The 112,815-nt window shown below is 66.3% G+C and carries 100 protein-coding genes and 2 riboswitches (2 of these 102 only partly in view); of the genes, 55 read left to right on the forward strand and 45 right to left on the reverse strand.

Annotation, left to right across the window (positions count from 1 at the left end):
* Positions 1 to 177 carry the final stretch of an NAD(P)/FAD-dependent oxidoreductase gene (locus ArtHe_RS05340; RefSeq protein WP_248319076.1) on the forward strand. Its footprint begins 831 nt before the window's first position, so 177 of the gene's 1,008 nt are visible here — the last part of the coding sequence; the start codon falls outside the window, past its left edge; the stop codon is at positions 175 to 177.
* A 172-nt stretch (positions 178 to 349) separates the two neighbouring features.
* On the opposite strand, the gene ArtHe_RS05345 is transcribed toward ArtHe_RS05340, so the two are convergent.
* Together ArtHe_RS05345 and ArtHe_RS05350 are read right to left on the reverse strand one after the other, a co-directional pair.
* Positions 350 to 1,894, reverse strand: a complete 1,545-nt coding sequence (locus tag ArtHe_RS05345) for an HNH endonuclease signature motif containing protein (protein WP_248319077.1) — start codon at positions 1,892 to 1,894, stop codon at positions 350 to 352.
* 837 nt (positions 1,895 to 2,731) lie between these two features.
* A complete protein-coding gene (locus ArtHe_RS05350) occupies positions 2,732 to 3,601 on the reverse strand; it encodes a polysaccharide deacetylase family protein (protein ID WP_248319078.1) in 870 nt (289 codons plus the stop codon).
* Positions 3,602 to 3,744: 143 nt separating this feature from the next.
* On the opposite strand from ArtHe_RS05350, the gene ArtHe_RS05355 reads away from it, so the two are divergent.
* Positions 3,745 to 4,209 (forward strand): NUDIX domain-containing protein, encoded by a 465-nt coding sequence (locus ArtHe_RS05355; RefSeq protein ID WP_248319079.1) that lies wholly within the window; start codon positions 3,745 to 3,747, stop codon positions 4,207 to 4,209.
* Positions 4,210 to 4,211: 2 nt separating this feature from the next.
* Here the strand turns inward: ArtHe_RS05355 and ArtHe_RS05360 are convergent, their stop codons facing one another.
* Positions 4,212 to 5,318: a winged helix DNA-binding domain-containing protein gene (locus tag ArtHe_RS05360; RefSeq protein ID WP_248319080.1), complete on the reverse strand. Its 1,107-nt coding sequence runs from the start codon at positions 5,316 to 5,318 to the stop codon at positions 4,212 to 4,214.
* Positions 5,319 to 5,396: 78 nt separating this feature from the next.
* Positions 5,397 to 6,596, reverse strand: coding sequence for an ROK family protein (locus ArtHe_RS05365; RefSeq protein WP_248319081.1), 1,200 nt, complete (start codon positions 6,594 to 6,596; stop codon positions 5,397 to 5,399).
* A 121-nt stretch (positions 6,597 to 6,717) separates the two neighbouring features.
* Between ArtHe_RS05365 and gap the strand changes: the two genes are divergently transcribed.
* Positions 6,718 to 7,728 (forward strand): type I glyceraldehyde-3-phosphate dehydrogenase, encoded by a 1,011-nt coding sequence (gene gap / locus ArtHe_RS05370; protein WP_248319082.1) that lies wholly within the window; start codon positions 6,718 to 6,720, stop codon positions 7,726 to 7,728.
* 78 nt (positions 7,729 to 7,806) lie between these two features.
* Here the strand turns inward: gap and ArtHe_RS05375 are convergent, their stop codons facing one another.
* The 5 genes from ArtHe_RS05375 to ArtHe_RS05395 form a co-directional block, all read right to left on the reverse strand.
* Positions 7,807 to 9,249: a CotH kinase family protein gene (locus ArtHe_RS05375; RefSeq protein ID WP_248319083.1), complete on the reverse strand. Its 1,443-nt coding sequence runs from the start codon at positions 9,247 to 9,249 to the stop codon at positions 7,807 to 7,809.
* A gap of 47 nt (positions 9,250 to 9,296) precedes the next feature.
* Positions 9,297 to 10,100 carry a polyphosphate polymerase domain-containing protein gene (locus ArtHe_RS05380; protein ID WP_248319084.1) on the reverse strand — a complete coding sequence of 268 codons (804 nt, stop codon included), beginning with the start codon at positions 10,098 to 10,100 and terminating at the stop codon, positions 9,297 to 9,299.
* Positions 10,097 to 10,729, reverse strand: coding sequence for a DUF4956 domain-containing protein (locus ArtHe_RS05385; RefSeq protein ID WP_248319085.1), 633 nt, complete (start codon positions 10,727 to 10,729; stop codon positions 10,097 to 10,099). The genes ArtHe_RS05380 and ArtHe_RS05385 overlap by 4 nt, the downstream gene beginning before the upstream one ends.
* A 112-nt stretch (positions 10,730 to 10,841) precedes the next feature.
* On the reverse strand, positions 10,842 to 12,158 hold the full coding sequence (locus ArtHe_RS05390) for an LssY C-terminal domain-containing protein (RefSeq protein WP_248319086.1): 1,317 nt from the start codon (positions 12,156 to 12,158) through the stop codon (positions 10,842 to 10,844).
* Positions 12,159 to 12,206: 48 nt separating this feature from the next.
* Positions 12,207 to 13,835, reverse strand: coding sequence for a DASS family sodium-coupled anion symporter (locus tag ArtHe_RS05395; RefSeq protein WP_248319087.1), 1,629 nt, complete (start codon positions 13,833 to 13,835; stop codon positions 12,207 to 12,209).
* Between the two features lie 198 nt (positions 13,836 to 14,033).
* On the opposite strand from ArtHe_RS05395, the gene ArtHe_RS05400 reads away from it, so the two are divergent.
* Positions 14,034 to 15,143, forward strand: coding sequence for a tartrate dehydrogenase (locus tag ArtHe_RS05400; protein ID WP_248319088.1), 1,110 nt, complete (start codon positions 14,034 to 14,036; stop codon positions 15,141 to 15,143).
* A gap of 44 nt (positions 15,144 to 15,187) precedes the next feature.
* Here ArtHe_RS05400 and ArtHe_RS05405 read toward each other — a convergent pair whose 3' ends face one another.
* Entirely contained in the window at positions 15,188 to 17,107 is a 1,920-nt protein-coding gene (locus ArtHe_RS05405; protein WP_248319089.1) for an FAD-binding monooxygenase, read from the reverse strand.
* 118 nt (positions 17,108 to 17,225) lie between these two features.
* Positions 17,226 to 18,029 (reverse strand): IclR family transcriptional regulator, encoded by an 804-nt coding sequence (locus ArtHe_RS05410; protein ID WP_248319090.1) that lies wholly within the window; start codon positions 18,027 to 18,029, stop codon positions 17,226 to 17,228.
* 220 nt (positions 18,030 to 18,249) lie between these two features.
* On the opposite strand from ArtHe_RS05410, the gene ArtHe_RS05415 reads away from it, so the two are divergent.
* Positions 18,250 to 19,905: an MDR family MFS transporter gene (locus tag ArtHe_RS05415; RefSeq protein WP_248319678.1), complete on the forward strand. Its 1,656-nt coding sequence runs from the start codon at positions 18,250 to 18,252 to the stop codon at positions 19,903 to 19,905.
* Positions 19,902 to 20,387 (forward strand): MarR family transcriptional regulator, encoded by a 486-nt coding sequence (locus tag ArtHe_RS05420; RefSeq protein ID WP_248319091.1) that lies wholly within the window; start codon positions 19,902 to 19,904, stop codon positions 20,385 to 20,387. Before ArtHe_RS05415 ends, ArtHe_RS05420 begins: the two co-directional genes overlap by 4 nt.
* A gap of 200 nt (positions 20,388 to 20,587) precedes the next feature.
* Here the strand turns inward: ArtHe_RS05420 and ArtHe_RS05425 are convergent, their stop codons facing one another.
* Complete coding sequence (locus ArtHe_RS05425; RefSeq protein ID WP_248319092.1) at positions 20,588 to 20,875, reverse strand: hypothetical protein; 288 nt, start codon at positions 20,873 to 20,875, stop codon at positions 20,588 to 20,590.
* 61 nt (positions 20,876 to 20,936) lie between these two features.
* Entirely contained in the window at positions 20,937 to 22,790 is a 1,854-nt protein-coding gene (locus ArtHe_RS05430; protein ID WP_248319679.1) for an ABC transporter ATP-binding protein, read from the reverse strand.
* A 375-nt stretch (positions 22,791 to 23,165) separates the two neighbouring features.
* Between ArtHe_RS05430 and ArtHe_RS05435 the strand changes: the two genes are divergently transcribed.
* A complete protein-coding gene (locus tag ArtHe_RS05435; RefSeq protein WP_248319093.1) occupies positions 23,166 to 23,756 on the forward strand; it encodes a MarR family transcriptional regulator in 591 nt (196 codons plus the stop codon).
* Between the two features lie 76 nt (positions 23,757 to 23,832).
* Here the strand turns inward: ArtHe_RS05435 and ArtHe_RS05440 are convergent, their stop codons facing one another.
* From ArtHe_RS05440 to ArtHe_RS05450, 3 genes are read right to left on the reverse strand one after another with little or no spacing between them, the layout of a single operon-like run.
* Entirely contained in the window at positions 23,833 to 24,834 is a 1,002-nt protein-coding gene (locus ArtHe_RS05440) for a DUF3445 domain-containing protein (RefSeq protein WP_248319094.1), read from the reverse strand.
* On the reverse strand, positions 24,831 to 25,817 hold the full coding sequence (locus ArtHe_RS05445) for a PDR/VanB family oxidoreductase (RefSeq protein WP_248319095.1): 987 nt from the start codon (positions 25,815 to 25,817) through the stop codon (positions 24,831 to 24,833). Before ArtHe_RS05445 ends, ArtHe_RS05440 begins: the two co-directional genes overlap by 4 nt.
* Positions 25,814 to 26,449: a dimethylamine monooxygenase subunit DmmA family protein gene (locus tag ArtHe_RS05450; protein WP_248319096.1), complete on the reverse strand. Its 636-nt coding sequence runs from the start codon at positions 26,447 to 26,449 to the stop codon at positions 25,814 to 25,816. The genes ArtHe_RS05445 and ArtHe_RS05450 overlap by 4 nt, the downstream gene beginning before the upstream one ends.
* Before the next feature lie 287 nt (positions 26,450 to 26,736).
* Here ArtHe_RS05450 and ArtHe_RS05455 point away from each other — a divergent pair, with 287 nt between their 5' ends.
* Together ArtHe_RS05455 and ArtHe_RS05460 are read left to right on the forward strand one after the other, a co-directional pair.
* Positions 26,737 to 28,164 (forward strand): ABC transporter permease, encoded by a 1,428-nt coding sequence (locus ArtHe_RS05455; protein WP_248319097.1) that lies wholly within the window; start codon positions 26,737 to 26,739, stop codon positions 28,162 to 28,164.
* 84 nt (positions 28,165 to 28,248) lie between these two features.
* On the forward strand, positions 28,249 to 29,535 hold the full coding sequence (locus ArtHe_RS05460) for a pyridoxal phosphate-dependent aminotransferase (RefSeq protein ID WP_248319680.1): 1,287 nt from the start codon (positions 28,249 to 28,251) through the stop codon (positions 29,533 to 29,535).
* A 1-nt stretch (position 29,536) separates the two neighbouring features.
* Here ArtHe_RS05460 and ArtHe_RS05465 read toward each other — a convergent pair whose 3' ends face one another.
* The 3 genes from ArtHe_RS05465 to arsB are packed head-to-tail and all read right to left on the reverse strand — an operon-like array spanning position 29,537 to position 32,453.
* Positions 29,537 to 30,934 (reverse strand): FAD-dependent oxidoreductase, encoded by a 1,398-nt coding sequence (locus tag ArtHe_RS05465; RefSeq protein WP_248319098.1) that lies wholly within the window; start codon positions 30,932 to 30,934, stop codon positions 29,537 to 29,539.
* On the reverse strand, positions 30,931 to 31,347 hold the full coding sequence (locus ArtHe_RS05470; RefSeq protein WP_248319099.1) for an arsenate reductase ArsC: 417 nt from the start codon (positions 31,345 to 31,347) through the stop codon (positions 30,931 to 30,933). Before ArtHe_RS05470 ends, ArtHe_RS05465 begins: the two co-directional genes overlap by 4 nt.
* Positions 31,344 to 32,453: an ACR3 family arsenite efflux transporter gene (gene arsB / locus ArtHe_RS05475; protein WP_248319100.1), complete on the reverse strand. Its 1,110-nt coding sequence runs from the start codon at positions 32,451 to 32,453 to the stop codon at positions 31,344 to 31,346. The genes ArtHe_RS05470 and arsB overlap by 4 nt, the downstream gene beginning before the upstream one ends.
* An 89-nt stretch (positions 32,454 to 32,542) precedes the next feature.
* Between arsB and ArtHe_RS05480 the strand changes: the two genes are divergently transcribed.
* Positions 32,543 to 32,935 carry a metalloregulator ArsR/SmtB family transcription factor gene (locus ArtHe_RS05480; protein ID WP_248319101.1) on the forward strand — a complete coding sequence of 131 codons (393 nt, stop codon included), beginning with the start codon at positions 32,543 to 32,545 and terminating at the stop codon, positions 32,933 to 32,935.
* Here the strand turns inward: ArtHe_RS05480 and ArtHe_RS05485 are convergent.
* Positions 32,932 to 33,819 (reverse strand): HemK family protein methyltransferase, encoded by an 888-nt coding sequence (locus ArtHe_RS05485; protein WP_248319102.1) that lies wholly within the window; start codon positions 33,817 to 33,819, stop codon positions 32,932 to 32,934. The genes ArtHe_RS05480 and ArtHe_RS05485 overlap by 4 nt on opposite strands.
* Positions 33,820 to 33,870: 51 nt before the next feature.
* Here ArtHe_RS05485 and ArtHe_RS05490 point away from each other — a divergent pair, with 51 nt between their 5' ends.
* The 4 genes from ArtHe_RS05490 to ArtHe_RS05505 all read left to right on the forward strand — a co-directional run bounded on the left by ArtHe_RS05490 (position 33,871) and on the right by ArtHe_RS05505 (position 37,000).
* Complete coding sequence (locus tag ArtHe_RS05490; RefSeq protein ID WP_066298180.1) at positions 33,871 to 34,281, forward strand: TOBE domain-containing protein; 411 nt, start codon at positions 33,871 to 33,873, stop codon at positions 34,279 to 34,281.
* Positions 34,281 to 35,075, forward strand: coding sequence for a molybdate ABC transporter substrate-binding protein (gene modA, locus ArtHe_RS05495; RefSeq protein ID WP_248319103.1), 795 nt, complete (start codon positions 34,281 to 34,283; stop codon positions 35,073 to 35,075). The genes ArtHe_RS05490 and modA overlap by 1 nt, the downstream gene beginning before the upstream one ends.
* Before the next feature lie 69 nt (positions 35,076 to 35,144).
* Positions 35,145 to 35,936: an ABC transporter permease gene (locus tag ArtHe_RS05500; protein WP_248319104.1), complete on the forward strand. Its 792-nt coding sequence runs from the start codon at positions 35,145 to 35,147 to the stop codon at positions 35,934 to 35,936.
* Complete coding sequence (locus ArtHe_RS05505; protein WP_248319105.1) at positions 35,933 to 37,000, forward strand: ABC transporter ATP-binding protein; 1,068 nt, start codon at positions 35,933 to 35,935, stop codon at positions 36,998 to 37,000. The genes ArtHe_RS05500 and ArtHe_RS05505 overlap by 4 nt, the downstream gene beginning before the upstream one ends.
* 42 nt (positions 37,001 to 37,042) lie before the next feature.
* On the opposite strand, the gene ArtHe_RS05510 is transcribed toward ArtHe_RS05505, so the two are convergent.
* Positions 37,043 to 38,077, reverse strand: coding sequence for an aldo/keto reductase (locus ArtHe_RS05510; RefSeq protein ID WP_248319681.1), 1,035 nt, complete (start codon positions 38,075 to 38,077; stop codon positions 37,043 to 37,045).
* 397 nt (positions 38,078 to 38,474) lie between these two features.
* Between ArtHe_RS05510 and ArtHe_RS05515 the strand changes: the two genes are divergently transcribed.
* The 4 genes from ArtHe_RS05515 to ArtHe_RS05530 are packed head-to-tail and all read left to right on the forward strand — an operon-like array spanning position 38,475 to position 43,167.
* The gene (locus tag ArtHe_RS05515) at positions 38,475 to 39,809 is read left to right on the forward strand and encodes a sugar ABC transporter substrate-binding protein (protein ID WP_248319106.1); all 1,335 of its coding nucleotides are present in this window, start codon (positions 38,475 to 38,477) and stop codon (positions 39,807 to 39,809) included.
* Positions 39,802 to 40,728: a sugar ABC transporter permease gene (locus tag ArtHe_RS05520; RefSeq protein WP_248319107.1), complete on the forward strand. Its 927-nt coding sequence runs from the start codon at positions 39,802 to 39,804 to the stop codon at positions 40,726 to 40,728. Before ArtHe_RS05515 ends, ArtHe_RS05520 begins: the two co-directional genes overlap by 8 nt.
* Positions 40,725 to 41,708: a carbohydrate ABC transporter permease gene (locus ArtHe_RS05525; protein ID WP_248319108.1), complete on the forward strand. Its 984-nt coding sequence runs from the start codon at positions 40,725 to 40,727 to the stop codon at positions 41,706 to 41,708. The genes ArtHe_RS05520 and ArtHe_RS05525 overlap by 4 nt, the downstream gene beginning before the upstream one ends.
* 22 nt (positions 41,709 to 41,730) lie before the next feature.
* On the forward strand, positions 41,731 to 43,167 hold the full coding sequence (locus ArtHe_RS05530) for an LLM class flavin-dependent oxidoreductase (protein ID WP_248319109.1): 1,437 nt from the start codon (positions 41,731 to 41,733) through the stop codon (positions 43,165 to 43,167).
* A 5-nt stretch (positions 43,168 to 43,172) separates the two neighbouring features.
* Here the strand turns inward: ArtHe_RS05530 and ArtHe_RS05535 are convergent, their stop codons facing one another.
* A complete protein-coding gene (locus ArtHe_RS05535; RefSeq protein ID WP_248319110.1) occupies positions 43,173 to 44,045 on the reverse strand; it encodes a pentapeptide repeat-containing protein in 873 nt (290 codons plus the stop codon).
* Positions 44,046 to 44,367: 322 nt separating this feature from the next.
* Positions 44,368 to 45,462 carry a macrolide 2'-phosphotransferase gene (locus tag ArtHe_RS05540; RefSeq protein WP_248319111.1) on the reverse strand — a complete coding sequence of 365 codons (1,095 nt, stop codon included), beginning with the start codon at positions 45,460 to 45,462 and terminating at the stop codon, positions 44,368 to 44,370.
* A gap of 87 nt (positions 45,463 to 45,549) precedes the next feature.
* Positions 45,550 to 45,667, forward strand: a riboswitch (SAM riboswitch).
* An 80-nt stretch (positions 45,668 to 45,747) separates the two neighbouring features.
* Here ArtHe_RS05540 and ArtHe_RS05545 point away from each other — a divergent pair.
* The 4 genes from ArtHe_RS05545 (at position 45,748) to hrpB (ending at position 51,106) form a co-directional block, all read left to right on the forward strand.
* Positions 45,748 to 46,629 (forward strand): MetQ/NlpA family ABC transporter substrate-binding protein, encoded by an 882-nt coding sequence (locus ArtHe_RS05545; protein ID WP_066298149.1) that lies wholly within the window; start codon positions 45,748 to 45,750, stop codon positions 46,627 to 46,629.
* An 81-nt stretch (positions 46,630 to 46,710) separates the two neighbouring features.
* Positions 46,711 to 47,739, forward strand: a complete 1,029-nt coding sequence (locus ArtHe_RS05550; RefSeq protein ID WP_248319112.1) for a methionine ABC transporter ATP-binding protein — start codon at positions 46,711 to 46,713, stop codon at positions 47,737 to 47,739.
* Positions 47,740 to 48,399: an ABC transporter permease subunit gene (locus tag ArtHe_RS05555; protein WP_066298143.1), complete on the forward strand. Its 660-nt coding sequence runs from the start codon at positions 47,740 to 47,742 to the stop codon at positions 48,397 to 48,399.
* Positions 48,400 to 48,460: 61 nt separating this feature from the next.
* A complete protein-coding gene (hrpB, locus tag ArtHe_RS05560; protein WP_248319113.1) occupies positions 48,461 to 51,106 on the forward strand; it encodes an ATP-dependent helicase HrpB in 2,646 nt (881 codons plus the stop codon).
* A gap of 52 nt (positions 51,107 to 51,158) precedes the next feature.
* On the opposite strand, the gene ArtHe_RS05565 is transcribed toward hrpB, so the two are convergent.
* Together ArtHe_RS05565 and ArtHe_RS05570 are read right to left on the reverse strand one after the other, a co-directional pair.
* Positions 51,159 to 51,671: a CarD family transcriptional regulator gene (locus ArtHe_RS05565; protein WP_066298139.1), complete on the reverse strand. Its 513-nt coding sequence runs from the start codon at positions 51,669 to 51,671 to the stop codon at positions 51,159 to 51,161.
* Between the two features lie 355 nt (positions 51,672 to 52,026).
* Positions 52,027 to 52,920 carry a LysM peptidoglycan-binding domain-containing protein gene (locus tag ArtHe_RS05570; protein WP_248319114.1) on the reverse strand — a complete coding sequence of 298 codons (894 nt, stop codon included), beginning with the start codon at positions 52,918 to 52,920 and terminating at the stop codon, positions 52,027 to 52,029.
* Between the two features lie 3 nt (positions 52,921 to 52,923).
* A riboswitch (cyclic di-AMP (ydaO/yuaA leader) is annotated at positions 52,924 to 53,090 on the reverse strand.
* A gap of 312 nt (positions 53,091 to 53,402) precedes the next feature.
* Here ArtHe_RS05570 and ArtHe_RS05575 point away from each other — a divergent pair.
* Together ArtHe_RS05575 and ArtHe_RS05580 are read left to right on the forward strand one after the other, a co-directional pair.
* Positions 53,403 to 54,065, forward strand: a complete 663-nt coding sequence (locus ArtHe_RS05575; protein WP_248319115.1) for an MBL fold metallo-hydrolase — start codon at positions 53,403 to 53,405, stop codon at positions 54,063 to 54,065.
* A gap of 264 nt (positions 54,066 to 54,329) precedes the next feature.
* Positions 54,330 to 54,431 carry a DUF1508 domain-containing protein gene (locus ArtHe_RS05580; protein WP_248319682.1) on the forward strand — a complete coding sequence of 34 codons (102 nt, stop codon included), beginning with the start codon at positions 54,330 to 54,332 and terminating at the stop codon, positions 54,429 to 54,431.
* On the opposite strand, the gene ArtHe_RS05585 is transcribed toward ArtHe_RS05580, so the two are convergent.
* From ArtHe_RS05585 to ArtHe_RS05610, 6 genes are read right to left on the reverse strand one after another with little or no spacing between them, the layout of a single operon-like run.
* Positions 54,415 to 54,858, reverse strand: coding sequence for a hypothetical protein (locus ArtHe_RS05585; RefSeq protein WP_248319116.1), 444 nt, complete (start codon positions 54,856 to 54,858; stop codon positions 54,415 to 54,417). The genes ArtHe_RS05580 and ArtHe_RS05585 overlap by 17 nt on opposite strands.
* 9 nt (positions 54,859 to 54,867) lie before the next feature.
* Positions 54,868 to 55,494, reverse strand: a complete 627-nt coding sequence (locus ArtHe_RS05590) for a hypothetical protein (RefSeq protein WP_248319117.1) — start codon at positions 55,492 to 55,494, stop codon at positions 54,868 to 54,870.
* Positions 55,491 to 56,177 (reverse strand): hypothetical protein, encoded by a 687-nt coding sequence (locus ArtHe_RS05595; RefSeq protein ID WP_248319118.1) that lies wholly within the window; start codon positions 56,175 to 56,177, stop codon positions 55,491 to 55,493. Before ArtHe_RS05595 ends, ArtHe_RS05590 begins: the two co-directional genes overlap by 4 nt.
* Positions 56,174 to 57,022, reverse strand: a complete 849-nt coding sequence (locus ArtHe_RS05600; RefSeq protein ID WP_248319119.1) for an ABC transporter ATP-binding protein — start codon at positions 57,020 to 57,022, stop codon at positions 56,174 to 56,176. Before ArtHe_RS05600 ends, ArtHe_RS05595 begins: the two co-directional genes overlap by 4 nt.
* Positions 57,012 to 58,118: an iron ABC transporter permease gene (locus ArtHe_RS05605; protein WP_248319120.1), complete on the reverse strand. Its 1,107-nt coding sequence runs from the start codon at positions 58,116 to 58,118 to the stop codon at positions 57,012 to 57,014. Before ArtHe_RS05605 ends, ArtHe_RS05600 begins: the two co-directional genes overlap by 11 nt.
* Positions 58,119 to 58,120: 2 nt before the next feature.
* Entirely contained in the window at positions 58,121 to 59,251 is a 1,131-nt protein-coding gene (locus ArtHe_RS05610; RefSeq protein WP_248319121.1) for an ABC transporter substrate-binding protein, read from the reverse strand.
* A 333-nt stretch (positions 59,252 to 59,584) separates the two neighbouring features.
* Here ArtHe_RS05610 and ArtHe_RS05615 point away from each other — a divergent pair, with 333 nt between their 5' ends.
* From ArtHe_RS05615 to ArtHe_RS05630, 4 genes are all read left to right on the forward strand, one after another.
* Positions 59,585 to 59,884, forward strand: a complete 300-nt coding sequence (locus ArtHe_RS05615) for a hypothetical protein (protein ID WP_248319122.1) — start codon at positions 59,585 to 59,587, stop codon at positions 59,882 to 59,884.
* Between the two features lie 63 nt (positions 59,885 to 59,947).
* Positions 59,948 to 61,042: a DNA alkylation repair protein gene (locus ArtHe_RS05620; RefSeq protein WP_248319123.1), complete on the forward strand. Its 1,095-nt coding sequence runs from the start codon at positions 59,948 to 59,950 to the stop codon at positions 61,040 to 61,042.
* Between the two features lie 173 nt (positions 61,043 to 61,215).
* Positions 61,216 to 62,076 (forward strand): oxygenase MpaB family protein, encoded by an 861-nt coding sequence (locus ArtHe_RS05625; RefSeq protein ID WP_248319124.1) that lies wholly within the window; start codon positions 61,216 to 61,218, stop codon positions 62,074 to 62,076.
* A 2-nt stretch (positions 62,077 to 62,078) separates the two neighbouring features.
* Positions 62,079 to 64,034 carry a glycerophosphodiester phosphodiesterase gene (locus ArtHe_RS05630; RefSeq protein ID WP_248319125.1) on the forward strand — a complete coding sequence of 652 codons (1,956 nt, stop codon included), beginning with the start codon at positions 62,079 to 62,081 and terminating at the stop codon, positions 64,032 to 64,034.
* Positions 64,035 to 64,044: 10 nt separating this feature from the next.
* Here the strand turns inward: ArtHe_RS05630 and ArtHe_RS05635 are convergent, their stop codons facing one another.
* From ArtHe_RS05635 to ArtHe_RS05650, 4 genes are all read right to left on the reverse strand, one after another.
* The gene (locus tag ArtHe_RS05635) at positions 64,045 to 64,302 is read right to left on the reverse strand and encodes a metal-sensitive transcriptional regulator (RefSeq protein ID WP_066298099.1); all 258 of its coding nucleotides are present in this window, start codon (positions 64,300 to 64,302) and stop codon (positions 64,045 to 64,047) included.
* 299 nt (positions 64,303 to 64,601) lie between these two features.
* A complete protein-coding gene (locus ArtHe_RS05640) occupies positions 64,602 to 65,255 on the reverse strand; it encodes a hypothetical protein (RefSeq protein WP_248319126.1) in 654 nt (217 codons plus the stop codon).
* Between the two features lie 106 nt (positions 65,256 to 65,361).
* Complete coding sequence (locus ArtHe_RS05645) at positions 65,362 to 67,674, reverse strand: alkaline phosphatase (protein ID WP_248319127.1); 2,313 nt, start codon at positions 67,672 to 67,674, stop codon at positions 65,362 to 65,364.
* 154 nt (positions 67,675 to 67,828) lie between these two features.
* Complete coding sequence (locus tag ArtHe_RS05650; protein ID WP_248319683.1) at positions 67,829 to 68,449, reverse strand: L-threonylcarbamoyladenylate synthase; 621 nt, start codon at positions 68,447 to 68,449, stop codon at positions 67,829 to 67,831.
* 122 nt (positions 68,450 to 68,571) lie between these two features.
* On the opposite strand from ArtHe_RS05650, the gene ArtHe_RS05655 reads away from it, so the two are divergent.
* Positions 68,572 to 69,024 carry a hypothetical protein gene (locus tag ArtHe_RS05655; protein WP_248319128.1) on the forward strand — a complete coding sequence of 151 codons (453 nt, stop codon included), beginning with the start codon at positions 68,572 to 68,574 and terminating at the stop codon, positions 69,022 to 69,024.
* A gap of 85 nt (positions 69,025 to 69,109) precedes the next feature.
* On the opposite strand, the gene ArtHe_RS05660 is transcribed toward ArtHe_RS05655, so the two are convergent.
* A complete protein-coding gene (locus ArtHe_RS05660) occupies positions 69,110 to 69,532 on the reverse strand; it encodes a VOC family protein (protein ID WP_066298088.1) in 423 nt (140 codons plus the stop codon).
* A gap of 201 nt (positions 69,533 to 69,733) precedes the next feature.
* On the opposite strand from ArtHe_RS05660, the gene ArtHe_RS05665 reads away from it, so the two are divergent.
* From ArtHe_RS05665 to ArtHe_RS05680, 4 genes are all read left to right on the forward strand, one after another.
* Entirely contained in the window at positions 69,734 to 70,990 is a 1,257-nt protein-coding gene (locus tag ArtHe_RS05665) for an MFS transporter (RefSeq protein WP_248319129.1), read from the forward strand.
* A gap of 31 nt (positions 70,991 to 71,021) precedes the next feature.
* Entirely contained in the window at positions 71,022 to 72,041 is a 1,020-nt protein-coding gene (ligD, locus tag ArtHe_RS05670; protein ID WP_248319130.1) for a non-homologous end-joining DNA ligase, read from the forward strand.
* 114 nt (positions 72,042 to 72,155) lie between these two features.
* Positions 72,156 to 72,776, forward strand: a complete 621-nt coding sequence (locus ArtHe_RS05675) for a malonic semialdehyde reductase (protein WP_248319131.1) — start codon at positions 72,156 to 72,158, stop codon at positions 72,774 to 72,776.
* 169 nt (positions 72,777 to 72,945) lie between these two features.
* A complete protein-coding gene (locus ArtHe_RS05680; protein WP_248319132.1) occupies positions 72,946 to 73,704 on the forward strand; it encodes a glycosyltransferase family 2 protein in 759 nt (252 codons plus the stop codon).
* A 3-nt stretch (positions 73,705 to 73,707) separates the two neighbouring features.
* On the opposite strand, the gene ArtHe_RS05685 is transcribed toward ArtHe_RS05680, so the two are convergent.
* A complete protein-coding gene (locus tag ArtHe_RS05685) occupies positions 73,708 to 74,667 on the reverse strand; it encodes an alpha/beta hydrolase (RefSeq protein ID WP_248319133.1) in 960 nt (319 codons plus the stop codon).
* 133 nt (positions 74,668 to 74,800) lie between these two features.
* On the opposite strand from ArtHe_RS05685, the gene ArtHe_RS05690 reads away from it, so the two are divergent.
* The 4 genes from ArtHe_RS05690 to galK all read left to right on the forward strand — a co-directional run bounded on the left by ArtHe_RS05690 (position 74,801) and on the right by galK (position 78,983).
* The gene (locus ArtHe_RS05690) at positions 74,801 to 75,646 is read left to right on the forward strand and encodes a methyltransferase domain-containing protein (protein ID WP_248319134.1); all 846 of its coding nucleotides are present in this window, start codon (positions 74,801 to 74,803) and stop codon (positions 75,644 to 75,646) included.
* 86 nt (positions 75,647 to 75,732) lie between these two features.
* Positions 75,733 to 76,545: a lysophospholipid acyltransferase family protein gene (locus ArtHe_RS05695; RefSeq protein ID WP_248319135.1), complete on the forward strand. Its 813-nt coding sequence runs from the start codon at positions 75,733 to 75,735 to the stop codon at positions 76,543 to 76,545.
* Positions 76,546 to 76,557: 12 nt separating this feature from the next.
* On the forward strand, positions 76,558 to 77,799 hold the full coding sequence (gene galT, locus ArtHe_RS05700; RefSeq protein WP_248319136.1) for a galactose-1-phosphate uridylyltransferase: 1,242 nt from the start codon (positions 76,558 to 76,560) through the stop codon (positions 77,797 to 77,799).
* Positions 77,796 to 78,983 (forward strand): galactokinase, encoded by a 1,188-nt coding sequence (gene galK, locus ArtHe_RS05705; RefSeq protein WP_248319137.1) that lies wholly within the window; start codon positions 77,796 to 77,798, stop codon positions 78,981 to 78,983. Before galT ends, galK begins: the two co-directional genes overlap by 4 nt.
* Before the next feature lie 115 nt (positions 78,984 to 79,098).
* Here the strand turns inward: galK and ArtHe_RS05710 are convergent, their stop codons facing one another.
* Positions 79,099 to 79,755: an SDR family oxidoreductase gene (locus tag ArtHe_RS05710; protein WP_248319138.1), complete on the reverse strand. Its 657-nt coding sequence runs from the start codon at positions 79,753 to 79,755 to the stop codon at positions 79,099 to 79,101.
* A gap of 247 nt (positions 79,756 to 80,002) precedes the next feature.
* Here ArtHe_RS05710 and ArtHe_RS05715 point away from each other — a divergent pair, with 247 nt between their 5' ends.
* From ArtHe_RS05715 to lpdA, 5 genes are all read left to right on the forward strand, one after another.
* A complete protein-coding gene (locus ArtHe_RS05715; RefSeq protein WP_248319139.1) occupies positions 80,003 to 81,526 on the forward strand; it encodes a carboxylesterase/lipase family protein in 1,524 nt (507 codons plus the stop codon).
* A 73-nt stretch (positions 81,527 to 81,599) separates the two neighbouring features.
* Complete coding sequence (locus ArtHe_RS05720) at positions 81,600 to 83,237, forward strand: ABC-F family ATP-binding cassette domain-containing protein (RefSeq protein WP_248319140.1); 1,638 nt, start codon at positions 81,600 to 81,602, stop codon at positions 83,235 to 83,237.
* Between the two features lie 141 nt (positions 83,238 to 83,378).
* Positions 83,379 to 83,672 carry a hypothetical protein gene (locus ArtHe_RS05725; RefSeq protein ID WP_248319141.1) on the forward strand — a complete coding sequence of 98 codons (294 nt, stop codon included), beginning with the start codon at positions 83,379 to 83,381 and terminating at the stop codon, positions 83,670 to 83,672.
* 246 nt (positions 83,673 to 83,918) lie between these two features.
* A complete protein-coding gene (locus ArtHe_RS05730) occupies positions 83,919 to 85,436 on the forward strand; it encodes a carboxylesterase/lipase family protein (RefSeq protein ID WP_248319142.1) in 1,518 nt (505 codons plus the stop codon).
* Between the two features lie 94 nt (positions 85,437 to 85,530).
* Positions 85,531 to 86,931 carry a dihydrolipoyl dehydrogenase gene (gene lpdA / locus ArtHe_RS05735; RefSeq protein ID WP_248319143.1) on the forward strand — a complete coding sequence of 467 codons (1,401 nt, stop codon included), beginning with the start codon at positions 85,531 to 85,533 and terminating at the stop codon, positions 86,929 to 86,931.
* On the opposite strand, the gene ArtHe_RS05740 is transcribed toward lpdA, so the two are convergent.
* Together ArtHe_RS05740 and folP are read right to left on the reverse strand one after the other, a co-directional pair.
* Entirely contained in the window at positions 86,928 to 87,698 is a 771-nt protein-coding gene (locus ArtHe_RS05740; RefSeq protein WP_248319144.1) for a pyrimidine reductase family protein, read from the reverse strand. The genes lpdA and ArtHe_RS05740 overlap by 4 nt on opposite strands.
* The gene (gene folP / locus ArtHe_RS05745; protein ID WP_248319145.1) at positions 87,695 to 88,687 is read right to left on the reverse strand and encodes a dihydropteroate synthase; all 993 of its coding nucleotides are present in this window, start codon (positions 88,685 to 88,687) and stop codon (positions 87,695 to 87,697) included. The genes ArtHe_RS05740 and folP overlap by 4 nt, the downstream gene beginning before the upstream one ends.
* A 58-nt stretch (positions 88,688 to 88,745) precedes the next feature.
* Here folP and ArtHe_RS05750 point away from each other — a divergent pair, with 58 nt between their 5' ends.
* The 4 genes from ArtHe_RS05750 (at position 88,746) to ArtHe_RS05765 (ending at position 93,765) form a co-directional block, all read left to right on the forward strand.
* On the forward strand, positions 88,746 to 89,822 hold the full coding sequence (locus tag ArtHe_RS05750; protein ID WP_248319146.1) for an ATP-dependent DNA ligase: 1,077 nt from the start codon (positions 88,746 to 88,748) through the stop codon (positions 89,820 to 89,822).
* 318 nt (positions 89,823 to 90,140) lie between these two features.
* Entirely contained in the window at positions 90,141 to 90,596 is a 456-nt protein-coding gene (locus ArtHe_RS05755) for a hotdog domain-containing protein (RefSeq protein WP_083521492.1), read from the forward strand.
* 103 nt (positions 90,597 to 90,699) lie between these two features.
* Entirely contained in the window at positions 90,700 to 92,019 is a 1,320-nt protein-coding gene (locus ArtHe_RS05760) for an MFS transporter (RefSeq protein WP_248319147.1), read from the forward strand.
* An 84-nt stretch (positions 92,020 to 92,103) separates the two neighbouring features.
* Entirely contained in the window at positions 92,104 to 93,765 is a 1,662-nt protein-coding gene (locus ArtHe_RS05765) for an AarF/ABC1/UbiB kinase family protein (RefSeq protein ID WP_248319148.1), read from the forward strand.
* A gap of 113 nt (positions 93,766 to 93,878) precedes the next feature.
* Here ArtHe_RS05765 and ArtHe_RS05770 read toward each other — a convergent pair whose 3' ends face one another.
* Positions 93,879 to 95,189 (reverse strand): MFS transporter, encoded by a 1,311-nt coding sequence (locus tag ArtHe_RS05770; RefSeq protein ID WP_066298036.1) that lies wholly within the window; start codon positions 95,187 to 95,189, stop codon positions 93,879 to 93,881.
* Between the two features lie 180 nt (positions 95,190 to 95,369).
* On the opposite strand from ArtHe_RS05770, the gene ArtHe_RS05775 reads away from it, so the two are divergent.
* The 3 genes from ArtHe_RS05775 to ArtHe_RS05785 all read left to right on the forward strand — a co-directional run bounded on the left by ArtHe_RS05775 (position 95,370) and on the right by ArtHe_RS05785 (position 98,996).
* Complete coding sequence (locus ArtHe_RS05775) at positions 95,370 to 96,242, forward strand: shikimate dehydrogenase (protein WP_248319149.1); 873 nt, start codon at positions 95,370 to 95,372, stop codon at positions 96,240 to 96,242.
* A gap of 23 nt (positions 96,243 to 96,265) precedes the next feature.
* On the forward strand, positions 96,266 to 98,098 hold the full coding sequence (locus ArtHe_RS05780) for a sugar phosphate isomerase/epimerase and 4-hydroxyphenylpyruvate domain-containing protein (protein ID WP_248319150.1): 1,833 nt from the start codon (positions 96,266 to 96,268) through the stop codon (positions 98,096 to 98,098).
* A 127-nt stretch (positions 98,099 to 98,225) separates the two neighbouring features.
* A complete protein-coding gene (locus ArtHe_RS05785; protein WP_248319151.1) occupies positions 98,226 to 98,996 on the forward strand; it encodes an IclR family transcriptional regulator C-terminal domain-containing protein in 771 nt (256 codons plus the stop codon).
* Positions 98,997 to 99,119: 123 nt separating this feature from the next.
* Here the strand turns inward: ArtHe_RS05785 and glsA are convergent, their stop codons facing one another.
* From glsA to ArtHe_RS05800, 3 genes are read right to left on the reverse strand one after another with little or no spacing between them, the layout of a single operon-like run.
* Complete coding sequence (glsA, locus tag ArtHe_RS05790; protein ID WP_248319152.1) at positions 99,120 to 100,073, reverse strand: glutaminase A; 954 nt, start codon at positions 100,071 to 100,073, stop codon at positions 99,120 to 99,122.
* Entirely contained in the window at positions 100,070 to 101,785 is a 1,716-nt protein-coding gene (gadC, locus tag ArtHe_RS05795; RefSeq protein WP_248319153.1) for a putative glutamine/gamma-aminobutyrate antiporter GadC, read from the reverse strand. Before gadC ends, glsA begins: the two co-directional genes overlap by 4 nt.
* Before the next feature lie 17 nt (positions 101,786 to 101,802).
* A complete protein-coding gene (locus ArtHe_RS05800; protein ID WP_248319154.1) occupies positions 101,803 to 103,185 on the reverse strand; it encodes a glutamate decarboxylase in 1,383 nt (460 codons plus the stop codon).
* Between the two features lie 318 nt (positions 103,186 to 103,503).
* On the opposite strand from ArtHe_RS05800, the gene ArtHe_RS05805 reads away from it, so the two are divergent.
* Positions 103,504 to 103,914, forward strand: coding sequence for an Hsp20/alpha crystallin family protein (locus ArtHe_RS05805; RefSeq protein WP_066298023.1), 411 nt, complete (start codon positions 103,504 to 103,506; stop codon positions 103,912 to 103,914).
* 72 nt (positions 103,915 to 103,986) lie between these two features.
* Positions 103,987 to 106,011 carry an MFS transporter gene (locus ArtHe_RS05810; protein ID WP_248319155.1) on the forward strand — a complete coding sequence of 675 codons (2,025 nt, stop codon included), beginning with the start codon at positions 103,987 to 103,989 and terminating at the stop codon, positions 106,009 to 106,011.
* A gap of 15 nt (positions 106,012 to 106,026) precedes the next feature.
* On the opposite strand, the gene ArtHe_RS05815 is transcribed toward ArtHe_RS05810, so the two are convergent.
* Positions 106,027 to 106,515: a PaaI family thioesterase gene (locus ArtHe_RS05815; RefSeq protein ID WP_248319156.1), complete on the reverse strand. Its 489-nt coding sequence runs from the start codon at positions 106,513 to 106,515 to the stop codon at positions 106,027 to 106,029.
* On the opposite strand from ArtHe_RS05815, the gene polA reads away from it, so the two are divergent.
* From polA to ArtHe_RS05835, 4 genes are all read left to right on the forward strand, one after another.
* A complete protein-coding gene (gene polA, locus ArtHe_RS05820; protein WP_282568714.1) occupies positions 106,514 to 109,414 on the forward strand; it encodes a DNA polymerase I in 2,901 nt (966 codons plus the stop codon). The genes ArtHe_RS05815 and polA overlap by 2 nt on opposite strands.
* 48 nt (positions 109,415 to 109,462) lie before the next feature.
* Positions 109,463 to 110,773, forward strand: coding sequence for a GNAT family N-acetyltransferase (locus ArtHe_RS05825; protein WP_248319157.1), 1,311 nt, complete (start codon positions 109,463 to 109,465; stop codon positions 110,771 to 110,773).
* Positions 110,774 to 111,105: 332 nt separating this feature from the next.
* The gene (gene rpsA / locus ArtHe_RS05830; protein ID WP_066298016.1) at positions 111,106 to 112,578 is read left to right on the forward strand and encodes a 30S ribosomal protein S1; all 1,473 of its coding nucleotides are present in this window, start codon (positions 111,106 to 111,108) and stop codon (positions 112,576 to 112,578) included.
* A gap of 111 nt (positions 112,579 to 112,689) precedes the next feature.
* On the forward strand, positions 112,690 to 112,815 hold the start of the coding sequence (locus ArtHe_RS05835) for a hypothetical protein (RefSeq protein ID WP_248319158.1). The gene runs 579 nt beyond the window's last position; the window shows 126 of its 705 coding nt (coding positions 1-126); it begins with the start codon at positions 112,690 to 112,692; its stop codon lies beyond the right edge, outside the window.

The following is a 112,815-nucleotide window of genomic DNA, read 5'->3' on the forward strand; positions in this document are numbered from 1 at the left end:
AATCCCATGGGTGCCACCGAGGTTCCCGGGGTTTATGCCGCCGGAAACCTGGCCGCGCCGATGGCCCAGGTTATCGGCGCGGCGTCCGCCGGCCTGATGACGGGCGCCGCGATCAACGGAGACCTGATCATGGAGGACACCGCGGCGGCCGTGGCAGCGCGCGTCCAGCCGTTCTGAGACGGCACCTTGGTTGCCCAGGGTGGTCCGTGAGTCGCGGCTTTCTGCGGCCATGTGAGCGCCGCAGTGATTGTAAAAATCCCACCACGGTTGCTGGGCGTAAGTGGGGGCCTGGTTGGAGGTGAGGGTCTGGCGGTGGCTCCAGCCTTCCTGCGAGGTGCGGTAGAAGCACCTACCGGGAGGAGGCCCCCGGCAGAGGCGGCGCCACGGAACGGTAGCTGTGGCCAGTGGGGGTGATCGTCCGGACGGTGTGGCGCTGTCCGGGCGCGTCGGTAGCGCGGGCCTTCCACCCGGGGGCTTCCTTGGCGTGGTTGCAGGCCTCGCAGAGTCCCTGTCCGTTCGCGTAACTCGTTGGTCCTTCCTCAGCGTGTGGACGGATGTGGTCGATATGCCGGATCGGTGCGTCACACCACGGTGTTCGGCAGGTCTGATCGCGGCTGCGGATCAACCGGGCCAGCGCGGGCGGGAAATAGCGGGCCTTGGAATCCATCGCGACTAGCTCTCCCGTCGCAGGCTCCAGATACAGCCGGCGCAGGGTCACTTGGGCCTGATCGTGAGTGTTGTGGGCGCTGATGTCGGGGCAGTCGTCGGGGCGGCCGCGGGGTGTTTCGCGCCGGCCGGGTGGGAGGCGATCGTCGGGATTGTGTTGGATGCGTGGGTAGCGGGCAGTGGGCGGGCGCTGGCCCATGCCGCCGAGGGCGTCGGTGATGAGGTCTGCGGCCCACTGCCCGGGGACGATGCCGTACCCGGGCAAATAGGCCGGCTCATCCTGCCATGGTGTCTGCGTTGCATCGCCGGATGTGCTGCTGGTGGTATCTGTGGTGCCGGGGGTGCCGGGGGTGCCGGCGTTCGGGCCGACCGCCGCAGGCCCGGAGGTACTGCTCCGGAAGTTCATGCTCCCGAAACTGCTGCCGAAGAGCGTTCGGTTGGTCATGACTAGGTGGACTTCGACGGGAACCTGTGTGGCGGTGGCCTGCCCGGTGATCCGCTCCACCAGGGTGTCGGCCATGATCTGGCCCATACCGCGTTCGTCTCCGGAAGCCCGCAGACTTGAAGCGGCACGGGACAAGGCTGCGAACACGGCCACTCCCTGAGCCGCAGGCAGCAACCCGGTCAGATACGCCATGGTGTCTGGAGCCGGCCTGCTGGACACATACCGGTCTGCGACCGCCTTGGCGTGTCGCCGGGTCTGGGAGGCCGGATCGATGGCCTGAGTCAGGGTCCGGATTCTGGCAATGAGTCTGCGGTCCCCGAGCCCTTCGAGAGTTGACGGGTTCCCGCAGACGAGCGCATCTACCCTACGCCGGTCTTCCTTCTCCAAGCAGGCGGTCTCCCGGACCAGCAGGGTTGCCCGCCATTCGCTGAGGACCCCGGCGGACAGGGCGGCCAAGGTGTGCGGCATTTCGTAGGTGAGGGCTTTGCCGAGGCCGAGGTATCTGCCTCCGCGGTGGGGAGATTCCCGCCGGGCCAGCGCGATCTGTGCCCCGATACCGCGCCCGAACTGAGCGGCGGGAATCCCGGCCCGGGCCTGTGCCTGCTGTTGGGAGGCGTCGAACGCCGCGGTGGCACGGGCCTGGGCTGCAGCGGCTGCGGACTTCAGCTCCTCCAGAGCCCGGACCAGGTCAATCAGATCACCGTCAGTCAGGTCCTGGTCAGTCAGGCCACGGTCGGTCAGGCCGGCATCAGTAGCCTCTCCATCGGCGCCGTACTCCTGCAATCGGGTGATCCACTGGCGGACATCGGAAACGAGTGTCTGACCTGCACGACCCACCTGAACCACACGTCGCACCTGACCCATACGTCCCACAAGTCCTGCAGGACCCGCAGGCGCGTGGGGCGGTAGGTCGGGACAGTCGTCCGATCCCGCCCGTGGAGCCCCTGACGCTGTTTGTGTAGCGGTCAGCTTGTCAGACTGGGTGCGGCTCCTTGGGCGCATCGAGGTGTTCCTGTGCTTGCCAGCGGAATCGGCTGTGGCTGTGGCTGTGGCCCGCTGAACGCTGCCGCGTAGATCCGTTCCCATTTCCAACATGGCCACAGACTAGAATCCATTCCGCTAAGCCGGGCCAGAGGTCGGTTGGAATGTGGATAACACTCCCTGCCACCGGTGGAAAGCGGAAGCTGTGGAGGAAGGGAGGAAGGGATGAAGGGAGGAAGGGAGGAAGGGAGGAAGGGAGGAAGGGAGGAAGGGAGGGAAAGGGAAAGGGAAAGGGGAAGGGGAATGCGGGAACAGCTACGCCGTGGCCCGCCCGCCGGCCTGGCCCGCCTCACCGTCCGCACCCGCGCCCCGTCGGCCTCACCTGCGCCGTCCGCACTTTTGGCCGGCCAGGGGTTGCCCGCTTCTTCCACCACGTGGGCGGGCAAGCTGAGGTAATGCCCCGAACAGGATCAGTTTTCCGCGCCGGGCCCCGGAGGGGGCATGGAGGCGCCTTACGGTGCTCAGACCTCCTAGATTCGGAACGGTGCGGTAACCACCAATCCAACGAGCCCTTCACCCGTTCTTGCGTGCATATGGTCATGATGCAACCAACATGATGCCTCAGTACCCCCGGTTGCCCTAGACAGCCAGGAACTCCTCCAGCAGCACCACCTCAAGTCCGGCGGCAAGATGCGCCTGCCGGAAGGCGTTCAGGTCGGCGGCGAACTCGGGCCGGAAATGCATCAGGACGATGTCTCCTGGGCGCAGCGAGTTGCCCACCTGATAATCCATCCCCCCGGCATTGGCCTTCGCCTCCCAGGTGATCACCGCGCGCAGTCCTGCTGCTGCCACGGCCTGCTGCATCGCCGGGGAGTAGGCACCCCCGGGCGGCCGGAAGAGGGTGGGCAGCCGGCCGTAGTGCTGCTGGGCGAAATCCTGCATGCCGGTGGTTTCGGCCAGCTGCTGGGCATAACTGAGGCCGATCATGTTGATGTTGTGGCTGACAGTGTGGTTTTCGATCAGGCTGCCCTGGGCAAGGAACTGGTTGAAATAGGCGGGATCCTCCTGCACGAACGTCTGCGAGAGGAAGATCGAAGCCTGATATCCGTACTCGGCCATCAGGGCCACCATCTCCGGAGTCCGGTGGGCGCCGTCGTCGATAGTCAGGAACACCACCGGATGGCTGGTAGGAATACGGGTGATGACCGGGGCCAATCCGTTCGTGACCGGCGGCAGCACGTAATCAGGTACAAATACCGGCCGGGCAGGAGCTGAAGGCGCCGGCTCCGGGAGCGTCTCAGGAGCGGACGACGCCGACGGAAGCCCGGTTGCCTGCGCCGGCGGTGACTTGGTGCCCGGCAGCGAACCTGAGCCCGGGGGCGAGGTGCGGGCGGGCTGTGCTGCGCCGCGGGCACAAGCCGCTATCCCCAGCACCGCAGCGGCACCGAGCGCTGCCAGGGCAGTCCGCCGGCTGGCGGAGGAATCGGGGGTGGGCGTCACTTCAGGCATGGGCACTCCTACACGGTAGGGAATCATCCGGGTTTCCGCACGGGATGGTCCGGTGTTTAATCCGCTATGGCGGGAAAGATCGTCCCGGCGCAGGTGTCACCTATCCTGATGCGGCGGACCTGCCCGCCCGGAGAGAAGGAAAAATGATCACCAGTGCTGGAATCCTGCTCTACCGGTTTGCTCCGGACGGGGAGCGTCAGGTGTGGATCGCACACATGGGTGGGCCGTTCTGGGCTGGGAAGGATGAGCACGCGTGGTCCATTCCCAAGGGCGAGTACGCTCCGGGAGAGGATCCGTATGCCGCTGCCCTGCGGGAGTTCGAGGAAGAAATGGGGAGCCCGCCCCCGGCAGCTGATTACCGGCTGCTCGGCGACTTCCGTCAATCCTCCCGGAAAACCATCACTGTGTATTGCGCCGAGGCGGGGTTCCAGCCGGAACGGATCGTGAGCAACACCTTCGCGCTGGAATGGCCGCCGCGCTCTGGCCGGTTTCAGGAGGTTCCGGAGATTGACGACGCCGGCTGGTTCAGTGAGTCCGCTGCGCGGACCAAGCTGGTCAAAGGGCAGGTGCAGGTGCTCGATGCCTTGGGGCAGCTGCTGCACGGGTAACCCTAGAACGGATCGACCTCCGCCGGGACCCCAAGGAACCGGCCGTACTCCTTCGCGGCCCGCCGAAGGCCAGGCAGGGCCCGTTGCGGAATCGGGGCAAACGGACGGACCGTGAGGACGGTTTTCTTCGCCGAGGACTTCCGGGACCACAGGCCGGCAATGCGGCCGTCGAGCACCAGGGTGGGTTTGAAGATGCCGTTGCCGCCCGGGACGGTCAGCTGGGCATGTTCCGCGGCCAGTGCTGCGCTGCGGTCCGTGTAGCCGAGCAGGTATTCGTCGAAGCCGGGCAGCAGGACCACGGACCGGGTCCGGGCAGCGGGACCGGCGGCGTCAGCTGCGCCGCCGCTCAGCCGCCAGTGCGGAGCGCCGTCGTATTCCACTTCTTCCAGATCAGCGGCTGCCTCGGCCAGCCCGGCACGGACGTCAGCCAGGGGCAGCTTGGCCCACCAGGCGATGTCTGCGGTGGTGGCCGGGGCGCGGCCGGCAAGGTAGCGGCGCACCAGTTCGGCCAGGGACGCCGTCCGGTCCAGCCGCCGCGGCTGAGGAACCCACTCGTCGAGCAGCACGAACAGCTGCTCCGAGCCCTGCATCGGGCCCAGGACCGTGGTGCCGGTGACGGAGAGGTGCCACAACAGGTGGTAACCGCGCTGCCCGCTGGTCCGAATACCGGCCGTTTCGAAGAGCTCCAGCAGTTCCCGGCGGCTGAGCCGTCCGCCGCCGGTGAGAGCGCCAACAGCAACCGCGGTGGTTTTCTCCAGGGTTTCAGCATCGAGCTCGAGTTCTTCCCGGCGCCGGACCGCAGAGCGCAGGATCCGTTCCGACGTCAGGGCAAGGGTCCAGTGCACGTCCTCGCCGCGCAGCACGTGCAATGTGCCGCGGAAGGGCCAGCTCCTCACCAGTGTGCCGTCGTCGAACGCCGCCGTGACCTCTGCCAATGTGCTTCCGGACCGCAGCCCGAGGGACCACAACGCTCCCGGCAGGTCCTGCCCCTGCAGGGCGAAAAGCCGGTCGACTGCCCCCGGGGTGCCGCCTTCAATAGAAACTGAGGTGGTCAGGCCATGGCTTCTCAGCCGCCGCGCCAACACCTCCGTGCGTCGAATCCTGTCCATGCCCGTGACCCCCGCCCGCCCGGAAAGCCGGATGTTCCGTGGCAGGGTCAGTCTAGGACAGGGAAACTGCCGTGTCCGCTAGACGGCAGGCCGCGGGGTGAGTTCCAGCATGTGTGCCTCCACATGGTCCAGCGCCAGCCGCACGGCACCGGTAGGGACCAGCATTTCGCCCAGCCCTGAGACGGCAATGCGCGGCGGGTCCGGCACATACCGGGCAAGTTCCTCGGTGATGACCGGCAGCAGGGCCGTGGCAGAGGCGGCAACAGCGCCACCCAGCACGATCAGGCGCGGGTCAAAGAACGTGGAGACCAGAGCCAGGACACGGGCCATGCGCCGGGCGATCCGGTCCAGGATCCCGGCGGCCACAGCATCACCGGCAGCTGCGGCCTCAAAGACATAGCGGGCAGAGGCGCGGTCGGTTTCGGCCCCAACGAGCTCCCGGATCAGACCATTGTGGCCGGCCTCCAACGCTGCGCTGCCCCACAGGCGGGCCAGCTTGGCAATGCCGTCCTGGTTTCCGACGCCGTCCACCAGTTCCAGCCCACCCATGGCGCCGGCCCTGCCGCGGGCGCCATGCAGCAGGCGGCCCGCTTCGATCACGCCGGTGCCCAGCCGCTCGCCCGCCAGGATCACGGCGAGGTCGGATTCGTTTATCCCCGCACCGCGCCACCGTTCGGCCAGCGCTGCAAGCTTCGCATCGTTCTCCACGAGCACCGGCCAGCCGGCCTCCCCGAAGTCCTTCGCCAGTCCAAGGTCGAACATCGGAGCAAGCTCCTCGCCGGGCGCGATGGTGCCCTGGGCAGTGACCTGTGCGGCGATGCCCATCGCGGCACAAAGCACGGACGACGGCGCGATCCCGGCATCGGCCATGGCCTCCGCCGCGGCTGCCAGGACGGCTGACCTCCGTTCCTCCGGGGTGCCGCCGTGCCGGGGGAACCGGACCTCCGTCCGGCCCACCACGGTGCCTGCCAAGTCGGCGGCCAGCACACGGACGGTGGCCAGGCCGACGTCGAGCCCCAGGACATAACCGGCCCCCGCATTGAACTCGAACCGCCGGGCCGGACGCCCTTTCTGCCCACCGGTGCGGGGAGATTCGCGCTCAAGCGCCCAGCCCCTGGCGATCAGGTCGTCGCAGACGGCGATCACCGTGGCGCGGGTGAGGCCGGTGGCTTCAATCAGGTCGGAACCGGTGGCGGAGGGGACGGAGCGCAGCACGTCCAGGACGGTCCGCAGATTGGTGCGGCGCAGAAGCTGCGGGGTACTGGCGGAGGTATCCATGGGGCGGCCCTTTTGACGAGTGGCGTTCGTAACAGCATAATTGTACTAGGACATATATTTAGTGCCTAAATCTAATCTTTAGATACATAGCTGGAAAACTCGAGTGCCTGAGGAGGCCCAAGTGACGATCCGCGTCGGCATCAATGGTTTTGGCCGTATTGGCCGCAATTTCCTCCGCGCCGCCCTGCAGAACGGAAGCGGCTTCGACGTCGTGGCCGTTAATGACCTGGGCGACCCCAAGCAGCTGGCCCACCTGCTGAAGTACGATTCCGTGGCCGGCCGTCTGTCCCAGTCCGTCTCGGTTGAAGACGGCAACCTGCTGGTGGGGGAGAAGACCATCAAGGTCCTCGCCGAGCGTGATCCGGCCAACCTGCCCTGGGGCGAGCTGGGCGTTGACATCGTGATCGAGTCCACCGGCTTCTTCACCAAGGCCGACGACGCCAAGAAGCACATCGCCGCCGGCGCCCGGAAGGTGCTCATTTCCGCACCGGCCAAGGGCGAGGACTTCACCGTGGTCATGGGTGTCAACGACGGTGACTACGACGCCGAGCAGCACAACATCATCTCCAACGCCTCCTGCACCACCAACTGCCTGGCACCCATGGCCGATGTCCTGAACAAGGAATTCGGGATCGAAAAGGGTCTGATGACCACGATCCACGCCTACACCGCGGACCAGAACCTGCAGGACGGCCCGCACAGCGACCTGCGCCGCGCCCGCGCCGCCGCCCTGAACATGGTGCCGACCTCGACAGGTGCCGCCAAGGCCATCTCCCTGGTCCTTCCGGAGCTGAAGGGCAAGCTGGACGGCTTTGCCATCCGCGTTCCGGTGCCGACGGGCTCGGCAACGGATCTCACCGTGACCCTGGCCAAGGACACCACGGTGGAGGAAGTCAACGCAGCGTTCCGCGCTGCCGCCGCCACCGAGCAGTGGTCCGGCATCCTCACCTACACCGAGGACCCGATCGTTTCCTCCGACATCGTCGGGGACCCGTCGTCGTGCATCTTCGACTCCGGCCTGACCAAGGTCATGGGCAACCAGGTCAAGATCGTTGGCTGGTACGACAACGAGTGGGGCTACTCCAACCGCCTGGTGGACCTCACCAGCCTGGTTGCCTCCAAGCTGAGCTAGGCAGCCGGATCTGACAATGGCCCCGCACGGACCCAACGGTCCGGGCGGGGCCCTCTGTTTGTCAGGGCCCTCTGTTTGTTAGGGCAGCCCGGCCGCAGCGCTGGCTTCCGGCACCGGTCCGGCGGCGGCCTCCGGTTCCCCGGAGGCGAAGTACTCCGCAATGCCGGCGGATTCCGCCAGGACCGTTTCCGCAGAAACCAGGTCCGTTGCCTGTTCGGTGAGCAGAGCAGTCCAGGCGTCGAGGATCTCCTGCGCCCGGCCCGACTCGTAAAGCTCTGTCCGAAGGTCCGTCAGGGCCTGTTCATATGTGGCCTCGAGTTCCGCGTCCGCATGGAATCTCGTGGTGAGTGGATTATTGGCTGATCCGGGCATGCCGGCACCGTTCCGTTCCGTCCCGTCCGCCGGGAGCTGCGCTCCGGCAGGCGGCTCAGTGCCGCCGGGAAGGCCGTCGGGAGGTTCCATCCCCTCGGGCGGTTCCATTCCCTCCGGGAAACCCTCCGGCGGCTGGCTCCCGCCCATACCGCTCATACCGCCGAAGGCCAGGTTCAGATCCCACGTGACGACGGTCATTCTGCCGGTCCCTGAGTCGTAGCGCAGGTAGGAGTTGTTGCCCGGGCCGTCAATGTCGTCCATGTTTCCCAGCAGTTCCTGGGCTGCCAGGTAGCGGGCAAAGGCATCGACATCAAGGTGGTCAGCCAGGTGGGCGCTGAAGTCCTCGTCGGTGGAGTTATTGATGAAGTCCAGGAACTCGATCACCGGCTGCAGATCTTCAGTCTCGCCGGCCTTTTGCTCAAAGACATCTGTGTAGGATTCTGTATCCTCTCCGCGGTAGGTGTAGTCGCCGGTGCTTTCAGCCTTGTACGTGCTGCCCCCGGCGCCGAAGGTGTCCTCATTCCAGAAGTCGTCGTCGGGCGACTCGATGACCAGTCGCAGCTGCTGGGCGCTGCCGTTGACACTGAAGCGGGTGGCGGACGCTTCGAGCGTCGCGAGGTCAGAGGCTCCGATCAGTTCCAAGGCAAGTGCCTCGTTGAGGGAACTCTCGCTGTTGTTGCCCCGGACAACCAGATCTGTCCGGCCCTGGTATTCCTGCCCGTCAACGTACTTGTCGGTGCGGATGAGCCAGGGAAGGGTTTCGGGCTGCTCGGAGGTGCCGCCGCCGTCTCCGCCCTGGCCGGAGAGTCCGTTCAGGCTGGAGTTGCCTTTCAGCCGCAGTCCAACGTCTTCCAGTACGGTGCCGTCGATGGTCACTGCCGCGGAGATCCAGTCCTTGTCACCGGAGGCGCTGTAGGCAGCCAGCATCGCCTGGTAGTCCTCGTCGCTGAACTCGACACTGATCTCGTGCACCAGGGAATCGTCGAAGAAGGCGATTGCTGAATCCTCCGGGGGAGGCGATCCTTCGCTGGCGACGGTGCCGCAGCCGCCGACGACCAGGGCCAGTGAGAGGGCGGCGGCGGTCAGAGCCGAACGTGGCCGGTGCGGGCCGGAGAAGGCCAGGACGGGTGCTTTTTTAAGGGGAATCACGGGGGAAGCTCCTTCTGAGTGCCGAAACGGGGGCTGCGCTGATGGGTTCACTGTGCGTCCTCCGGACGCAGGGCGAATCCGGCGGTGAGTGTGCGGTGCCAGCGGTTGGACGGCAGGTCCGGACACAGTGCGGCGAGCCCGGTCGCAAACTTGGAAATGCGGCACGGGCGGACGCCGTGGGCCCAGAGGTGCCGGTCGAGGGCTCCCGCGGTGGAACCGGATTTGGTTTCCACCACCACCTTGCGGTCCAGGGTCCAGCCATGGTTCCCCGGGATCCGCCAGGTAACGTCCGAATCGATCGTTGCGCGGCTGCCGGAGCCGGGAAGAAACAGAGTCGTGCGGGCATATCCGGTTTCCAACACCGGACCCAGCAACGTGAGAGCAGGCAGTGTCCCGAAAGCGCCCAGGGTTTCGGCGATGTAGTCCAGGCCCGCGGGGGTGAGCCGGCTCCGGTCCGCCAGGCCGTAGGGAATACGCTCCTTCACGGTTGCTGAGCGGGCCCCTTCGGTCTTGACCTCCAGGAAGCTCAACGCGCTTTCCTTATAGGTGCGGGTGCGGATTTTGTATCTCCTGCGCCGTCCGTGCGCGGCCAGCAGATAGCTTTCCCGGGCGGGGGTGTCGAAGTAGACAGAGTCATAGGTGAAGGAACGCAGGCCGGCCATCTCCAGAACCATCGCACGGGCCGGCAGTGAGGCGAAGATCGTGTCCGCCAAAGCGGAGTCCACCAGGTACTTGCGGTCCACCCGGGTTTGGAGGGCAGCGGAAGTATTCAGCTCGTCGAGACCGATTGCCGGCAGCGCGTCCGGGAAAGTCGGCTTCTTATCCGGGCGGTGGAACGTTCCGGTGCTCATACGGTGCGGGTGGGGAAGGCCGGATCCTGGGCCGGATAAGCGGCTGCGGCTGCTTCTGCTGGCACCGGCCTCGGCAGCCCGGTACCCGGCTGGCTTGAGTAGCGGACGTCAACGATCGTTTTGTCATTGACCAGGTCCAGTTCGAGCACGGTGGCGGAGTGCACCTCGCCGCCCAATACCTCCCGCAGCCGCCGGTACAGCTCGTCTTCGCGGCTGACGGCCTGGTCCAGGACAACCCTCTGGTGCCGGTAGGCGGGAAGCACCCGCGGATGGTCACCCACGAACATAACTCCGAGGATCAGGACGATGAGGGCCGGTGCGAGCCAGGAAGGGGTGCTGCCGATGCCCGAGATGAGTCCGATCGCCAGCGCTGAGAAATAGTAGGCAACCTCGTGCTGCTCAAGCTCGGTGGAGCGCAGCCGGATGATGGAAAGCACTCCGAACAGTCCGAGGCCCAGCCCTGCTGTGGCAGCCGAACCACTGAGCACGGACGCCACTGCGAAGACTCCCACGTTGATACCCAGGTAGGAGACAGCGAGGTCCCTGCGGCGGTGCCGCCGCAGGTACAGGCCGAAAGTCAGCAGGAAGATTGCGGCAAGATCTGCCGCTGCCATGGTCACAATATTCATGCGGTGTTCTCCGAAAATTCATGGTGGGGGAGAATCCATGCTTGCAAACCATGCTGTGCTGGGGCTTTGCCAGGGTTAGCCGCAGGTTGTTGTGACCCGCGGAACAGAACCGCTACCTGGCCTGTTGGCCCGCCCTCCGCCGGGCCCGCCTGCGGTGGGCATAAATCCTGGCCCGGTCGCTGGACAGGGCCAGGAGGATCAGCACGTCGAGGGCGTACGCCGGGCGCTCACCCTGCAGGGTGCCGGGGCCGCCGGTGACGAACGATAACCCCTGCAGCAGGATTGATGCCGTGCTGAAGGCCATGGCGGTCAGCCTGGCCCCGTTGCTTCCGCGCAGGATCAGCACGGCGAGGGCCGCTTCAACACACGCAAAGAGCACCAGCCCTGTGCCGATGGGTACGTAGGCCTGCGTTGCGTCCAGCACCTGCTGGTCCTGGCCCATCAGATCGCCGATCCAGGTTCCTTCCGTTGAGCCGGTCAGCAGCACACCGGAGACGGCCAGTGCAGCGATCATCCGGAGCAGTACCAGGGCGGAGCCGACAACCGTGGGCGCGGGCAGCCGGTCACGGCTGTCCGGCGGAACCACCGCGGGCACGGCAGGCATCGGCAGCGCGGTCAGGTCCACGATCGGCAGGTCGCCGTCGGTCTGAATCGAATCTCCGCCGCCGTTCCGGGAGTGGTATCCGGTGGAGTAGTCCTTGATAACGTGCACTACCGCCGCCGGTGACGCCTGGGTGACGGTGTCGAGGACGTGGTCCCGTTCCTGATCCACGTTGGGGCTGATCCGGTGGGTGACCTGAAGCGTGAAGTAGGAAAGTCCGACGGCGCGGTCATACGAGGCGGCAGCGAGCCAGTCCACGGCGATGCCGCCGGGCAGCATCCACCCCTGCGGGCATTTCCAGAACCGGATGTGGTGCCGCCGGCCGGGGGTGCCGTCCACCTCCTGCTGGTAGGCGAAGTCCTCCTGCCGGTCGAACAGCAGCAGCGGGCTGACCGGCGCTGCGTCGTAGCTCCGGCGCAGGACCGTGGAGGTGATGATGCGCCAGCTGCTGGACAGGCTGACCGGATCCGCCTCGGTCCAGCCAGCCCGCACCATGGCCCCGCGCAGCTGGTCCGCTTCGCCCAGGAAGGCGAGATTCACCGGGTCACCGAAAAGACCGTCGCTGGTCCGGGTGCGCCCCATGAAGTAGTTGGGTACATAGATCCGGGTCAGGATCCGGTGCAGGCGGGGCAGCACCAGGTACGCGAGGGCCGCCCAGAAGACAATCAGGAACCAGATGCGTTGCCAGCTCAGGCTCTCGTCGAGGAGCAGGAAAGCGAACCACACAGCCGCGATCCCACCGAAAACGAAAAACGCCCAGTCCAGGACGGTGGCCGAAACGGGCGGGTCGGCGTCGTCGTCCGCGGGTGATGCACCGCTCTGCGTCATAGCCACACACTCACCGTCCGCTGGGAGGTGAGTCAACCCCGGCCGGGCCTATTGGCCGATTCCCACGAGGCCCACCATGAGCGGAAGGATCGCGATGATCAGGATGGCGCCGAGGATGTCGAAGACCAGCCCGGTCCGGATCATGCGAATGATGGGCACGGCGCCGGAGCCGTAGACGATCGCGTTCTGCGGCGTGGACACGGGCAGCATAAAGCCAAACGATGCGGCGAAGGTCGCCGCCAGGGCGGGGACGAAGGGGTCCAGGCCCATGGCAGTGCACAGCGGAATGACGATGGGCACCACGACGGCGGCAGAGGCTGTGTTGCTGGTGGTCTCGGAGATAAGGATCGCCAGCAGGGTCGAAAACGCCGTGATGGCCAGCAGGCTGGAGATACCCAGGCTGTCGGCTGCTGTGGTTCCGATGGTTTCGGCGAGGCCGGTTTCGGCCAGCAGAGCGCCAAAGATGATGCCGGTGCCGAAGAGCAGGATGGTTCCCCAATCGATCTTGGCCGCGTCCGTCCAGGTCAGGGTGGCCTTCCGTTCCTTCCAGTTGGTGGGAAGGATAAACAGCAGGGAAGCGCCGAGCACCGCGACGATCCCTTCGTCGAGCCGGTCATCCATAAACGCATAGACCTCTGAATCCGTCCCCGCCACCAGGCTGACGACGGCCGGCGCGAGCCAGAGCGCCACCGTGGTGCCGAACGCAATCAGTGTGTTGATTTCCGCGCGGCTCATTTTGCCGTGCTGGGCCCGCTGCTCCCGGATGTATTCCTCCACCCCTTCGATCCGCCGCACCTCCGGCCGGTTCAGCAGGAACATCACCAGGACCAGGACGATGAACATGCCCAGGCACAGCGGGGCTGCTGCGGCCATCCACTGGGCGAAGGAGATACGTTCCCCGGTGGCTTCCTCGATCAGGCCCCGGCCGATCAGGTTGGGCGGTGAACCAACCGGCGTGAGCAGCCCGCCCACGCTGGCCCCGTAAGCCAGCATCAGCATGAGTGCCGCGCCCACCCGGAGGCGCAGTGGATCGAAGTCGGGGCGCACCTCGCCGCGGTCCTGCATGAGCTTGGCAATAACAACGAGGATGCCCAGTGCCGTGGGAAGCAGCATGGCCACGGTTGCGGTGTTGGAGACGAACGCCGAGAGCAGGCAGGTGATCACGCCAAACGCGGCAATCACGCGGTAGGTGGACCGGCCGACGCCGGGAATGGACAGCACCGCGAACGCCAGCCGCCGTGCCAGGCCGTGTTTCAGCATCGCCTGCGCCAGGATGAACGCACCGATAAAGGTGAAGATTGTGGTGGAGCCAAATGGTGCCAGGACCGCGCTGGCGGGGGCAACCCCGAGGATCACCACGGCCGCAACGCCGATCAGGCCGCCCACAGGAATGGGAACCGGTTCGCAGATCCACAGCACGATCACCCCGAGCAGGATGGCCGCCAGCAGCTGCTGCGTCGGGTCCATCTCCGAAGGCCACAGGGCGAAGACAACCGCTATGGCAGGTGCGAGGAAGAACCCGGTTGTCTGGCGCGCCCGTTCAAAGCGTTCCTCGCGGGGTGAGAGGGTCTGCTCGCTCAGCGTGCGGAACGTCCGTCCGCCCAGCAGGGCGGCTTCGACATCCGTCCGATCCGGCTGGTCCCCGCTGGTCCGGGCGGAAGAAAGGTCCTGGGACATCGGGGTCCTCCGGGTCGCGTTGTAGGTGGAAGCGGCACGGGCGCAGGCCGCGGTTCCGCCAAAGTAGCGGCTGCGTGCCAGTGTGCCCAGAGATGCAGCCCGGATTCGACGGGCTGAAGTGAGAACGGCTGCCCGGTGCCGTTACAACGGGTTAGGCTCCGGGCAAACTGCTCAGCAAATTTCAGGAAGGAAGAAGCTATGGAGCACGGTCAGGTCTTCCGGATAGCGGCGATTCCCGGTGACGGCGTTGGTGCCGAGGTGGTGGCGGCAGGCCGGCAGGTACTGGAGAGCATGGTGCAGGCCTCGGGCGGAAAGTTCAGCATCGAGTGGATCAGTTTTCCCTGGGGCAGCGCCTACTATGCCGAACACGGCGTGATGATGGACCCCAAAGGCCTGGAAATGCTGCAGGATACGGACGCCATCTTCTTCGGGGCAGTGGGCTGGGAAAACGTGCCGGACCACACCAGTCTCTGGGGGCTGCGGCTCAACATCACGCAGAACTTTGACCAGTGGGCCAACATCCGGCCGGTGAAATTCCTGCCCGGCATCCAGTCACCGCTCGGGCGCACCGACACAGCCGATCTGGACTGGGTGGTGGTGCGGGAGAACAGTGAGGGGGAGTACGCCGGGCTCGGCGGCCGTAATCTTTCCGGACGTGGACCCGGCAGCGAGGTCGCGGTGCAGACCGCGCTGTTCACGGAGTCAGGGTGCGAGCGGATCATCCGGTTTGCCTTCGAGCTGGCACGCTCCCGTCCCGTCCGCAAGGTCTCCTCGGTCACTAAGTCCAACGCGCAGCAGTACGGGATGGTCCTCTGGGATGAAGTATTCCGCCGGGTAGCGGCCGACTACCCGGAGGTGGAGACTGAAAGCGTGCTGGTGGACGCCATGAGTGCCAGGTTCGTCCTGCAGCCGGACCGGCTTTCCGTAGTTGTGGCGTCGAACCTGTTCGCCGACATCCTCTCCGACCTCGGCTCGGCACTGGCCGGCAGCCTGGGCCTGGCGGCCAGCGCCAACCTGAACCCGGAGCGGCGGTTCCCTTCCATGTTCGAGCCGGTCCACGGGTCTGCCCCGGACATTGCCGGCCAGGGAATCAGCAATCCCGTGGGGGCGATCGCCAGCGCCGCCCTGATGCTGGAGCATCTGGGACTTCCGGAGGAAGCACGCCGGCTGGAAGCCGCGATTGAAACGGTCACGGCCGCGGGAACCAAAACACGCGACGTCGGCGGCACCGCCGGCACCCAGGAGGTCACTGACGCTGTGGTCGCTGCCCTTCTGAGCCAGGATGCCGCCGACGGGCCGGAACGGTAACTGCCGGCTGCCCGCCGCCCATGAGGGCGGTCCGGCCGCTTCCCTTAGGCGGGCAGGAAGATCCCGGAAAGGAACTCATCCAGCTCGGCAAACGCATCCAGCGGCAGCACGTGCGCGACGTACTGGTCCGGCCGCACCAGGACCAGTACACCCTGGGAGCGGTCGATGCCGCGCACCTCGAAAATGTCCTCCGACTTCGGGTCCGGAGTGAACATCTTCTCGTAGTCGATAAGCCCGAACGGACCCTTCCGGGGCAGCAGGAACGCCGGCATCTCGTTGAGCATCAGGTCCCGGTGGTGCTGCTGGAACACGGCGCGGACGTCGAACACGGCATCCGGGTCGGCGCCCTGCGGTGTGAACCGGCGGACCGGAGCGTCCGCTGATTCCAGGTGGCGGCAAAGTGCCGCGAGGCGGGAACCCGCCGCCGTGGGGGCCGCAGCGTCGGCAAAGGCGTACAACCGCCAGCGGCCGTCGGCTTCGGCTGTGTGCCCCAGCCCGAGCGGCTTGGCGTCGGCCAGCCGGAGGACCGGTGCAGAGTGGAACCGTTCACCGACGGGGAAGCCCTTCGCCAGGTGCTCATGGGTATCGGCCCCGGTGATCATGGAGACCTGGTAGTCGGTGGCGAAACCGGCCGTGAACCGGCCCGCTTCGACGAACTGCCGCTCCACTTCGGCCGGATCCACACCGTCCTGGCCCGCGGCGTCGGGGTCCTTGGGTTTGGAGCCCATGGTCTTGGACCAGCGGGTGTCGAAGTCGATGAGTTCCTGGGCGATGGCCTGGCGTTCACCCGTGTAGGTGTCCAGCAGGCTGGCGGGGCTGCGGCCCTCGAGCACGGCAGCGAGTTTCCAGCCAAGGTTGAATCCGTCCTGCATGGAGACGTTCATGCCCTGGCCGGCCTTGGCGCTGTGCGTGTGGCAGGCATCGCCGGCAATAAAGACCCGAGGGGTGCGCATGCCGCGCTCGGCGGGCGGAACGTCGTCGAACCGGTCCGCGACCCGCTGGCCAACCTCATACACCGACCACCAGGCGACGTCCTTGACCTCCAGGGTGTAGGGGCGCAGCACGTTCTGCGCGGTCTGGATGATGTGGTCCACGGTGAACCGGCTGCGGGCCTCACGGTCCGCCGGATCCAGGTCGCCCAGGTCCACGTAGAAGCGGGTCAGATACCCGCCCTCCCGAGGGATGAGCAGAATGTTGCCGCCGGCGGACTGGATGGCAGCCTTCAGGCGGATATCCGGGAAATCGGTGACGGCCAGGACGTCCATCACACCCCAGGCGTGGTTGCGGGCGTCGCCGGCCAGCTCGACGCCGATCGACTTCCGGACGGCGCTGCGGGCGCCGTCGCAGCCCACCACATACCTGGCCTTTACCGTGAGGGGAGAACCGGCGTCGTCCCCGGCGTTTTCGGTGGTCCGCTGCAGGGTGGCCGTCACCGGGTAGTCGCCGCCGTCTGCCACCTCGACGCTGAGGGCCTCCAGGCCGTAATCCGGCTCCAGCCGGCTGGGGGAGTTGCGCATCCGTTCCAACAGGAAGTCCTGCATCCGGGCCTGGTTGACGATCACGTGCGGGTATTCGGAGAGCCCGTCCGCGACGTCCTGCACCCGGCCGCTGCGGATGATGGCGCTGCGGTCCGCGGCGCCGGGCCGCCAGAAGGAGGTCTCGTTGACCCAGTAGGCTTCGCGCAGCAGCCGCTCTGCAAGTCCAAAGGCATTAAACATTTCCACCGTTCGGCAGGCGACGCCGTCGGCCTGGCCCTTTTCCAGCACGCCGCCCCGGCGCTCCACCACCCGGGTGGTGATGCCCGGGAACTCGGCGAGCTGGGCGGCGAGCACCAGCCCGGCCGGGCCGGTCCCTACAATCAGGACGTCCACTTCGGTGGGCAGAGCAGCTGCATTCTCCCGGCCGGGTGCTGCGGGACGGATGTCTGGGTCGCCGGGGCGGTAGCCGTCGGAATAGAACTGCACTGTTGCTCCTGCTGGTCGGCGGGCGTATGTGCCCGAAGTATTACCGCGCCGCCGCAGGCGCTGGCACAACCCTAGTGATCCAGCCGACACTTTCGGTAGATGATTCCGCTGTGCAGAATCAGGCGCCCTTACCTGCCGGGAGATGTCCCTGCGCCTGCAGGTCGAGCAGCAGCGACCGGCAGCAGGACACCAGTGCCGCGGTCGACGCCGGGTCCTGGATCTGTGCCGCCCGGGACAAGGGTGCGCTCAGGGAGACAGCCAGGACAGCGGGGCGGTTTCCGGGCGACAGCGGGGCACCCACCGCCGCCAGATCGGGCTCGGTCCGGCCCAGATTGACGGCGAACCCGAGCCTGCGCACCTCGTCCAGCTCGGCCAGAAGGTCCATTACGGCATCCGCGGACAGTGCTGAACCGCCGCTCGGCGCCTGGCGCGAGCAGACTGCGGAGACCATGTGGTCCGGAAGCGTGGAGAGGATGGCTTTGCCGGCGGCGGAGACATGGGCGGGCAGGATGGTTCCCGCGCGGTTGCCGACCCGCAGCAGCTGCGGGCCTTCCACGGTGGCCAGGTAGCGGGCCGTGGCACCGACCCGCTCCACCAGGTTCACTGTCTCCTGCACCGCGGCCGCCAGTTCTTCCAGGTGCGGCCGTGCAGCGGCGATCAGTGCCCGTTCGGCGCTGGCAGCAGGTTCCGGGTGAAGGGCCGGCCCGGCGCAGTAGCGGTGCTGATCGTCCTGCAGGGCGAATCCCCGGTAGACGAGGGTGGACATCAGCCGGTGCGCCGTGGAGGGTGCGACGCCGAGCGCCTTGGCTGCTTCGCCGATGCGGAGCCATTCGGTTTCCTGCAGGAGGAGGATCAGCTGCAGCGCCCGGTCCGCGGCGTCCACGGCATAACCGGGCTTCTTGACGATCCTGATGTTCTGCACAGCAGAATCCTAACCCGCGGGGCCCTGCACCTATCAGCATCAGCTGCCGTGTGTGATTCGTTACTTAATTAGTTGTCTCAAGCAACTAGTTTATATAGTTGACGTAAATCAACTACCAAGCAGGAGCCAGATGCCGCCCGCAGAACGTACCTCTACACAAACGCCGCAAAAGCCCTCGATCGGCAAAACGCCCAAGCGGACTGTTTCGCCTGACGGCAGCATGACCCACCGGCAGGTGCTGGAAGCCCTTTCGGGGCTGCTCCTGGGCATGTTCGTGTCCATCCTCGCCGGTACCGTGGTCTCCACGTCGCTGCCGCTGATCATCTCCGACCTCGACGGGGACCAGTCCGCCTACACCTGGGTGGTGACCGGCACGCTGCTCGCGACCACCGTATCCACTCCGCTGTGGGGCAAGTTCGCAGACCTGTTCAACCGCAAGCTGCTCATCCAGCTTGCGCTGGGCGTCTTCGTGCTCGGGTCCGCACTGGCCGGCTTCTCCCAGGACACCGGAACGCTGATTGTCTTCCGCGTGCTTCAGGGCCTGGGCGCCGGCGGTATGGCGGCCCTGAGCCAGATCATCATGGCGGACATCATCAGCCCGCGTGACCGCGGCAAGTATGCCGGCCTGTTCGGCGCTGTGATGGCCGTTGGAACCGTCGGCGGACCGCTGCTTGGCGGCGTCGTCACGGATGCCTTCGGATGGCGCTGGAACTTCTTCATCGCCCTGCCGGTTGCCGTTGCCGCGATCATCCTGCTGCAGCTCACCCTGCACCTGCCCAAGCACCCCAAGCGCAAGGTCCACATTGACTACCTGGGTGCGGTCCTGATCGCCGGCGGCGTCTCCATGCTGATGATCTGGGTAACCCTGGCAGGGAACCAGTTCGGCTGGGCCTCCCTGGCCTCGTTCCTGATGGTCGCGGGTTCCGCAGTGCTGCTGATCGCCGCCGTGCTGGTGGAGTTCAAGTCGCCTGAGCCGATCATTCCGCTGTCCATGTTCAAGAACCGCACCTTCACGCTTGCCGTCGTGGCCAGCATCTCCGTGGGTGTCTCCATGTTCGGCACATCGGTGTTCCTGGCCCAGTACATGCAGCTGGCCCGCGGGGCCACCCCCACCGAGTCGGGCCTGCTTACCATTCCGATGATGGCCGGGCTCCTGATCTCCTCCACCCTGTTCGGCACGGTCATTAGCCGCACCGGCAAGTGGAAGGCCATCATGGTGTCCGGGGCCGTTCTCGCGGTGGTCGGAACCGTACTGCTGAGCACCCTGGACTACCAGACCAGCCTGGTGCTCGTGGGTATCTACATGGCCATCCTCGGTGCCGGCCTGGGCATGCTGATGCAGAACCTGGTGCTGGTGGTCCAGAACTCCATCGAGGTGAAGAACCTCGGCGTTGCCACCAGTGCCGTAACCTTCTTCCGCAGCCTTGGCGGCACGGTGGGCGTTTCGGTCCTGGGATCGGTGCTTGGCACCATCGTGTCTTCCCAGATCAAGGACGGCATCGGTGCGCTGGCCCCCGCTGATCAGGCAGCGGCAGCCGCGGCCCTGGGCAGCGGGACCATTCCCAAGGTGTCGGAACTGCCCGGCGCCATCGCCGCCCTCGTGGAAAGCGCCTACGGCGTGGGCGTCGGCTCCGTGTTCCTGTACAGCGTGCCGCTGGCGATCATCACCCTGATCGGCGTTATCTTCCTGCCGAACGCCAGCCTCGGACGGCAGAATGCCGTGCAGCTGAAGAATGCCGCTGCATCGAAGCCGGCGAATCCGGCGGATCCGGCTGCGCCGGCCGCCGCAGCGCCCGCTGCGGTCAGCGGTGCGGTTGCCATCGACGACCCGACCTCGCCCGGCGGAACAGTCAACGAGGAAATTCCGGTCAAATGACTCCGGAGGGAATGACCCGGGAGGAGGCGCTGCAGGAGGTCGAGGACAGCCTGCGGCGGCTCACCGAGCTGGTCCGTGCCCGCATGCGCGCGGCAGCAAAGGACGTTGACCCGGCCCTGTCCCTGTTCGGCCTGAAGGTGCTGCAGCTGCTCAAGGGCGTGGGTCCGCTGCACCCGGGAGCGGCCGCCGAAATGCTGATGGTGGATAAAAGTGTCATCAGCCGGCAGTCCCGCCAGCTCGAGGAATTGGGGCTGATTGAGGTCCAGCCGGACCCCCAGGACGGACGCGCCCGGCTGCTGGTGCTGACGCAGGCTGCGAAGGAGCGGGTCACCGCCGTACGGACCGGGATCATGCTGGACCCCCTGGTGCTGGGCTCCTGGACGATCGAGGAGCTGCACGAATTCGCCGGGTACCTGACGCGGCTAAGCCGCAGCGGGGAACCGGCTTCCGCGGCACCGTCCGCTCTGGCGGAGGTGCGGTAAGCACCTTTCCGCGGCCGCGCATGGTCCACGGCAAAACGGCAACAGGCCGGCACCCCTCGGGTGCCGGCCTGTTGCCGTCAAAGACCTGGCTGTGGAGCTGCCGGGGACCTACGTCCGTGTGGCTGAACACCGGTGATTCGACTCGCGGTAGCCGGTAGCCGGTAGCCGGCATCCGGCTGGCTGGTGCGGGGCAGGAGGGGTCAGGAACCGTGGGGAGGAGTGGGGCCGCCGGGCTTGGCTGGGCCGCCGGGTTGTGAAGCATTCCTGCGTCCGCGGGCCGACAGGAACGAAAAGGCCGTACTGAGCACGAACAACTCACTGACGTAACCCATCGGACTGGCAGGCAGGGGAGCGAACTGGTGGTAGAGCACCAGGGCCGAGACCATCAGGATGGCGGGCTGCGCGCGGCGGACCCATTCGCTGGGAATTTCGCGCGGCCAGGGATAAAAGCCTTCTTCGGCGGCAGAATCGGCGCGGGAGCTCAACATGTACCCATCCTGCCAGAATTGGCGGCGGGACCCGGGCTGGCGGCGTCATGAGCGCTGCGTGTCAGCGCCGGCTACCGGTTTCGGTGCCGGTGCGGGCTGCCAGCCGGGCGAAGGGGCCGCTGCCGTTACGAAGCTCTGCCGGCGTACCGCGCTCCACGATACGGCCGCCGTCGAGCACCACCACCTGGTCAGCGTTCTCCACTGTGGAGAGCCGGTGCGCGATGGTCAGCGTTGTCCGGCCCGCGGACAGCTGTTCGAGCGCCAGCTGCACCTGCGCTTCGGTCGTGTTGTCCAGAGCGGAGGTGGCTTCATCCAGCACCAGTACCGGCGGATTCCGCAGGATGGTCCGGGCGATCGCCAGGCGCTGCTGTTCCCCGCCGGAGAAGCGGTGGCCGCGGGCGCCTACCAGAGTATCCAGGCCCTCCGGCAGGGCGCCGATGGCACCGGCGATCTGCGCGGCGGACAGTGCGTCCCAAAGCTCGTCGTCGGACGCTTCGGGGGCAGCAAGCAGCAGATTTTCGCGGACCGAGGCGTGGATGAGGTAGGTCTCCTGCGACACAACCCCCACGATCCGTGCCAGATCCCCGGGAGCAATGTCCTTAACGTTGATGCCGTCAATGGTGATGCGGCCGCCGGAGGCATCGTTCAGCCGCGGCACCAGCGAGGCCAGCGTGCTTTTGCCCGAGCCGGTGGGGCCGACGACGGCGGTGGTGGACCCGGCGGGCAGCATCAGGCTGACGCCGTGGAGGACGTCGGTGCCGCCGTCGTAGGAGAAACGGACGTCCTCGAACCGGACTTCACCGCGCAGGCGGGAGGCATCCAGCTGGACGGGATTCACTGGCGCCTTGATCTGCGGATCCAGATCCAGGTACTCGAAAATGCGGCTGAAAAATGCCAGCGCGGTGACCCACTGGACGCCGATGTCCAGCAGTCCCATCACCGGCCGGAAAATCGTGGCCTGCAGGCCGGTGAAAGCGACCAGCGTGCCGATCGTCATGCCGCCGCTGGTCGCCGGAAAACCGGCGGCCAGGTAGATCACTGCCGGGATGGCGGCAAAAACCACCTGCATGGTGGCCATCCGCCAGCGGCCAGCGAGCTGGCTGCGCAGCTCCAGGCCAACCAGGTTCTCGGACCGTGCGGTGAACCGCTCGGCGTCGCGCGGAATGGTGCCCAGGGTCTTGGCCAGGCGGACGCCGGAGACGGACAGGCCTTCCTCGACCTGGGTGTGCAGCGCCGCGAGTTCGCGCTGCCGTTCATCGGTGACGGTCCGGCGGAGCCGTGCGACTTTGCGGGACAGCCAGATCGCCGGCGGAAGCACCACCAGGGAAATCAGGCTCAGGCCGGGGGAGAGCGCCGCCATGGCAGCAGCAGTGGCGATCGTGGTGGTGAGGTTGGAGGCCACGCCTGTCGCCGTCGTCGTCACTACCGACTGCATGCCGGAGATATCGTGCGTCAGGCGGGACTGCACCTCACCGCCGCGGGTGCGGGTGAAGAACCCGAGGGACTGCGCCTGCAGATGCGTGAACAGCCGGACGCGGAGGGTGTGCATCACGCGCTGTCCCATCGCCGTGGCCAGCCAGGTCTGGACGACGCCGATCGCCGAGGTAAGGGCGGCAACCCCGACCATGGAGGCGGTGAGGATAAGCAGCAGCCTGGTGTTGCCGTGCGGAAGGGCGTCGTCGATCACGGCGCGGACCAGGAAAGGCTGGGCCAGGTTGATCACCGACGCGGCACTGATCAGCAGCACGACGACGGCGATGGTCCGTTTGTGCGGTGCGAACAACGCGGCGATGCGGCGCAGGCTGACCGGATGACGGCCCAGCTGTTTCTTGTCCGCCGGATTCAACCGGGCGGGACCCCGCCCGCCGCTGCCTCCGGGGCCGGGCCCGGGGACCGCGCCGGGTCCGTCGGGGATGCCGGCGCCCGGGCGTTCCCGGGTGGTGTTGTGAATGGCCAAAGGTTCCTCCTTGCTGAACCCGGTCTGCGCAGCTGTGGCCCGCGGCCGGATATGTAGAGGTTACCTCATTATGTGGTTGCCGTGAACCTGCTCGGTGTCTCACCGTCCGCACGGCGGTTTCCACTTTCCGCTTGGGGCGCCGCCTCAAGGGGGACCGTCACCAGGATGCTGCCCGGTCCGGCGCAGGTGTGCTTCGTACTCTCTGCGCTGCGTTTCGCCGCGAGCCGCCGCGTTGCACGGTCAGCCGTCCGCCGTGATGGCGTTGAGTGTACGCCCGCCCTTATCGCGGTTACCTCACAATGTGGTTGGGTATCGAAGAACTAGACTGATCCCATGCCCCACCCTTCCGATGATTCCGCTGCCCTTGGTGACCTGATGCACGCCGCCTTCCGCGGTCTGCGCGGCCGCTGGCTGACGCAGCTTGCACCGTTCGACCTGACACCGCACCAGTACCGGGCGCTCAACGCCGTCGCCCGGAACACGGACGACGGCGGCATGCGGCTCAAGGAACTGGCGGAGCAGCTGCGGATCGCTCCGCGGTCGGCGACCGAAGTGGTGGACCAGCTTGAGGGCAAGGGACTGGTGGTGCGCGGACCGGACCCATCCGACCGCCGGGCCACGCTCATTTCCCTGACGGCTGAAGGCACAGCGATGCGCGACGGAGTCCGCAGGGACCGTGCCAGGGAAGCCGATGAGTACTTCTCGGCGCTCTCTGCCGGGGACCGGGCGGAGCTTGCCCGGATACTGGGCCTCCTGGCGAAGGACGCGCCGGCAGGCCACTTCCGGCACGGCAGCGGCCGGCACGGCGGCAGCGGGCACGGCGGCAGCGGGTATGACAGGAGAGCACAAGACAGGAGAGCACAAGACGGCGGAGCACATGACGGCGTAGGACACAGCGGCGGAGGACACGGAGACCGGAGGTAGCTTTCGGCGGCCGACCGGCGACCATCCCCCACCAGCCCCCATTCCCGTCCGCCGCCCGCGCATCGTGGCAGGGGGGCTAGATGTCCTCCGCAAGAAGCCAAGCGGCGGCGGGCTCCCGGATACGGGAAAGGCCCTTGTACTCGACCAGATCCTCCGGCAGGCCACGCAGAACCTCACCGAACCGTATGCGCCACTGAGGGACCAGGGCCAGGTCCCGCAGTGACAGCAGGTAGGTGCGGATCAGGAACAGCAGGACGCCGGTGGTGGGCACCTTGACCAGGTGCTGGACCTCCACCCGCAGATGCAGCCGGTCCGGCAGGGCGGGATCCTCCGCAATTGCCGCTCGATCCGGTCCCCACTCGGGATAGGTCTCGGTGGAGATGTCCAGGCGGCGGTCCACCGAAACGCTCCAGTTGGTCCGCCGGTACGGTTCACCGGGCTGGAGGCCGATGAGGAACTTTTCCGCCCGCTCGATGATGCCCATGTCCGCCAGCCGGGGCACGGGCGCGTGAATCTCGCTGAATGGAAGGCCGACGTCGAACCCCAGGGACCAGTTGGACGCAAAGGTGACGACTCCGGCGTCCAGCCAGAGCGCTCCGCCGCGGTGGTCCAGAAGGGCAAAGTCCTCCTGCATCTGGCTGGACAGGAACCGGAGCGCGCCGCCGGGGAGCGTGGATTCATCTCCGTAGGTAAAGGAGAGGTCGCTGCCGGCCAGCTCGTTGACCCAGCGGCACCGGCTTCCGCTGCGCTGGTACCGCATCGATTCGGGATAGGAGCCTGCCAGTTCGGACAGGACATAGTTCAATGCGCCCCACACGCTGGGCCGCATCAGCGGGTCTTCGGCTGCGCGGCTGGGATCGGCCGCCAGAATGCTGCGCCGGGCGGCGAGGTCCGGGGAGTAGCCGCCGTCCACGTCGACGATCCGCCCGCCCCATCCGCCCGCGGCCGTGGGCGTGAACCGTCCGGCCGGCTCCACATTGACGCTGTACATGTACTGCCCGTGCGGGAAAGGGAACGGAAACCGGCGCACATGCGCGGGCAGCCCAGCATCCATATGCGTGCCGCCGCCGCGTGTCACAGGTCCACTCCGAGCCGGTCTCCGGCAGCCCGGGAAACACAGGGCATCAGCACGGTATTGCTGCTCCGGGCCTCCGCCGGCAGGCAGCTGTCGCGGTGCAGGGGAAGCCCGGAGGTCACCGGGAGCCGGCACTCGCCGCACACACCCTGCCTGCACAGGTTGGGTACCCGGAAGCCCTCGTCCTCCAGTGCTTCCAGCAGTGAGATCCCGGCTGGCACGGGCACGTCCCTGCCGCTGCGCTCCAGATGCGCGGTGAAAGCCCGCCCCGGATCAAGCGCCGCGTGATCGAACACCTCCCGGTGGAGCCGCTCCTCCGGCCAGCCCAAACTCCGGGCAGCGCCGATTACAGCTTTGACCAGGCCGGCGCCGCCGCAGACATAGAGATGGGTGCCCATGGGCTGGAATGCCAACGCCTTGGAAAGCCGGCGGCGGAATGCCTCCCGGTTCGGACACTCGATGAGCCTGCCGCCGCACAGCTCCCGCAGTTCCTGCAGATGCGGTGCGGTTCCGGGGCGGTAGGTGTAGAGCACCGAATACGGCTGGCGCCACATCTCAGCGGCCCGGACGTGGGACAGAACCGGAGTGACCCCGATGCCGCCGGCGATCAGAAGGTGCCGTGTGGCAGCCGGCCGCGGGCTGAAACCGTTGCGCGGCCGGGACACCTGGACCCGGTCTCCGGGCCGCAGGGCGTGGATAAAGCCGGAGCCGCCGCCGCCGTCGTGCAATAGAACTGAGATGGTGTACTCGGTTGGCGCCGTTCCCGAACCGGTGAGCGAGTAGGCATTCACCTTGGTGCCGCATTCGACCAGGAGATGGCTGCCCGGCACAAACTCCGGCAGCCTGGCCCCGCTGTCCGGGACCAGGACCAGAGACCGCACTCCGGGCGCTTCGTCACGGACGGCCTGGACCACCAGCGAGAACCCCTGCCGCAGGGGGAGCGGGCGCCGGACACCGTCAGCCCGGAACATGTCAGCCTGGTTCACCTTTGCCCCTTCCGTTCAGGCGCCGGCTCAAGGCCGGCGGCGACCCCGAGGTAGGCGGCCAGGCTACGGGAGAAATGGCCGACGATCTGCAGTCCGCGCCCGCAGCCGCAGCAGTCGGCGCGGGATCCGGGCTCCAGTGCAGTGCGGGTGATGGTCCGGCAGTGCGGGCAGTAAACGCGTCGGACGGGGTCCGGCCGGGGCAGCAGCAGGATTTCGGCAGCGACCATTCCGCAAGCCAGGGCATCGGTCCGCGCCGCGAGGACGTCGGTTTCCGGACCGGCCAGGATCAGCTGGGTTCCGACGACGGCGGCCCGCACCTGAGCGCGGAGCCACTGAGCCTCGGCCGCCCCGTAGAGCGGCGGGACAGGAAAGCCAGTCCCTAAACCGGCGCCGGGATCGGTGCCGGGATCCGGATCGGAGCCGGCGGGCTGCTGCCCGCTGACCGGCGCCGGGTGAAAGTCTGCCGTAATGGTGGCCACCCGGCCGGCACCCAGAAACTCCAGCAGGCGTTCCCGGTCCGCATCTGTAAAGGCCAGGGCTATCCGGTATCGGACGAACCTATCCGGCACCGCACCGACGCTGTTCCCAGCCGGGTCTGCCCGCACGGCCGCCTCCAGCGGAACTGGATCCACATATCCTCCCTGGCCGGGCGGCACGCAGGCCACCATTGGGTAGTTCTGCAGTTCAGGGTAAACGCAGGTCCCGGGCTGTGTCAGCCAGGACGAGGAGGATTCAGCGAAGCGGATCAGGCCGGCAGCACTGCGGTAAGCGAAGTTGCACCGATTTCGTGCCGTGCGTTCCCGCGGGCTGTTCGCGGCAGCAAGCCCGCGCGTAGCGTCGACTAGGACACTGCTTCGACCAGGACACCGCTCCGGCAGAACCACCCGGAGCGCGCCCGGCGATCCGGGAGGTTGTTCCCATGCCAGCACATGAATCCCGTTCCACTGATGCTCCCCGTCCGGCTGCCCGTCCCAGACGCCACCGCGGCGAATCCAACGCGGGCGCGTACCTGTCCGTGCGTACCTGGCTGCTGCCCCTGTTTGTGCTCCTGCTGCTCGGAGGCACCGGTTCGGCACTGTATATCGGCGGGCTGGGCAGTCCGGCCGATCACCTGAAGCACGTGCCAATCGCCGTCGTCAACCGTGACCAGGGCAGCAATGCCGGCGGCACCGACCAGAACTTCGGGCAGAGCATCACCGACACCCTGACGGAGAACTTCGGCAAGACCGATGAGATCGACCTCCGGCAGCTGGACTGGGACACTGCCCAGCAGCAGCTGGGCTCCGGGCAGGTCTATGCCGCGGTGGTGTTTTCCGAGGACTTCTCCGCCGACGCCACCGGCCTGGTGTCCTCCAGCCTCACGGCAACGGAGGCCAGCCGGCCGGAGGTCACGCTCTACACCAATCCGCTCGCCAGTCCGCTGGGAAGCCAGCTGGCGGCGGAAGCCGTTGAACCGGCCCTGCGCGAGGCCAGCAGCAGCCTGGGCGGTCAGCTGGAGTCCTCGGCGCAGGCCGCCCAGGCCGAAGCAGAGCGGACCCTGGACCGGACGCTGGCCCAGGTACCGCTGCCGGCAGCAGTGGAGAGCAGCCTGGCCCCGCAGATCGATGGAACGTCAGCCGCGGTCCTGCGGGATCCAATCCAGGTGACCCAGACCCCCTTCGCAAGCCCGCCCGAAGGCGCTGCGCTTGGCATGGGCGCGTTCTTCTACTCCGTGCTGCTTATGGTGGTGGGAATCAGCGGATCGGTCACGCTGCACTTCCTCATCGATTCGCGGCTGGGGGTCAGTCCGGTGGAGCTGGGCACCAGGTTTGTCCTCGGCCCCCGGCTGCAGCCGGCCCGCTGGGTCACGTTCCTGCTCAAGTGGGGGCTGATGCTGGTTATCGCCCTGCCCACCGCGGGCCTGGTGATGTGGATCGCCAATCTGGTGGGCATGCCGATCCCGCACGGCGGATGGTTCTTCTTCAGCACGTGGCTGTCACTCGCCACGATTTCAGCCGTCACGCTGGGACTGGTGAGCCTCTTTGGCAGCGCCGGGCTGATCCTCTCGATGATCTACGTGGTGTTTATGGGGCTTCCTGCTGCCACCGGCGTGGTTCCGCTGGAAATGCTTCCCGGCTTCTTCAGCTTCATCGCCAGGGCAGAGCCGCTCTATCAAATGACCATCGCCAACAAGGCGATCCTCTATTTTGATGCCGAAGCAGGAGCCGGACTTCAGGCAGGAATGATCGGAATGGGCGTCATCATCCTGATCTTTGTGGTGCTGGCCCTGGCGGCGGGCCTGCTGTACGACAGGCTGTTCGGTGTCCGGGCTGCTTTGCCGGAACGGAAAAAGGCCGCCCGGACCTGACACGGGCCCTGGCCCCGCAGTCCGTGGATCCGTCATGGAACGGTCCGTTTTGGTAAGCGAGCCCGGTGGTGGGAAAATCCGATGATGCGTCCCATGCAGAATTCCAGCCGTTTGCAGAACATCCGCTACGATCTCCGGGGCCCCGTGCAGCACGTGGCCAAGCAAATGGAGGCCGCCGGCCAGCGGATTCTGAAAATGAACCTGGGTGATCCTGCGCCCTTCGGGCTGGAGGCACCGGAGTCGATCGTGGTGGACATGATCCACCATCTGCGCGGCGCGCAGGGATACAGCGACTCCAAGGGCATCTTCTCCGCACGGACAGCGATCTCGCAGTATTACCAGACCCGCGGTCTGATGCAGATAGGTGTGGAGGACATCTTCATCGGCAACGGTGTCAGCGAGCTGATTTCCATGACGCTGCAGGCGTTCCTGGAACCGGGCGACCAGGTCCTCATTCCCTCCCCGGACTACCCGCTGTGGACGGCGTCCGTGATGCTCTCCGGTGGTGAAGCCGTGCATTACGCCTGCGACGAGCAGAGCAACTGGTGGCCGGACATGGCCGATCTGGAAGCCAAGATCACTGACCGTACCCGGGCCATCGTGATCATCAATCCGAACAATCCCACCGGCGCCGTCTATCCCCGGCACATCCTGGAACAGTTCGCTGACCTGGCCCGCCGCCACGAGCTGGTGCTCTTCTCTGATGAGATTTACGAAAAGATCCTCTACAAGGACGCAGTGCATATCCACACTGCGTCGGTGGCCGGGGACCTGCCGGTGCTGACCTTCTCCGGGCTGTCCAAGGCCTACCGGATGCCCGGTTACCGTGCAGGCTGGGTCGCGGTGACCGGCAAGCGGGCCGATACCGCGGCGTACCGGGAGTCACTCGGCCTGCTGGCTTCACTGCGGCTTTGCCCCAACGTGCCCGCGCAGCACGCCATCCAGACCTCCCTGGGCGGTTACCAGAGCATCGGAGACCTGGTGAAGCCCGGCGGGCGCCTGGCGGAGCAGGGGGACCTGGCGTGCCGGCTGCTTAACGAAATCCCCGGCGTCAGCTGCGTACCGGCCGCCGGCGCGATGTATCTCTTCCCGAAGCTGGACCGTGAGATGTATCCGTTCGACGACGACGAGAAGTTTGTCCTGGACCTGCTCGAAGAGCAGAAGATCCTGGTTTCGCAGGGAACTGCCTTCCACTGGCCGGACCCGGACCACTTCCGCTTTGTGATCCTCCCGGCAGAGGACGACATCCGAGACGCCGTCAACCGTATTGCCTCCTTCCTGGCCAGCCACCGGCACAACCCCGGTGCGGTGGAGGAAACCGCCGAGGATACCGGCGGTGCTCCTGCGGCCGCAGAGGTGTCCGCGGTCTGACCTAGCTGCCGCTCCGTCCGTGGACCAGGCCGGTGCGGATTCCAAGGGTGACCGGCTGTGGTTCGATCGGTGCGCTGCAGCAGGAGGAAGCCTCCGGTGCTTCGGCACTGCCGGAGGCGACGGGGGTCACCGAGCAGACACCGGTCTCCGGCAGTTCCAGTTCCACCCGGTCGGCAGCGGCACGGTCCCCGGCCAGCGCTGCGGCGATTGAACGTACCTGCTCATAGCCTGTGGCCATCAGGAACGTGGGTGCCCGTCCGTAGGACTTCATGCCGGCGATGTAGAAGTCTTCCTCAGGGTGGGCCAGCAGCTTTGCGCCGTGCGGCTCCACCGTCCCGCAGCTGTGGAATTCCGGGTCGATGAGCGGCCCCAGCCCGCTGGGTGCCTCGACCGAGGCATCCAGGTCCAGCCGCAGTTCCCGCAGGAACCCCAGGTCCGGCCGGAACCCGGTGGCTGGAACCAGTACGTCCACGTCCAGGGCCGCCGGGCCCGCCGGTGTCTCCGCCTGCACCGTCAGGGTTCCGCCGCCGGCCGCCGAAGCGGCAGCGAACCCTGTGATGCTGAATCCGGCATGCAGCGTAAGCGCCCCGGCGTCAACCAGTCCGCGCAGCCTGGTGCCCAGCTCTCCGCGGGCGGGCAGCCCGTCCAAGTCCCCTCCGCCGTACAGTGCCTCCGGAGTGGCGCCGCGGACGGCCCAGGAAATCCGGGTGCCGGGGGCGTCCACCGTCAGCTGGTGCAGTGCCAGGACCGTGTTGGCTGCGGAGTGCCCGGCGCCCACCACCAGGACGTGTTTTCCGGCGAAGAGCCGGGAATCCGCCCCGAGGACGTCCGGCAGGGGCTGGGTAATAAAGCCCGCGTCCCTGGCCGCCTGCTCGCCCGGTGCGGGAAGTCCGGCCTGGCCCAGCGGATTGGGCGTCTGCCAGGTGCCGGATGCGTCGATGACGGCCCGCACCGTGTAATCGGCCAGCCCGCCCTGCGGGCCTTCGGTTCGGACCAGGAAGGGCGCATCGCTGCGGCCTGCCGACCTGGTCTTGTCCAGACCCAGCCGGGTCACGGCCGTTACCCGGGTGGACGTGCGGAGGGCCCCGGCAAGGCGGGGGAGGCGGGAGAGGGGCAGTAGATACCGGTCTGCCAGTTCCTGTCCGGTCGGCAGTTCATCCTGATCAGGTGCGGCCCAGCCTGCAGCGGTGAGCAGCCGGCGGGCCGCGGCGTCAATGTTGTACTGCCAGGGCGAGAACAGCCGCACCTGTCCCCAGGACTGGACGGCGGCTGCCGCCGTCGGACCGGCTTCCAGGATGAGCGGCTGCAGGCCGCGTTCGAGCAGATGTGCGGCTGCGGCAAGCCCAACGGGCCCCGCGCCGATGACGGCGACGGGCAGCGTGCTGGGGATTTTGCTCATGGATTTTCCTTCTGCAGTTCGGGGAACAGGGATTCAAGCAGGATTCCCACCCGCTGCCGGATCGCATCGCGGATGGGCCGGACAGCCTCAAGGTCCTGTCCGGCCGGGTCGGCCAGTTCCCAGTCCTCGTAGCGTTTCCCCGGGAAAACCGGGCAGGTGTCGCCGCAGCCCATGGTGATCACGACGTCGGACTTCTGGACGGTAGCTGTTTCCAGGGCGGTGGGGCATTCGGCCGAGATGTCGATGCCGGCTTCGGCCATGGCTGCCACGACCGCCGGATTCAGGGCCGCCGCCGGTGCTGAACCGGCCGAACGGACCTGGACCTGCCCAGCCGAAAGATGGGTGAGGTAGGCGGCAGCCATCTGGGAGCGGCCGGCGTTATGGACACAGACAAAGAGGACGCTGGGTTTCATGGTGTGGGGGTTCCTTCGTGGAGGAGGGTGGGTGCGCCGGGGGCGAAGAACCGTTTCCGGGTCCAGAGGGCGGCGTAGACCAGCGCCACCAGGACCGGGACTTCAATGAGGGGGCCAACGACGCCGGCCAATGCCTGCCCGGACGCGGCGCCGAAGGTGCCAATGGCCACGGCGATGGCCAGCTCGAAGTTGTTCCCGGCAGCGGTAAAGGCGAGCGTTGTGGTGCGGGCGTAGCCCAGCCGCAGCAGCCAGCCGAGAAGCATGCCGGCCGCAAAAACCACCACGAAGTATACGAGGAGTGGCAGCGCAATCCTGGCAACGTCCAGGGGATTGGATGTGACCTGCTTCCCCTGCAGGGCAAAAAGGATGGTGATCGTGAACAGCAGTCCGTACAGCGCCCAGGGGCCGAGCCTGGGAAGGAAGCGGGCCTCGTACCACGTGCGTCCGCGGGCCTTTTCGCCGAGCACGCGGGTGAGGAATCCCGCAGCGAGGGGAAGGCCGAGGAAAACCAGCACGGATCCCGTGATTGCCCCGAAGGAGAATCCGGCACTGGTGGTTTCCAGGCCCAGCCAGCCGGGCAGGATCTGCAGGTAGAACCATCCCAGGGCACCGAACGCCAGGACCTGGAACACGGAGTTGACGGCGACGAGCACTGCTGCCGCTTCGCGGTCCCCGCAGGCGAGGTCGTTCCAGATCAGGACCATGGCAATGCAGCGGGCCAGTCCCACGATGATCAAACCGGTCCGGTACTCGGGCAAATCCGGCAGGAACACCCAGGCCAGCACGAACATCAGAGCGGGGGAGAGGACCCAGTTCAGCACCAGGGAGGTCAGCATCAGTCTTTTGTCCCGGAGCACCCCGCCGGTCTCCGTGTACCGCACCTTGGCCAGGACCGGATACATCATCACCAGGAGGCCGACGGCGATGGGCAGCGACACTCCGGCCACCTGGACGGCCTCGAGGGCGCCTCCGAAGCCGGGGATCCAGGTGCCCAGGCCCACGCCGAGCGCCATGGCGGCAAAAATCCAGAGCGGGAGGAACCGGTCAAGGGTGGATAGCCGCGCCGGCTGGGCTAAACCGGCCGAAGTGGCGGCAAGGGTGTTCATGGGTCTCCACAACTCAGATATCGACAAACTTCAATTGAAGTATTTCCTCATGCATCGACGATTGTCAATCTCTGCGGCATACTGGAGGCATGAGCGTATCCCTCAACGAGCCCGCCGGTGCCCCGGCCCTGTCCCTGGACGCCGCAAGCTGTGCTTCCGGCGCCGTCAAAGGCCTGGAACCCGCCCGCGCCGAAGCCGTGGCCAAACTGTTCAAAGCGGTGGCTGATCCGAACCGGGTGCGGATACTCTCCATCATCTCGGCCAGTCCGGGCGCGGAGGCCTGCGTCTGCGACCTCACCGAGCAGCTTCAGCTGGGCCAGCCCACCATCTCCCACCACCTGAAAATCATGGTGGCTGCCGGGCTGCTGCACCGCGAGAAACGCGGAGTCTGGGCACATTACTCACTTGTCCCGGGCGCATTGGAGAAACTCGCAGGGTCCGTCCAGGAGCTGGACGTTCCCGCAGGTTACCCACAGGGCTAACTGCCGTCTGCTCGGCACCACAATCCAGCCATGACCGTGGCGCCGGCTTCCTCGTCCCGCAGCACGGTGGGCCGCAGGCCGGCAGCAGCAAAAACGGCACTCAGGGCCGGCGTTTGGCTGGTGCTGCATTCCACGAACAGCCGGCCGCCGCGCCGGAGCCATTCCGGTGCCTCAACGGCGATCCGGCCCAGAACCGAGATGCCCTGTGCACCGCCGTCGAAGGCTTCGGCAGGTTCGTGCTCCCGGGCATCCCGCGGCATCAATTCCAGATCCTCCGTAGGCACGTACGGGGCGTTCGCCACCACCACGTCGATCCGGCCGCGGAGTGTGCGGGGCAGGGGAGCAAACAGGTCGCCCTGGTAAACAACGGCCCGGTCCCCGAGGTTCGACCGGGCACACCGGACAGCAGCCGGTAGAAGGTCGGCCGCGTGCAGCACGGCGGACGGAACGGCCGCAGCAACCGCGGCACTGATGGCACCGGACCCGCAGCACAGCTCCAGCACCACCGGTTCCCCGCTATCTGCCTCCGGCTTGCCGTTCCGCCGGGGCCGGCGGCCCTGCAGGCTCTGAAGGCTCTGGAGGCTCTGAAGGCTCTGAATGACGGCGGCAGCCAGGAACTCCGTCCGCCGCCTCGGGATGAAGACGCCCGGGCCCACCCGGATCCGCAGAGCACCGAATTGTGCCCAGCCGAGGAGATACTCGAGAGGTTCTCCGGCGGCCCGCCGGCTGAGCAGGGCATCCAGTTCGCTGTCCGTTGCTGCGGCAGCCGCCAGCAGCTGTGCCTCTTCTTCGGCGAAAACGCAGCCGGCCGTGCGCAACCGGGACACTGACAGGGGCAGCGACGCCTCTGGATCAAAGTGATCCAACCGATTAAACTTCCGCATATATTTCACGGTCCTCTGGAAATAGACGCATGTGCGGCATATTGTCGGACTATGCCTAGCCTGAGAGTCGCCGAAGCAGCCCGGTTCCTGGGAGTCAGCGATGACACCGTCCGGCGTTGGATAGAGCACGGTACCCTGACCGGCAGCCGCGACGCCAGTGGCCGGCAGGTGATTGACAGCCTGGAACTGGCCCACCTGGCCCGGCAGCAGGCCCATTTGCCCGAAGACCCCACGGAAATTGCCAGCTCTGCCCGGAACCGTTTCGTGGGCCTGGTGACTGAAATCGTGATGGACAAGGTGATGGCCCAGGTCGAGCTGCAGTGCGGTCCCTTCCGGGTCGTATCACTGATGAGTTCCGAGGCCGTCCGTGAGCTTGGGCTGGAACCGGGTTCCACGGCCACCGCCGTCGTCAAGGCGACCAACGTGATTGTCGAAATGCCCCCGGCGCGGAAGCAGCAGTAATGCCCTCCAGGAATCTGGTTCGCCGCCCTGCCCGTGCTGTCGCCGTCTGGCTGGCCGCGGCGCTGGCGCTGAGCGCGTGCGGCAGCACACCGTCCTCCTCCTCCTCCGATGCGGAGGCCGGGCAGGAGGTGATGGTTTTCGCCGCTGCGTCGCTGTCGGATCCTTTTTCCAACGTGGCCGCAGAGTTTGAGGCTGCCCACCCCGGGACCACCGTGCGGCTGAACTTTGCCGGGTCAGCCGACTTGGCAAGCCAGATCCAGTCCGGTGCCCCGGCAGACGTTTTTGCTTCAGCTGACGAAGCCAACATGGAAAAGATCACCGGCGACGGACTGGCCGGCAGCGATCCGGCACCCTTCGCCGTCAACACCCTCACGATTGCCGTGCCGCCGGGCAACCCCGCCGGCATCACCGGGTTCGCGGATTTGAGCGACCCGGCCCGCCAGGTGGTGATGTGCGCCGAGCAGGTGCCGTGCGGTGCCGCAGCGGCGAAGATCCAAGCAGCCACCGGGACGAAGATCGCCCCGGTGAGTGAGGAGACTTCGGTCACCGGCGTCTTGGGGAAGGTGGCCTCCGGGGAGGCTGACGCCGGGCTGGTTTATGTGACCGATGTGCTGGCCGCTGCCGGCAGCGTGGAGGAAGTCGCGTTTCCGGAAGCCAGCGGAGCGGTGAACACCTACCCGATCGTCCGTATTCTCCAGGCCCGCCAGCCGGAGCTGGCTAACGAATTCATCCGCTTTGTGCACAGCAGTGCCGGGCAGGACATTCTGCGGAAAGCGGGTTTCGGTGCGCCCTAGCGAGCTGCCCCCTCTCCAGCGGCGACGCAGTCCGGGAACCACGGCCGGCCGGCCTGCAGGGGCACCGCAGTGATCCAGCTGCCGCGCTGGGTTCTGGCTGCCGCGGGTCTGGGAACGGTCTTCCTGCTGCTGCCGCTGGCCGCTGTTACCGCGGAGGTGAACTGGGGTCAGTTCATTCCGCTGGTCACTTCCGAATCCTCATTGGCTGCGCTCTCACTCAGTCTGCGGACCGCTGCCGTCAGTACCCTGCTGTGCGTGCTGCTTGGGGTGCCGCTGGCTCTGGTCCTGGCCCGGCAGCAGTTTCCGGGTAAACGGCTGGTGCGGGCGCTGGTGCTGCTTCCGCTGGTGCTGCCTCCCGTGGTCGGGGGCATTGCGCTGCTGTACACCTTCGGACGGCAGGGACTGCTGGGTGGTGTGCTGGAGGTCCTGGGCGTGCAGATCGCGTTCTCCACCGCCGCCGTCGTCCTGGCGCAGACGTTCGTGGCACTGCCGTTCCTGGTGCTCAGCGTCGAAGGCGCGCTGCGGACGGCGGGCACCCGGTACGAGGCCGTGGCCTCGACCCTGGGCGCCGGTCCCGGCACCGTCCTGCGGCGGGTCACCGTTCCACTGGTTCTCCCGGGGCTGGCCTCCGGGGCAGTCCTCTCCTTCGCCCGCTGCCTGGGGGAGTTCGGAGCCACGCTGGCGTTCGCCGGGAGCCTCCAGGGCGTCACCCGGACCCTGCCGCTGGAGATCTACCTGCAGCGCGAGACTGACGCTGATGCCGCCGTTGCCCTTTCCCTGGTCTTGGTGGCAGTCGCCGTGATTGTCGTTGGCCTCTCCTACCGCAGTACGTCCGCCGGTACAGCAATGGTGCGTCCATGAGGCTGGACCTGCGGGCCGTGGTTGCCGAGCGAGGCATCGACGTGACGCTGGAAATAGCGGCCGGTGAAACGGTGGCGCTGCTCGGGCCCAACGGCGCCGGGAAGTCCACGGTGGTCTCCCTGATCGCCGGATTGCTGCAGCCCGAGGCGGGCCGGGCTGAGCTCGGCGGGAAGCTGCTGTTCGACGTCGGCGCGGGGGTCCGGGTGCCGCCCCACCGCCGGGGTACTGCGCTGCTGGCCCAGGAGGCGCTGCTTTTCCCGCACCTCACGGCAGAGGAGAACGTGGCCTTCGGGCCACGAAGCGCCGGGGTTCCCCGGCGGCAGGCCAGGAGCACGGCGCGGTTCTGGCTGGAACAGGCCGATGCGGCCGGTTTTGCCTCCCGAAAACCCGCCGAGCTGTCCGGGGGACAGGCGCAGCGGGTGGCACTGGCCCGGGCCCTGGCGGCGGAGCCGTCGCTCCTGCTGCTGGACGAGCCCATGGCAGCGCTGGACGTGGAAGCGGTTCCGCTGATGCGCCGGCTGTTGAAACGGGTGCTTGCGAAGCGCAGCGCGCTGATCGTAACGCACAACGTCCTGGATGCGCTGACCCTGGCGGACAAGGTGCTGGTCATGGAGGGTGGGCGGATTGTGGAGTCAGGGAGTCCGGCGTCCGTGCTGAGCCAGCCCCGGACCCGGTTCACTGCGAGCCTGGCCGGGCTGAATACTGTCAGGGGCACCTGGGAACGCGGCCGGCTGGTGACGCGGGAGGGACTGGCGCTCACCCTGCGGGATCCGGAATCCTTACCGCAGTCCGCGGCAGTTCCCGGGGGTTCGGTGATAGCCGCTTTCCCGCCGTCGGCGGTGAGCGTCTTCGCCGCGGGGGCGGTGCCGTCCACCATGAGCGGCGCAGACATCCTGCTGGCCACCGTGACAGATCTGGAGCCGCACGGAGGACACATCCGGGTGCGCGCGGCCGGGCTGGCCGCGGACATCAGCCCGGTCCAGGCCGCGGAGCTGTCCCTGATGGTCGGCCAGGAGGTCTGCTTGGTGCTGCAGTCGGCTGCCGTCTCCTGCTATCCGGCCTAATCCGTCCGATCCGGGAACAGCTGTACTCCGGCAGCACCGCGGTCACAGCCCGGCGGATACCTTCCAAATATCGACGTTGGTGCCGCCGCGGGTGATCTCATCGATCCGCTCCAGTTCCCACGGCCGGAAGTCCGTGTTGGCCAAGGCACCGAGGTTCTCATCCACCTGGGCGGTGGAGGAGGCACCGAGGAGCACGGACGTGGCACCTCCCTCCCGCAGAAGCCACGCGATGGCAAGCTGGGCGAGCGTCTGGCCGCGTTCACCGGCAAGTTCATTCAGCGCCCGCGCCTTGGCGAGGTTGTCTTCGGTGAGGTGATCCTGGAGGGACGTCCGGCCCCCGGAGGGCTCGGCGCTGCCGCCGAGATACTTGCCGGTCAGCAGGCCCTGGGCCAATGGGGTAAAGGCGATTGAGCCCAGGCCAAGCTCATCCAGGGTGTCCAGCAGCTCCTCCTCAACCCACCGGTTGAACAGCGAATAGGCCGGCTGGTGGATCACCAGGGGAGTGCCCAGGTCCCTGGCCGCGGCCACCGCTGCCCGGGTCCGCTCGGCCGAGTAGGAGGAGAGCCCCACATAGAGCGCTTTGCCCTGCCGGACCAGCGAATCCAGGGCGCCCACAGTTTCCTCAACCGGAGTATCCGCGTCCACCCGGTGCGAATAGAAGATGTCCACGTAGTCCAGTCCCAGGCGGGTCAGTGAGGCTTCGGCAGAAGCAATCAGGTGCTTGCGGGACCCATTGATGCCGTACGGCCCCGGCCACATATCCCACCCGGCTTTGGAGGACACGATCAGTTCGTCCCGGTAGGGGCGGAAGTCGGTCCGGAGCATCCGGCCAAAGTTCTCTTCCGCCGAACCGTACGGCGGACCGTAGTTGTTCGCCAGATCAAAGTGGGTGATGCCGCGGTCGAAAGCATGGCGGAGGATGCCGCGCTGCGTGGCGAAGGGCCGGTTGTCCCCGAAGTTCCACCACAGGCCCAGGCTGATCGGCGGCAGCAGCAGCCCCGACCGCCCCACCCTCCGGTAGCCGGTGGAACCGTAACGCCCGGCCGCTGCCGCATACGGGGGCTGGGAGCCGGGCACCGGAGCGGGAACGACGCCGGTGGCACCGGTGGCCTGGCCCGTTGGCTTTCCGGCGGGGGAACCGGCGGACAGCGTGATGGACAGGGGGCTTGGCACGGTGGAACCTCCGGTGGTGAGCGAACATTTCCGGCCATGTTAGCCCTGGCGCAGCGGCGCTCTGGAAGCGGCGGAACACAGCGTCATCCGGGCTCATCTTGATGAAATACGGCGACGTATCCGGGCTTTTCCGCGGCCCAATGCGACGGTCCGTGACGAAGTTTCGCACCACATTTCGAAGCGATACCTGCCGTGACAGGACAGTTGCCGGCCGGCCGCCGCTGGTCCTTACTGTTACCCGTACCGCCGAGCCAAACTCCGGCTGCGGACGCAGTTTTCCCACTCCCGGAAGGACCCGTTCATGGCAAGCAGCCGCTATGCCCCCGTTTTTGGCAGTTTTCTCCGTACCGGCACCGCTTTGGGTGTCCTGGCCCTGGCCCTGGCTTCCTGCTCCGGAGCGCCGGCAGCAGGACAGGATGGGGCAGGTTCCTTTGAGGGCCAGGAGCTGAACGTCCTGCTGATCACCTCCCACGAGGGGGCCTCGGAATGGCTGAGCGATGAATTCGAGAAGAAGACGGGCGCCAAAATTAACCCGACGATCGTTCCCTATGACGAAATCGGTTCCACGCTGGCCCTTGACCAGCAGTCCGGGGCGAACCAATTCGATGTCGCCGCACCGTGGTACGTCTCGATCGGCGATCTGGCCGCGGACGAGTCCATCAAGGACCTCACGGAGTGGATCGAGGGGGCAGAGCTGGACACCGAAGATTTCATTCCCTCGATTTACGATCCGTACACGCTGGTTGATGACCGGCGTTACGGGCTGCCCTTCGACGGCGATACCCACGTTCTCTTCTACAACACCGAGGTCCTTGCCCGGAACGGGTTCGATACCCCGCCTGCCACCTGGGACGAGTACCTGGAGCAGTCGCGCACGATCACCGAAAACGAAGGCGCGGCGGGGACCTATGGCGCGGCGGTCTTTGGCCAGAAATCCCCCCTGATCCTCGGAGCCTCCTACGCCAACCGGTTGGCTGGTTTCGGCGGTTCGTTCGTCGACGGCAACGGGAAGCCGACCATTAACACACCTGCTGCCGTGGCCGCGGCGGAAAACCTGGTGGAGTCGGCGAAGTACGCCTATCCCACCGCCGCGGAAACGGACTTCGGTGTCGGCAACGGCGCCTGGTTCGACGGCAAGGTTGGATTCATTGAGAACTGGACCGATCTGGGCGTGGGTTCCGAACTCAACGAGGACTCCAAGGTGGCGGGCAAGTGGGGCGTCGCCACGCTGCCCCTGGGCGGGGCGCAGACTGAAGCGAGAGCCTCCCTCGTGGCGGGATTCACCTGGGTGATTGCCGAAAACACGGAGAAGGAGGACCTCGCCCGGGAGTTCATCGCCTGGGCTTCGTCCTCGGAAGTTAATGAAGCGCTGCTCACGGCTGATCCGCCCACCGGGATCGACCCCAACCGCCAGTCTTCGCTTGAGAGCGAAAGCTACGGCAGCGCCTACCCGAAACTGCAGGACGTCAACCGGACCACCCTCTCCGGGACCCTCGCCTGGCCCACCGGGAAAAACGCCAATCAGGCGGCCCAGATCCTGACCGATGAACTGGCCAAGCTCCTGGCGGGCCAGGGCGGTACAGCGCAGGAGACCCTGGACCGCGTCCAGGCCGAGTGGGAGCAGATCCTTGGCTGACCAAGGCCTGCCAGGGGCAGTTTCGCCGCGCCCGCGCAGCCGGGCAGACACCCGGGCGGGACGGATCTTCATCTCGCCCACGGTGCTTGCTTTGCTGGTGCTCGGCGTGTTCCCGCTGCTGTTTATCCTGGCGGCGGCGCTCACGGAGTCCTCGCTCGGTAAGCCGTTCAAGGAATTCACGGGAACCGCCAACTTCGCCACTGTGCTGGGCGACGGAGACGTCGTCGCAAGTCTTTGGCGCACCGCCGGATACTCGATCGGCGTAACTGCCGCCAGTGTGGTGCTGGGGGTACTCACGGCCACTGCGGTTTATCAGGCTGCCCGCTCCGGGTCACTGGTGCGGACGCTCCTCCTGCTGCCGCTGATTGTTCCGCCGGTGGTCGTTGGAACCCTGTGGAAACTGATTTTCAATCCGGCCGGCGGCCTGCTGGCCACGCTCCTGGGGTTCGCGGGGATCAGTATCCCCGCGCCGCTTTCGGACAGCAGGTTCGCCCTGGGTGCAGTAATGCTGGCGGATATCTGGGAGTGGACACCCCTGGTGTTCCTACTGGTGTTCGCAGCACTGCTGGGCCAGGACCATTCCGTCATCGAGGCGGCCAGGCTCGACGGCGCCCACGGGCGCCGGCTCTTCGCCTCCGTCACCTGGCCTGCCATCGCCGGGACGGTGGCCGCCGCCGCGTTCATCCGCCTGGTGCTCGCCCTGAAAGTCTTCGACCTCATCCATGTGATGACGTCCGGCGGTCCCGGGCAGTCCACCACCACGGTGTCCGCCTTGATCCATCAGGCAGCGCTGAAGGAGTTCGACGTTGGGCGGGCCTCCGCGATCACCGTACTGCTGGCGCTCCTGGTGGCGGCCCTGACCCTGCCGCTGGCAGCACTGACCGCCAGCCGGCGCCGCCGTGAGGAGGCTGCAGCATGAGCGGAGCCCCGGCTCGAAACCTGGTTGAAGCACCACCGGCAGCCGGGGCAGCAGCCCCTGCCGCCGGCACCGGCAGCCGGGCGGCGGCCACCGCCGCCCGTTGCCGGAGAGAGCCGCGTGCGGTTCCGGGCCGCCGGCGCCAACCGGCCCGGAACCGCCGGGCCGGGCGGGCGGTCCGCAGACCGGCCTGGGCCGCGGCGGTTGTTGTCCTGTCCCTGATAGTGGTGCTGGTTCCCCTGGCCTATCTGCTCTCCGTCTCCCTGATGGGACGGGATGAGACGGTCTCCGGCATCCTGTTCAGCACGAATCCGCAGTTCTCCAACTGGGCGGAAGCCGTCCAGGGAACAGACCTGCTCCGCTCCATCGCCAATTCCGGCACCGCTGCACTCGGCGGGGCGCTGCTCTCACTCGCCTTTGGACTGCCCGGGGCCTGGGCGATGGTCCGGCAGGGAAGCGGAGGCAGAGCCTTGGCCAATGTGCTGACCAGCCCCTGGCTGCTGCCGCCGATCGTCGCAGTTATTCCGCTGTTCACGCTGCTGCGGATCCTGGGGCTGAACGATACGCTGCCGGGACTCACCCTGGTGTATGCCCTGATCAACCTCCCCATTGCGGTCTGGCTGCTGGAGGGATTCGTGCGCCGGCTGCCCGGCGAAATCTTTGAAGCCGCCGCAATCGACGGCGCCGGTCCCTGGCGGCAGCTGTCGGCGGTGCTCCTCCCACTGATGTGGCCTGCCCTGATTGCCGTCGGAACCATCATCGCCATCCTCAACTACAACGAGTTCCTGCTCGCAACCTTCCTCACCCAGAGTCCCGACGCACAGACCGCACCGGTGGTGCTGTCCCTCTACTACGGGGACCGCACCCCGCATTTCGGAAAAATCGCGGCCGCGAGCGCCATCGTCGTCCTACCGGTCTTCGCCCTGGCCACCCTGCTGCAGCGCTGGATGGTTGACGGCCTGACCAGCGGTTTCGGCAAATAACCAGCTACGGAAAGGAGGCGCCGTGAGTAAGCGGATCAGCCTCAATGCCTTTGATATGACCACGCCCACCCACCAAAGCCCCGGATTATGGCGGCATCCGGAGAACCGGGCCGACAGCTACAACACCCTCGGTTACTGGACCGGACTGGCCAAAACCCTGGAACGTGGCACCTTTGACGCACTGTTCCTGGCCGACGTCCTGGGTATCTATGACGTCTACCGGAATTCCTCGGCCCCGGCACTGCTGGACGCAGACCAGGTCCCGCTGAATGATCCGTTTATGCAGATCTCTGCGATGGCCGCTGTCACCCGGAACCTCGGATTCGCCGTCACCAGCGCCCTGACCTACGAGCAGCCCTACGCCCTGGCCCGCAGATTCTCCACCTTGGACCACCTCACCGGCGGACGGATCGGCTGGAACGTTGTCACCAGCTACCTGGAATCCGCGGCCCGGAACCTCGGCCTGGAACGCCAGCTTGGCCATGATGAACGCTACGACCTGGCGGAGGAGTTTATGGAGGTCACGTACAAGCTGTGGGAAGGCTCCTGGGAGGAGGGAGCGGTGCTGAAGGACCGTGAGCGCGGTGTTTACACCGATCCCGCCAAGGTCCATCCAATCAACCACAGCGGGGCCTACTACCAGGTGCCGGGGATTCATCTCGCTGAACCGTCCCCGCAGCGGACGCCGGCCATTTTCCAGGCCGGTGCCTCAGCCCGCGGACGCCGCTTCGGTGCCCGGCACGCCGAAGGGATCTTCCTGAACTCGATCCGCCCGGACCTGACCCGCAGGACCACCGACGCGACCCGCGACGAATTCGAGGCAGCCGGCCGGCCCAGGGACGCAGCCAGGATCTACGCCCTGGTCACCGCCGTCGTCGCGGATTCCGACGCTGCTGCGGAAAAGCTCTACCGGGAATACCTGTCCTACTCCTCCCGCGAGGGCGCCATGACCTTCTACGGCGGCTGGTCCGGCCTGGACCTGAGCCGGTACGCCCCGGAGGAGGAGCTGAAGTATCTGGACACCAACGCCGCCCGTTCTGCGCTGTCCATCTTCACCACCGCCGATCCCAGCCGGTCCTGGACACCGAACGCCATCGCGGACTACCTGGGAATCGGCGGAATCGGACCGGTCCTGGTCGGTTCGGCCGAGACCGTGGCCGATGAAGTGGAGCGCTGGGTGGACGAGGCCGGGTTGGACGGAATCAACCTTGCCTATGCGGTCACGCCGGGGTCCTTTGAACAGTTCGTTGACCTGGTGGTCCCTGAACTCCGCAAGCGCGGCCGGGTATGGGACGGCTACGACGGCGCGACCCTTCGGGAGTACGTCGGCGGCGCCGGAAAACCAAGGGTTGCCGACACCCATCCGGCGGCACGCTACCGCGGCGCTTACGCAGGACTGCCCTCTGCCGCCGACTCGCGGGCCACCGAAACCCCGGACGCCATACTCGCCGGCGGCTGAGGTCCTCAGAGCCAGTGCTTGGGGCGGCTGAGCGCCGGAGGCAGAAGCGTGTTGCTGTTTCCGCGGGCGGCGTTCACCTGCTGCTGCGTCAGGAACAGGGCACGGGACAGATCGGCATCCTCCAGCCGGGTGCTGCGCAGGTCCGCGCCAAGCAGGTCCGTGCCGGCGAGATCGGCCCCGCGGAGGTCCGCGCCGATCAGGTACGTCCCGCGGAGGTCCGCGCCGCAGAGGGAAGCCGCACGCAGGTCCCGGCCCATCAGGTCCGCGGAGGGCAGCAGGTCAGCCGCGGTTTCCTGCCTGCCCTCGGCAAAGTAGCCGGCACGCACCTCGGCGCTGACCTCCAGCAGGAGTGCCCGGACCCGTTCGTGCAGTGCGGGCAGATCCAGGGCGCGCAGTGCTGGCGGGCCTTGGGCCAGCTCCCCGCCGATCAACGTGCGGAGTTCCTCCGCCCGCCCCGCAGAGTCCGGGTCGAAGGCCCGCTCGGCAGCCTCGGCGAGGTGCCAGAGCATCTCGTGCAGTTGCCGGGCGGTGGCGAAAACGCTGAACATCTCCCGGGCCAGGTCGGGATGGGTGCGCCAGTCCTCAGCGGGGTAGTAGCCCTGGGATACCGTTTGGCCGGCTCCATGGCAGTCGAACACGGTGCAGCCGGTGAAACCCCGCGGGCGAAGGGAGGCATGGATGGTGCAGGTAAAGTCCCCGTCCAGGTTGCTGCAGGGGGTTCCGGCGGCTTTGTCGACGGCGAAGTCAGCTGACCGCGTGAACCCGAACGCCGTGCAGCACAGCGCATAACACTTGGAGCAGTCCGGGTGGAGCTCGTCCCGCTCATGCAGCGGGGTGAGGGGGAGGAATCGACGTTGGGGAGGTTGTGGGACAGGCATGATTGTTCTTCCGTGAAGTTTCCGGTGGTGGGCCTGGGCAGCCGGAACCCTTGAAGGGTCCCGGCACCGGGGCGCACGAAATCACTGCCCGCCAGGGAGCAGTTTCACGGTTCCGCGTGAAGGCGGAATGGCAGAAAAAGTTCTGCGTCACGAAAAAGAAGAAGTTTGCACTGCTGGCAGGATACACACGCTCCGGACCCGACCGCCAGACGGCCCTGGCCGAAGATGCACCGCCGGAGGATGCGCCGCCGGCGGCAGCTGTTTCGGGAACAGCCGGTCAGCGAACTGCTGGGCAGGGAAACAGCCGGGCAGGGACAGCCGGTCAGGGAAACAGCTGGGCAGCGGCGGCGTCCCGGTGCTCGGGGAGCCCCGTCGTCAGGGCATAGAGCGCATGGTTCAGCGGGCCGGCTGCAATGAGGGCGGTGCAGCGCTCCACCAGGTGCGGCTCGGAAGTTCCGGTTGCCTCCTCATAGCGCGCGGCGGTTTCCTCCAGCGAATCCGGCGAAATCAGCTGGATATACATGAATTCGAGCGCAGGATCGCTGACCTTGGCGGTGGTCCAGTCCAGCACGGAAACGATGCGGTCTGCCTCATCCAGCAGCAGGTGGGCGGGATACAGTTCACCGTGTGTCAGGACGGTCCGCTCCGGCCAGAGCCGGTCATCGCTGAGCCACTGCTCCCAGCCCGCCAGCAGGTCCGGCGCGATCCGGAACTCCTTTTCCACTCTGCGAAGCCCGTCCGCCCAGTGCCGGCGGACAGCGTGCGGCGTTTCGGCCGGAATACCAGCTGCGGCGGCGGCACCGGCATCCAGGCCGTGCAGGGACGCGATCAGCTCCGCCAGAGACTGCAGATAGGCCTTGCCGGACGGGTCGAAATGCCAGTCCGTCTGGTTCTCCGGACCCACGGTCAGTCCGGGGGAGCCGGGCAGCAGCGGGTAGGCAATCAGGTCATCGGCCTGGATCTGCCAATCCGGGACGGCCACCGAAAGCCGCGGACGGACAAAGTCCAGGATGGCCCGTTCCTCGTCCTGGTTCGCCGCCACGTCCGCCCGGCGCGGCACGCGCAGGACCCACCGTTGAAGAACTTGTTCATTGTCCCGCTCAGAGGTTTGCACTTCCGCAGCAAACGCCACCCGGTAGTCCAGGCCGGCTTCGTTGAAGCGGACGCTCCCCGGTTCGAGCAGCAAACCGTGGCGTGCCGCCAGGGCACAAACGTCGTCCGCGCCGAGATCCTCAACCATGCCCATGATCAGCCTTCCTGGATTGATCAGCCATCTTGGATTGATCAGCCTTCCTGGACGTTCACTGCCGTTGATTTCCGCGGCAGGAAGCACCCAGACTACCGACCCCGCGGCCCGTGCTTCACCAACGGGCTGGCCGGCAGTGAAGTACCGGGGCTGCCCTGTATGACAGCACATGGCGCAATATGACCTTCCGCGACGGGGCGCGAAGCCTCATGGCGCAACATTTGGACCGGGCTGAAGGCGCCCCTAGCGTGGGTCCGGAATCAAGAGTTCCAGCCAACGGCCCTGGCCGGCTGGACAGCAACCCTCTCGTCGTAGCGGGGTGCTCCAGGTGAAGATTCGGCCCTGGCGGAGACCTTCCGCAGGGCAAGTACGGCGCCGGCATTGCCCTCACAGCGGCCTGCGCCTCCCCACCCTTCCGCGGTTTGCCGCGGACCCATTCAGGAGAAGAACCGAACCATGAAACTCAGCAGGAAAATCCTGGCTCTTGCCGCAGCACCCCTCCTTGCCCTCGGCATGGCTGCCTGCGGTTCCGCGGCCGGTGACGAAGGTGCGCCGGTGAAAATCGGCGTCGTTGGTGCCAGCGATCCGTACTGGGCCACCTATACCGAGGCAGCCAAGGCGGAGGGTATCGACGTCGAAATCGTCGACTTCGGCGAGTACACCCTGCCCAACCCGGCGCTGTCAGAGGGTGAGCTGGACCTGAACCAGTTCCAGCACATCGTCTACCTGGCCCGCTACAACGTTGCCAGCGGAAGCGACCTGACACCTGTCGGCTCCACCGCCATCTACCCGCTGGGCCTCTACTCCACGCAGTACGACTCCGTGGAAGAGATCCCCGACGGCGCCACCGTGGCCATCCCCAATGATGAGAGCAACCTGTCCCGCGGCCTGCTGGTGCTGCAGTCCGCAGGTCTGGTGACCCTGGAAGGCGGCGGCAGCGCGTTCTCCACCCTCGATGACATCGATGCAGCAAAGTCCAAGGTCAAGGTGACCACCCTGGAAGCGTCGCTGACACCCACCTCGCTGCCCGACGTTGCCGCAGCCATCATCAACAACGACTTCGTGGAAGACGCCGGGCTGAAGTTTGAGGATGCCATTGCGCAGGATGACCCCGCGGATCCCGCGGCCATTCCCTACGTGAACATCTTCGCGGCCCGCGCCGGCGAGGAAAACAATGAGACGTACGTGAAGCTGGTGGAGATCTACCAGAACACCCAGTCCGTCCAGGACGGTGTGCAGGAGGCCTCAGGCAACACCGCCAAGTTCCTAAAAGTTCCGGTGGAGGACCTGAAGACGTCGCTGGAAAAGGTCCAGAAGGACATCGAAGCCCTGGGCTAACCCCGGCCGCATCACCGAAGGGTCCCGGCCGGCGGCAGCAGCTGCCGGCCGGGACACCCGTCTGAAAAACAAGGAACCTTCATGGCCCTCATTTCACTGCAGAACGTCTCCAAGTCCTATCCGCCGGCCCGGAAGGGCGAACCCGCCGTGGCCGCGCTGAAGGAGATCAACCTCGAGATTGAGGCCGGGGAGATCTTCGGCATCATCGGCTATTCCGGCGCGGGTAAGTCCACCCTGGTCCGGCTCATCAATGCCCTCGAAACCAGCACATCCGGCAGCATCACCGTGGATGGGCAGCAGGTCTCCGGGGTTCCCGAGCGGAAGCTGAAGTCATTGCGCCTGGGCATCGGCATGATCTTCCAGCAGTTCAACCTCTTCAACTCCAAGACCGTCCGCAACAACATCGCCTACCCGCTCCGCGTGGCCGGGCGGAGCAAGCCGGAAATCGCAGCGCGGGTGGAGGAACTGCTCGCCTTCGTCGGGCTCTCGGACAAGGCGTCAAGCTACCCCGAGCAGCTTTCCGGGGGTCAGAAGCAGCGGGTCGGCATAGCTCGTGCGCTGGCCGCGTCGCCCAAAATCCTGCTGGCAGACGAGGCCACCTCGGCACTGGACCCGGAAACCACCCACGAGGTGCTGGCCCTGCTGCGCCGCGTCAACCGGGAACTGGGCATCACCATTGTGGTGATCACCCATGAGATGGATGTGATCAAAAACCTGGCCACGCGGGTAGCCGTGATGGATGGCGGCCGGATTGTGGAACAGGGCGAAGTGTTTGAAGTCTTCTCCAATCCGCGCCGCGAATCTTCGCAGAAATTTGTCTCTACCGTGGTCCGGGGCATTCCGTCACCGGATGAGCTTGCCTCGCTGAAGGCCCGCCACGAGGGCCGGATTGTCACCTTGTCCTTCCGTGACGGCGACGAGGCGCAGGCGGGAGTCTTCCTTGAACTTGCCGCAGCCGGTGTGGGATTCGAACTGATCTACGGCGGCATCAATGACATTTCGGGGAGGGCCTTCGGGCATCTCACCCTGGCGCTCAAGGGAGCGGATCAGGCGATCGACGGCGCACTCGCCTCGGTAGGCACAGGCATCAAGGTAACGGAGCTGAGCTGAATGGAAGAACTGATTCCCCTGACGCCCCAGCTGTGGACGGCCGTCGGAGAAACCCTCTACATAGTGGGCCTGAGCCTGCTGTTCGGCGGAGTGGGCGGACTGCTGATCGGCCTGGGCCTTTACACCACCCGCAGCGGAGCGCTGCTGGCGAACCGGGCGGTCTTCGGTACCCTGAACGTGCTGGTGAATGTCTTCCGCCCCATTCCCTTCATCATCTTCCTGCCCGCGGTCCAGCCACTGGCCCGGTCGATCACGGGCAGCGGAATTGGCAACAACGCGATCATCTTCACCCTGTCCCTTGCGGCGGCGTTTGGCATCAGCCGGATCGTGGAGCAGAACCTGCTGACCGTGCAGCCCGGGGTCATCGAAGCAGCCCGCTCCGTGGGGGCAGGGCGGCGCCGGATCATCCTGACCATCCTGATTCCCGAGGCGCTGGGCCCGCTCATCCTGGGCTACACGTTCGTTTTCGTGGCGTTGGTGGATATGTCGGCGGTGGCCGGTTACGTGGGCGGCGGGGGCCTGGGCACCTTTGCGATCCAGTACGGCTACCGGCAGTTCAACCCTGTGGTGACCTGGGCCGCCGTTGCCGTGATTATTGTGCTGGTCCAGCTGGTGCAGTTCCTGGGTAACCAGGCGGCGCGGAAGGCGCTGCGGCGCTAGCGCACGGGACGGGCCGCCCCCCGGCGTCACCCCGGGCGGAAGCGCAGGAGAGAATAGTGGGGTGAGCACCCCACGGCCGGCTACCGGTCCACTCCCGGATGGACCCTTCGACCTGTCCCGGCTCGGCCGGGGACTGGTGTTTGCCGCCTCGCTTCCGGATCTCGCCCTGACGCTGGATCCGGCTGACGGCGGCCGCACCGCCGTTGTGCAGGCACCGCCCGGCACCGGCAAAACCACCCTGGTTCCGCCGCTGGTGGCAAACCTCACCAGCGCCGGACCAGGCAGGGTCATTGTCACGCAGCCCCGCCGGGTGGCCGCCCGGGCTGCCGCCCGCCGGCTGGCCGCGCTCGATAATTCCAGCGTGGGCGAAGCTGCCGGTTATACCGTGCGCGGCGAACGCCACACCGGGCCGGGAACCATCGTGGAGTTCGTGACTCCCGGTATCCTGCTGCGCCGGCTGCTGGCTGATCCGGCATTGGAGGGCACCGCCGCCGTCGTGCTTGACGAGGTCCATGAACGGGGCCTGGAGACCGACCTGCTGGTAGGCCTGCTGGCTGAGGTGCGGCAGCTGCGGGAGGACCTGGTGCTCGTCGCGATGTCCGCGACCCTGGACGCCGCCCGCTTTGCCTCGCTGATCGGCGGTCCGGACGGGCCCGCCCCGGTGATTGACTGCCCCTCCGCGCTCTACCCGCTCGAGGTGCGCTGGGAACCCCCGGCTGCCCGGCGGCTGGATGAGCGCGGCGTGACCCGGACATACCTCAGCGAACTGGCGCGGACCGCCGCGGCGGGGCACGCCCGGGCGCTGGCGGCCGACCCGCAGGCGGATGCCCTCGTGTTTGTGCCGGGTGCCCGCGAAGTGTCCGCTGTCGCGTCCAGTCTGCGGCAGGCGGCCGGCGCAGCCGTCGATGTCCTGGAACTGCACGGGCAGGTGCCGGCAGCGGAACAGGACCGCGCCGTCTCGGGCCGGCCGGCAGGCGCCCGGCCGCGCATCATCGTGTCCACCTCGCTCGCTGAGTCTTCCCTGACCGTGCCGGGCGTCCGCCTGGTGGTGGACTCCGGACTCTCCCGCGAACCGCGGCGGGACGCCGCCCGCGGAATGTCTGGCTTGGTGACCGTGAGCTGCTCGCGGGCCTCGGCGCAGCAGCGGGCCGGGCGGGCTGCCCGGCAGGGCCCGGGGACCGTGATCCGGGCCTATCCCGAGGCAGCTTATGCCGCAGCGCCGGCGCAGCAGACGCCGGAAATCGCCACGGCTGACCTCACCGCCGCAGCCCTGCTCCTGGCCTGCTGGGGGACTCCCGGCGGGCGCGGACTGAACCTTCCCGAACCGCCGCCGCCGGCTGCAATGGCCGACGCCGAGGCTGAGCTCCGCGCGATCGGCGCCGTTGACGAGGAAGGCCGGGCCACGGCGTCCGGCCGTGCCCTGGCCCGCATTCCGGTTGATCCGCCGCTTGCCCGTGCGTTGGTGGACGGGGCCCCTGTTCTCGGAGCCCGGGCCGCGGCCGAAGTGGCCGCCATGGTGTCCGGAGACCTCCGCGCTCCGGGGGCGGATCTGGTCCGGCAACTGGCCAGGCTCCGCTCCGGCGCGGATCCGGGGGCGCGGGCCTGGTCCCGGGAGGCGCGGCGGCTCGAACGGTTTGCCGTGGAGCCGGCGGGCGGGGGCGTTTTGCTGGACCACCGGCTGGAACCCGGCGAGGCAGTCGGATTCATCATTGCACTGGCTTTCCCCGCCCGTGTAGCGCGCCGGGTGGCTGGGAGCCCGGGGGAGCAGTACCTCCTGGCCTCCGGAACGCGTGCCGGGCTGCCGCCGGACAGTCCGCTGCGGGGCTCCGAATGGCTTGCCGTCGCCGACGTCACCCGGGCCGAGGGCCGCGCAGCCGCGGGCACCGGCGCCGTCATCCGCGCAGCAGCACCGCTGGAGGCAGGGACGGCTGAGGCGGCGGCCGCGCATCTGCTCACGGAGAGTGTCTTAGCTGAATTTGCCGGCGGGCGAGTGAACGCACGGCGGGAGCGCCGGCTCGGCGCCATTGAATTGGTTTCCACACCGGTCCGCGCGACGGCGGCCCAGGGCAGGGCCGCCGTCGCAGCCGCGCTCGATGCCAAGGGCCTGGCACTGATTGGCTGGTCCCCGGCGGCAGAGACCCTGCGCCGGCGGCTGGCCCTGCTGCACCGTGAACTTGGCTCACCGTGGCCCGATGCCTCCGAACCGGCGCTCCTGGAACGCCTGGATGAATGGCTCGGACCGGAGCTGGATGCGCTGGCCTCAGGAGAACGCGCCGCCGGAATCGATCTGGCTGAGCCGCTGCGGCGGCTGCTGCCCTGGCCGGAGGCCGCGCGGCTGGATGAACTGGCTCCGGAACGGCTGCAGGTGCCCAGCGGCTCCAGGGTGCGGGTTGCCTACCCGGAACCTGACGACGACGGCGGGCGGCCGGTGGTGGCCGTCAAACTCCAGGAATGCTTCGGCTGGGCAGGGTCGCCTACCCTCGCCGGCGGCCGGGTCAGGGTACTGTTCCATCTGCTTTCCCCGGCTGGCCGGCCGCTGGCTGTCACCGACGACCTGGCCTCTTTCTGGGCTGGTCCCTACCACCAGGTGCGTGCGGAGATGCGCGGGCGTTACCCGAAGCATCCCTGGCCGGAAGATCCCTGGTCCGCCGCCGCAACGGCACGGACCAAGGCCGGATCCCAGGGCGGGTTCCGGGCGCCGGGCTGACCCGTCTCCGGAAGTGGCTGCCGGTAGCCCGACTCCGGCGGTGATCCGGAGCTTAGGTAACCGGTTCGGCCAGTGAGGTGCCCGAACCGGCCCAGACGCCGTCGAGCACCGCCGAGGCTTCTTCTTCGCTGACTCCCAGGGACAGCGAGATCTCGGTGAGCAGCGGCCGGCGGGCATGCCGGAGCATGTCCCGCTCAGCGTGGGAGAGTCCCTTGTCCAGGGAACGCAGGGTGAGGTTGCGGACCACGCGGGCTACGTCTGCGATCCGCCCGCTGGCGAGCAGCTCCGTGTTTTCCTTGAAACGCCGTGACCACTGGGACTCCTCGGCGTCCGCGGCAGCCCTGAGGATTTCCATGAGTTCTTCCAGCTGCGGTGAATTCAGGACCGGGCGCAGCCCCACATCCTGGGCCTTGGCGGTGGGAACCCAAACCTCAAGCTTGTTGGCATGCACTTCAAGTACCAGGTACTCGTTCTCGACGCTGCGGATCTTGCGGCTGGCCAGACGGCGGATAGTGGCCGGGCCGTGGTGGGGGTGGACTACGGTTTGACCTACGTTAAACGTCAATGTGTTTACCTCTGGCTGGATCGAAGCCGGGCCCGGCAGCCGCGGACCGCTGCACTGTGCAGGGGCCTGTGTGGGACGCTCGTCCCGCCACTTGCCCGGATTCCGGTGACAGTCGTGACGGAAGCGCGGCCGTGGGCGCTCCACATGGGTGAAAGCGCCGGAAAGCCGCGGGTCTGACCTGACTATTATTTCACGACTTGCTGGGTGTGGTCCCCGAACCCGGGGGACACTTCGGTGAGCGGTTCCGGGTGAGAGGTCCGGTGGGAGCCACAGAGCCGCATAACAGAAGCACCCCACCTGTTCCCAGGCGGGGTGCTTCTCGAACCAGCGGACCGGACCGTCCGCGGCGGTTCAGTTATGCGCGGTAGTAAACCGGGCCGGAGCCGACGTTCACGGACTGGATAACGGTCTGGTTGCCGTTCCAGCCACTGTGGATGGCCTGTCCGTCGCCGATGTAGATGGCGATGTGGGCAAAGCCCATGCCGCCGTCGGCGTAGTAGACCATGTCGCCGGGCTGGGGATCAGACACCGGGGAGCCGTAAGCGGCAAGCTGGGCCGGAGCCAGGTCGCCAACCGAGTGGCCGGCGGCGCGGAGAGCCACCTCAACCAGCACGGTGCAGTCCTGGGCAGCACCGAGCTGCGAGTAAGCCGCATTCACCATGGTCTGGCCAATGGCGGAGGTGCCGACGCTGGGAGCAGCCGGGGTGACCTGGGTGCTCAGCGTGCTGTATTCCGTGTAGGTTCCCGGATCCGTGTACGTCGCAGCCGCAGGAGCAGCTTCGACCACGGCTGCGGTTTCCACCGGCGTGTAGGCGGCGGCGGGCTGGATGTCAGCCGTGCCGGCGTAGGTGATGACGTCGCCGGGGTAGATGATCGAGGACATCGACAGGCCGTTGAGCGCGAAGATGCTGTCCAGGGACACACCGTAGGTGGCGGCAATCTGGCCCAGGGTGTCACCCGCGACCACGGTGTGCGTGGATGCGGTTTCCACGGCCGGAGCCTCTGCCACGGTGACTGCGGCGGGAGCTGCAGCAGGAGCTGCGGCAGCTGCGGCAGCCGCCGGGGCGGGATCGTTGGCTACAACGCCGGCCTGGGCCGGGGCAGCCATGCCGAACATGAGCCCGGAGCCGGCAACGACGGCTGCGGCGGTTCCGCCGAAGGTGCGTGCCTTTGCCGGTGAGACCTGGGCGATAGTGGTCCAGATGTTGGAATTTGAGCGGTGGCGTCCGCGGTTCTTATTGATAGACAAGGAATTACCTCTCCCAATACCTGCGAGGTGAGCTGTCGGATTCGGATGGGAGTCACCCGGCCGCCGGACTGAACCGGTCGGCTTAACCCCAAGGATTCAAAGGATCCAAAAAATTGGGTCCCCCGCCCCTGCCGTCGTATTGCAAAAGGGGACCTTGGCCAGCGGCAGAGTTAGGTAACAAGCCAAGGACGCCGCATCAGTATCGCGGCATGCCAAGGACACTACATGGAATAGAGATTGCATTGCAATTCGGTAACGACACCGTGTTGCTGTTGTGTGCGGCCAGTCACTCTGCTAATGGGAAGTGTGCTTTCTTCTTTAGTCCCAGCAGCCACATTGGACCGGCCGCGCGCTGCGGCCCGCGCTGCTGTTTGGAGAGGGTCCTTCCGGGGTGGGAGCCGGGGATTTTTGCGGAACGCGGCGACGGATGCCGGAGTGCGGGAATACGCTGGAAGGGCCGAATATCCAGCGAAGGAGGGGCCATGAGTGAGCAAGCCGGTGGCCGCGGACCGCAGCTTCCCGTTCAGGACGTGGTGCGCGAGGTAGTGATCCCAGCCGGCGTCGCCGGGCCGGATCAGCTGGTCATGGATGTGCGCTGTTATGCCGTAGCTCAACCGGAGGGAATAGTGGTGATTGACACAGGCATGCCGGACGCAGACGCGGGTATTGCTGCCGCCGTCGAAGCTTTGGGCGGGGATTGGTCAGATGTCCGCGACATCGTGCTGACCCACCTGCATATGGACCACGTTGGCTCCCTTTTTGCCGTCGCCGAACGGGCACCGCACGCCGCGATTTACGCCGGCGGGCCGGATTCCCCGGATATCCGGTCCCCGCGCCACGTAAGTCCCATCGGCGAAGGGGCCATGGTGCAGGATCTGGAAATCCTGGCTACCCCCGGCCATACGCCGGGGCATATCTCCCTTTTCCATGAGGGGACGGGAACGCTGTTTGTAGGGGATGCGGCCGGGTCATCGCATGGCCACGTGGTCCGGGGGCCCAGCGCATTTATGTCAGATGCCGGCCGGGCGGAGGAATCCCTGGAGCGGATTGCTGCTCTTGGGCCGGAACGCGTTCTCTTTGCACACGGCGCCGAGGTGGCCTCGCCTGCTGATGCGCTGGCGAGGATGATTGGCGGACCTCACTAACGCCCGGCCGCCGGCGGACCCGTTCTGAGGCCCCGCCGGCACTGGGCCGGTTCTGGGCCGGGCAGACCCGAAAGGGCACTGGGCGGGGCAGACCCGAAAGAATTGCGCCAGCCCTGCCATGCCGCATCCGCGGCGCGTACCATTCCGGATACCGGCTCATCTGCAATCGAGTAGAGCGAGGCAGTCAAGGCAGGAAAATTCGAGGTTTACCAGGACAAGGCCGGCGGGTTCAGGTTCCGGCTTAAAGCGGGCAACGGAGAAGTCATTGCTTCCTCGTCGGAGAGCTATAAGTCCAAGGCGTCAGCGTTGAAGGGCGTGGAATCGGTCCGCTCCAATGCCGGGGCCGACATCACGGACCTGACATAGTTTCCGTTTCGCCCGCCGGCGCCATCGGCCGCGTGGTGAACCACCCGAACCAGGCGCCCGCCGCCGTCGTTACGACGGCGGCCACCGGCAGCAGCACGGTTACCGGTGTGCCCCCGGACGCTGAAACGCCCACATAGAGCAGCCAGCACACGGCCAGGACCACGCCCGCAGCAACCGCGTTAAAGCGCCGTGACTTCCCTGCGTCCGCGCTGAGGAAGGACACCACGCTTGCCGGGCAGGCAAAGGATGCGCCCAGTGCCGCGCCGCCGATGAGCGTCCAGAGGATGTAGCTCCCGAGGTCCTGGGACTCCACGGTCGACGCGTAGTTAATCTGGAAGTTCAGGATGGCCAGGGCCATGCCCGCCAGGGCGCCGATCGGAATGAGGAGAAAGACAGACCTGCGGGCCCGCGCCGGGGTATTGCTCATGGTGCAACTCTATCGCCGGTCCCACATCACCCAGCGCAGCAGGGAGTAGAGCAGCTGGGTGGCTCCGGGCATAAAGCCGGAACCGTGGTGGTACACCGGATCCATGGTCGTCACCAGCAGACGGGCCGGCTGATTAACGTCGTCCACGTACAGCAGGGCCCCGCTGTCGGTTCCGTCTTCCTCCATCGTGACCAGCCGGCGCGCACCCTGGGGCGGGTGAAGCAGGCCGTGATGGTGCCAGTCGACTGCCCGGCGGGTGAAGAACTCCCACATCGGGTCCTCCGGCAGCCGCAGGCGGGTGCCGGTGTCGGTTCCCGTCCGCCAGGCCCAGAAAACAGTTGGCCGGAAGCTGTACCCGACCCCCGGCAGCCAGCTCTCGACGTTGTTCTCGCCCAGCACGATCACCGTCTTTGTGTGATCCTGCAGCGCTTCGCGGATCGCCGGTTCGAAGCGTGCGCGCTGTCCGGCATGCAGCCGGTCACCAACCAGCACAACGTCGAGTTCCGCCAGGAAACCGGGATCGGAATCCGGCAGGTACACGGGCTCGATGCGGTAGGGCTGCAGGGCGGGATCTTCCAGGGTGCGCAGTGCGGGGAACGTGCCGCAGTGCAGCAGTCCGATGCGGGGGGTGCTCATGCAGGTACTTCCTTCGTGGAGCGGACATCGGAGGCAGAAGCGGAACCGGTCAGCCAGGTCACGAGGTTGGGGCCGATCCGGCGGCTGCTGTACCGCTCGTCGGTGAACCCTTCGAGATCAAGGCCGCCATGGACCAGCACTTCGCCTGTGCCCAGCGGATAGGTGTAGTCCAGGGGAAGCGAATTGGGTCCGATGCCGGTGACCGCTTCACCGCCGTCCGGCAGCGGGGAGTGGTATCCGCGGCCGTAGAAACCCGCGACGCCGATGTCCTTCAGGCGCGCATGGGAGTGGGTCCCCGGGACACCGGTGCGGAAATGCAGGTCCCGGTGGTCAACTCCGTCCCACACCGGGTGCGCAGCCAAAGCGTGCGGGCGAAGATCCCGCGGACTGCGGTAATCCAGCTTGAGCCAGCGGGCCAGCCCGTCGATGAACGGCAGGACAACCTGGCCGTTGACCAGGATGCGGCCGCCGTCCCGGACGTATCCGGTCAGGTGCTCACGGTGCTGGTGCAGGAGGAGATGGTCGGCTGCGCCGCTGATGATCAGGGCGGCGGAGGAGAGAACGGTCCGGCGTTTCGCCGGGTCGTTAAGGTCATAGGTGTCGGTGTCGCTGATGGCACCGCGCCAGCCGGGATCGCCGAGCCCGCGCATGGTGGTTGTACCGGTCAGGCGGATGATGGTCATGGATGGTCCTTTCGAGGGCCGGCGGTGCGCCCGTCCCGGCAGGTTGGGCCGAAGTCGGGAACAGCAATGGTGCGGTTCCCCGAGACGGTGCCCACGGTTGGGGTGCAGATGGGAAGCCCGTAAACCTCAGACAGCGCCGGACCGGTCAGGAGGTCTTCGACCGGTCCCCAGCGGGTGTCATGGCTGCCGACGAAGAGCAGGGCATTGCGGGAAACATGCAGCGCGTGGTCGGGGTGATGGGTGGTCATGATGACTCCTATTCCGTCCGCGGCCAGTGCGGCCAGGACGGTGAGGACGTGCGACTGATTGCGCAGGTCAAGGGCGGACGCCGGTTCGTCCAGCACCAGCAGTTCGGAACCGGACGCAAGCGCACGGGCAATCAGCACCAGCTGGCGCTGCCCGCCGGAGAGCTCGGAGTAACGGCGGAGTGCCCAATCCGCTGCCCCCACGCGTTCCATCGCAGCGGTTGCCGCACCGCGGTCATCACTGCGCGGTACCTGATAGGCGCGAAGGTGGCGGGTCCGGCCCATCAGCACCATGTCCTGAACGGTGAAGTCGGGGCCGGTCCCGTGGTCCTGGGGTACATAGCCAATCGCAGAAGCGGATTCCACTGTCCCCTCGACCGGTTTCAGCAGGCCGGAGAGGCACTTGAGCAGCGTGGTCTTGCCGCGTGCGTTGGGTCCCAGGATGGACAGGACCTCTCCGCGTTCCAGTGTGAAATCCAGCCCGCGGAACAGCCAGGGCTGCAGCCGCGAGTACCGGAAGCCTGCGCCGGCTGCCTGCAGCAGCAGCTTGGCGTCTGCCGTCTGTTGGACCGGAGGCGGGATCAGGGTCTTAGTTGCCATCGAACTGTGCTTTCTTCTGGGAGCGTGCAAGCAGTGCCACGAACACCGGCGCGCCAATAATTGCGGTGAGGATGCCCAGCGGGATCTCGCTGCTGGTGATCGAACGGCTCAGCGTGTCGATCAGGATCAGGTACGTGCCGCCCAGGAGCAGGGACACCGGCAGCAGTACCCGGTGGTCGGAGCCGACCCAGAGGCGGGCAAGGTGCGGGACCACCAGCCCCACCCACCCCACCGCTCCGGCGACGGCCACTGTCCCGGCTGTCATCAGGGCCACGGCGCACAGCAGCAGGATCCGGGAGCGCTGCGGGTTCACGCCCAGGGCCGCGGCGTCGTCATCCCCGAGGGAAAGCACATTGAGCCGCCAGCGCAGGGCCAGCACCACGAGCGCACCGATACCGACCGGAACCAGTGCAATGAGCACCTTGCCGTAGCTGGCAGCTGCGATGGAACCCAGCAGCCAATGGACGATCGAGGGCAGATCGGAGTAGGGGTCTGCGATGTAGGTCATAAAGGAAACCAGTGCGTTGAAGAACGCCGCCACCACAATCCCGCCCAGGACAATCATCAGCACCCGCCCGCCCTGCCCGAGCCGGCCCAGGAAAAGCACGATCACCAGGGCGGCCAGGCCGAATCCGAAGGCCCCGGCCACCATCCAGGCACCGGAGAGCCCAAGGGTCAGGACCAGGACTCCGCCGAAGGAAGCACCCGAGGTGACGCCGATGATGTCCGGGCTGACCAGCGGGTTGCGGAAAAGTGCCTGCAGGCAGGCGCCGCCCAGCGCCAGGGCGCCGCCAACGAGGAACGCCAGCAGCACCCGGGGGAGCCGCACGTCCAGAATCACGGTGGCTTCCTGGTCGGTCCACGTACGCCGGACCAGATCCGCTCCGCCGGGCAGCAGCCCAGCCGTTTCGCCGGCGAGGACACGGAGGATCTCATTCGGAGGTACCCAGTAGCGGCCTGCGGCCATCGAGACCACAGCGACGGCGGCCAGCAGCAGGGCACTGAGCAGCACCGGGTGCCGGCGGAAAAGGCTGCGGGGTCCGGGGGCTTCCGCCCGGGCACCGGCCGGGGCCGCTGCCCGTTCCTCTACGCTCACCGTCAGGCTTCGAAGACGTTGTAGCCGGAGCTGTTCCGGTTCAGATCCAGGCGCAGCGCGGCATCTATCTGCGCTTCAGACACCTCATAGTTGTAGAGGTAGCGGATTTTCTCCCGCAGGGTTTCCCGCAGGGTGTGGCCGGTGAGCTGGGGGTGGTAGAGCTCGGCGGCCCACTGCCACATCAGCGGAGACTCGGCACAGGGCACCTCCCACCGGTAGCCTCCAAGCGGGGCCTTGTAGACGCGCCTGCTGCGCACGGCGGAGACGGAGGCCAGGGACTTGTCGGCGTACACGTCCGCGGGAGTGCGGGCATCGAAGCCGCCGAGGGTGATGACCTCCGGATCCCACTCGATCAGCTGTTCCGCACTGACGGTATTGTCCGTCGACACGTTGTCCGCAGCCATGTTTCGCCCGCCGGCCAGCTCCATCCAGTAGTGCATGTACGAGGACTTGTTGGACGCCGAATAGCCCTCACCGGACTGGCCCAGGTGGACTACGCGCACCGGCTCCGCCACGGCGGACAGCTCAGCTTCCAGCCGGGCGATCTCGGAGTGCATCCACTCGGTGATCCCGGTCCCGCGTTCGGGCTTGCCCAGGATCGCGGCGAACAGGTGCACCCAGGTCTCGAGATGCTCCTGGGTCCCGTAGAGCAGGCAGACCGTCTTGAAGCCTGCGTTCTCCAGCGGTTCCACCAAGCCGTCGCCCTGATCAGCCCACTGGAACACGACGTCGGGCGCCAGATCGGTGATGGTCTCGATGTTGGGGGTGAAGCTGGAGGGCGCGATGGTGGTGGTGGATCTGGACTCCGGGAAGATCTCACCGAAGAGACCCTGCTGATTCGCCTGCAGGGTGGATTCGTTGATCCCGACGATCCGCTCATATCCGCCGTCGACCGCGGCGATCATGGATGGAGAAGGGATGACGGTGGTGGCAATGCGCTGGACGGGAGCGTCGAAGGAGACCGTAACGCCACGCATGTCGGTGACGGAGAAGGCCGCATCTGCGGATGTTCCCGCTCCAGTGTCCGCTACCGTCGCGCGGCTGGAGCAGCCGGCAAAGGTGAGCGCCAGCAGGCCGAGGCCTCCTGCGCCGAGCAGGCCGCGTCGGGAAAGGGATGGGGTGGGGGAGGGCAAAGGCAACGGAACTCCAGCATGCTTGTTTGGTTAGGCTCACCTAAGTGATTGAGATCCATATTAGCGAACATTTAAGTGTGCTAATTGCCATCACGCCCCGGCCTTTTTATGAATGACTCAGAATAACTGGTAGAGTCTTAGCAGAAGCCGCGCCAGCCGGATCTGCTCCACTCAAGGAGTTCAGTACGGCGGATCCCCTCTCAAGAGGCGGAATCGCGGCCCGGGCACTGCGCGCCGCACCCTTGCCGGCAGCGCATCGCCCTTCCCTATGACAGACACCGCAGCCTGTGCCGGCCTGCCCGGTGCTGCCGTTTTACCCCCAGGAGTTGCCCCTTGTTCAAGACCATGTTTGCCGAGACCGCCCGTACCGCCAACCCGGCCGCAGCCCACACGCTGACTCCGGCCGCTCCGGGACCGGTCCGTCCCGCCAGTCCCTTTGGCGGGAACTACGTTGCTGTGTTTGACCGCGGCCAGGCACCAGCCGATGCCACCGGAGGGCACTACACCGCGGCCTTCGACGGTCCTGCCGGCGGCCGGAAGGCCGCGCCCGTTGACAGCTACGTGGCTGCTTTTGCCGCCGCCGGGCACCCGGCCCGCAGCCGCCGCGGCAGCTACACCGACGCCGAGCGCTAAACCGGCCACCCAGCCCCAGCTAGGATGAGAAGCCGGTAACCGGAGTCCACAGCAGGGAGCAGCATGGGTGCAATGGATGACCTGCTGGGCCCCCGGCAGATAGCGGAGCTCTGTGAATCGCTGGAGCGCGCCGCCCCGGACAGAGGATTTGATGCCCTGCTGGAAACCACCGCGCTCCTCGGCCCGCTGTCGCTGCGGGCGAGGACCGACCTCGCGGCGAGCGCGCTCGTCGGGATCTTCCCGCAGTATTCCGCGGCCGCCGCCGCTTTCCGGACTGCCTTGCAGGATCCGGCCTTCAGTGGCTGGGCCATCTGGCCGGTTACGGAAGCGGCGGTCACGCTGGCCCTCACTCAGGGAGACAGCCAGGCCTTCGATGACTGCCTTGACCTGCTCGCAGAACTCACGCCGCGCCTGACCAGTGAGTTTGCCATCCGCAGGCTCCTCAGTGCGGACCTGGACCGGGCTTTGGCCAGGATCCAGGCCTGGACGGCGGATCCCGATCCGCACGTGCGCAGGCTGGCCAGCGAGGGCACCCGGCCCTATCTGCCGTGGGCGGTCCGCGTGGCCGGGCTGACTGACCGTCCGGACGCCACCGTCCCGATCCTCGATTCCCTGCGCAGTGACCCCAGTGACTATGTGCGCCGATCGGTGGCCAACCACCTCAACGACCTGGCCAGGCACGCACCGGGAATGGTCCTCGCCCTGGCCTCCCGGTGGCAGGAAAGCGGCACCCCGGAAAGCGCCTGGATTATCCGCCGCGGATTACGGACCCTGGTGAAAAAGGCCAACCCTGATGCGCTGGCACTGATGGGCTTCCGCCCTGCTGACGTAGCCGTGGAGGGCCCGCACTCGGAGACGGTGCTGCTCACACTGCCCGCTGTGCTCAGCTTCGACTGTGTGCTGACGAACAGGTCCGCCGCTGCTGCCCGCCTGGCCGTCGACTATGTGGTCCACTATGTGAAGGCCAGCGGTTCCACGGCACCTAAAGTCTTCAAGCTGGCCGTGCTGGATCTCGAACCCGGAGAGTCGCGCAGGCTGTCCGGACGGCATGCCTTCCATCAAATGACCACGCGCCGGCACTATGCGGGGCTGCATCATCTGGAACTCCAGATCAACGGAATTCGTCACGGACGGCTGGAATTCGACGTCAGCCTGTAGCGGCCGGCGTTGCACAATCCCGAATGTGTCGCGGCGATGACGGTATTCCTGTGATGCGGCTTATATACTCTGACAAAAAGTTGGACGTAGTCCAGATTCCCGGACTAGCCACGTACCGGAGCAGCGGTGCGCCTGGAGGCCCTGTTTGCTCCTGAACAGCAGAGGAGCAAAGCATGACAGCGACGGCGCCGGCGACGGACCAGCCCAGGCAGGATGATGGGTACTTTGGCCCGGAAAGTGTCAGCTGGCGGGTCTATGCGGACCCGTCGGCGAAGCTTGGCGGAATCGCTGCCCTTCTGCTTCAGGCCTTGAATCCCAACATGATGAGGCTGTTCTCGGCGGTCAGCGTCACGGACCAGGACGCTGCCGCGCGCGGTGAGCGGACCGGACAGTACATTGACACCACCATTTTTGGCGACAAGGCACATGCGGACGCCGCAGCACGGTCCGTCCGCGGCATGCATAAACATGCCACCTGGCAGGACCCTGCCACCGGAGAAACGCTGCAGGCCGAAACCGAGGGCTGGATGGATTGGACGCACAACACGCTCGTCTACGCCATACTTCGCGCAGCCGAGGCCTTCGGGCCCAGGCTCACGCCGGGTGAGCAGGACCAGTTCGTCCTGGAGCAGCACATTTCCGCCGAGATCGTGGGGATCGACCCTGCCCGGCTGCCCGCCACCCGTGCCGCCCTGGAGGAGTACATCGACGGCCAGCGGCACTGGATGGCACTGTGCCTGCCGGCAGCGGAGGTCAGCCAGGCAATCCGCAAGCCGTCGCTTAAAGGAAATCCGGTGAAGGTCTGGACCGGGATCATCATCCAGGACGGAATCCTTTCCCTGCTGCCTGACTGGGCACTTCTGCTGTACGGAGTGGCGGGCCGCCCCATGAACCTGCGCAGTGCCGCCCAGACCACAAAAGGCATGATGGCCGCGGCACGCCGCAACCACGCCTACGAAAATGTCATCACCGAGCTCACGACCAAAGTGGATACTCATCCATACCGCAAGGTCCGCAACCGGGCGACGGCCTGAGCATGGTGAACTCCCCGATGCTGGACAGGCAGGTCCAGGCATCCGGCAAGGTGCTGCCCGCCAACCTGCGCTTCCGTGCCCTGGTGCCGGGACTGCTGGGTGCAGGCTGGAGAACGCTGCGAACCGGCGGCTGGCGCCTGCTGGCACTTTACGCGGCAACGCAGGCGCTCCTGCTGGTGCTGTTCTCACCGCTGATCCGCTGGATGTTCACCGAGGCTTTGGCGGCGGCGGGCCTGCATGCCGTGGATTCCGCCGCGCTGGCTTCCATCCTTGGCAACGGTGTTTCGGCAGCGTGGATCGCAGGGCTGTGTGTCATGGCTGTCCTGGGGGTGTGTGTTCAGCTCACACTTCTGGTCCTGGCTGCGGCCAGGGTCCGCGCGGGCCTGAGCCTGAAACCTGCGGCCCTGGCACGGGAGCTTGTTCCGGTCCTGCGCCGGCTGCCCAGCCCGGGGTCAATTCCCCTGGTCTGGTACCTTTTCCTGGTCCTGCCGCTGGCTCAGGCCGGATTCTTCTCGGTCTTGACGCACTCCATCGCCGTACCCAACTTCATCTCCGGGGAACTGCTGAAGTCGACGCCGGGAGTCATCGCCTACGTTGTGTTCCTGCTGGTCATCGGGACACTTGGCACCCGCTTCGCCGCCGCGCTGCCGATCTTCGCGCTCGGAAAGGTCTCCGGCGGCCGGGCCATGCGGCTGAGCTGGCGGGTGACCCGCCGGACTGATCCAGCCCTTCTGGTGGCCGGAGCGGCCGCGGTGGCCGCCGCGTTCTTCGCCGGTGCGTTGCTGGTGGCTGCGGCACTGCTGCCGACACTGGCTGCTGACCTGGCGGCACCCGGCCTGGCCGCCGTGACTGCCGCCTTCGCACTGGGGGCTGCCCAGGTGGGCGGTGTGGTCATCGCCGGCAGTTTGGTGATGTTCCTGGCCGCCATGCTCATTGAGCTGGCAGTCCGGAGCCTCCCGGTGCTGCCGGCGGACCTGGTGCTGTCCTGCGGCGCTGAGCGGGACGGGACGTTTGCCGCCGGTGAGGGGGCTGCCCGGACGATTCCTGCGGATGGTCCGCTGCCTGCGGCGAAAGCCGCCACCCGCCGATCCCGGCGCGGTGGGATCCTGGTAACCGCCGCCGTCGTTGTCCCGGTCCTGGTCCTGGGCGGGTTGAATATCCAGCTGATGGAAGGCCTGCGCCAGGTACCGCAGACCCTGGTGCTGGCCCACCGCGGTTTCAGCGACGGCGGCGTGGAAAACACCGTTTCCGGCCTGAAGGCCGCTGCCGATGCCGGCGCGGACCTGGTTGAAATGGATGTGATGCAAACCGCCGACGGCGGATTCGCAGTGATGCACGACGCTTCACTCAGCCGGCTGGCCGGCCGCGGCGAGTCCGTCAAGGACCTCACGCTGGCAGAGCTCACCGCCATCACCGTGCATGATCAGCAGGGGCACCAGGACACCATCCCCTCCTTGGAGGAGTACATCCGTGCCGCACAGGAGTTTGGCCAGCCGCTGCTGATCGAGCTCAAGATGCACGGAGGGGAGACGGAGGACTACGTACCCAGGCTGGTGGCGGAACTCGAGTCACTGGACGCTCTGCGGGGCAACATCTATCACTCGCTGGACAAGGACAAAGCGGAGGAGCTGAAGCGGCTGCGGCCGGGACTGTATGTGGGTTTGACCATGGCGGTGGCCGGGGTTGCCGCACCGGAGACAACGGCTGACTTCATTGTGGTCGAGGAAGCGTCCTATACGGACGCTGTGCGGAAGTCTGCCTGGAGCAAGGGCAAGGAAATCTACGTCTGGACCGTCAACGGGACGGGCAGCATCCGGAACATGCTCCGCGACAATGTGGACGGCATCATTACGGACCATCCGGACACGGCATTGCGGGACCGGGGCGCCATGGGGCCGGAGGAGTTCATGAGCACCAAGCTCTACGACGCCGTCATGCGGTTTGTGCTGATTTTCTAGCCAGGCCGGCCTAGGCCAGGGACATAAACAGTTTTTCCATTTCCTTGCGGTCCAGCGCCGGATCGTCGCTGGTGAGGCACTGCTCAAGACCGGAGGCGATGATGGCGAACCCGGCCCGGTCGATTGCCTTTGAGACAGCGGAGAGCTGCGTGACGATGTCCTTGCAGTCCCGGCCTTCCTCCAGCATGCGGGTCACGGCAGCCAGCTGCCCCTGGGCACGCTTGAGCCGGTTGATGATCGGAGCTGTGTCGTCCGTGTCGAGCTGCATGTTTTATCTCCCGTGATCTTGAATGAACATCTTATACCCCTCAGGGTAATTTGCATACCCCTGGGGGTATCGGTCAGGATGGTTCACATGCCGGGAAGACCCGGTTCCATTTCCAAAGGGAGAACAATCATGTGCCGGCCAGTTCAATGCAGAAGCTGCGGAAAAACCACCTGGGCGGGGTGCGGAAACCATGTCCAGGAGGTGATGCGGAACGTCGCCAAGCCCGACCGCTGCAGCTGCGACCGGAACGCCCCCGCACCAAAGGGCGGCGGCTGGCTGGCCAGACTCTTTGCCCGGCCCTAAAGCACGACGCCGTCGGGAAGGTCCGGAGCCTCGAACTTCTGGCGTTCGCACTCGGCTCCGAGAGCCGGGTAGGCCTGGGCGATCAGGTCCAGAATGCGGTTCCGGACCACGAGGTAGGCCTCACCGACACCGACCACCCCCTTGAACTCCTTCAGCTCCTCCTCATAGGAGGTCTGCTTGTGCCGCAGATAGTTGACCGTCAGACGGTCGAGCCGGGAACGGGTGGTGCGCGGGCCGGCAGGGGACTGGCTCCGGCGGAGCCGGGAGTTGTAGTGCTCGATGGCTTTTCGCTGAACCTCGTCCCAGGACTCCGGGGCGATGCGCAGCTCCAGGGCCTCGGCGACGGCAACCGCCTGTTTCTTCTTCTCCAGGGCCCGGCCGCGTGCCGCGAGCTGGCGCTTCCGTGACGCCTCGCGGGCACGCCGGAACTCGTCTGTTCCTTCCACCGTTTCCACCCGTTCCAGCGCGTACAGCTTCATGGGTGCGGCCTTGCGGGAGAACGGGTTGCGGGCCGTTTTATCCGGTTCAGGCAGAAAGGCCTTGATCTGGGTTTCGGTCCAGCCGCGTTCCTTTTTGAGGTCCGCAGCGATCAGGAAACCCTCGCTGTTGGCGGGCTTGGGGCGGGGAGGGTGGTGCTTTCCTCGGGACATTGGGAACTTCCGGTGGAGCGGGCGGGGCGTCCACCAGTCTAATGAACCGGCGGCGCACCCCGTCCTGGCAGAGTGCGCCGCCGCCGTTCCCGGCAGGTCCCGCCGGTCAGGAACCCCCGTAGGACCGGGGCAGTTTCAGGCCGCGCTCCTCCATCACCAGCCGCAGCCGGGTGGGATAGTCGGTGATGATTCCGTCCACTCCCAGATCGATCAGATAGTTCATCACGGCCGGCTGGTTCACCGTCCAGGGCACAATCTTCAAGCCCAGCTCGTGCGCTTCAGCCACCATCTGCCGGGTCACGCTGGTGTACACCGGTGAGATCACGTCGTACCCCTGCGCGGCCGCGGCCTTCACCACGGATCCGTCATAGTCGTCTATGTCGATTCCACCCAGGACGGCAGCGGCGCCGGGCTGGCCGATTTCGAGTGTTTCCGGTCCGGCGGCGAGCGCCACCCGGGGCAGCCGCGGTGCGATTCGTCCGGCCAGATTCAACGCGGACCAGTCGAAGGACTGGAGGGTCACCCGGCCCGACATTCCCGAGTTGCGGATCTCCCGGATAACCGCGCGGGTCAGGGCCTCCATTCCCGGACCACCGGCCTGCCCGTCCTCGACCTTGGTTTCGATATTGAACCCCACGCCGCGGGCACGCACCTCGCGGACCAGGGCGAATACGTCCTTCAGTTCCGCGATCCGGTTGCCCTCAACCACCTGCTGCTCAGGATAGCCGGGCAGCTGCTGGTAACCGCAGTCGAGGGTCTTCAGCTGGGCCAGCGTCAGGTCCGCCACCCGGTCCCCGACATAGGGGAAGTCCGGGTCCCCGGACGCAGCCGGTGCGGTATCACGGCATTTCTCCGGCTGGATAGTGTCGTCATGCCAGACAACGACGGCGCCGTCGCGGCTCAGATGGGTGTCCAGTTCCAGCGTATTGACGCCGAGCGCCAGCGAGTGCCGGAATGCGGTGAGTGACTCCTCCGTGTATTCCCCGCGGCCGCCGCGGTGGGACTGCAGGTCTATGGTGGAGCGTTCAGCACCGGCACGCATCTGTGCCACCATCACGTCGAAGATGTGCGTATCCTCGTAAAACCCGCCCAGCTGCTCCGATCCCGGTCCCATGGCCGTCAGCGGCACATCGAGGGCAGTGTGTCCGTCGGTGGTCCAGTCAACGGCGAAGACCTGGTCAGAATTGGCCACCGGCAGCGGTCCGTCCTCGGCCGAGATACCGTCGCCTGACTCATCGCCGTCATCATCAAAGGACTCGATCGTCATCCCGCCGGTCTGGTGGTCTCCGACGACGATCAGCAGTGTGTTCCCGTCCGCTTCAGCGAAGCCGCGGGCCACCGCCACTGATTCTTCGAAGGCGATGCCGGACTTGATGGTCAGCTCGGCGTCGTTAACGTGGGACATCGAATCGATGCCTTCATCTTCGACCATCAGGAAGAAACCGGCATCCTGCCCGCCGCCGTTACTGCCGCCGCCTCCTCCTCCGTGGCCGCCGTGCCGGGACTCTGCCGCTGCCGGGGACGTCAGCAGGTCAAGTGCCTTCCGGGTCATGGCAGGCAAGGGAACTGCCGGTTCGTAGATCTCCTCCACGTCGTCGCCGTACTGGAACATTTCCTCATTGGCGAACAGGCCCAGCACCTTCGGACCCTGGGCCTGCAGCAGCCCTGCCTCGTCCCAGACATACTCATAACCGTCAGCCTGGGCCTGCTCCACGAGGTTGACGGTTCCGGAACTTTCCTCCGCCGGATCCTCCGGCGGGTTATCCGGATGCCGGCCGGGGTCTCCGGCCGGGTACCAATGGTCCTCGCCGCCGCCCAGGATAACGTCCGGCCGGCTCGACTCCAGGAACTGGCGGGCAATCTCGCTCTGCTCCCCGCGGTCGGCCACATGTGCTCCGAAGGCTGCCGGGGTTGCGTCTGTCACCTGCGCCGTGGTCACCAGCCCGGTGGACTTTCCCAGGGCAGCTGCGATCTCAAGCGCGGTTGGTACGGGCTGGCCGTCCAGATCGACACCAATCGCCCCGTTGTAGGTCTTCACACCGGTGGACATGGTGGTGGCGGCTGCTGCCGAGTCGGTGACAAAGGTCCCCGGATCCGCAGAGTTGGTGTGGACCAGTCCCAGCTCCGGAAGGGAATCCATCACCAGTTCCCCGGTGAGGCCAACGTGGGAGAGCCGGATGGCGTTGCGCTGTGCCGTGCCCATGCCGTCGCCGACCATCAGGATGACGTTACGGGCCGTGGCAGGCACCGGTTTGTCTTTGTCCTTCCGGTGCCCTGCAGCCTCCAGCTGCGTTTCACCGGAAGGCCCGCCCAGCTGGTTTCCGGACTGTGTTCCGGCTGTGGACATACTTCCGCTGCAGCCCGAAAGGACCAGCCCGCCCAGTATCGCCGTCGTTACTGCCAGTGTTCCCTTGTTCATTTGTGGAATCCCGTCTCAGAGTGCGCGAGTGATAACGCATTCCCCCCTGGTCAAGTGGGTCCAGCCTCGACAAGCCAGTCTGGGCTGTCAACCCGTGGCGGCCATCCCTCCGGCCGGCAGCGCATAATTCCACGGCCGGGCCGGCGGGACCCGGCTACTCAAAACGCGACGGATCCCCGGTGCCCCGCCGGACCACTTCAGCGGTGCCGGAGGAGTAATCAATAACGGTGGTTGGCTCGGCACCGCAGGGTCCAGCATCAACAACGGCGTCCACCTCGTGCTCCAGCCTGTCCTGGATTTCCCACCCCTCGGTCAGTGCCTCTTCCTGGCCCGGCAGGAGCAGGGTGCTGGAGAGGAGCGGTTCGCCAAGGTCGGCCAGGATTGCCTGGACCACTTTGGAATCCGGAATCCGGACCCCCACAGTCCTCTTCTTCGGGTGCAGAAGGCGCTTGGGCACCTCCTTGGTGGCAGGCAGGATGAACGTGTAGCTGCCCGGGGTGACGGCCTTGATGGCCCGGAAAACGTCGTTATCCAGCTGGACGAACTGTCCCAGCTGCGCAAAGTCGCGGCAGACGAGGGTGAAATGGTGCTTGGCATCGAGGTTACGGATGCTGCGGATCCGGTCCAGGGCTTCCCGGTTTCCGATCTGGGCGCCCAGGGCGTAGCAGGAATCCGTCGGGTAGGCGATCAAGCCGCCGCCGCGGAGCAGGGCGGTGATCTGGCTGACCGTTCTGGGCTGGGGATTATCCGGGTGAACATCGAAATAGCGGGCCATGTCCCGAGCATACGCGGACACTCCCGCCAACCGGTGTAACCTGCCGGCCGCGGCTCGATGGATCCGTGCAGCTTCCCCTTCAGGCCTGATACTTTCCGGGTATGAATGCAGAGAGCAGAAGAATGCCGGCACAGGGCCAGGCAGGCCGGACGCGGGCGGAGGAGCGCTATTCAACTGCGGAAAAAGTGCTGATCGGCCTGGAACTGGGCACCGGAGCTGCGGCACTGGGCTCCGGGCTGCTGCTGGTCCTGCGGCCGGACGGTGCGTTCCTGCACGCGGATCCCGCTGTGCTGCGGCGCACCCCGTTTGCGGACTGGCGGGTGCCCGGCCTGCTTTTGGCCACAGGCTGCGGCGGCGGATACCTGCTGGCCGGACTTCTTCAGCTGCGCCGCCACCGCGCAGCCAGGGCAGTGTCGGTAGCTGCCGGGGCATCCCTCGTGGCGCTTGAAATCTGGGAAACCGCGGTGGTGGAGTTCCAGCCGCTGGAAGCGGTTTTTGCCGGGGTCGGGGGCGCCGTCGTTGCCTTGGCCCTGCGGGGGCCGGCACCGCAGAAAGGACTGCCCTCCCGGGGTTGATGGTGCCGCCCCCCGTCCCTCTGGACCCGCTGGCACCAGGCCCGGGTCCCTGCAGAGGGCTGCGGCTCCGGCTTAGCCGCCGGAGTCAGCCAGCGGAACCAGGTGCGCTGATGCTGACCATCCAGCTGGTGCCGAACCGGTCCGCGAGCATACCGAACATATCTCCCCAGGGGGCCTGTTCCAGCGGCAGAACCATCGTCCCGCCGTCGAGCAGCCGGTCCCAGTAACCCCGCAGCTCAGCTCCGTCGTCGCCGCTGAGCGAGATGGAGTAACTGCTGCCCTGGTCCAGTTCCATACTGTTCGGTGTATCGGAGGCCATCAGGACGAATCCACTGTCAGTGGTCAGCTGCGAGTGCATCACTTTTTCACTCTCAGCCGGGTCATCACTGGCATTCATCTCCGCGAAGGACGTGCTTTCCAGCGTTCCGCCGAAGACGCTCTGGTAAAAGGCCATGGCCTCAGCGGCGTTGTCCCGGAAGCTCAGGTAGGGGTTCATGGTGCTGGACATAGCGCAGTCCCTTCGATCACGGATCAGGACGGATGCTGGATCGCAGCCGGTTGGCAAAGAGTATGCCGGGTGGGCCGGGCCCAGCGGAAGGGGATACCCAAACTCCGCAGAACGGATCCTGACGCCGGAAGCAATGGACGGCGGGAAGGGGACCAGCCGGACGTACCGTGGACAGGTTGGGTTAGGGAACCTAACCACCAGATGAGTGATTCGGAGTACCTATTGCCCAGGACCGGCCCCTTCCGCGGAGACGGAGACAGGGACGGCAGCACCCCGCTGTGGACTCAGGCATTCAGCCTGGCGGTTGCCGTGAACTTCTTCATTGCCCTGGTGTTCTACCTCCTGATGACCACGATGGCCCTTTACGCAGCCGGACGTTTCCAGGCCTCCGACACAGCGGCCGGCCTGGCTGCCGGTTCCTTTGTCCTTGGCGGTCTGGCGGCGCGGATCTTCGCCGGAAAATTCCTGGATTTCATCGGCCGGCGGAGGATGCTCCTGATCGGCCTGCTGGGCTATACCGCCGCGGCCGTGCTTTACATCCCCGCCGGCAGCCTGGGCGTGCTGATCCTGATCCGGTTCCTGCATGGAGCGGCATTCGGCATGGCCAGCACGGCCATCTCCGCCTCGGTCATGACGCTGATTCCGGTCCGCCGCCGGGCCGAGGGCACCGGCTATTTCAGTATTTCCAATACCCTCGCCACGGCCGCCGGCCCCTTCCTGGCCCTGCTCATCGTGGAACGCGCGGAGTACAACGTCCTCTTTGCCGTCAGCGCTGCCTGCGCCGGTGCTGCCCTGCTGGTGGCGCTGCTGCTCAAGCTCCCGGAGCGGACCGTCACGGCCTATGAGAGGGCCGCCAAGTGGCGCATGCGGCCACGCGACGTGCTCGAACCGCAGGCGGCCGCGGTCGCTTCGGTGATGCTGGTCGGCGGGGTGGCGTATTCCGGCATCCTGACGTTCCTGAACTCCTATGCCCAGGAACGGAACCTGGTGCCGGCAGCCTCCGCGTTCTTCCTCATCTATGCCGCAGTTGTGCTCCTGTCCCGGTTTGTCGTGGGGCGGGTGCAGGACACCTATGGGGACAACGCCGTCGTTTACCCCATTCTGGCCTCCTTCACCGTCGGCATGGCGCTGCTGGCCTGGGCACCCAACGGTGCCGTCGTGGCCCTGGCCGGCGGCTTCGTTGGCCTGGGCTTCGGCGCGCTGATGCCCACGGCGCAGGCCATCGCGGTCACCGTGGCGCCGGACCACCGGATCGGAATCGCCACGTCGACTTTTTTCCTGATGCTCGACGTCGGCATCGGATGTGGCCCGTTCCTGCTCGGCCTGCTTGTCCCCGTCACCGGCTTGCCGGGTATGTACACCGTCCTCGCGTGCCTCGTCGCCGCGTCCATGATCCTGTACCACTTCGTCCACGGCCGGCGGCGGACCGGAGGGAACAGCGGGCAGCCCATACGCTGACAGGTGGGGGACGCCGGGGTAGCCTGCCTGCATGGCGGCTAAAGCGACAACCATTTCCGTTCCGGGGCCTGACGGCGTCCGCGAGGTCAGGATTTCCAGCCCGGACCGGGTGCTCTGGCCGGAACTGGGCTTCACCAAGCTGGACCTGGCCGAATACATCCGCGCCGTGGGGCAGGCCTTTGTTGCGGCGAACGGTGACCGGCCGCTGTCCCTGCAGCGGTTTCCGGGCGGCATCGACGGGGAGCAGTTCTTCTCGAAGAATCCGCCCAAAGGCGCACCTGACTATGTGCGGGACGTTATGGTGGTTTATCCCAGTGCCCGCTCACATCCGCAGCTGGTCATCGACGAACCCGCCGCCGCCGTCTGGGCCGTGCAGATGAACACCGTGGTGTTCCACCCGTGGCCCTCCCGGGCAGAGAATTCGGACAACCCCGACCAGCTGCGCATCGACCTGGACCCGCAGCCGGGGACCGGTTTCGACGACGCCGTGCCGGCGGCGCTGGCGCTGCGGGACGTGCTGGCAGAGGCCGGGCTCACCGCCTACATCAAGACCTCCGGGAACCGTGGCCTGCACGTGTTCGCTCCGATCGAGCCGGTGCGCGAGTTCCAGGACGTGCGGCACGCCGTCATCGCCGCCGCCCGGGAACTGGAACGCCGGATGCCGAAGGAGGTGACGACGTCGTGGTGGAAGGAAGAGCGCGGGAAGAAAGTCTTCGTTGATTTCAACCAGGCCAACCGTGACCGCACGATGGCGGGAGCCTACAGCCCGCGGGCCCTGCCGCACGCCCCGGTGTCCACACCGATTAGCTGGGACGAAATCGAAACCGTTGATCCCCGGGCCTTCACGGTCCAGACCGTTCCGGCCCGGCTGGCGGAAAGCGGCGATCCGTGGGCGGACTTCGGCGCAGATCCGGGGTCAATCAGTGCTCTGCTCGAGTGGTGGCAGCGGGACCTGGACTCCGGGCTGGGTGAGCTGCCCTTCCCTCCGGACTATCCGAAAATGCCCGGCGAACCGCCCCGGGTGCAGCCCAGCCGGCGAAAAATGGAGTAGGAGAACCCTGGAATACCTCAGTGTGTGCAGGGTCACAGTCGGCTTTGGGAAGCGGATGAAGAGCCACGGTGTTGGTAAAGGTGGAATCTTCAACCGATAGAAAGTTGTTCTCCCATGACCAATGGCACCACCCAGACCCAGGACGAGTTCGTCGTCGACAGCGCCGCCCTCGACACGCTCTTCCTGGAAGCGCGTACGGCGAACACGTTCAGCAGCGAGCCCGTCACCGACGAGCAGATGCGCGCGATTTACGACCTCACCAAAATGGGTCCCACATCGATGAACATCCAGCCGATGCGCATCACCTGGGTACGTTCGGCAGAGGCCCGCGAGCGCCTCGTGAAGCACATGGCAGACGGCAACAAGGACAAGACCGCCAGCGCTCCGCTGGTCGCCGTCCTGAGCTTCGACACCGACTGGCACGAAGGTTTCCCCACTTTCTTCCCGCACGCTGCCGAGCGCAAGGCAATGTTCGACGGCAACGAAGAACTCCGCACCGTGATGGGTAACAACAACGCCCACATGCAGGCTGCCTACTTCATCATGGCCGTGCGCTCGGTCGGCCTGGCCGCCGGACCCATGGGCGCCTTCGACGCCGCGGGCATCGACGCCGAGTTCCACGCCGGCACCACCCAGCGCACCTTCCAGGTAGTCAACATCGGCAAGCCGGGCGAGAACCCGTGGTTCGACCGCCTGCCGCGCTATGACTACGACGCCGTCACAGCGACCGTCTAAGCGGACCCACAGCACGACGCACGCAGGGCCGGCCCGGTTTCGGGCCGGCCCTGCTGTGCATCCAGCAGTCTCAGGGTTCTGTCCGGTACACCTCCCCGCCGCGCCGCAGGTCCTTCCGCCTGATCCCCGTCCGGTGGGACGATGTCAGGGGCCGGCGAGGGCAGGGGACATGGCGACCATTTCTGTAGTGATTCCGGCACGGAACGACGCCGCGTTCCTGGCCGGCTGCCTCACGGCGCTGGCCGGACAGACCCGGCCGCCCGATGAAACGATTGTGGTGGACAACGCCTCCACGGACGGGACCGCGGCAGTCTGCGAGGCGGCCGGCGTGCGCCGGGTCGTTGAGCTGCTGCCAGGCGTATCACCGGCCACGGCCTGTGGATTCGACGCCGCCAGCGGAGACATCCTTGCCCGCCTCGACGCGGATTCCAGGCCGCCCGCAGATTGGCTTGAGCGCCTGGAACGCCTGGTGGAGGCAGTGGGTCCCCTCACTGCGGTGACCGGGCCGGGCGACTTCTACGGCAGCAACCGGCTCACGCGCTGGTTCGCGGAGAACATCTACATCGACGGCTACCGCTGGTCCATGTCCTGGCTGCTGGGCCACCCGCCGCTCTTCGGCTCCAACTTCGCTATCCGTGCGCAGATGTGGAAACGCCTGCGGGAACGGATGCACCGCTCGAGTGAACGGATCCATGACGATCTGGACCTGAGCTACCAGATCGCCCCCGATATGGCCGTCCTCTGGGACGGTACGCTCCGGGTGGGTGTTTCCACCCGTCCGCTGGAACACTGGAGTGCGGTGGGCCGCCGGCTCTCCATGGCCTGGACTACCTACCGCACGGACTTTCAGCAGGAACTGCCTTGGCGGCGGCTGCGGGCCCGCCGCGGCTGGCAGGCCCGGAACGGTCCGCCGGGCCTGGGGGTCTAGCCGTTACACCTGGCCTGGGGGTCCACCCGCTCCCGCATACAGCGCCAGCAGGTCCCGGGCCAGCTGATGGGGTGCGTTTTCGCACGGGCTGTGGCCGCCGCGGTATACGGTCAGCTGGGCGCCGATGGCGGACGCGAAGGCCGCATGGATCCGGTTCGGCCACACATCACGCTCTCCGACCGCCACCAGCTTGGGCAGGGTGGACCCTGCAATCCGGGCCCGGACATCAGGGACATGCCGCATCAGTCCCATGATGTCCCGGACTGACTTGCGCCGGGTGAGCGCAAAACGCTGGTGGACAAACACCATCCGCTCCGCCGGAACGCGCGCGAAGTTCCGTCGAACGCCCCAGACGACCAAGCCGGCGCTGACCCGCCCGGAGGCCAGCGGGCTGAACCTTCCCACCACACTGACGGACCGGAAAGACAATCCGGGCTCCGGCGGTGCGCTCATCAGGGTGAGGGAGCGGTACAGCTCCGGCTGCCGGAGGAGGGCAAGCTGGGCGACGACGCCGGCAAACGAATAGCCCAACACGTGTGCAGGAGCGTCCAATGTCTGCAGGACCGCCAGCAGGTCCTCCACGAAGAGGTCATAGTCGTACCGCGTGCGCGCCGGGGAGAGGTTTTCCGGTCCAGCCGCAGCAGATTCATACTGGCCGGCAAGATCGTAGGACACGACGTAGTATCCCTGGGCAGCAAGCAGCGGCATCACCAGCGAAAAATCCTCTTTGGAACCCATGACCCCCGGTACCAGGACCACGGCGGGGCTGCCCGGTTCCCCCATCGACAGGCCCGCCAGCATTCCGCTGGGAGCAGGAAGCTGCAGCCGGGCGGACCCTTCCGGCGGGACCGACCAGTCGATCTGCAGCAGCCGCGCGTCGAGGACGGCCGCTGGTGGGGGAGCGGCCCCGCTGGGCACGCCGTTCTCCGGCACATCCCGGCCGGCACCATCCGGAGGGGGCATACCTTACGATAACCAGCGCCGGGCCTGCGCGAAGCGTCCCCGGTCTCTTTACAGCCACAGATCGGGAAGATCAGAATGTCTGCATGCATCCGGGCGCCCAGTTGCCCGGTGCCCGTTGGCGCAGGAGGCAACAATGAGGACGCCAGACGCTTCCCCGGATCCGGACCGGGCGCTGAAAGATCGGCACAGGAAACTCTGGGCCCTGGGGAACTACGGAGCGGTCGCCGGGGAAGTGATACCCGGCCTTGGCGCGGCGCTGGTCGAGGAGGCCGGAATCGGTCCTGGTGACTATGTGCTGGACGTCGCAGCGGGGACCGGCAACGCTGCAATTCCTGCGGCGATGGCCGGAGCCTCCGTTGTGGCGGTTGACCTGACACCGGAACTCCTGCAGGCCGGAAAGGATGCTTCCGGCGGCCGGATGGACCTGGAATGGGTTGAAGGTGACGCCGAAAACCTGCCCTTCGAGGACGGCGTGTTTGACGCGGTGATCTCCTGCGTCGGGGTGATGTTTGCCCCCAACCACGTGAAATCCGCGGCTGAGCTGTCCCGGGTCTGCAAGCCAGGAGGTACGGTGGCGCTGCTGAATTGGACTCCGGAGGGGTTCATCGGGGAAATGTTCGGGATCATGCGCGATTACCAGCCCACCCCTCCGCCCGGGGCCGCCAGCCCGCCGATGTGGGGCAGTGAGGACTACATCGGGGCACTCCTCGACGGCCTGGTGGACGGCGTGGCAACGCAGCGGGCCACGGTGACCGTGGACCGGTTTACCGAACCTGACCATTTCCGGGATTTCTTCAAAGCCAACTACGGGCCCACCATGGGCGTCTACCGCGGACTGGGCGGGGACGCGGAACGGACCGCCGCACTCGATCGGGAACTCTCCGGGCTGGCGGAACGGCATGCCCGGACAACCGATGCCGGTATCGAAATGGACTGGGAATATCTGCTTCTGCGGGGCACCGGGCGGGGCGGTACCTAAACCCCGCAGCCAGCGGATTCAAGCAGCCCCCGGGGCAGGGATAGAATTGGCGCGAAGCCCTGCTAACCCCACACCAGGAGGCAACCTTGCCCCGGAAACGCCGGCCGAACAAATACGTTTACCGCACGATCGTTCTGGCAGGCGTCGCCGCGGTGAAGCTGTTCCGCATCAAAGTCATCCCCTCCGGTCTGGAGAACCTTCCCTCAGACGAAGTGATCCGCGGGCTGAACCGCGAGGTGGCGCCGGGCAGGGGCGCCGTGGTCGCGGTAACGCACTTCGGCTACCTGGACTTCGTTTTCGCCGAGTATCTGCTCTGGAAGCAGCTGCGCGTCCACATGCGCTTCCTCGTCACGAAAAAAGCCGCCCGCAAGAAATTCGTGGCTGCAGTGTGTGACTGGTGTGAGCATGTGGTGGTGGACAGGTCCAACGGGGCTGCCGCCTATACCGAATCGGTGGAGAAACTGCACCGCGGCGATTACCTGGCAGTGCTCCCGGAGGCCGGCGTCAGCCGGAGTTTCGCCGTCCGGCAGCTCAAGACCGGTGCCGTGCGCATGGCTGCCGAGGCGGATGTGCCGATCATTCCCGTGTCCGTCTGGGGTGGCCACCGGATGCTGACCCGCGGCCACGGCCTCAGCCTGAAGGCGGTCTGGAAAACGCCGGTGCGGATTCACGTCGGCGCGCCGGTCAACGTTGACCCCTCGGCTTCCGTGCAGGAGGAAACAACCCGGCTGCAGGAGATTCTGCAGGCGGGCATCGACGAGTGCATCGATACCTATCCGGAACAGCCGCCTGCCGGGGCGTGGTGGATGCCCGTCAGCCGCGGCGGTTCTGCCATGACGCCGGAGGAGCAGGTGGCCCTGGATGAAGCAGACCGGGCCAAATACAAGATCACCGGCTAGGGAACCGCGCGGATGAGCGACACCGCCGGCACCGGAACAGCCGGACCGCTTCGTTCCCGGCTGGCCGACGGACGCGAGCTGCTGTACTTCTTTGACGCCGGGAACCATCCGTGGCCGGGACCGTCCCCGGCCGACACCAGGGATCTTCCGCCACGCCCCGCAGCCCCGGAACTGCGCCGGGACCCGCTCCTCGGTGACTGGGTGTCCTACGCGACCCATCGCCAGTCACGCACGCACCTTCCACCGGCGGCGGAGTGCCCGCTCTGCCCCTCCGGGCCGGAACGCGCCACGGAGATCCCAGCGCAGGGCTACGACGTCGCCGTGTTCGAGAACCGTTTTCCCTCCTTTGGTCCCGGAACCGGCGAGGGGCAGCTGCCACCGGTCCCCGGCCAGACGGCGCCCGCCGGCGGGCGCTGTGAGGTCATCGCCTTCTCAGCGGATCACAGCACCTCCTTTCCGGGGCTGTCCCGCGAGCGGGTGCGGACCGTCATCCGGGCCTGGACCCAGCGCACGGCCGAGCTTTCCACGCTCCCGGGCGTTGAACAGGTGTTCATCTTCGAAAACCGCGGCGCTGAGATCGGCGTAACCCTGCACCACCCGCACGGACAGATCTACGCGTACCCGTACGTCACGCCCCGGACGCTGACGCACCTGGAGTCCGCCGCCCGGTTTCAGGAAGCGACCGGAGGGGACCTGTTCGCGTCCCTGCTGGCCAGCGAAACCGCGGACGGACGCCGCATCGTCAGCCGGGGCAGGCACTGGACCGCTTATGTACCCTTCGCCGCCAGGATGCCCGTCGAGGTGCACGTCGTTCCGCACCGGCCGGTTCCGGACCTGCCGTCCCTCACCGCCGCTGAGCGCGAAGAGCTTTCCGGCTTGTACCTGGACCTGCTGCGCCGGGTCGAGTCCCTGTATCCCACCCCCACGCCCTACATCGCTGCCTGGTACCAGGCCCCGGCCGTCCATCCGGCGCGCGGAGCCTATCGCCTGCATCTGCAGCTGACGTCCCCGCGGCGGGCGGAGAACAAACTGAAGTACCTCGCGGGGTCGGAGGCCGCCATGGGCGCGTTCATCGGTGATGTGATGCCCGAGCAGGCAGCCGAACGGCTCCGCTCCGTTCTGCCGCCGTTCGCCTCCGATACCGGGGCCGGCAGCGAAACCAGTGCCAGCGGCGAAACCGGGACCGGAGCGTTTCCAGGAAGCCGGCAGCCAGCTGGGCCCAATCCCCGGCCCGGACAGGAGGAGCCGGTATGAGCGGCACAGCACGGAGCATGGAAGATTCCTTTGCGGCAACCTACGGAGCGCCGCCGTCGGGCGTGTGGTCGGCGCCGGGCCGGGTCAACCTGATCGGTGAGCACACGGATTACAACCTGGGCCTGGTCTTCCCGCTGGCGATCGACCGGCGCGCACGGGTGGCTGCGGCGCCGCGGAGCGACGGACGGCTGCTGCTGGCCACTACCGGGAAAGGGCAGCCGGCGGAAATCCGGATCGAAGACCTGGCGCCGGGAAAGCTGGCGGGGTGGAGCCGCTATGCGGCCGGGGTCCACTGGGCCTTCGGGCTGCGCGGGATTGCCGTTCCCGGGATGGACATCCTGCTGGACTCCGATGTTCCCGTGGGAGCCGGGCTATCCTCTTCCGCCGCCGTCGAATGTGCCGTGGCGCTGGCCGTCAACGATCTTTCCGGCGCGCAGCGGCCACCGGAGGAACTGGTGCTGCTGTGCCAGCAGGCAGAGAACGATTTTGCCGGGGCCCCCACGGGCATCCTCGACCAGTCGGCGTCGCTGCTCTGCACCGCCGGCCACGGTCTGTTCCTGGATTGCCGGTCCCGCGAAGGCCGCCTGGTGCCGCTGAATTTCGCAGCCGAGGGCATGCTTTTGCTGGTGATCGATACGAAGGTCAGCCACGCCCATGACTCCGGCGGCTATGCCGACCGGCGGCGGGACTGCGAAAGAGCCGCGGAGCAGCTGGGCCTGGAGTCCCTGCGTGAGATCGGGCTCCCTGAACTCGTGCTCGCTGCCGGGCAGCTGGACCACCGGGCCTACCGCAGGGCGCGGCACGTCGTGAGTGAGAACGCCCGCGTGCAATCCGTGGTTGGGCATCTGGAAAGCGGAAAGCCGGTGGCGAAACTCGGACCGGTCCTGGCCTCCAGCCACGAATCCCTGCGTGATGACTTCGAGGTCTCCTGCCCGGAACTTGACCTGGCGGTGGAAGCCTCCCTGGCTGCCGGAGCCGCCGGAGCCAGGATGACCGGCGGAGGGTTCGGCGGATCAGCCATCGCCCTGGTGCGGGTTGCCGATGCAGAACGCGTGGAGCGGGCGGTGGTGAGGGCGTTCGGCAATGCGGGGTTTGCAGCACCCGAGGTCTTCGCCGTGGCACCGGGCTCCGGTGCGGCCCAGGAGCCCCTCTTGACCGACCCACCGCACGCCGGAATGCTCTGACTCCTCCGGCGGTTCGCGGTGGCACCCAGCCCGGGATGGAAGAGGGTTGGACAGAAACAAAACGGGTGTGCGGCCGGCCAGGAGGCCAGCCGCACACCCGATTGTGGATCCGCTCCTAGGCCCTGCTCACTGAATTGAGTGCCTCGGCAATCGGAGTGTCGCCATTAATGAACTCGATAAACGTGCCAACCGTGGCCGGCCGGTCCAGCACCGCCGCGGCGACGGCTGCTACATCCGCCCTGGACACGGTTCCGTCCTGGGCGGGGCCGATGCTGATGCGTCCCGTCCCCGGATCGTCGGTAAGTACGCTGGGGCCGAGGATGGTCCAATCGAGGCCACTGCCGCGCAGATAGCTGTCTGCCGCAGCCTTGGCCTCGGCGTAGGCGAAGAAGCTGTTGTCCTCGGGCACGCCATGGTCCTTGCCTGCTCCCATGTAGGAAACCATGACGTACCGGCGCACCCCGGCCTGCCCGGCCGCGTCAATGGAGCGGATGGCGGCGTCGCGGTCCACGGCGTAGGTACGCTCCGCCGAACCGCCGCCTGCACCTGCCGACCAGATGACGGCGTCCTGGCCGGCCAGCCGTTCCGCGATTCCCGCAGTGTCCAAGGATTCAACATCGGCCACCACGGGTGCGGCGCCGGTGGCGGCGACTTCGGTTACATGGTCTGGATTCCTGAACAGTGAGGTGACCTGGTGGCCTCCTGCCGCCAGATCCTTAGCCAGCTGCAGCGCCACTTTTCCATGACCGCCAATGATTGCCACTCGTGCCATGTTGCTCCTCTCATCGGGATGTACCCGGCAAGCATAAGCATACTTAGTGATCCGCCGCAGGGTTCTTCAGCCGCCGGCTGAACCAGGATGGGGGAGCCGCACCAGGACCGGCGGAGACCAAGTTGGCACCAAGGACGAACAGCAGCCCGGGGAGGATGGTGCATGGCGGCGGTGCTGGCTAGTATCCAGAAGTGGCGCCGGGCTCTGCCGGGCCAGCCTGCAGGCTCCACCGGTTGAAAGGATGCCCATGTCCACTGCCACCGCAGAAGCCGGCCTCACCGTCCAGACCAGTGAAGGCCCGGTCCGGGGACGTGTCCGGGGTCAAACGCGCTCCTGGCGCGGCATTCCCTATGCGGAAGCGCCGGTCGGTGAGCTGAGGCTGCGGCTGCCGCGCAGGGCGCGGCCCTGGCACGATGTCCTGGACGCCTCCGGATACGGCCCGTGGGCTCCGCAGCGCACCCGCCGCCTGCTGGCCGCCGCGGGTCCCGGTACTCCCATGAGTGAAGACTGCCTCACGATCAATGTCACGGCCCCGAAGGAACTCTCAGCCGAGCCGCTGCCTGTACTTGTCTTCCTGCACGGCGGTGCCTTCAGCACCGGGTCCGCAGCCATGGACCTGATCGACGGATCCGCGCTGGTGACCGGAGGGAACGTTCTTTTCGTAGCGATGAACTACCGCCTCGGGGCGCTGGGATTCATGGACTTCCGCGCCTACTCCACGCCGGAACGGCCGTTCGACGCCAATCCCGGGCTGGCGGACCAGGTGGCCGCGCTTGAGTGGGTGCAGCGGAACATCGCGGCCTTCGGGGGAGACCCTGGCAACGTCACGCTCTTCGGCGAGTCCGCCGGGGCCACCGCTGCGCTGACCCTGATGTGCGTCCCGGCGGCAGACGGACTTTTCCACCGTGCCTTCCTCCAGAGTCCGGCCGCAGGAGCAGTCTATGGGCCGGAGCTTGCGGCTCAGTGGGCCGCTGAGTTCCTCGGGATCCTCGGTATCGGGAGCGGCGGTGCTGCGGAAGCACTGAGCGAATTGCCCGCTGCGTCGCTGGTTGCGGCAGCCGATCAGCTGGCCGGAAAGATCACACCGGATGCGCAGCCCGGAGCGCGGAGCCTGGCGCCGGTAGTGGACGGTTCCCTCCTGCCGCTGCACCCCCTGGACGCCTATGCCCAGGGCGCCGCTCAGCGGCTTCCGCTCGTCCTGGGCACCATGGACAGCGAGGGCACGCTGTTCGACAAATTCCATGACATCCTGCCCACCTCCGCTGAGCGCATCGAGAAAATGTTCGCCCTGACAGAACCCGGTCTCCGTGATCGCGTGACGGCGGCGTACCAGGGCTACCCGCACAAGCGGCAGGCAGTCGAGCTGGGAGGCGACGCCATCTTCTGGCACCCGGGGATCCAGCTGGTCCAGGCCCATTCGGAGTACGCGCCGGCCTGGTGCTACCGGTTTGACTATGCGCCCCGCGCCGCCCGCCTGGCCGGTTTGGGGGCAACACACGGATTGGACCTGCCCGCAGTTTTCGGCACCTACGGCTCAGGAGCGGGCAAGGTGCTGGTGGGGCTGGGGAACCGGCGCACCGCTGCGAACGTGGGGCACCGGTTCCAGGCTGCCCTGCTGCGGTTCGCAAAGAGCGGCGTGCCCGGGCCCATGTGGCCCAAATACGACACGGCTTCCCGCCGGACCAAGATCTTTGACCGGTACGACCGCATCGAACTGGATCCCCGCAGCGCCCGCCGGAAGGCCTGGAACGGCTACCGCGGGTACCGGTAGGCCGAAGCCGCCGCTGCAGCCGGCCCTGCCAGGCTGGTGCGGCAGCAGACACGGCGCCGCATAGGATTGTTGGATGACCGCAACACTGCTCACCCGGGAACTTTCCGGGGGCCACGCCCACCGCGTCCTCTTTTCGAACCTCTCACTCACAGTTGCCCCGGGCGACGTCGTCGGAGTGGTGGGTGCCAACGGTGCCGGTAAGTCCACCCTCCTGAAAATCCTGGCCGGAGCTGCGGAACCGATGGGCGGCGAGGTCCAGCGGCACCCCACGGATGCATTCGTCGGCTGGCTGCCGCAGGAACACGAGCGGGTTCCCGGGGAAACGGTGGCGGCCTACATCGCCAGGCGGACAGGCGCTGCCGCGGCCACCGCAGCCATGGAGGCCGCCGCGGAGGAACTGGGGGCGGAAACCAAGGGCGCAGATGACCGGTATGCGGCGGCGCTGGATACCTGGCTGGCATCTGGCGCCGCGGACCTGGCGGAGCGGATGCCGGCCGTCCTGGCGGAACTGGGCCTGGAAACCGGTCCGGAAGCCCTAATGACCGGCCTGTCCGGCGGCCAGGCAGCACGGGTGGCCCTGGCCGCGCTGCTGCTCAGCCGCTTTGACATCGTGCTGCTGGATGAACCCACCAACGATCTGGACCTCGACGGTCTGGCAAAGCTCGAGGAGTTCGTCCGCGGCCTTCGCGGCGGCGTCGTCCTGGTGTCCCACGACCGTGAGTTCCTCGCCCGCTGTGTCACACGGGTGGTGGAACTTGACCTAGCCCAAAACCAGGTGGCGGTGTATGACGGCGGATATGACGCCTTCCTCGAGGAACGGGCTGTGGCGAAGCGCCATGCCAGGGAAGCCTATGAGGAGTTTGCCGGGCGGAAGGCAGATCTGGTTGCCCGGGCCAGGACCACCCGTGAATGGAGTTCGCAGGGCGTTCGCAACGCCATGAAGAAGTCTCCGGACAATGACAAAATCCGGCGGAAGGCCAGCACGGAGTCATCCGAAAAGCAGGCGCAGAAGGTCCGGCAGATGGAGTCGCGGATCGCCCGCCTTGACGAGGTTGAAGAGCCCCGCAAGGAGTGGCAGCTCCAGTTCAGCATCGCTCCGGCGCCCCGGTCCAGCACTGTCACCGCAGTGCTGAATGAAGCCACGATCCGGCGCGGCGGCTTCACGCTGGGCCCGGTCTCGCTTCAGGTGAACGCCGGTGAACGGATCGCCATCACCGGTCCCAACGGGGCGGGGAAGTCGACGCTGCTGCAGATGCTGCTGGGCAGACTGGAACCCGACGCCGGCACGGCGACGCTCGGCGCTTCCGTGGCGGTGGGCGAAATTGACCAGCTGCGCGGCCAGCTCCGGGCAGACGAGTTGCTCGCCGATGCGTTTGAATCCTGCGTTCCGGAGATGAACCCGGCTGAGGTGCGCACCCTGCTGGCGAAGTTCGGCCTCAAGGCGGACCAGTCGTCCAGCCTGGTTGGTGCGCTGTCGCCGGGCGAGCGGACCCGTGCGGCCCTGGCGCTGCTGCAGGCACGCGGGGTAAATCTGCTGGTCCTGGATGAGCCCACCAACCACCTGGATCTCCCGGCCATTGAGCAGCTTGAAGAAGCACTGGAAAGCTATGCCGGAACTCTGCTTCTGGTAACCCACGACCGCCGGATGCTGCAGAACGTGCATCTGGACCGGCTCTGGCTGGTGCAGGACGGAAGTGTAGCTGAACGTTAGACGGCAGAACGTTAAGCGCCTGAGGCAGTTTTGTCCCGAAAACTGTGATTGGTGTTAAACATGTGATAATAGTTACTCAAGGGTGGCAGCTGTGTCATGGATGATAACTGCGCCACCGTCTCGCGGGGGAAAGAAGTTGTCATGGCTTCGACGAGCACATGGATGTCAGCTCAGCCAGCAGCCGCAGTCCGGCGCGCCGAAAGGCCGCCGGCCGCACTGCGCATGATGGACATACCGGTCCTGATGACCGTTTGGATGCTCTGCGTCCTGACAGACTGGTCCACACCGGCCAAAGTCCTCCTCAATGTGGTGGCAGTGGGACTGCTCTGCCTGAAGGAGGTAGCCGTCCACCGGTATCTCCAGAACCGCCGGTTCCGGCCGGCCCCCCGTCCGGTTCTCCTGCGGCGGGTGCCTGAGCCCGCATACCAGGACTGATCCGGCAGGAATTTCCGCCCCGGCATCCGGGTGCGGCCGTCCGAACCTTTCGCCGGACTCTGGTCCGGGGCCTGCAGCGGGGCCTATCGTTGGTATGCGCGGCACTGGTCCTGGAAGAACACCTCCGGTGGTGCAAAGTGCATCAGAAAGGGACTGCGCCCTTCGCGCGGCGCCAAAATTGCTGAAGCCGGGACCGTACAGGTCATACCAGGCGCTGCGATGCGCCGCCCCGGTGGAAGGTGAGCCATGTCCCTGGACATTTCAGCGCTGGAGGTGGAAACAGCCAACGGCTGGGTCCGCGGAACGGTCGACGACGGAGTGCGCACCTGGCGCGGTATTCCCTACGCTGCACCTCCGCTGGGTGAGCTGAGGCTGCGGGCACCGGAGCCTCCCGCCAGTTGGACCGGGGTGCGGGACGCCTCTGAATTTGGTCCCATTCCGCCGCAGCTCCGCGGTATGTCGCTGAAACGGTCCCGCCGCCGTCCGCTGATGGGCGAAGACTGCCTGACCGTCAATGTCAGCTCGCCCCTGGACCCGCCGTCCGGTCTGCTGCCGGTCCTGGTGTATTTCTATGGTGGTGCGTTCAGCTCCGGCTCCTCGGCGGTGCGCACCTACCGCGGAGCCAACTTGGTCCGCAGCGGCGGTGTGGTCTACGTCTGCCTCAACTACCGGATCGGCGCGCTGGGGTTTATGGACTTCACCAGTTTCGCTACTCCTGAGCGGCCCTTCGATTCAAATGTGGGACTCCGGGACCAGGTGGCGGCACTGGAATGGGTTAACCGGAATATCGCTGCCTTCGGCGGTGATCCGGACAACGTAACGATCTTCGGCGAGTCTGCCGGCGGGATATCCGTCACGGCGCTGATGTGCATCCCCTCCGCGGCCCCCTACTTCCACAAGGCCTTCGCCCAGAGCCCGGCACCGTCCGGAGCCTACTATCCCGACATGCACGAGCGCTGGGCACTGGATCTGCTTGAAATTCTCAGGGTGGACGAATCCGATGCAGCGGAGGCGCTCAGCACCATCTCCGCCGCCAAACTGGTCAGCGCAACCCGGGAAATGACCACCAAGATCGGGCCCGTGGTCCAACCCGGCACGCTCAGCGTGTCCCCGGTGATCGACGGCCGCTTCCTGCCCCGGCATCCGATCGACACGTTCCTGGACGGTCAGTCCGCACCCAAACCCATGGTCCTGGGCACCATGGCCCAGGAAGGCGCGCTTTTTGCCAAACTCGACAACATCCTGCCTTCCACCCCGGAACGGATCGAGCGGATGTTCGCCGGAACGGACCCCGCGGCCCGGGACCGTGTGGTGGCAGCTTATCCGGGTTATCCGTCGCGGGAACGGTCCGTGGAAATGAGCGGTGACCTCGTCTTCTGGTACCCCAGCCAGATGGTGGCCGAAGGCCACTCACGCATCGCCCCCACCTGGACCTACCGGTACGACTACGCCACCCGGCTGATGAACCTCCTGGGCCTGGGTGCAACCCACGCATTCGATGTGCCCGTGATGTTCGGCGAAACGAATGAGCGGATGATGCGGGCGCTCTCGCTCCTTGGCGGCATGGACGAGCTCAAGGAGCTTTCCGCCCGGTTCCAGGGGTCGCTGCTTAGCCTCGCCCGCAGCCACCTTCCGGGCGAGGACTGGCCGCGGTATGAGGAAAAGAACCGGCACACCAGGATCTTCGACGTGGAGGACCGGATCGAGTCCGATCCCTTCGCCGAACGCCGGGTCGCGTGGCAGGGCTACCGCGGCTACATCTGAGCCGGGACCAGCCATGGAGTCCCCGGCGGGCCCGTGAGAGGGTTAAGCCAGCTTGCGGTTTTGCCTGTCTGAACAGATCTGACGAGGAGCCAGCATGAGTGCACATTACGACGTCGTGGTCCTGGGGGCCGGCCCGGGCGGTTACGTGGCGGCTATCCGGGCAGCCCAGCTGGGACTCAGTGTTGCCGTGGTGGAGGAAAAGTACTGGGGCGGTGTCTGCCTGAATGTGGGCTGCATCCCGTCCAAGGCCCTGCTGCGCAACGCAGAGCTGGCCCAGCTCTTTACCCGGCAGGCCGGCACCTTCGGGATACGCGGTGAGGTCAGCTTCGACTACGGTGCGGCCTATGAGCGCAGCCGGCAGGTGGCCGAGGGCAGGGTCAAGGGCGTCCATTACCTGATGAAGAAGAACAAAATCACCGAGTACGACGGCCGGGGCAGCTTCAAGGGCGCGCACAGGATGGAGGTCAGCCTCGGCAAGGGCGGAACCGAGGAACTGACCTTTGACCATGCCATCATCGCTACCGGTGCAACCGTCAAGCTGCTTCCGGGCGTGGAGCTGAGCGAGAACGTGGTCACCTACGAAACCCAGATCCTCAGCCGGGACCTGCCCGCAAAAATGGTAATTGTGGGAGCGGGTGCGATCGGCATGGAGTTCGGCTACGTCCTGCGCAGCTACGGCGTCGACGTGACCATCATTGAGTTCCTGGACCGTGCCCTGCCGAATGAGGACGCCGACGTTTCCAAGGAAATCACCAAACAGTACAAGAAGCTCGGCATCCCCATCCACACCTCAGCCAAAGTGGAAACCGTCACGGACAACGGGTCCTCGGTCAGGGTCACCTACACGGATAAAGCCGGCGCAAAGCAGAACATCGACGCCGACCGGGTGATGATGTCCGTAGGGTTCGCACCGCGGCTCGGCGGCTTCGGCCTCGAATCCACCGGTGTGGAGGTCACTGACCGCGGAGCCATCGCCATTGATGACTACATGCGCACCAGCGTGCCCGGCCTGTTTGCTATCGGGGACGTGACCGGCAAACTCCAGCTCGCGCACGTGGCGGAGGCCCAGGGGGTGGTCGCGGCTGAGACCATCGGCGGCGCTGAGACAATGCCGCTGGGGGACTACCGGATGATGCCGCGGGCCACCTTCTGCCAGCCGCAGGTGGCCAGCTTCGGGCTCACCGAGCAGCAGGCACGGGATGAGGGGCACGACGTCCTGGTCAGCACCTTCCCGTTCACTGCCAACGGCAAGGCCCATGGCCTCGGTGAACCGGTGGGCTTCGTCAAGCTGATTGCGGATTCGGCCTACGGTGAGTTGCTGGGCGGACACCTGATCGGCCCGGATGTCTCAGAGCTGCTGCCGGAACTGACTCTGGCGCAGAAATGGGACCTGACCGCCGCGGAACTCGCGCGGAACGTCCACACCCATCCCACCCTGAGCGAGGCGCTCCAGGAAGCGTTCCACGGACTGACCGGGCACATGATCAACCTCTAACCGGCTCCCGGTCCGGCGGTCCGGTAGCGCAGCAGCAGGGTGTCGCCGCTGCGCAGCACATGTGCCAGTTCCATCCGCCGGGGCGGCAGCTCCGGGGTCCCTGCCGTTATGCGGGTCGCGTTGCCCGCAGTCATCACAGGGCTGAGGGTCAGGCAGAGACCATCCACCAGGCCTGCAGCCTGGAACGTGCCGAAGAGGTGCGGACCGCCTTCGCACAGGACCCGGTGGAATCCGCGCTCTGCGAGCACCCGCCCAGCCTGTTCCGGTTCCACCGTCCGGGCTCCGGCCACGGCAACGTCCGCCACCTTCTCCAAGGCCGTGCGCCGCTCAGGCGGAGCGATCGCCGTCGTCAGGATCAGCGGCCGGACGGGCGCCTGGGTAAAGAGCGGACTGAGGGGATCCAGATCCAGTGTGCCGGAGACAATGGCAAGTCCGGGGTGCGCGGGCAGGCCGTTCGCCGCCCGCCAGGCCATCGACCCGGTATCGATCAGCCGTCCGGCGTAGCCCTCCGCACGCACCGTTCCGGCACCCACCAGGACGGCGCCGCAGGTACGCCGCAGCAGTTCGAAGACCCGGTGGTCGGCGTCGTCGCCAAGCCCGCCGGAACGCCCGTCGACCGCCGCGGCGCCGTCGGCTGACGCCACGAAATTGAAGCGGAAAACGGGGCGGTCCTTCCGGAGCGGGCCTTCATCCCAGGCGTAGGCGTCCAGCAGCTGCTCATCGCTGAGCCCCTCTGGAGACCCCGGGACGGTAATCACCGCGCTCATTCCTTGGCCGCCGGTTCGTTGACATCGCCCATGTTGTGCCGCAGATAGGCCGGCTCCCGCCAGCCGAGGATGGCTTCAGTCATCCGAATGGCGCTGCTTGCGGCGGTAACGTTGTGCATCCGCAGGATCCGGGCTCCGTTCATGATGCTGGCTATTCCGGCCGCGAGCGAACCTTCCACCCGTTCGGATTTCGGCGCATCCAGGGTTTCGCCGATGAAGTCCTTATTCGAGACGGCGGCCAGCACCGGGTAGCCGATCGCCGCTATTTCGGACAACCGGCGGGTCAGCTCCAGTGAATGGAGGGTGTTTTTGTTCAGGTCGTGCCCGGGGTCAATGATGATCTTTTCCGGCGGGACCCCCAGTTCCTGGGCATAGCCGCTGCGCCGGCGGAGGAACTCCGCCACCTCGGCAACTACATCTCCGTATTGCGGCCGGGGGTAAACAGTGCGCGGAGCTGCCAGACTGTGCGTGATGACCAGATGGACGCCGGCGGCCGCGGCCACCCGCGCCAGATCGGCATTGTGCAGCCCGGTGGTGTCGTTGATGACCGTGGCACCGGCCTCGATGGCCGCCTCCGCCACTGCCGGGAGGAACGTGTCGGCGGAAATGATCACGTCCGAGGATGCGCGGACCGCCTGGATAACCGGTACCACCCGCGCCGCTTCCTGCGCTGCGTCCAGGGCCGGCCCGGGGGCGAAGGGAACGCCGCCAATGTCCACCCAATCGGCGCCGTCGGAAACTGCCTGGAGCGCGGCGCCCACGGCGGCGTCCAGCGCATAAGTGGCACCCGCGTCGTAGAACGAGTCCGGGGTCCGGTTGATGATGGCCATCAACGCCACGCGGCGGCGGAAATCAAGGGTCCGGCCGCCAAAAGTATGGACCGGGTGCAGCAGGGACGGCTCATAGCCAGCTGCCTGCGGGCCGGCCGATGCCGCTCCGGAGCCGGGACCGGAGCCGCCGGGGTGGGGTGCCATGCTGTTCAGACTCATAATTGCATCCTACGGTGGAGCTCACCCCGGGAAATGTCTCCTCGTCGGAAGGTACCCCATGGAATTGCCGCTTATGCCGCCGGTCGACCCCATGCTCGCCAAGGCCGTTGACGGCGTCCCCGAAGGCAGCTTCGCGTACGAACCCAAATGGGACGGATTCCGCGCCGTGGTCTTCCGCGATGGCGGGGAGGTGGCGGTCACGAGCCGCAACGGACGGGCCATGAACCGCTATTTCCCGGAACTTATGGACGCCTTCCGGGACGGTTTGCCGGAAAAGTGCGTGCTGGACGGCGAGATCATCCTGGTCAGCGCCGATGGCACGCGGCTGGACTTTGATCAGCTGCAGCAGCGCATCCACCCCGCGGCCAGCCGGGTGGAACTCTTGGCCAGCCAGACGCCCGCCTCTTTCGTGGCGTTCGACCTGGTTGCCCTGGGCAGCCGGGATCTAACCGGCCAGGCATTCCAGAGTCGGCGGGCAGCGCTGGAATCTGCTCTGGGAACGGCGGGCGGCCGGCTGCACCTGACCCGGCAGACCCTGGATCCGGCTACCGCCCGGGACTGGTTCAGCCGCTTCGAAGGAGCAGGTCTGGACGGTATCCTCGCCAAACCCCTGGATGCGCCGTACGAACCGGGCAAGCGGACCATGCTCAAGGTCAAGCACCGCCGTACGGCCGACTGCGTCGTAGCCGGCTACCGCGTGCACAAGAGCGGGGAGGACCGGATAGGTTCCCTGCTGCTGGGGCTTTACGACGACGGCGGGGTCCTCGCCAATGTGGGTGTGATCGGTGCCTTCCCGATGCCCCGCCGCCAGGAGCTGTTCGAGGAACTGCAGCCCCTGGTGACCTGGGACAGCGCCCATCCCTGGACCGAGGCGGAGCAAACCGCCGGTACCCGGACTCCGCGGAACGCCGAAGGCAGCAGGTGGAGCGGGACGAAGGACCTTTCCTTCACGCCGCTGCGCCCGGAGCGTGTCGTGGAGGTCGCCTACGACCATATGGAAGGCCCGCGTTTCCGGCACCCGCCCAGTTTTGTCCGCTGGCGCCCTGACCGGGACCCGGAATCCTGCGGCTATGCCCAGCTCGAAGAAGCCGTGCGGTTCGACCTCGCCGACGTGCTTCAGGTGCCGGGAGGCTAGCGCTTCCTCCTTGACACGGTCCGGGGACGGGGAACCCTGAAACGCGGGGACCGCAGCCTGGGACACCGGAGGGACGTACCACCATGCGCGCCGGCAAAATCGTGATGATCATAGCGGGCAGCCTGTTGGTCCTGCTTGGGCTCGGTACCGGGATCGGCGGTCCCGGCCGTCTCCCGGGGGGGGGCACCCCCGGACTTTCATCACCGTAGCGCCGTGTGCCAGGTCCTTTGAACCGGGCTGGGATACCCGCAACAGGGCTCTGTGAGAGTCCTCTCGGAGTACCCCTGAGCAGTGGGGTGCGGCGATATGTTAATAAATATGGAACCCGGCAATATCAATTTTCATACCCGCAAATGGGTCCGCCCTGAGGACCTGAACGCCAACGGCACCCTCTTCGGTGGCTCGCTGCTGCGCTGGATCGACGAGGAAGCCACCATCTACGCGATCCTCCAGATGGGTAACGGCCGCGTGGTGACAAAACTGATGTCCGAGATCAACTTCGTGAGCTCGGCCCAGCAGGGTGACCTGATCGAGATGGGCCTGCGGGCCACAAAATTCGGCACCACCTCGCTGACCATGCAGGCCGAAGTCCGGAACATGATTACCCGGTCCAGCATCCTGACCATCGAGCGGATCGTCTTCGTCAACCTCGACGAGCATGGCCGCCCGGCACCGCACGGCTACACCGAAGTCACGTACGACCGTGACCGCCTGCCCAAGCACCATCTTCCGGCGGGACCGCCCCGGACAGAGGCAGACCTCCCGGCAGCATAAAAGTCACACTCAGGATCCGGTGCCCGTACCCGGGCCGCCAGCTGACAGAATCGCGGAAGGCCGCCAGAGCGGAACGAACAAGCCTTCAGCGAAGCAGGTACCCATGCACATCGACAGTCCAGCTGCCACCGGACGAAGCGGGAAGCAGCGGACGGGGCCCTGGGTGTTCTGGGGAGCTCTCACCGGCATCATCCTGATCGCGCTGAATCTGCGCGGACCAGTTGTCGCCCCCTCGCCGATCCTGGGCCTGCTGCAGGTGGAGCTGGACATGTCCGTAGGGACAGCGGGCCTGCTGACCAGCCTTCCGATAGCCTGTTTCGGCGTGGTGTCCTTCGTGGCGCTGCCCCTGCTGCGGCGCAGCGGACCGGACCAGGCCATCGCCGTCTGCCTTGCGGGAATTGCTGCGGGAACCGTCCTGAGGTCCTCAGGCGGTGCCGAACTGGCGCTGGCAGGCACCGTCGTCATCGGCGCTTCCATCGCCGTCGGCAATGTCCTGGTCCCTGTGGTGATCCGCCGTGATTTCCCACCGGCCCGCGTACCCCTGGTTACCGGCGTGTACACGGCGGCGATGAACATCGGCTCGATGACGACACTGATCATTACGGCGCCCCTTGCAGAGGCCTTCGGGTGGCGCACGGCGCTGGTGCTGTGGAGCGCCCTGGCGCTGGTGGCGGCGCTGGCGTGGCTGACGCTGGTGGGCTGGCGCGCCTTCCTCCTTGGATCGGACAAGGCGAAGGGGAATGCCGCCCACGGAACCGGGCTGGAGCCGGAAGCCGCACCCCGGCCGGGCGGCGTGCCCGCGGTACCGGCAGCCCCCGCCGCGGACCGGGCCGGCTGGCGGATGCCTGCCGCCTGGATCCTCCTGATCGCCTTCAGCGGCCAGGCGTTCGCGTTTTACGCTGTCTCCACCTGGCTGCCCACGCTGCTCTCCGATGTCGCCGGCCTTGATGCCACGGCAGCCGGGGCAGGCGCCTCGCTGTTCCAGGGGCCCGGAATAGCCGGTGCCCTGGCCGTTCCGCTGCTGTCCCGCCGGCTCCGAAGCCGGACGCTGCTGTGGCTGACCTGCGCCGCATGGGCCGCACTGCCCCTCGGACTGCTGCTGGCGCCCTCCGGCTGGGCCGTCTGGGTCACCGTCGGCGGTGTCGCCCAGGGAGCCGGCATCACCGTGATCTTCCTGATCCTGGTGCGTCTCGGCGGGTCAACCCGCCAGGCCGGCCAGGTTTCGGCCCTGGTGCAGGGCGGCGGCTATCTGGTTGCCGCAGCCGGGCCCGTAATTCTGGGCAGCCTGAACACGCTGACCGGTTCCTGGGTCCTGCCACTGGTTGCAGTGGGCTTCAGCATCGCGGCTTTGCTGGTGGCGGGCACCTTGGCAGCGGTGGACTCCGACGCCGCGGGCAGGTCCCAGCGGCGGGTACAGGGTTGATCTCCCTGTTCTCCGGCTCTCCGGCACGGCTATCGTTCCCTGTAGGGCCGTGCACCCCTGCGCGTCCCCGAGGGGAAGAAGCAGATGAAGAACAACTTTGACCGCTACCGCCAGATGGCCGAGATTCTCTACCGGAACGGGCTCGGCTATCTGGTCTCGGTTTCCGGCCTGGAGTCCCGCCTGCCGTTCCGCAAACGGTCCGCTGAGGACGCCGGGAACCCCAGAATGGCCAGCCCGGAATACCTGCGCCGGGCCCTGGAAGAGCTGGGGCCAACCTACGTCAAGCTGGGGCAGCTGCTCTCCACCCGCTCGGACCTGCTTCCGCCGGCCTATATGGATGAGCTCGCCAAGCTCCAGGACAATGCCACCCCCGCGCCGTGGGAAGCCGTCAGGGAGGAACTTCGGCAGGAAATCGGCGACGACCCCCTCAGCGTGTTCGCTTCCTTCGACACCACCCCCATTGCGAGCGCCTCCATCGGCCAGGCCTACGGAGCAAGGTTAAAGGACGGCGCAGACGTGGTGGTGAAAGTCCGGCGGCCCGGGATCGTGCCCGAGGTCGAAGCCGACCTCTCCATCCTGCAGTCTCTGGCCGCCCACGCCAGCCGGCATTGGGAGGCAGCCCGTGACTACGACGTCAAAGGATTTATGGATGAGTTCGCTTCCACGCTCCGGCAGGAAATGGACTACGTGCAGGAAGGACGGAACGCCGACCGGTTTGCGCTGAATTTCTCTGAGGACCCCGCCGTTATCATCCCGCGGATCTACTGGCAGCACAGCACCCACAAAGTCCTGACCATGCAGCGGCTCCACGGTATGAAGGTCACCGACACGGCGGCCCTGGACGCTGCGGGAGTGGACCGCAGGGCGCTGGCCGCGACGGCTGCGGACGCGGAAATGAAGATGGTCTTCGAATTTGGGCTTTTTCACGCCGATCCCCACCCCGGGAACATTTTTGTCCAGCCCAATTCCCAGATCGGCCTGATCGACTTCGGAATGGTGGGGGAGCTGGACGATAAGCTGCGCGGACAGCTCGCAGCCCTGTTTATCGCCGTGATCCGCAAGGACCCGGAACGGATGGCGTCGGCGCTGATCCGCATGACGGTGGCCCAGACCCGTCCGGACAGGATCAAGCTGCGGACGGACCTTTCCGGACTCATCCGGCTCTATTCGGGGCGGACACTGCGGGACGCTCCGGTCGGCAAAATCATCAGCCAGGGCCTGGGCATCATCCGCAACCACCACCTCCAGCTGCCGCGCGAGGTTGCCCTGCTGCTGCGGATGCTGATCATGACCGAAGGCATGGGCGAAGTCCTGGACCCGGACTTCAGCATGGGCCAAACACTGGCTCCGTACGCCAAGCGGATGACCATGGAACAGCTGAACCCGGTCAACTATGCCAAGCGGCTGGGCAAAGCCGGGGGCGAGCTGCTTGAACTGGGCACCGAACTTCCAGGCCAGGTGCAGCGGCTGATCAATACCCTGGATTTCGAAGGGATGGAGGTGCACCTGCGGGCCGGGGACCTGGTGCCGCTGGTGGAACGCCTCGAACGGGTGGGGAACCGGATGGTGGCGGCGATCTTTGCTGCCGCCTTTATCCGGGGAATTGGCGAACTGACCCTGGGCGATGCCGACCGCTGGCGTGGCTGGCAGGCCCCGCTGATGGGGGCCGGGTTAGCCTCTACCGGAGCGCTCGGCGGCTACCTCGCTTGGTCGGCCCGCAAGCAGCGGCGGCGCGACGCCGGGTAGCTGCCCAGCGCGGCGGCCCGGCACACGGCTGGGCCCGCAGCCCGGTTAAACGCACCAGCCGGCGGCCACAGAACGCAGCTGCCGGCTGGTTTGCCCGGGGACGGTTGGTGCGCCTAGCGCAGCCCGAGCTCCGCCGTCGGAATCTTGGACGTCTCTTTCGCAGTGAGCGCGGAGATGGTCGCTACCAGGCAGATGGCCGCGGTAAACCAGCTGATGACAACCCAGCCGCCAGGCTGGAGGCCGCCGAGCGCGGCGACGATGGAGGGGGCGAATCCAGCCATCAGGAAGCCGAGCTGCGTGCCGATGGCCAGGCCGGAAAAGCGGACCCGGGCACTGAACATCTCCGCATAGAAGGACGGCCAGACGGCGTTTGCGGCCGCGTAGCCGCAGCCGAAGACCACCACGGACAGCGTGAACTGCAGCAGCGCGTTCCCGGATTCCATGGACAGCAGATAGAACGGCATCACCACTGCGCTGGCGACGGCACCGTAGATGAACACCGGCTTGCGGCCGAACCGGTCCGCCGCCATCCCAAAGAACGGCTGGGTGAACAGCGCGGCAACGTTGCCCGCGACCACCAGCCACAGCGTGATGGTGGCATCGACATTGCCTACCTCGGTGCCGTACTTGATGGCCAGGGTGCCGTAGACGGTGGAAACAGCGGCGATGAAGGCGCAGCAGATAACCCGCAGAACGTCCCGCCAGTGGTGCTTCATCAGGTCGCTTACGGGCAGCTTGGCAATCTGGTTGTTTGCCTTGGCTTCCTGGAAGGTCGGGGTCTCGTGCAGCGAGCGCCGGATGAAGTAGGTGACCAGGACGACGACGGCGGAGAGCCAGAAGGGGATGCGCCAGCCGATGCCGTATTTGATCTCGTCCGGCAAAGCGACAACGGGGATGAAGACGAGGGCGGCGAGGATCTGGCCGCCCTGCGTCCCGGTCAGCGTCCACGAGGTAAAGAAGGCGCGGCGGCCGTCAGGGGCGTGTTCGAGGGTCATGGAGCTGGCACCGGCCTGCTCGCCGGCAGCGGAGAGTCCCTGGGCCAGGCGGCAGAGAACCAGCAGGGTGGGAGCCCACCAGCCGATGGTGCTGAACGTCGGCAGGCAGCCAATGAGGAAGGTGGATGCGCCCATCAGCACCAGTGTGAACATGAGGATCTTCTGCCGGCCGACGCGGTCGCCGAAGTGGCCAAGAATGACGGCACCAACCGGACGTGCAATGTAGGCGAAGCCGAAGGTTGCCAGGGACATAATGCTGGCCTGGGCATCAGCATCGGGGAAGAAAACGTGCGGGAAGATCAGCGACGCGGCTGTGCCGAAGATGAAGAAGTCATAGTACTCAACCGCGCTGCCCATGAAGCTTGCCGCAGCAGCCTTCTTCGGGGTCTTGGCGGTGGCTGCAGCGGCGTGCGGGGGCGCAGCGCTCATGGGGGGCCTCCATTGGTATGTGCGGTAATCGCACAGTGGTACTTGATGCGAACACCACAATGTAACCCGCGCCATACTCAGATGCAATCATCAGTGTGCGCTTTACGCACACTTGTGCATTTTATGAACAGCCCGGTACCGTGGGCCTAGCCCGCTCCGGGCATGGAAGGGGAGAACCGTTTGAGCACCACCACCGAGTCCTGGCTAGTCGGGCTGATCGGGGACGGTATTACCGCCTCGCTGACGCCGCCCATGCATGAGCGGGAGGCTCAGGAGAGGGGCATGCTCTATCTCTACCGGCCGGTTGACCTGGCGGTGAACGGCCGGCCTCCAGCCGACGTCGGGGAGCTGCTGCGCTACGGCAGGGACCTCGGTTTCAACGCCTTCAACATCACCCATCCCTGCAAGCAGCTGGTCCTCGAACACCTCGACGAGGTATCCGACGACGCCGCCCGGCTGGGTGCCGTAAACACCGTCCTCATCCGTGCGGGCAAATTTATCGGGCACAACACCGACCATTCCGGCTTCGGCAGCGCACTGGCCGAAGGTCTGCCAGGCGCAGCGCTGGAGCGGGTGGTCCAGCTTGGTGCCGGCGGTGCCGGTGCCGCCGTCGCCTACGCCCTGCTGAAGGCCGGTGTCTCCTGCCTGACGCTGGTGGACCTGGACGCCGCCCGGGCAGCTGAACGCGCCGCGGCCCTGGCGGTTCTGTTTCCGGACAGCACAGTTGCTGCAGGCGCTCCGGCAGACCTGCCGCGCCTGCTCGCCGGGGCAGACGGATTTGTCCAGGCCACTCCCATCGGCATGCACTCCCACCCCGGCCTTCCCCTGGATCCTGCCCTTATTGACCCCGCCACGTGGGTCGCCGATGTCATCTACCGCCCGGTCCGCACCGCACTGGCTGCCGCGGCGGAAGCGAAAGGCTGCCGTGTCCTGGACGGCGGCCACATGGCTGTTGGTCAGGCCGTGGATGCCTTCGAACTCATCACAGGGGTTCGTCCGGATGCCGCCCGCATGCGGGCCCACTTTCTCCACATGGTCAACAGCGGACTCTGAGTCTGCCTCCGAAGGGAACGGTAATGCGCACCTCCATCGCCACGGTCTGCCTCAGCGGCACCCTCGAGGACAAGCTCCGCGCCTGTGCGGCAGCCGGCTTCGACGGCGTGGAGATCTTCGAACAGGACCTGGTGGTCAGCCCGTCCAGCCCGGAACAAATCCGGGCGCTGGCGGCCAGCCTGGGCCTGACCCTGGACCTCTACCAGCCCTTCCGGGACTTTGAAGGAGTTTCCGAGGACCTGCTGGAGCAGAACCTGCGGCGCGCTGAAGCTAAGTTCCGGCTGATGCGGCGGCTGGGGATCGACACCATGCTGGTCTGCAGCAACGTGGCCACGGCAACCATTGATGACGACGCCGTTGCGGCCTCCCAGCTGCGGAGCATGGGCGAGGTGGCGGCCCGCTACGGAATCCGGCTCGCCTATGAAGCTCTGGCCTGGGGCCGGTATGTCAGCGACTTCGAGCACGCCTGGCGGATCGTGGCGCTGGCAGACCACCCCAATGTTGGAACCTGCCTGGACAGCTTCCACATTCTCTCCCGGCGCTGGGACCCCGCCGCAATCGAGCAGCTTCCGGCGGAAAAGATCTTCTTTGTCCAGCTTGCCGACGCTCCGGAACTGTCCATGGACGTGCTGTCCTGGAGCCGCCACTACCGGGTGTTCCCGGGCGAAGGCGCCTTCGACCTGGTGACCTTCATGGGCCACCTGGTCCGCAGCGGCTACGACGGCCCGGTCTCGCTGGAGATCTTCAACGACGTGTTCCGGCAGGCGGCTGAGGAACGCACCGCGGTGGACGCCATGCGTTCCCTCATCCGGCTGGCGGAACGCACCTCGCTGCACCTCGCGGAGGAAGGAACCGGCAGCGGACGGATGGAGCTGGCCACCCTGCCCGGCGTCGGTGAACCCCTCGGCTTCAGTTTCGCCGAGGTCAAAGCCGGAGACCCGGCGCAGGTCCGCAGCCTGCTGTATCAGCTGGGATTCACCTGCCAGGGCAGGCACCGCACCAAATCCGTGGAACTGTGGACGCAGAACGGTGTCCGCATGATCATCAACGGCCAGCAGGCGACAGGCATGGAGCCCGGAATTTCGGCGATTGGACTGGATGTCCCGGATGCTCCGGCAGCCGCCTCACGGGCCCTGCAGCTGAAGGCGACACCGGTCACCCGGCGCAGCCAGGCCAATGAGGAGGTCCTCCAGGTGGTCGCCGCCCCCGACGGGACCGAAATCATCCTCTGCCAGGCCACCTCCGGCGAACCCGCCTGGAGCACGGAGTTTGGCACCGGCAGTCCGCTGCCGGCGCCCGGGCCGGTGACGGCGATAGACCACGTAAATTTGTCCCAGCCCTGGCAGCACTTCGATGAGGCTGTCCTCTTCTACGACTCCACCCTGGGCCTGTCCACCCGCCCCAGCGTGGAAGTGCCCAGCCCCATGGGACTGGTCCGCAGCCAGGTGATGCGCAGCAGCGACGGCGCGGTGCGCATCGCCCTCAACATCGCACCCCCCATCTTCGACGGATCCGGTTATCCCCAGCACGTGGCCTTCGCCTGCAGCGACCTGGTCAGCGTGGCGCGCACCGCCGTCGAGCGGGGACTGGAGTTCCTCCCGGTACCGGGCAACTACTACGAGGACCTGGATGCCCGGTTTGGCCTTGAGCCGGAATTCCTCTCCACGCTGCGGGAACTCAACCTGCTCTACGACCGGGACGGCGACGGCGAGTTCCTGCACTTTTACACCTCCACCGTAGGCAACGTCTTCTTCGAAGTGCTGGAACGGCGTCCCTTCTACGAGGGATACGGCGCACCCAATGCCCCGGTGCGGCTCGCTTCACAATTCCACGCAAGTGCTGCAGCACGCTCCTGACCAGCGGCTATATCAGCTCAAGGCCACGGCGCGGGCCCGGGGTCGGCTAGGATCGCCTTCGGGGCCGCAGCTGGCTGCCCCGGCAGGATTGCAAGGCAGGGGCAGACGAATGGGCGGGGCCGGACGAGTGAGCGCAGACAGCAGCGGCTGGTACGTCAAATCCGTGGAAAAAACCTTCGCTGTCCTGGGCGCCTTCACGGAAGATGCACCGGCGAAAAGCGTCAGCGAGGTGGCCGCAGCAGCGGATCTGAGCCGCGCGGCAGCCCGCCGGTTCCTGCTGACCCTGACGGAACTCGGGTATTTGTCCTCGGACGGTGTCCGCTTCCAGCTTGCCCCCCGGTCCCTGAACATCGGATCGGCCTTCCTCTCCAACCTCACGCTCCCCGCCATCGCGGAACCGCACCTGAAGTCGCTTTCCTCCGACCTGCAGGAAACAGCGTCCGTCTGCATCCTCGACGGCGAGCACGTGGTGTACGTTGCCCGCGTCACCGCACCCCGGCTGGTCAGTGTCGCCGTGCACGTCGGTACCCGCTTTCCGGCCTGGGCCACCTCAATGGGCCGGGTGCTGTTATCCAGCCTCGACCCCGCAGACCTGGATTCCCGGCTGGACCGGTCTGAGATCCGACGGTACACGGCGAACACGATTGCCGACCGGCGCAGGCTCAGCGAGGAACTCGCGGGCGTCCGCGCCCGCGGCTGGGCGGTGGTGCGCGAGGAGTATGAGGAAGGCCTCAGCGGCGTGGCCGTACCGATACGCCGCGGAAACCAGGTGGTGGCCGCGGCCAACGTCTCGCTTCACCAGCACCGGGGCGCGTCGCTCGGCGACGTTGTCCTTCCCCGCCTGGTCCAGGCGGCGGAAGCGATTTCCGCGGACTACGGGATCCGTCCGCTCAGCTGAGTTTGCGGCCGGCCGCCGGTCCCGCCCCGGAGGCAAGGCCCGGCAGCGAACTGCGACGGGGGCCGTTCGCTCCTCCCCGCCGCAGTTCGGTCTGTGCCGCCAGCCCGTCCGTGAGAGTTCCGGCTAGGTGGCGTAATCCTGGGCGTTGTAGAGGTTCAGGTTCAAAGCTTCAGCGATCTGCGCGACGGCCTTGAGCCCACGCACGCTGTTGCCCGCGGAATCCAGGGGCGGAGAGAACGCGGCGATGGCCAGGACCCCGGGCATGATGGCAAGCACACCGCCGCCGACTCCGGACTTGCCGGGCAGCCCGACCCGGTACGCCCAGTCTCCGGAGGCGGTATAGAGCCCTTCCATGGTCATCTCGGCGAGCATAGGGGGGACCAATGCCTGGTTGGCGATGACCCGTTCCCTGGTGACCGGATTGGTTCCCCGGGCCGCGATCGTGGCGCCCATGGTGGCCAGGTCGACGGTGGTTACCAGCGTTGAGCACTGGCGGGTGTAGACATCGCAGGCTTCCATCGGGTCCGAGTACATGGTGCCGCCGGAGTAGAGCAGCCATGCAATGGCACGGTTGTGGAAGTTCGTGGACTGCTCCGAATCATTGACGGCGCCGCTGAGCTGGATCCTGCGTCCCGCGAAGGCGGACTGCGCGGCCAGGATCCGCTCCCAGCGCTGCTCCGGACCGTCGGCCCTGATCAGGGAGACCGTCGACATCGCACCTGCGTTGACCAAGGGCGAGACTGGAGTATCACCGTGGAGGACCACACTGATCACAGAATTGAACGGTTCTCCGGTGGGATCAGCCCCCACCTTGTCGTGGAATTCCTGCAGCCCGACGTCGCTCATCGCCACGGCCATGGAAAAGACCTTGGAAATGGACTCGAGGGCGAATTCGAAGCGCGCGTCACCGGCCTCGAAGACTTCGCCGTCGGCAGTTACGACACTGACTCCGAACAGGGCCGGATCGACGGATGCCAGGTAGGGAATGTAGCCGGCGTTCTTCCCGCCGTGCTCTTCGGTATGGTCCCGGTGCGCGGTGCTCACCGCTGCCTGGATGGCTTCTTTATCGATTTTCATACCGAGGTGCTCCCGTCGGCTGGGCCGGCATGCGGCTTGGGTGAACCCGTTCCGGTCTGTCCGGTTCCGGTTCCGGGCTGGGTTCCGGGCTGGGTTCCGGACGGCGGCGGGGCGCTGTCCGGATGCTGATCTGCCGGCTGGGCGGTTCCCGGGGTGGGCTGCGCTTCCCAGCGCTCGGAAAGATCGACTGTGGAGACCGCGGAATCATTGACGATGCCCGGATGCTTGTTCTCCAGCTGCCAGGTGAACGGCACGAAGACGGTGCCCGGATCACGCCAGTGCGGCTTGCGCAGCGCATAGATGACGAAGGGCACGATCACCAGCACCGCGGCCCCGCCGACCAGGATGCCGACGTAGGTCAGCGGAGAACCCACGGAAATCTGATCCGGTGGGATGAAGCTGAACACGAAGGCCATTAGCGACCCGAGGAATCCGACGCCGCCGAAAATCCACATTCCTGCTCCACCGCCGGGCACCCGGTAGGGGCGCGGCCGGTTCGGCTGGCTGTATCGAAGGTAGATGGCTGAGGAGAACATCAGCAGGTACATGATCAGGTAAAGGATCACGGTCAGCTGGCTCAGAATCTGGTAGGCGGCCTGGACGGAAGGCAGCACCACGTACACGATGCCCAGGGCCGTGACCATAAGCGCCTGGAAGATCAGGATGTGTGTGCCCATCCCGTGCTTGTTGGTGTGCTGCCAGAACCTTGGGAGGTAGCCGGCCTTGGCCACGGCCAGCAGGCCGCTGGACGGACCCGCCACCCACGTGACGACGCCGGCGAGCACCCCGATCAGCAGCATCACGGCGATGATCGGTGCGGCCCAGCCCATGCCGGCCCATTCGAACATGTCGTTGTAGGAGGTCAGCAGGCTCTGCGTGAGGTTGATGTCCGCCTGCGGGACCACGAAGGCGATGGCCAGCGTGCCGAGGACGAAAATAACCACTGTTCCTGCTGCGGCAATAAGTACGGCCAGCGGATAGCTGCGGTTGGCATTTTTGACGTCTTTCACATGGATGGCATTCATTTCCATGCCCGCATAGAACAGGAAGATACTCGCTGCCAGGACAACGTTGGAGAAGTTGGAGAAGTCCGGAATGAGCTCGCCCCAGCCCAGCTCGATCTGGGGTGTGTTGCCGGCAAAGAAGTAGGTGAAGCCCAGAACGATGAGGACTGCGGCTGGGATAAGGGTGCCGATGATCCCGCCCCACTGAGCCACCTTGGAGAAGGCGGCAGCACCGCGGAACGCGATAAATGTAGCCAGCCAGTACACGACCAGGACGACGGCGAGGACAAAGGCCTTGTTCCCGGACAGCTGTGCGTCCAGGCTTGCGTTGGGCCCGGTATACGCAAGGGAGACGGCACCGAAGGTGAGGACGGTGGGGAACCAGATGGTCACCTCGATAAAGAGCATGAACATTGCCAGGAAGGCCCACCGCGGTCCGAAGGCCTCACCCACCCAGCGGAAAACGCCTCCGGTTTCAGGCCACCCGGTGGCCAGTTCGGCCGCGACAATGGAAACCGGAATCAGGAAAACAATAGCTGCGAAGACATAGTAGAAAATCGAGCTCAGGCCATATTCAGCTTCGGCCGGCAGCCCGCGGAGGCTTACGACGGCCACAATGTTCATCACCGCGAGAGCCCCAATGGTGATGGTGGCTGCCTGCCCTGCCCGGCCCCTCTTATTAGGCGTGGTTGCAGTGGAATCGCTCATCCCACCCACCTCCTCGGTTAGTGGTGGAATCCCGGATGCTTCCGCTCCGAGGGCATTGGGGCGCTCAGGTTGTTGAGGTAGGAGGTCTCCTCCCGGATGTCATCCAGCAGCCGCGCTGCCAAATCCATGCTCAGGCCATTGCGCACCACAATCCGTTCCACCGTCAGGTTCTGGAGATTGGCGGGCAGCGGGTAAGCGGGCACCAGCCAGCCCTTGGTCCGGAGCCGGTCCGCCAGGTTGTACAGCGTCCAGTGGTCCGTGTGGCCCTCCTTGAGCCGCCAGGCGAACACCGGGATGTCCGATCCGTCGTTCCAGAGCTCAAACGGGCCGATTTCGCTGATCCCGCGGGACAGGAACAGCGCCACGTCCTGGCTTGACTGCTGTACCTTTTTGTATCCGTCAAAGCCAAGGCGGAGGAACAGGTAGAACTGCAGGACCACCTGGGCACCGGGGCGTGAGAAGTTCAGCGCGAAGGTGGGCATGTCGCCGCCAAGGTAGCTCACATAGAAGATCAGATCTTCCGGCAGCCATTGCCGTTCGCGCCAGATAACCCATCCAAGGCCTGGGTACACGAGGCCGTATTTGTGACCGGACGTGGAGATTGAGTGGACCCGTTCGAGCTGAAAATCCCATTCCAGCTCCGGCTGGATAAACGGTGCGATCATACCGCCGGAGGCAGCATCTACGTGGATCGGTATGTCCAGTCCGGAGGATGCCTGGATCTCGTCGAGTTTCGCCGCTATCGCCTTCACCGGCTCATACATGCCGGTATAGGTCACCCCCATGATCGCAACGACACCGATCGTGTTTTCATCGATGTACTTCTCGAGTTCGTACCCGTCCAGGCACTTGTGTTCCTCACTGATCGGCACGAAGCGGGGCTCAATGTCGAAATAGTTGCAGAACTTTTCCCAGCAGACCTGGACGGCGGAACTCATCACGAGGTTCGGTTTCTCGGTGGATTTCCCCTCGCTGCGACGCTTCTGCTGCCACAGCCGCTTGAAGGCCAGGCCGCCCAGCATGCAGGCCTCGGAGGACCCGATGGTGGAGGTGCCAATCGTTCCGGTGGGATCGGGGGAGTTCCACAGGCCGGCGAGCATCTTCCAGCAGTACTGCTCAATGGCAGCCGTCTGCGGATACTCGTCCTTGTCGATCATGTTCTTGTCGTAGGTCTCGGCGTACAGCCGGTCCGCGTGATCGTCCATCCAGGTGCTGACGAAGGTGGCCAGGTTCAGACGTGCATTGCCGTCGAGCATCGTCTCGTCGTGGACAATCTGGTAAGCGGTTTCAGGGGCCATTTCTCCTTGCGGGATCCGGGTCTTGGAGACCTGGGTAGCCTCCCCGGAACGGGAAAAAACCGGATTGGCGCTGAGGAAATCCTGCGGATCATTCTGCGGCATGACATCGACCTCTCGAATGGGAGTGTCCCTACTGCATGGGCCGTTGTGAGCGGCTGTTTCGAGTCCCCAAGGGTGCGCGCGCTTCATGACTATACGCGCAGCCCTTCAGCCATTACTAGGTATCCCGCCGGTAAACACGGGGTATCCGCAGCCCTTTCCGGGATCTTCACCGCCCGGGCCCGGTTAGCTCCGGGAACCGTTGAGCGGACCATCTGCTCCCGGTAGGCTGTCCGCACCATTCACCCCGCTTCAGCCCGCCCACCCGGTTCGTCCGGGGTCCGGCCCAGCGGCTGTACGCGGGCCACCGGAGGAGACCCCATGGCTGGACTGACCCGACGCGACCGTTTCGAACTGCCTGAGCCCATGCGCCGCCTCTTCGAGGGAGACTGGGACGTACCTGCCTTCCGGGTTGAGGAGTACCGGGACGGTCCAACCATGGTGGTCCGAGCCGAACTGCCCAGCATCGACCCCGAAAAGGACCTCGACGTGACCGTCTCCGAGGGGACCCTCCGGATCCGGGGTGAACGCCGGGAAAGCGCCGAACAGAAGGCCCGGAACGGCTACCGGTCCGAGTTCAAGTACGGTTCCTTTACCCGGGACATCCAGCTGCCTGCAGGGGCCGATCCGGACGGTGTCTCGGCGTCCTATCACGACGGCGTCCTGGAAGTCAGGGTCCCGGTCGCTGAGGACGGCGGATCGGGGCGCAAGGTCACGGTCAACCGGGCGTAAACCCTGCGGGCCCCGGGCCCGTTTCTGCAGACGGCGCTGCGGCGCCGTATCCGGCGCCGCATGGGAGGTCCTGTGCCCCAGCAAACAATGCAGGACATGCCGGTCTCCGGACAGCAGCCGGGCGGGCTGCGTGCGCCGTACTGGCTTATTACGGCAATCCTGGGCTGCGGCGGAATCGCGGTATCACTCGAGAAGACCGCCGTCGTGCCCCTCCTGCCCGAGTATCCACGCATCTTCGGTGTCAGCAGCGATGACGTCTCCTGGCTGGTGACAGTTACCCTGCTCAGTGCCGCGGTGGCCACACCGGTGGTCTCCCGGCTTGCGGACATGTTCGGCAAAAAGCGGATGCTGATACTGGCGCTGGTGATGATGGTGGTGGGCGGGTTCACTGCCGCCATCGGCGGTACTTTCGCAGCCGCACTGACCGGACGGACGCTGCAGGGCTTCGCCGGCGCCGTCATTCCCATCGGCATCAGCATTCTCCGGGACACTCTCCCGCAGCGCAGGATCGCCGGCGCAGTGGCCCTGATGAGCGCCAGTTTCGGAATCGGCAGCGCCCTGGGCCTGCCGATGGCCGGGTTTATCTACCAGAACCTGGGCTGGCAGGCGACGTTCTGGGTGGTCGCGCTGATCGCCCTGGTTCTCACCGCCGCGGTCTATTTCTTCGTGCCGGAATCAACGGTCCGCACGAAGGGCAGGTTTGATTATCCCGGCGCGCTCCTGCTGTCCGGCGCCATGACGGCGCTGCTGCTGGCCATCAGCAAGGGCGGAGTATGGGGGTGGACCAGCGACATCGTGCTGGGGCTGTTCGCGGCATGTGCAGTGCTGCTGGCCTTATGGTTCCCCCTTGAGCTGCGCAGCGGGCAGCCGCTGATCGATCTGCGCACATCGGCACGGAGGCCGGTCCTTCTGGTCAACTTAGCGGCAGTGCTGGTCGGATTCTCGATGTACGCGAACATGCTCGTTACCACGCAGCAGCTGCAGCTCTCCCGGGTAACAGGATTCGGATTTGGCCTCAGCGTCCTGGTGGCAGGGCTGGCCATGATCCCGGCCGGCCTGGCGATGGTGGCCATTTCGCCGGTCTCCGCACGGCTCACCAACAGCTTTGGAGCCAAGGTGACCATGGTGGCAGGCTGCATGGTGATGGCCGCCGGCTACCTGCTGCGGGTGGTGCTGGTGGAAACCATAGCCGGCATCATCAGCGGAGCCGTGATCATTTCGATCGGCACAGCGATGGCCATGGCAGCCATGCCGACCATTGTTATGAGCAACTCGCCCAGGACCGACACCGCAGCCGCCAACGGGCTCAACACCCTGCTCCGCTCCGTCGGCACGTCCACCTGCAGCGCAGCAGTCGCCGTCATCCTCACCTCGGTCACGGTGAGCATCGGCGGCCGGGTCTTTCCGGATCTGGAGGCCTTCCGGCTGATTTTCATCCTCGCCGGTGTCACTGCGGCAGCGGGGGCAGCCATCTGCCTGCTGATTCCGAAGTCATCCCACCGGGAAGCCACCCACCCCGATCTCCATGCCCCGCCCCAGGGGGCCGGGCCCGCTTCGGCACAGCGGCACGAGATGCTGCTCACCGGTGTGCTGCGGCCAGCCGGTGACCGGGCTCCGCTCGATCAGGGAACGGTCACGGTGACAGACAGCGAAGGCTCACCCGTGGACTGGGACCGCAGCGATGAACACGGATCCTACGCTGTAGTCCTGCCTGGGCCGGGACGGTACATCTTCGTGGCTGCGCACCCGCGCTGGCGGCCTGTAGCCGAGGTACTGCCGTTCCCGGAGACGGGTCTTCAGCACGACATTCATTTTCAGCAGCGGCTCCTGCTCGCCGGACGGATACGGCACCGCAGCCGGCCGGTCGATAATGCGCTCGTCCTGCTGGTCAGGGGAGCAGGTGACGCTCCGTCAGCCGTCCGGTCCGGCAGGGACGGCAGCTTTGAGCTGCCGCTCCCGGCCGCCGGCAGATATGTCCTGACCGTCGTGGAACCCAGCGGACGGACACATACCCGGCGCGTTCTCCTGCCCTCCGACGACCCGGTGATCGACGTCGAATTGGGCGGGCCGCCCCAGCGGACCGGACTGCAGGTTTAAGGAAAGCGGGGAAGGCTACCTGACTTCGCGGATCAGGTTGGTGATGCGGGCGGTGGAGAGCCGGCGGCCCCCGCCGTCCGTCATCACGACTTCGTGGGTGGTGAGGGTGCCGCCGAGGTGGATGGCCGCAGCCGTTCCGGTGACCAGGCCTTCGGAGACTGACCTGTGGTGGGTGGCACCGATTTCAATGCCGACGGCGTATCGCCCGGGACCGGCATGCATCGCCGCAGCGAAGGAACCCAGGGTCTCTGCGAGCACCATGTGGGCACCTCCATGGAGGATCCCGGCGACCTGCTGGTTGCCTTCCACCGGCATGGTGGCCACCATGCGCTCAGGTGACATCTCCAGGAATCGGATTCCCATCCTGACAACGAGGGAACCCACGCCGGATTCGCCCAGCCACGGGTGGAGTTCCGCGGGAACACCGGCATCAATCAATTCCTGCAGTCTGGGGTACCCGCCCCCGGCGGGGCCGGACTGGCCCGGCGTGAAAATGTCGCTCATGCCCACTAGGCTTGCATCTGTGAGTGAAACTGCCAAACTGGCCGCTGCCCCCGTCTCTGATCCCGTTCCCAACCCCGAAGAGTCCCTTACCGGCCTCCTGGAAACAGAGGATGATGCCGTGCAGGCGGACACTGCGGCCGGCGTCCCCGTGGGCAGCCACGCGGCGCCTGCTCCGACCACCGGGCCGGCAGCAACAGAGGCTGCGCCGCTGGGCACGGTTAATGCTGCCGGGCACAACCGTCTCCTGGTGATCGATGGCCATTCCATGGCCTTCCGCGCCTTTTACGCCCTGCCGGCGGAGAATTTCTCCACGGACACCGGACAGCACACAAACGCTGTCTATGGGTTCACCTCCATGCTGATCAACCTGATCAAAAACGAGGAACCAACGCACATCGCCGTCGCCTTCGACCTGGATACCCCCACTTTCCGGACCGAGGAGTACTCCGAGTACAAGGGTGGCCGCAACAAGACCCCCGAAGAGTTCCACGGCCAGGTGGACCTCATCATCAAGGTCATGGAAGCCATGCGGATTCCGACCATTTCCCTGGACGGGTATGAGGCGGATGACATCCTTGCCACGCTCGCTGAGCAGGCAGCGGCCAAAAACTGGGACGTGATGGTCGTCTCCGGTGACCGGGATGCCTTCCAGCTGGTCAACGACAACGTCACCGTTTTCTACCCCAAGAAGGGGGTCTCCGACCTGCCCCGCATGGACGCGGAGGCAGTCGAAGAGAAGTACCTGGTACCGCCGGATAAGTACTCCGACCTGGCCGCCCTGGTGGGGGAGTCCGCGGACAACCTGCCCGGCGTTCCGGGGGTCGGACCGAAGACCGCAGCCAAGTGGATCAAACAGTACGGGGGCCTCGAAGGCATCCTGGAGCACCTGGATGAGATCAAGGGCAAGGTGGGGGATTCCCTCCGCGCCAATATCGAAGACGTCAAGCGGAACCGCCGGCTGAACCGGCTGCTGCGCGACCTGGAGCTTCCGGTGGACCTCGACGCCATGGCGGCCCGCCGCCCTGACCGGGATGCCATCGAAGAACTTTTCGATGCCCTGCAGTTCAATGCTCTCCGCAAGCGGCTCTTCGATGTCTACGGCGAAGAGGAAACCGCGGCAGAGCATCCGGAGCTGGTGCCCCCGGCACACACCGTGCTCACAGAGGCCGGCGCACTGGAGAGCTGGTTGGAAGCCACCAACCAGGCGCCCGCAGCACTCCAGCTGGTTACCGAAGGAGCGGGTGAGGCCCGCGACGCGGTAGGCGTTGCACTGGTCACGGACGAGGCGGCTGCCTTCATCCCGCTGACGGACATCGACGCAGGCGCGGAGAAGGTCCTGGCGGACTGGCTTGCGGACAAGGACGCACCGAAGGTGGTGCACGATTTCAAGTCGGCCTACAAGCTGCTCGCGCGCCGCGGACTGCACCTGGCCGGCGAGGTGGACGACCCAGCCATTTCGGGCTACCTGATCCAGCCGGACCGGCGCAGCTACGATCTGGCTGACCTCAGCCTGACGCACCTCAGGCTTTCCCTCGATGCCGCCGCCGGCTCCAGCAATCAGCTGGAGCTCTCCCTGGACGGTGAGGATTCCGCTGCACCCGCCGTCCGGAAGGCGTTCGCGGCACTGCGGCTGAGCGAGCACTTCGCCGGCCAGCTGGTCGAGCGGGGAGCCAACCAGCTGCTGGACGGCCTGGAACTGCCGCTCTCCGAGGTCCTGGCCGAAATGGAACTCGCCGGTATTGCTGTGTCCACCGACAAGCTGGACGCGCTGCTGGACCAGTTCAGCTTCACGATCAACCAGGCCAAGGAAGAAGCCTTCGCGGTTATCGGCAAGGAGATCAATCTTGGTTCACCGAAGCAGCTCCAGGTGGTGCTCTTCGAGGAGCTTGGCCTGCCCAAGACCAAGAAAATCAAGACCGGCTACTCCACCGACGCCGATGCCCTGGCAGACCTGATCGTCAAGACCGGCGGGCATCCGTTCCTGGCCCACCTGCTGGCCTACCGCGATGCCGCGAAGCTGCGCCAGACGGTGGAAGGCCTGCGGAAGGCAGTGGCCGACGACGGCCGGATCCACACCACGTATGCACAGACAGTTGCCGCGACCGGCCGCTTGTCCTCGATCAACCCGAACCTGCAGAACATTCCGATCCGCTCGGAGGAGGGACGCCGGATCCGCGAGGTGTTCGTTGTGGGTGAGGGGTACGAAACCCTGCTCACCGCTGACTACTCGCAGGTGGAGATGCGCATCATGGCGCACCTTTCCGGCGATGAAAGCCTGATCCAGGCCTTCCGCGACGGCGAGGACCTGCACCGGTTCGTCGGCTCGCACATCTTCGGGGTGCCGCCGGAAGAGGTCACCAGTGCCATGCGTTCCAAGGTCAAGGCCATGTCCTACGGCCTGGTCTACGGGCTGAGCTCGTTCGGGCTCTCCAAGCAGCTCTCCATCCCCGTGGACGAGGCCCGCACACTGATGCGTGATTACTTCACCCGGTTCGGTGCTGTCCGCGATTACCTGCGCGGTGTCGTCGAGCAGGCGCGCAAGGACGGATACACCTCCACCATTGAAGGCCGCCGGCGCTACCTGCCGGATCTTGCCAGCACCAACCGCCAGCTGCGGGAAATGTCGGAGCGTGCAGCGCTGAACGCCCCGATCCAGGGCTCGGCTGCGGACATCATCAAGAAGGCCATGCTCGGCGTCGACGCGGAACTGAAGAAGCAGGGACTGAAGTCGCGTATGCTGCTGCAGGTCCATGACGAACTGGTGCTGGAAGTGGCACCCGGTGAACGCGAAGCGGCGGAAAAGCTGGTGCGTGAGCAAATGGCCGGTGCCGCGGACCTTGCCGTTCCGCTTGACGTCTCCGTTGGCTGGGGCGCGAGCTGGCACGAAGCCGGCCACTAGTCCGGCTAACCGCACAGATCAGCCAACACACCGCCGGAGGGGGCAGGCATGGAAGCAGGATCAGGTCTTCGCACTGAGAGGTTCCGTGCTGCCCTGTCTGCGGTGGACGCCGGCCGCAGCGATGAACGGACGGACGCCTGGTTCCAGGCGGTGGCCCTCGGATTCCACGAGGCGCGCTACGAGTCCAAGCACATCACAGCACTGGTTGAGGCCTACCAAACGGACGGGCGGTGGCTCACGGGCGTCTATGACGACGCCGCGCCGGAGTACGCATGGAATCCCGCCGCGCCGGTGGCTACCTACGCCACGATGGTCCACGAACTGAACACCGGCGGCGCGCTGCTTCCGGCGCACCAGATCACGTCCGTTACCGTGCGTCCGTCCCACCGGCGGCGCGGGATCCTGCGGCAGATGATCACGGCGGACCTGCGCCGGGCCAAGGATGAAGGCTTCGCCGTCGCAGCGCTGGGCGCTTCCGAGGCAGTGATCTATGGCCGGTTCGGTTTCGGGGTGGCTACCTCCGAGGTGGCGGTGGAAGTGGACGCCCGGGGGCGCCTGGAACTGACCGTCCCACCAACGGGCAGCACCGTGGTCGCCGACCTCGCGAAGCTGGAAACCCTGGCTCCGGAAATCTTCCGCAGGCACCTGGCCCAAAACCGCGGGGCGCTGGGACGGCAGCTTGGTTACTCGAAGCGCGCGGCCGGCCTCTGGGGTGATCTGCCGGAACCGGAGAAGGACGTCCGCTCCGCGGTCCACTACGGCCCTTCCGGGGTGCCGGACGGTTATGTCACCTTCAAGTTCCTCCCGTGGGACACCGAGCCGCACACCCTCAAGGTGCTTGACCTGGTGGCCGTGGATGACACTGCCAGGCTCGAACTCTGGCGGTTCCTGGGCTCCATTGACCTGGTGGAGCGGATTACCTGTGCGGCGGCGCCGGAAGCGGATCCGCTGCCCTGGGCGCTGGCAGACCGCCGCCGCTACTCGGTTAAGTCCTGTGAGGACCTGCTGTGGCTGCGTCCGTTGGACCCCGCCGCCATGCTTCGTGCCCGCGGATTCGAAGCATCAGGTGCCGTGGTGCTGGGCATCGCTGATCCATTGGAACTGGCTTCGGGGCGGTGGCTGGTGCAGGTGGATGCCGGCAGGGCTTCCGTCACCGGGCTCGGAGCCCGGGATACTCCGCCGCCGGGAATTCCGGCCGTGGATATGGATGTAAGAGCTTTCGCTTCCCTCTACCTCGGAGGCGTCAGCGCGGACCTGCTCTGCGCCGCAGGAAGCATCAGCGGATCCGGGGATGCGGTGGAAACCCTGAGCCGGCTGTTTGCGGTGCCCCGGCCGCCTTACTGCAGCACGCATTTCTAGGCCCGGCCCTACCCGCGGGCCGCACGGAATGAGCCCCAGGAATTACTGGTGTGCGGGAGGCGTTACCCAGGTGACGGATTCCAGGTACGGGTTTCTTCATCTGGCTTTGACCTGACTTGGCGGCTGCGGCTAGACTAAACAGGCGCGTTACGCGTGCTGGTGACTCCCTTATCCTAGGGATCCACCGCCGCAGGCGGGCAACACAAATATTTACATTCTGTCCATCTCCGGACAACCAAGCACCGTCTTGAACCTGGTTTTTCCGGGTTGCACCCGAGCCGGTGGGAGCACATCCGGAATTACAACAACTTCCACATCGGAGTCCCAACTACATGACCATCACCACCACCGAGAAGTCCGGTACCCCGCAGGTCGCAATCAACGACATCGGTACTGCCGAGGACTTCCTCGCCGCAATCGACGCAACGATCAAGTACTTCAACGACGGAGATCTCGTCGAAGGTACCGTCGTTAAGGTCGACCGCGACGAGGTCCTGCTCGACATCGGTTACAAGACCGAGGGTGTCATCCCTTCGCGTGAGCTTTCCATCAAGCACGACGTTGATCCCGGAGACGTCGTCTCCGTTGGCGATCAGGTTGAAGCTTTGGTCCTCACCAAGGAAGACAAAGAAGGCCGTCTGATCCTCTCCAAGAAGCGCGCACAGTACGAGCGTGCCTGGGGCGACATCGAGAAGGTCAAGGAAGAAGACGGCGTCGTTACCGGTACCGTCATCGAGGTTGTCAAGGGTGGTCTTATCCTCGACATCGGGCTGCGCGGCTTCCTGCCGGCATCCCTCGTGGAGATGCGTCGCGTCCGCGACCTGGCTCCGTACATCGGCCAGCAGATCGAAGCCAAGATCATCGAGCTGGACAAGAACCGCAACAACGTGGTCCTGTCCCGCCGTGCCTGGCTCGAGCAGACCCAGTCCGAGGTTCGTTCCACGTTCCTCAACAAGCTGGAAAAGGGCCAGGTTCGTCCGGGCGTTGTTTCCTCCATCGTCAACTTCGGTGCATTCGTGGACCTTGGCGGCGTAGACGGCCTCGTCCACGTTTCCGAGCTGTCTTGGAAGCACATCGACCACCCCTCCGAGGTCGTTGAAGTTGGCCAGGAAGTCACCGTTGAGGTTCTGGAAGTTGACCTCGACCGCGAGCGTGTCTCCCTGTCGCTGAAGGCTACGCAGGAAGATCCGTGGCAGACCTTCGCCCGCACCCACGCCCTGGGCCAGGTTGTGCCGGGCAAGGTCACCAAGCTGGTTCCGTTCGGTGCGTTCGTACGCGTCGAAGACGGCATCGAAGGCCTGGTTCACATCTCCGAGCTGGCAGTCCGCCACGTGGAGCTGGCCGAGCAGGTTGTCTCCGTTGGGGATGAACTGTTCGTCAAGGTCATCGACATCGACCTCGAGCGCCGCCGCATCTCCCTGTCGCTGAAGCAGGCGAACGAGGGCGTCGATCCCGAAGGCACCGAATTCGATCCGGCTCTGTACGGCATGGCCGCAGAGTACGACGAAGCCGGCAACTACAAGTACCCGGAGGGCTTCGACCCCGAGTCCAACGAATGGCTCGAAGGTTACGAGACCCAGCGCGCCGCTTGGGAGCAGCAGTACGCTGACGCCCAGGCCCGCTGGGAAGCTCACAAGAAGCAGGTTGCCCAGCACAACTCCGAGGACGTCGCTGCTGCATCGGACTCCGTCGAGTCCAGCGCAACCAGCTACTCTTCCGAGCCTGCTGCATCCGAGTCCGCTGCCGGCACCCTGGCATCGGACGAGGCTCTCGCCGCACTGCGCGAGAAGCTGACCGGCAACTAATTATTGTTGCTTAGGCATTAGCCGCTTCAAAGCGGGTCTCCACTTCGGTGGGGGCCCGCTTTGTCGTTGATACTGGGAATTGGAAACCACCAAAGACACTACGGGGGACGTATGCAGCGCGAGGACCGGCCGGAGATGGACGGATTGTTGGAGGAGGAGATTCGCCGGCGGGCCAGGGGAGGCGCGGCGCAGCTGCGGCCGCAGCAGGCCGCGAATCTCGTCAACGGCTTCGAGGAA

Source organism: Arthrobacter sp. Helios, from assembly GCF_023167125.1.
GTDB lineage: Bacteria > Actinomycetota > Actinomycetes > Actinomycetales > Micrococcaceae > Arthrobacter_B > Arthrobacter_B luteolus.

What these genes read in the sequence shown, in the direction of transcription:
- ArtHe_RS05650 (WP_248319683.1), bottom strand. Translation starts at nt 68,449, where the DNA reads ATGGCCCGCTATTTCGATGTTCACCCGGATAATCCCCAGCCCAGAACG.
- ArtHe_RS05770 (WP_066298036.1), bottom strand. Translation starts at nt 95,189, where the DNA reads ATGAGCGCTGCGCCCCCGCACGCCGCTGCAGCCACCGCCAAGACCCCG.
- ArtHe_RS05805 (WP_066298023.1), top strand. Translation starts at nt 103,504, where the DNA reads ATGGCTGGACTGACCCGACGCGACCGTTTCGAACTGCCTGAGCCCATG.
- ArtHe_RS05815 (WP_248319156.1), bottom strand. Translation starts at nt 106,515, where the DNA reads ATGAGCGACATTTTCACGCCGGGCCAGTCCGGCCCCGCCGGGGGCGGG.
- ArtHe_RS05630 (WP_248319125.1), top strand. Translation starts at nt 62,079, where the DNA reads ATGGTGAACTCCCCGATGCTGGACAGGCAGGTCCAGGCATCCGGCAAG.
- ArtHe_RS05720 (WP_248319140.1), top strand. Translation starts at nt 81,600, where the DNA reads ATGACCGCAACACTGCTCACCCGGGAACTTTCCGGGGGCCACGCCCAC.
- ArtHe_RS05645 (WP_248319127.1), bottom strand. Translation starts at nt 67,674, where the DNA reads ATGAACAAGGGAACACTGGCAGTAACGACGGCGATACTGGGCGGGCTG.
- ArtHe_RS05415 (WP_248319678.1), top strand. Translation starts at nt 18,250, where the DNA reads ATGACCCACCGGCAGGTGCTGGAAGCCCTTTCGGGGCTGCTCCTGGGC.
- ArtHe_RS05360 (WP_248319080.1), bottom strand. Translation starts at nt 5,318, where the DNA reads ATGGACAGGATTCGACGCACGGAGGTGTTGGCGCGGCGGCTGAGAAGC.
- ArtHe_RS05550 (WP_248319112.1), top strand. Translation starts at nt 46,711, where the DNA reads ATGGCCCTCATTTCACTGCAGAACGTCTCCAAGTCCTATCCGCCGGCC.
- ArtHe_RS05420 (WP_248319091.1), top strand. Translation starts at nt 19,902, where the DNA reads ATGACTCCGGAGGGAATGACCCGGGAGGAGGCGCTGCAGGAGGTCGAG.
- ArtHe_RS05750 (WP_248319146.1), top strand. Translation starts at nt 88,746, where the DNA reads ATGGAATTGCCGCTTATGCCGCCGGTCGACCCCATGCTCGCCAAGGCC.
- ArtHe_RS05355 (WP_248319079.1), top strand. Translation starts at nt 3,745, where the DNA reads ATGATCACCAGTGCTGGAATCCTGCTCTACCGGTTTGCTCCGGACGGG.
- ArtHe_RS05470 (WP_248319099.1), bottom strand. Translation starts at nt 31,347, where the DNA reads ATGAAACCCAGCGTCCTCTTTGTCTGTGTCCATAACGCCGGCCGCTCC.
- ArtHe_RS05675 (WP_248319131.1), top strand. Translation starts at nt 72,156, where the DNA reads ATGACCAATGGCACCACCCAGACCCAGGACGAGTTCGTCGTCGACAGC.
- ArtHe_RS05480 (WP_248319101.1), top strand. Translation starts at nt 32,543, where the DNA reads ATGAGCGTATCCCTCAACGAGCCCGCCGGTGCCCCGGCCCTGTCCCTG.
- ArtHe_RS05380 (WP_248319084.1), bottom strand. Translation starts at nt 10,100, where the DNA reads ATGAGCACCGGAACGTTCCACCGCCCGGATAAGAAGCCGACTTTCCCG.
- ArtHe_RS05715 (WP_248319139.1), top strand. Translation starts at nt 80,003, where the DNA reads ATGTCCACTGCCACCGCAGAAGCCGGCCTCACCGTCCAGACCAGTGAA.
- ArtHe_RS05390 (WP_248319086.1), bottom strand. Translation starts at nt 12,158, where the DNA reads ATGACGCAGAGCGGTGCATCACCCGCGGACGACGACGCCGACCCGCCC.
- ArtHe_RS05710 (WP_248319138.1), bottom strand. Translation starts at nt 79,755, where the DNA reads ATGGCACGAGTGGCAATCATTGGCGGTCATGGAAAAGTGGCGCTGCAG.
- ArtHe_RS05455 (WP_248319097.1), top strand. Translation starts at nt 26,737, where the DNA reads ATGCCAGCACATGAATCCCGTTCCACTGATGCTCCCCGTCCGGCTGCC.
- glsA (WP_248319152.1), bottom strand. Translation starts at nt 100,073, where the DNA reads ATGAAAATCGATAAAGAAGCCATCCAGGCAGCGGTGAGCACCGCGCAC.
- ArtHe_RS05725 (WP_248319141.1), top strand. Translation starts at nt 83,379, where the DNA reads ATGGCTTCGACGAGCACATGGATGTCAGCTCAGCCAGCAGCCGCAGTC.
- ArtHe_RS05425 (WP_248319092.1), bottom strand. Translation starts at nt 20,875, where the DNA reads ATGTTGAGCTCCCGCGCCGATTCTGCCGCCGAAGAAGGCTTTTATCCC.
- gadC (WP_248319153.1), bottom strand. Translation starts at nt 101,785, where the DNA reads ATGAGCGATTCCACTGCAACCACGCCTAATAAGAGGGGCCGGGCAGGG.
- ArtHe_RS05535 (WP_248319110.1), bottom strand. Translation starts at nt 44,045, where the DNA reads ATGCCTGTCCCACAACCTCCCCAACGTCGATTCCTCCCCCTCACCCCG.
- galK (WP_248319137.1), top strand. Translation starts at nt 77,796, where the DNA reads ATGAGCGGCACAGCACGGAGCATGGAAGATTCCTTTGCGGCAACCTAC.
- ArtHe_RS05525 (WP_248319108.1), top strand. Translation starts at nt 40,725, where the DNA reads ATGAGCGGAGCCCCGGCTCGAAACCTGGTTGAAGCACCACCGGCAGCC.
- ArtHe_RS05685 (WP_248319133.1), bottom strand. Translation starts at nt 74,667, where the DNA reads ATGCCCCCTCCGGATGGTGCCGGCCGGGATGTGCCGGAGAACGGCGTG.
- ArtHe_RS05540 (WP_248319111.1), bottom strand. Translation starts at nt 45,462, where the DNA reads ATGTGCTGTCATACAGGGCAGCCCCGGTACTTCACTGCCGGCCAGCCC.
- ArtHe_RS05620 (WP_248319123.1), top strand. Translation starts at nt 59,948, where the DNA reads ATGGGTGCAATGGATGACCTGCTGGGCCCCCGGCAGATAGCGGAGCTC.
- ArtHe_RS05665 (WP_248319129.1), top strand. Translation starts at nt 69,734, where the DNA reads ATGAGTGATTCGGAGTACCTATTGCCCAGGACCGGCCCCTTCCGCGGA.
- ArtHe_RS05800 (WP_248319154.1), bottom strand. Translation starts at nt 103,185, where the DNA reads ATGCCGCAGAATGATCCGCAGGATTTCCTCAGCGCCAATCCGGTTTTT.
- modA (WP_248319103.1), top strand. Translation starts at nt 34,281, where the DNA reads ATGCCCTCCAGGAATCTGGTTCGCCGCCCTGCCCGTGCTGTCGCCGTC.
- ArtHe_RS05595 (WP_248319118.1), bottom strand. Translation starts at nt 56,177, where the DNA reads ATGACCATCATCCGCCTGACCGGTACAACCACCATGCGCGGGCTCGGC.
- ArtHe_RS05765 (WP_248319148.1), top strand. Translation starts at nt 92,104, where the DNA reads ATGAAGAACAACTTTGACCGCTACCGCCAGATGGCCGAGATTCTCTAC.
- ArtHe_RS05505 (WP_248319105.1), top strand. Translation starts at nt 35,933, where the DNA reads ATGAGGCTGGACCTGCGGGCCGTGGTTGCCGAGCGAGGCATCGACGTG.
- ArtHe_RS05600 (WP_248319119.1), bottom strand. Translation starts at nt 57,022, where the DNA reads ATGGCAACTAAGACCCTGATCCCGCCTCCGGTCCAACAGACGGCAGAC.
- ArtHe_RS05740 (WP_248319144.1), bottom strand. Translation starts at nt 87,698, where the DNA reads ATGAGCGCGGTGATTACCGTCCCGGGGTCTCCAGAGGGGCTCAGCGAT.
- ArtHe_RS05350 (WP_248319078.1), bottom strand. Translation starts at nt 3,601, where the DNA reads ATGCCTGAAGTGACGCCCACCCCCGATTCCTCCGCCAGCCGGCGGACT.
- ArtHe_RS05545 (WP_066298149.1), top strand. Translation starts at nt 45,748, where the DNA reads ATGAAACTCAGCAGGAAAATCCTGGCTCTTGCCGCAGCACCCCTCCTT.
- ArtHe_RS05460 (WP_248319680.1), top strand. Translation starts at nt 28,249, where the DNA reads ATGCGTCCCATGCAGAATTCCAGCCGTTTGCAGAACATCCGCTACGAT.
- ArtHe_RS05690 (WP_248319134.1), top strand. Translation starts at nt 74,801, where the DNA reads ATGAGGACGCCAGACGCTTCCCCGGATCCGGACCGGGCGCTGAAAGAT.
- ArtHe_RS05515 (WP_248319106.1), top strand. Translation starts at nt 38,475, where the DNA reads ATGGCAAGCAGCCGCTATGCCCCCGTTTTTGGCAGTTTTCTCCGTACC.
- rpsA (WP_066298016.1), top strand. Translation starts at nt 111,106, where the DNA reads ATGACCATCACCACCACCGAGAAGTCCGGTACCCCGCAGGTCGCAATC.
- galT (WP_248319136.1), top strand. Translation starts at nt 76,558, where the DNA reads ATGAGCGACACCGCCGGCACCGGAACAGCCGGACCGCTTCGTTCCCGG.
- ArtHe_RS05485 (WP_248319102.1), bottom strand. Translation starts at nt 33,819, where the DNA reads ATGCGGAAGTTTAATCGGTTGGATCACTTTGATCCAGAGGCGTCGCTG.
- ArtHe_RS05365 (WP_248319081.1), bottom strand. Translation starts at nt 6,596, where the DNA reads ATGGATACCTCCGCCAGTACCCCGCAGCTTCTGCGCCGCACCAATCTG.
- ArtHe_RS05825 (WP_248319157.1), top strand. Translation starts at nt 109,463, where the DNA reads ATGGAAGCAGGATCAGGTCTTCGCACTGAGAGGTTCCGTGCTGCCCTG.
- folP (WP_248319145.1), bottom strand. Translation starts at nt 88,687, where the DNA reads ATGAGTCTGAACAGCATGGCACCCCACCCCGGCGGCTCCGGTCCCGGC.
- ArtHe_RS05590 (WP_248319117.1), bottom strand. Translation starts at nt 55,494, where the DNA reads ATGAGCACCCCCCGCATCGGACTGCTGCACTGCGGCACGTTCCCCGCA.
- ArtHe_RS05780 (WP_248319150.1), top strand. Translation starts at nt 96,266, where the DNA reads ATGCGCACCTCCATCGCCACGGTCTGCCTCAGCGGCACCCTCGAGGAC.
- ArtHe_RS05625 (WP_248319124.1), top strand. Translation starts at nt 61,216, where the DNA reads ATGACAGCGACGGCGCCGGCGACGGACCAGCCCAGGCAGGATGATGGG.
- ArtHe_RS05465 (WP_248319098.1), bottom strand. Translation starts at nt 30,934, where the DNA reads ATGAGCAAAATCCCCAGCACGCTGCCCGTCGCCGTCATCGGCGCGGGG.
- ArtHe_RS05730 (WP_248319142.1), top strand. Translation starts at nt 83,919, where the DNA reads ATGTCCCTGGACATTTCAGCGCTGGAGGTGGAAACAGCCAACGGCTGG.
- ArtHe_RS05660 (WP_066298088.1), bottom strand. Translation starts at nt 69,532, where the DNA reads ATGTCCAGCACCATGAACCCCTACCTGAGCTTCCGGGACAACGCCGCT.
- ArtHe_RS05395 (WP_248319087.1), bottom strand. Translation starts at nt 13,835, where the DNA reads ATGTCCCAGGACCTTTCTTCCGCCCGGACCAGCGGGGACCAGCCGGAT.
- ArtHe_RS05760 (WP_248319147.1), top strand. Translation starts at nt 90,700, where the DNA reads ATGCACATCGACAGTCCAGCTGCCACCGGACGAAGCGGGAAGCAGCGG.
- ArtHe_RS05555 (WP_066298143.1), top strand. Translation starts at nt 47,740, where the DNA reads ATGGAAGAACTGATTCCCCTGACGCCCCAGCTGTGGACGGCCGTCGGA.
- ArtHe_RS05680 (WP_248319132.1), top strand. Translation starts at nt 72,946, where the DNA reads ATGGCGACCATTTCTGTAGTGATTCCGGCACGGAACGACGCCGCGTTC.
- lpdA (WP_248319143.1), top strand. Translation starts at nt 85,531, where the DNA reads ATGAGTGCACATTACGACGTCGTGGTCCTGGGGGCCGGCCCGGGCGGT.
- ArtHe_RS05385 (WP_248319085.1), bottom strand. Translation starts at nt 10,729, where the DNA reads ATGAATATTGTGACCATGGCAGCGGCAGATCTTGCCGCAATCTTCCTG.
- ArtHe_RS05575 (WP_248319115.1), top strand. Translation starts at nt 53,403, where the DNA reads ATGAGTGAGCAAGCCGGTGGCCGCGGACCGCAGCTTCCCGTTCAGGAC.
- polA (WP_282568714.1), top strand. Translation starts at nt 106,514, where the DNA reads ATGCCCACTAGGCTTGCATCTGTGAGTGAAACTGCCAAACTGGCCGCT.
- ArtHe_RS05640 (WP_248319126.1), bottom strand. Translation starts at nt 65,255, where the DNA reads ATGTCCCGAGGAAAGCACCACCCTCCCCGCCCCAAGCCCGCCAACAGC.
- ArtHe_RS05435 (WP_248319093.1), top strand. Translation starts at nt 23,166, where the DNA reads ATGCCCCACCCTTCCGATGATTCCGCTGCCCTTGGTGACCTGATGCAC.
- ArtHe_RS05635 (WP_066298099.1), bottom strand. Translation starts at nt 64,302, where the DNA reads ATGCAGCTCGACACGGACGACACAGCTCCGATCATCAACCGGCTCAAG.
- ArtHe_RS05400 (WP_248319088.1), top strand. Translation starts at nt 14,034, where the DNA reads ATGGAGCACGGTCAGGTCTTCCGGATAGCGGCGATTCCCGGTGACGGC.
- ArtHe_RS05655 (WP_248319128.1), top strand. Translation starts at nt 68,572, where the DNA reads ATGCCGGCACAGGGCCAGGCAGGCCGGACGCGGGCGGAGGAGCGCTAT.
- ArtHe_RS05585 (WP_248319116.1), bottom strand. Translation starts at nt 54,858, where the DNA reads ATGAGCAATACCCCGGCGCGGGCCCGCAGGTCTGTCTTTCTCCTCATT.
- ligD (WP_248319130.1), top strand. Translation starts at nt 71,022, where the DNA reads ATGGCGGCTAAAGCGACAACCATTTCCGTTCCGGGGCCTGACGGCGTC.
- ArtHe_RS05755 (WP_083521492.1), top strand. Translation starts at nt 90,141, where the DNA reads ATGGAACCCGGCAATATCAATTTTCATACCCGCAAATGGGTCCGCCCT.
- arsB (WP_248319100.1), bottom strand. Translation starts at nt 32,453, where the DNA reads ATGAACACCCTTGCCGCCACTTCGGCCGGTTTAGCCCAGCCGGCGCGG.
- ArtHe_RS05490 (WP_066298180.1), top strand. Translation starts at nt 33,871, where the DNA reads ATGCCTAGCCTGAGAGTCGCCGAAGCAGCCCGGTTCCTGGGAGTCAGC.